This window comes from Yimella sp. RIT 621, assembly GCF_004146205.1.
GTDB lineage: Bacteria > Actinomycetota > Actinomycetes > Actinomycetales > Dermatophilaceae > Yimella > Yimella lutea.
This window is the reverse complement of the sequence record NZ_SEIP01000003.1, coordinates 168526-258393: the sequence shown is the minus strand read 5'-3', so window position 1 is coordinate 258393 and position 89868 is coordinate 168526. Positions and strand designations below refer to the sequence as shown.

Genomic DNA, 89868 nt, shown 5'->3' with positions numbered 1-89868 from the left:
AACGAGCCCTGCCGTCGCACGCACAAAGCGCGGCTACATGACGCTCCGCTCAACACGAGGACAGCATCGTGCGTCGGCGACAGCGGGAAAGTCGTTTGACGATCGACGTTACGGCTGTGAGTGTCAGCGGGTGCCTCCCCTTCGTCCTTGGCCCAAGACCATCAACGGTGTGTTGCTGCGCGATCCCCAAGACGCAGACATCGAGGTCATCGCGAGCTTCCGCAACCTGCCCGAAGTCAACCGGTGGATGATCGTCACCCACCAGACCCTTGACGAGCTACGCCGAAGCTGGCTCGCCGTTGCGTCCAGCCAGACGGACTTCTCCTGCGTCGCCGAGGTCGACGGTGAGCTTGCTGGGGTCGGATTCCTTGAGGTCGAGGACGGAGCGGGCCAGCCCGGCAAGCCTCGCGGGACCGACGCGTGCATCGGATACATCGTCCGTCCGGGGTACGAAGGTCGCGGTGTGGGATCAGCCGTTGCCCGCGGCCTGGTCGAGGCTGCGTTTGTGCACCTTGAACTGCGAAGAGTGACGGCCGGCTGCTTCGCGGACAACTTCGCTTCGGTACGCATCCTGGAGAAGACCGGTCTGCGGCGCGAGCAGCACGGGCGAGGGGACTCCTGGCACGCCGAACTGGGATGGGTCGACGGCTACACCTACGGCGCGCTCAGAGACGAGTGGCTCGCTGCGCGAGCCGGAAGCCTGGCAGCCGGCACCGAATCCTGAGGCAGCCTCCGTGGTTCGAGCGGGTGTGGCCTCGCGTCCGGTCGACGCTTGATCACGCGCTTCGGAATTTCGCTCGCCCGAACGGTGCAGAGCAGCGGCGTGGATCAAGTTCTGATCGAGCAGCGACAGGTCGGCAGCCGCTGCGAAACCGCTGATATGACCCCCAAGGCTGAACATCGCGATCGGTCACGCCGCCGGCGTCGTGGCTGGTCAGGGTGACGTCAACGTACCCGTACCGCGGGTCGAGGTCGGGAATGAGGTGGTGCGGCCGGCCACCGTGCCGACAGCGATGAGGCGGCAGCGCGGCGCAGTGCGGGGGTGTTCATGTGGGACCCCTTTCCGAGCGAGAGGGGTCGCTGTGTCGACGTCCGGTAAGGGGTGCCGGTTGGGCTAAGCCCACCAACCGCGGCCCATGCCGAACTCGCTGTACAGATCGTGCGGCAGGTCGGTGCGCGAGCCGAGGAAGGAACCCACGACGGCACTGCCCAGATCGTCGAGATCGGGGGTGACCACGCGGCCGTCGACCCGCTTGGCGAGTTCGCCGAGGAAGCGTCCGAGCGACGGCTCGTCGCCGAGTTGGAAGAAGGTGGTCTGCGCGCCCATCCGTCCGGCGGTCTCCAACTCGCGGACGGTGACCGCGAGCGTGAACGGGTGCGGCGGGTAGTCGAAGAAGGACTGTCCGTCGCGTTCGAGGTGCGCAGTCGGCTCGCCGTCGGTGACGATCAGCAGCACCGGCTGTGCGGACGGGTGCTTGCGGAAGAAGCGATTGGCCAGCAGCAGCCCGTGGTGCAGGTTCGTCCCCTTGTACTGCATGCCCGACAACGCGGTGAGTTCCTCGATGCCCATGACCTCGGCGTTCCGGCCGAAACCGATGAGCTGCAGGTGATCTCCGCGGAAGCGTGTCGAGATCAGCTGGTGCAGCGCGAGAGCAGTGCGCTTCATCGGCACCCATCGACCGGCGCGGATCATCGAGTACGAGGTGTCGACCAGCAGAGCCACCGCGGCCTGGGTGCGCGCCTCGGTCTCGACCACCTCGACATCGCCCATCTCGATCCGGACGCGTCCGTCCCGCCGACCGTCCGCAGCCTTGCGCTGGACGGCGTTGGTGATGGTGCGGGTGACGTCCCAGCTCTGGGTATCCCCGAACTCCCACTGCTTCGAGGCGCCGGTCAGTTCGCCCGCGGCACCCGATCGACGCATGTCCCGCGACCCGGAGCGACCGGACATCCGGTCGGCGACATCCCGCAGGAGCGTCTTGCCGAGCTGCCGCATCGCCTTGGGGGACAGGCGAAGTGCGCCATCCGACCCCTTGGCCAGGTATCCGGTGTCGCGCAGTTCGCGCTCGAGGTCGGCGAGCGTGCGTGCGTCGAGCGCCGCTTCCGGGCCGAGCAGCTTGGAGACGGCGTCCAGATCGATGTCGTCCATCCGGGCTCCCGGCCGGTCCTGGTCGAGTTGTTGGACGAGGTCGTCGAGTTGGGCGAGCTCCTGCAGCGCGCCGGTGCCGTCGCCCAGACCAAGTCCTTCCTCGCCGCCGAACTCCTCCGAGCCGCCCCAGTCCTCGCCCGGACGCAGTGACTGCAGCTGGGAGTCGAGCTGCGCGAGTTGCTCCATCAGCTCCGGTGATCCGAACGCCTGCCCGGCCAACTGCATGAGTTCCTCACGCTGCTCGGGGGTCATCGAATTCATCATTCGCTGCGCGGCCGCAGCGCGGGCTGCCATCGCGTCGAGGAGTTCGTCGAGATTCTGCGGGTTCTCGCGGAAGAACTCGCCGTGCTTGTCCATGAACTGCTCGAACGCCTCGTCCACGTCCTGCCCGGCTGCCTTCTTCGCCAGCAGCTCGTTCAGATCGCGCAGCATCTCGGTGACCGCGGCTCGATCCTCATCGGTCGCGGACTCCAAGGCCTGCTTCATACCCGCGAACCGCTGGTCGAGCAGTTCTCGACCCAGCAGGTCCTTGATCTGCTCATAGTGCTCGCGCGCGTCGGCCGACCGCCACGGGTAGTCGGCCAACTCGGTGACGGCCTGCGCGGGAGACGGCGGGAGGTTCTCGATCCGCATCTCGGCGAACCGGGCATCGTCGTCGAGGTCGCGAGCCAGCCGCTTTCGCTCCTCCAGCACCGCCTTGTCCAAAAGCTCCTTGACCTGCTTCAGTGTGCCGCCGAGGTTGCTGCGTGCCAGGATCTCCTCGCGTCGCTTGGACACCTGCTGCATCAACTGATCGAGCCCGCGCTGTTGCTCGCTGCCGCGTCGCAGGTACTCGCGCATCGCCTGCTCGGGGGAGTACCCGGCCATGACGTCCTCACCGATCGCGGCAAGTGCGTCGGCGAGGTCGACGGGAGGAGCCAGCGGATCGGGTCCGCCGGTGTACTTCCCGTAACGGGAGCGATGGGTCATTCGAATTCCGTTCAGCCGTAGATGGTTTCGCCGTCGCCCGACTGCTTGCCCACCTTGCGGATCAGGTACAGGCCTTCCAGTGCGAGCTCGATCGCGCAGGCACGTTCGCCGTCCGTCGTCGCACCGACCCGCTCGGCGATGTCGTCGTAGAGCGTCGATCCGGCGAGCGAGGGAAGTCCGTCGATGAAGTCCTTGGCCGTCACCCGCTCACCGGTCGTGACCATCGAGCCGTTCTCGAACGCGTCCACCAGTGGAGCCAGGTCGAGTCCCTTGAAGAGGTGACGCACGGTGTCGGCTGTCGAGGTACGCAGCAGGTGGTCGAGCACCGCGCGTTCGCGTCCCTCTTCGCCGACCTCGAACTCCACCTTTCCGCCGAGCACGTCGACCGCTGTCTCCAGATCGACCACGCGAGCCACGGCGTCGTCCTCGCCACGAATCACCTTGCGGTGCAGCGCAGCTGCCGCGATGGTCTCCGCCCCTGCGATCGAGAAGCGGGCCGAGACACCGGAGCGTTGGTCGACGGACGACGACTCACGCAGGGCACGGGTGAAGCGGGCCAGGATCTCGACGAGTGCGTCCGGCACGGTGGCGACCAGATCTGCCTCCTGCCGAATGACGGCCACCTCGTCGTCGAGCTCGACCGGGTAATGGGTGCGGATCTCCGCGCCGAAGCGGTCCTTGAGCGGAGTGATGATGCGTCCGCGGTTGGTGTAGTCCTCCGGGTTGGCGCTCGCGACGACCAGCACGTCCAGCGGCAGCCGCAGCAGGTAGCCACGGATCTGGATGTCTCGCTCCTCCATCACGTTGAGCATCGCGACCTGGATGCGCTCGGCGAGGTCGGGCAGTTCGTTGATCGCGACGATGCCGCGGTGCGAGCGGGGGATCAGGCCGAAGTGGATCGTCTCCGGGTCGCCTAGACTGCGCCCCTCGGCGACCTTCATCGGATCGACGTCACCGATCAGGTCGGCCACCGAGGTGTCGGGGGTTGCAAGCTTCTCCGAATACCGCTCGGCACGGTGCCGCCAGGTGATCGGCAGGTCGTCACGGAGTTCCTCGGCACGCTGCTTGGACGCGTGGGTGATCGGGTCGTACGGGTGCTCACCCAGTTCGGACCCCTCGATCACCGGCGTCCACTCATCCAGGAGCCCGGCGAGAGTACGCAGGATGCGGGTCTTGCCCTGGCCACGTTCGCCCAGCAGGACGACGTCATGGCCGGCGATCAGTGCCCGTTCCAACTGGGGGACGACGGTGTCGTCCAGGCCGTGCAGGCCCGGCCACGGGTTGCGTCCCTCGGCGAGGGCCGCGAGCAGATTGTCGCGGATCTCTTCGCGGATGTGCTTGTGCTGATGGCCGCTCGCGCGAAGTTCGCCGACGGTGCTGATGGTGGGTGCCTCGGTCACCCCCTCACGCTACGTCGTGGACCGGTTCGGTCGTGAGTGTCCGGACAATGGGCGAGACGTGACGGACGTTTTCATCCCTTGAGGTGGCAGGATCCAGACATTGCCCGGGTGGTTCTCAGAGAGCGGGACGCGATGGTGGATCTGACCCTCGACGACGAACAGCGCGGCTTCCAGCAGGTGGCCCGTGAGTTCCTCGCCAAGGAGGTCGTGCCCTACCGGCGTGACTGGGACCGTGCCGAGTCGATCGATCTCGCTCTGGTGCCCAAGCTCGCGGAAATCGGCTTCCTCGGGCTGACCGTCCCGCAGGAGTACGGCGGCATCGGCGGCGACTGGATCACCTACTGCCTGGGCATGGAGGAACTCGGTCGTGCTGACTCGTCCGTGCGTGGACTCGTGTCGGTGTCGATGGGATTGTGCGGCAAGCCGATTCTCGATTACGGCACCGAGGAGCAGAAGCAGCACTGGCTGCGCCGCATCGTCACCGGTGAATCGATCGGCTGCTTCGGACTGACCGAACCCGACAACGGGTCCGACCCCGGCTCGCTGAAGACGAAGGCGGTCAAGGACGGCGACGACTACCTGCTGCGCGGACAGAAGATCTTCATCACCAACGGCACCTGGGCGGACGTCTGCCTCGTGTTCGCGCGCACCAGCCCGGACGGGCCGAAGGGCATCAGTGCCTTCCTGGTGCCGACGAATTCGCCCGGATTCGAGCGCCGCGAGATCAAGGGCAAGCTCGGCCTGCGCGGTCAGGCGACCGCGGAGATCTTCCTGGACGAGGTGCGGGTGCCCTCCTCCGCCCGGCTGGGTGACGAGGGCAAGGGAATGTCGATCGCGATGTCGGCCCTGGACAAGGGTCGGGTCTCGGTCGCTGCCGGGTGTGTCGGAATCGCGGCCGGCTGCCTCGAGGAGGTCGTGAACTACACGACCGAGCGCAAGCAGTTCGGCAAGGTCATCGCCTCCTACCAACTGGTGCAGGAGATGATCGCCGACATCAGCGTCGACACCGATGCGGCCCGCCTGCTGACCTGGCGCGCGGCCCACCTGTTGGAGAAGGGCGAACCCTTCAAGGTGGAAGCCTCGAAGGCGAAGCTGTTCGCGTCCGAGACGGCCGTGAAGTCGGCCAATCTCGCCATCCAGGCGTTCGGCGGCTACGGCTACATCGACGAGTACCCCGTGCAGAAGTACCTGCGGGACGCCCGCGTGATGACGCTCTACGAAGGCACCTCCCAGATCCAGAAACTGCTCATCGGCCGCGCCGAGACCGGCATCAACGCGTTCACCAGCTGAAAGGTCCCACCCCCATGGCAACCCAGAGCCCGATGCAGTTGTTCGGCATCGACACGCTGATCGAATCCGACGACCGTGACATGTCCGCGGCCGTCCGCAAGCTGCTCGACGCCGAAGTTCGCCCGCACCTGCAGGACTGGTACGAAGCCGGCACCGTCCCGGTCAAGGAACTCGCGCCGAAGCTCGGGGAGATGGGGCTGCTCGGCATGCACCTGGAGGGGTACGGGTGTGCCGGAACGTCCGCGACCGCGTACGGCCTGGCCTGCGTCGAACTCGAAGCGGCCGACTCTGGTATTCGGTCGCTGGTGTCGGTGCAGGGCTCGCTCGCGATGTTCGCCATCTGGCGGTTCGGCAGCGAGGAGCAGAAGCAGGAGTGGCTGCCGCGCATGGCGGCCGGGGAGGCAATCGGTTGCTTCGGGTTGACCGAGCCCGACTTCGGTTCCAACCCCGCAGGCATGCGGACGCGGGCCCGTCGCGACGGTGACGACTGGGTGTTGAACGGCTCGAAGATGTGGATCACGAACGCACCGGTGGCCGATGTCGCCGTGGTCTGGGCGCAGACCGGGGAATCGAGCAAGGAGATCCGCGGCTTCGTGGTGCCCACGGACACGCCGGGATTCAGCGCTCCGGAGATCAAGAAGAAGCTGTCGCTGCGTGCATCGGTGACGGGTGAGATCGTGCTGGAGAACGTGCGTCTGCCCGACTCGGCGATGTTGCCCGAAGCAGCAGGTCTGTCCGGTCCGCTGTCGTGTCTGAACGAGGCTCGCTTCGGCATCGTGTTCGGCGCGGTCGGCGCCGCGCGTGACTGCATCGAAGCAGCGATCTCCTACGTCGGCGACCGCGAGATCTTCGACAAGCCGCTCGCCGGCTACCAGATCACCCAGACCAAGCTCGCCGACATGACGCTCGAATGGGGCAAGGCGATGCTGCTCGCGCTGCACCTCGGTTCGCTGAAGGACAACGGCGGTGTGCGCCCCGAGCAGATCAGCCTCGGCAAGCTCAACAACGTCCGGGAAGCCATTCAGATCGCTCGGGAGTGCCGAACCCTGTTGGGGGCCAACGGAATCACGCTCGAGTACCCGGTCCTGCGCCACGCCAACAACCTGGAATCGGTGCTCACCTACGAGGGCACCTCAGAGGTGCACCAGCTGATGATCGGTCAGGCGCTGACCGGCGTCGCGGCCTTCCGCTGAGACTCACGCGCTGCCTCGGGCGAAGCGCTCGGCCCAGTCGGCGAGGGTCTGACGGATCTGCGGGCTGGAATCCTCAACCCGGAACGGGACGCCGCTCATGTCCTGCAGCTCGAACGGGCCCCTCGGGTGGCCGAGCGCGGTACGGCAGGCGGCGTCGATGTCGGTGATCGACGCATAACCGCCCTCGAGCAGGAACACGGCCTCGTCCCGGATGGCGTTGAGGATGCGGTTGGCGATGAATCCGTTGATCTCCTTGTCCATCACGACGGCTTCTTTGCCCAAGCGCTTTGGTCGGCGCAGAGGGGACGGGTGGTGGCCCGGCGGTCACGCGATGCGTGGTCGATAGGCTGAAGGCTCCTGCCGGTCGCCTCTGGAGATGCCCTCGTTCATGGCTTCGTCGCACTTCGTCCTGACCCACGTCCCAGGCGGCTCCGCCCTCTCCGGCTTCCGGGCCCGAGCGCTGCTGACGCGCTTGCAGCAGGTGCAGCCGAATGTCACCGGGGTCGATGCCCGGTACGTGCACTGGGTCGCGAGCACCCGTGAACTCGACGACCTCACCCGCGACTCCCTCACCCGGATCCTCACCTACGGCGACGCCTACGAGGGCCCGACCGAGGGCACCCTGGTCGTGGTGACGCCGCGGCTCGGCACGATCTCGCCGTGGGCGTCCAAGGCGACCGACATCGTCCACAACTGCGGCATCGAAGTGCATCGTGTCGAGCGTGCGACGGAGTTCGTGCTCACCGGTGAGGTCGACGACTGGGACGCGGCCGCTGCCGTCCTGCACGACCGGATGACCGAGACGGCATTCGCCGATCACGACGCAGCGGCGCACCTGTTCGACGAGCGTGACCCCGAGCCGATGGAACGCATCGACGTTCTGGGTCGCGGGCGCGAGGCGATCGAGGAGGCCGATGCACGTTTCGGTCTCGCCCTCTCCGGCGACGAGATCGACTACCTGGTCGAGGCGTTCACCGGGCTCTCCCGCAACCCCAGCGATGTCGAACTCATGATGTTCGCACAGGCGAACTCCGAGCACTGCCGCCACAAGATCTTCAACGCCGATTTCGTGGTCGACGGCGAAGTACAGACCCAGTCGCTGTTCGGGATGATCCGGTACACCGAGGCCGTCGCGGGCGAGGGCACCGTCGTCGCGTACAAGGACAACGCCTCGGTCATGGCTGGTGGGCCGGTCACACGGTGGATGCCCGCCGAGCAGGCCGGACCGTCCCCCTACGGCGAGCACCCGGACGAGGTGCACGTACTGATGAAGGTCGAGACGCACAACCACCCGACCGCGATCAGCCCGTTCCCCGGTGCGGCCACCGGCGCGGGCGGCGAGATTCGCGACGAAGGCGCGACCGGCCGCGGCTCCGCACCCAAGGCCGGCCTCACCGGATTCATGGTCTCGAACCTGAATCTTCCTGGCACTCAGGAAAACTGGGAGGACGAGGATTACGGCGCACCCGAACACATCGCGTCCCCGCTCGACATCATGATCGAGGGGCCGATCGGCGCGGCGGCCTTCAACAACGAGTTCGGACGGCCGGGCCTCGGTGGTTTCTTCCGCGTCTACGAGCAGACCGTCGACGGGGTGCGCCGCGGCTATCACAAGCCGATCATGAGCGCGGGCGGCCTCGGGGCGATCAGCGCGAACCAGACCGAGAAGATCATCTTCCCCGCGGGAACGCTGCTCGTTCAGCTCGGTGGCCCCGGGATGCGGATCGGAATGGGCGGTGGCGCGGCATCGTCGATGGCTTCGGGCACCAACGCCGCCGAACTCGACTTCGACTCCGTGCAACGCGGCAACCCCGAGATCGAGCGGCGCGCGCAGGAGGTCATCAACCACTGCTGGGCGATGGGCGAGCAGAACCCGGTGCTCGCCATCCACGATGTGGGGGCCGGCGGACTGTCCAATGCCTTCCCCGAACTCGTCGACGGCGCGGCCCTCGGTGCCCGCTTCGATCTGTCGGCGGTGCCCCTGGAGGAGTCCGGGCTCGCGCCGAAGGAGATCTGGTGCAACGAGTCCCAGGAGCGCTATGTCATTGCGCTGCAGGCAGATTCGTTGGACCAGTTCGCTGCGCTCTGCGAACGCGAGCGCTGCCCTTTTGCCGTGGTCGGCGTGGCGAAGGACGATGCGCAACTGGTGCTCGCGGGCGAGAGCGACGACCACCCCATCGACATGCCGATGGAAGTGCTGCTCGGCAAACCGCCGAGGATGACCCGCGACGTCCGCCGAGTGGAGCGTTCGACGGCGCCGCTCGACGTGTCGAGCATCGACCTGCGCGAGTCGGCCTACGCGGTGCTTCGTCACCCGTCCGTCGCCTCGAAGCGTTTCCTCATCACGATCGGTGACCGCACTGTCGGCGGTCTGACTCACCGCGACCAGATGGTCGGTCCGTGGCAGGTGCCGGTGGCCGATGTCGCGGTCACGCTGTCCGATTTCGTCGGCCTCGCCGGACAGGCGATGAGCAGCGGCGAACGCTCGCCGTTGGCAGCGGTCGACGGTCCGGCGTCCGGCCGCATGGCCGTCGGTGAGGCGATCACCAACCTCGTCGCCGCTCCGATCACGCTGTCCGGCGTGAAGCTGTCGTGCAACTGGATGGCGGCCTGCGGCGAGGACGGCGAGGACGCGGCGCTGTTCGACACCGTCCACGCGGTCGCCATGGAACTGTGCCCCGCGCTCGGCGTTTCGGTGCCGGTGGGCAAGGACTCCCTGTCGATGCGCACCAAGTGGGACGACAAGCAGGTCACCTCGCCCGTGACGCTCGTCGTGTCGGCTTTCGCGTCCCTGTCCGACGTCACCGGCACGCTCACCCCGCAGCTGCGCGGCGGTGACACCACACTCCTGGCAGTCGACCTCGGTGCCGGCCGAAACCGGCTCGGCGGTTCGATACTGGCTCAGGTCAATGCTGAGTTCGGCGGGGAGGTGCCCGATCTCGACGACCCCGCGCGACTGGTCGCTCTCGTCGATGGCGTGAACGCGCTGCGCGCGAGCGGAATTGCGCTCAGCTACCACGACCGCTCAGACGGTGGGTTGTGGACGACTGCCACTGAGATGGCGTTCGCCGGCAACACCGGTGTCGACCTCGAGGTTGCGAGCATCCAGGCGTTGTTCACCGAGGAGCTCGGTGCGATCGTCGAGGTGCCCTCCGCGCAGGTCGACGAGGCGCTCGCTGCTCTCGCGGGGTGCGGCGAGGTCACAGTGATCGGAAAGCCGAACTCCGACAAGCGAATCCGGGTGAAGATCGCCGGTCGGTCCGCCGTCGACGAACCTCTGTCGGACCTCGCACAGGCGTGGGACGAGGTGTCGTGGCGTATTGCGTCGCTGCGTGACAACCCGGAGTGCGCCGACTCCGAACACTCGGCGGTCGGCACCGACGTCCCGGGTCTGGTCGTCGCCCCGAGTTTCGACCCGGCCGACGATGTCGCCGGGCCCTATCTCAACCTCGGTGTACGTCCCAAGGTCGCGATCCTGCGCGAGCAGGGAGTCAACAGCCATGTCGAGACCGCGTTCGCGTTCGACCGGGCCGGGTTCGAGGCGTACGACGTGCACATGACCGACCTGCAGGCCGGACGGTTCGACCTCGCGGACGCCGTCGGCCTGGTCGCCTGCGGCGGGTTCTCCTACGGAGACACCCTCGGCGCCGGTGAAGGTTGGGCGCGTTCGGTGTTGTTCAATCCGACTCTGACAGAGGCGTTCTCGACGTTCTTCCACCGCGAGGACACTTTCGGTCTCGGCATCTGCAACGGCTGTCAGATGTTCGCCGCGCTGGCCGACCTCATTCCGGGAGCGCAGGCGTGGCCGCGGTTCACCCGCAACAGGTCGGAGCAGTACGAGGCTCGCCTCTCACAGGTCGAGGTACTGGACTCGCCGTCCATCTTCTTCGCGGGGATGGCGGGTTCGCGGCTGCCGATCGCCGTGGCGCACGGGGAGGGTTTCGCGAACTTCGATCTGCGTGGTGACGAGAGTCGCGTGCACCGGGCTGCTCGATACGTTGACGGTAACGGACAACCGGCCAGCGCATATCCGTTGAACCCCAACGGTTCTCCGGACGGACTGACTGCGGTGACGACCCCGGACGGCCGGTTCACCGCGATGATGCCGCACCCCGAACGCGTGCAGCGCAACGTGCAGCTCAGCTGGACCGACGGCCCGATCGGACAGGCGAGCCCGTGGTTGCGGATGTTCCGTAATGCGCGGGTCTGGGTCGACTGAACGCCGCAGGTCAGAGGATCGCGACGAGCTCGGCGTCGGCAGCAGTGCGGACGGTGTCCAGCGCATCGGCGGCTGTGGGTGCCGACAGTGCCAGCGCAGCCAGGCGCCGACACTCCTCCAGAGAATGACGCGACAGCGCGAAGCGAACGATCGCGACCTTCGACGGCGCCATCGACAACGACCCGACACCCATGCCGGTCAGCACGAGCGCCATCAACGGGTCACCGCCGGATTCACCGCACACGCCGATGGGCTTTGCGAGCTCGGCGGCTCCGTCGCAGGCAGCCTTGATCACCGAGAGCACGGCCGGCTGCCACGGATCAAGCAGATCGGAGAGCGCACCCTCCATCCGGTCGGCCGCCATCGTGTACTGCGCCAGGTCGTTGGTGCCCAGGCTGCCGAAATCGACCGGACCGAGCACATGCCGAGCCGACAGGGCCGCTGCCGGCACCTCGATCATCACGCCCGACGTGGGCAGGCCCGCAGCCGCGACCTGCTCGGCGAACCACGACGCCTCATCGAGGGTGGCCACCATCGGGGCCATCACCCGAACGTCCGCGCCGGTAGCCGACGCCGCAGCACCGAGTGCCTCGAGCTGGGTCTGCAGCAGCTCCGGACGTGCTTGTGACAGGCGCAGGCCACGACGGCCGAGAGCAGGGTTCTCCTCATCGCCGAGGTCGGCGAAAGCGAGCGGCTTGTCGGCACCCGCGTCCAGCGTCCGGACTACGATCCGACGGTCGTGCCCGAAGGGTTCGAAGACCTTGGTGTAGATGTCGGTCTGCTCCTGCAGCATGGGCGCCTTCTTCGCCGACAGGAAGACGAACTCGGTGCGGAACAGACCCACCCCCTCGACGTCGGTGGCAGCCGCGGCGACGGCGTCGTCCACCCCGCCGATGTTTGCGAGCAGGGCGACCGCGTGACCGTCGGATGTGCGGCCGGCACCGGTCGAGGACGACAGTACATCGGCCCGCTTGGCGTCGCGATCGGCAAGAGCCGCAACGATTTCCGGTTCCGGGTCGGTGAGTACCTCGCCGGTGTCTCCGTCGATGGACAGCACAGTACCGATCTCGATGTCGAGCGCTCCGGCACAGTGAACGACGGCGGGGATGCCCATCTGAGCGGCGAGAATCGCGGTGTGGCTGTTGCGACCGCCCGCCTGGGTGACGATGCCGGCGACGAGCGCCTTGTCGAGCACGGCGGTGTCGGCCGGAGCCAGATCCAGGGCGACGACGATCGAGCGCTGGGCCAACGTCGGAACGCCCGGCGCCGGTAGGCCGAGCAGCACCGAGATGGCCCGGGCGCCGACGTCACGCAGATCGGTGACCCGCTCGGCGAAGTAATCGCCCAGCGCTTCGAACTGAAGGACGTACTCCTCGACTGCGAGGTGCACCGCGTTCGCCGGGCCGTTTCCGCCCGCGAGGTGCTTGCCGGCCGCCTTGTGCAGGCCCTTGTCGCGGGCGATGAGGGCGGTGGCGGACAGGATCTGCGCGGCCGTCTTCGGCGCCGCTGCGGCGCGGGCGTCCAACTCGGTCGCGACCGATTCGAAGGCGGCCTTGACCTCGAGCAGTGCCGAGTTGGCGTCACTCGGTGCCGGCTCATCGGCCGGTGCCTGCATCGGGGGAGCGACGAGGACCGCCGGGGCGTAGGCGGATCCGGGGCTGACGCCGATCCCTTGCAGAATCATGTTCTCCACCGCCGTCAACTCATTCCGCGTCGAGGTCGCGCGAGAGCAGGTCGACGAGCGAGTCGAGTGCCTCGTCGGCGCCGTCGCCTGCGGCGGTCAGCTCGACCTCTTCGCCGTGCCTGGCGCCGAGCGCCATCACCCCCAGGATGCTGGTCGCGTCGACCGGGTCCTCGCCCGGCTTGGCGATCTGGACGTCCAGTCCGGTCTCGGACGCCGCCTGGACGAACAGGGCCGCGGGGCGGGCGTGCAGGCCCACCTTCGAAGCGATGGTGACGGTGCGCTGTGCCATGAAACTGACTCCTTCGTCGGTTGGGTGTGTTGTGAGTCTGCCGCAGCGATCAGGCTGCGACGAGGGTGTTGGTGGACTTCTTGGCAGCGGCTTGCTTGAGCACGACCACGACCGTGGTCATCACCAGCACACCCGCCGCGAGAGCGACCAGGAAGAGGGCGAAGTTGCCGATCAGCGGGAGCACCCAGATGCCGCCGTGCGGGGCGCGCAATGTGGCGCCGAAGGCCATCGACAGGGCTCCGGTGACGCTTGACCCGGCGACCGACGCGACGATCACGCGCCACGGGTCGGCGGCCGCGAACGGGATGGCTCCCTCGGAGATGAACGAGGCGCCGAGCAGCCACGCGGCCTTGCCGTTCTCCCGCTCGGGCTCGGTGAACAGCTTGGGCCGGATGGTGGTGGCCAGTGCCAGACCGAGCGGCGCGACCATTCCGGCGGCCATGACCGCGGCCATGATCTTCAGTTGCGGGGCATCGGTTGCGGTGCCGGCTGCGGACAGCCCGGTGGTCGCGAAGGCGTACGCCACCTTGTTCACCGGGCCGCCGAGGTCGAAGCCCATCATCGCGCCGACGATCAAGCCGAGCAGGACCGCGCTGGTGCCCGACATGCTGTTCAGCCCCTCAGCCAACTGGTCGGACAGCCACTTGATCGGCCGGCCGAGCACGGTGATCAGCAACCCGACGGTGAGCAGGGTCGACAGCAGCGGGATCACCACGACGGGCATCACGCCACGGACGTTCTTGTGCACATTCCAACCGGAGATCCACTTGGCGATCAGGCCACCGAGCAGGCCGGTCGCGATGCCGCCGAGGAAGCCGGCCTGCATGGTGACCGCCACGGCGCCGCCGACGATGCCGGGCACCAGACCCGGACGGTCGGCGATCGCGTACGCGATGTAGCCGGACAGGATCGGGACGAGGAACCCGAACGCTGCTCGACCGATGAGGAAAAGCAGTGCAGCCCAGTGCATCCCGTCGAGCGGGTTGAACGAGTTCTGCAGGACGGTGATGGTCTTGGCATCGGCCGTCGGGTCGAGCGTGAAGTTCTTCGTGACGTCGATCGCGCCGGTCTCACCGCCGAAGATCTGGGCGAGCATGAAGCCGAGCGCGATGAGGATTCCGCCGGCCGCGACGAACGGGATCATGTACGACACACCGGTCATCAGCCACTTGCGCAGCCGCGTGCCGAGGCCCTCGCTCTCGGGCTCGTCGTCCATGACGGACGCCGGCGTCGCCTGGGCGCGCGAAGGATCCTTCCGCCACTCGTCCGCGAGCCGTCCGGCCTGCGCCAGCAGGGCAGGGGCGTCGCTGATCGCCTTCTTCACCCCGACATCGACCGTCGGCTTACCAGCGAAGCGCTGCTTGTCGCGCACCTCGACGTCGTGAGCGAAGATCACGGCGTCCGCCTCGACGATCTGGCGTGCGGTGAGCGGCGTCGATCCGGCGGATCCCTGTGTCTCCACGGTGATCGAGTGCCCCGCCTCGCGGGCCGCGTTCTCCAGTGCCTCGGCGGCCATGTAGGTGTGGGCGATGCCGGTCGGGCAGGAGGTCACCGCGACGAACCGCCGGGAGGTGGACGCATCCGCGGTCGGTGCGGTCGGCTCGACCTCGTCCGGGACCGATGCCCTGTCCGATGTCTTGTCCGATGTCTTGTCCGATGCCGGCGCAGCAGCGGTGGCGCCGGCGGCTGCCGTGGTGGTCGAAGCTGCAGCGGGCTTGGCGGGCGCATTGTCGAGCGAGACCCGGGAGTTCACGAGCTCGACGACCTCGGACTTCGTCCTCGCCGACTGCAACTGTGCGCGGAACTCCTTGTCCATCAACGCTTTCGCCAGCTTGGGCAGCATCTGCATGTGCGCCTCACCGCCCTCCTCGGGAGCGGCGATGAGGAAGATCGTGGTCGCCGGGCCGTCCTTGGCGCCCCAATCGATGCCTTCGACCGGGCGTCCGAAAACCAGCGATGGTTCGGTGATCGCCGCGCTACGGGCATGCGGGATACCGATGCCGCCGGGCAGGCCGGTTGCCATCTTCTCCTCGCGGGCACGCACGTCGGCGAGGAACGCATCGAGGTCGGTGCAGCGACCGGTCGCGACCAGCGTCTCGGCGAGAGTGCGCGTGGCCTCATGGCGGTCGTCGCCACCCAGGTCCAGGACGACCTGTTCGTCGGTGATCAGAGACACGACGTGTCCTTTCGTCGGTGCGTCAGGAGATGACGCGGTCGAGTTGCGGGGTGCGCGTGGAGTGCACCTCGATATCGGTGAGGTCTTCGAGGTGCGGTACCTGACTGCCGGGTAGTCCAACGGCGGCGGCGCCCCAGCGGACGCCCTCGCGAAGGGCGGCTTCAAGGTCGCCGCCCGCCACGGTCGAGTGCAGGAAGCCGGCGAGCAGGCAGTCGCCGGCGCCGACCGTCGACAACGGGTCGGCGATTTTCGCTCCGGCCCAGACCAGTTCGTCGGCGGTCACGGCAATCGCGCCGTCGGCGCCGAGGCTCACGACGACTGTCTCGACACCGTCCGCGACCAGTTCGCGTGCCGCGTCCACGACGTCACCGACGGTGCTGAGCGGGCGGCCGACGAGCTCGGCGAGCTCCTCATGGTTCGGCTTGATCAGGTGCGGTCGAGCCGCGACGGCCAACGGGAAGGGGGCTCCGGAGGTATCGATCGCGACCTTCACGCCGCGTCCGCTCATCCGACGGACCAGTTCGGCGTACAGCGTGGTCGGGACGCCCGGCGGTAGCGAGCCACAACCGACCACCCAGGACGCGGACACGCACGCCCGTGCGGTGGCGCCGAACAGGGCGCTGACCTCGGCGTCCGTCAGATGTGGACCCGCCTCGTTGAGCTTGGTCGTCGTGCCGTCCGGCTCGACCGCCGCGATGTTCATCCGGGCCGACCCGGCGATCTCCACGGCGAGATGAGGGACCCTCGCAGCGTCGAGCAGTTCGGTGAGCAGGTGACCCTCAGGGCCACCAGCAGGAAGGACCGCGAGCGTCGGTGTCTCGTTGGCGGCGAGGGCTCGGGAGACGTTGATTCCCTTGCCGCCCGGGTCGATTCGGCCGCAAGCGGCGCGCTGTACCTCGCCGAGGGCGATGTGCTCGAAGGACATCGTGCGGTCCACGCTGGGGTTCGGAGTGAGGGTGACGATCATGCACATGCCACCTTCGTTCCTGCATCGACCAACCCGTCGCGGTCGTCCGCAGCGAGCGCGGAGTCGGTGATGACGAGATCGACGGCGTCCAGCGGCGAGAAGCGGTGCAGGTGGTCGACACCCACCTTGCTGGAATCGGTCACGACGACGGTTTTGGTCGCGGCGCCGATCATCGCTGTTTTCACTGCGGCCTCGGCCTCGTCCGGGGTCGTCAGTCCGCGTCGGGTGCTGATGCCGTTGGTGCCGACGAAGGCGACATCGACGGTGAGGCCGCCCAACAGGTCCGACGCCCAGGAACCGACGGCTGCGCCGGTGACGCCGCGAACGCGTCCGCCCAGCAGCAGGAGGGTGAGGTTCGGGCGGTCGGTGAGCAATGCCGCGGCCTGTACCGAGTTGGTGACCACCGTGAGCGATATGTCGACCGGGAGCAGGCCGGCGATCGCGAGGGTGGTCGAACCGCTGTCGAGCAGGATCGTGCCGTCGGCAGGGATCTCATCCAACGCGCGGGCAGCGATCCGGGTCTTCTTTTTGGTCGAGCGGGTGGATCGGGCGGCCAGGGTCGGTTCGAGACGTTCGACCGGAATCGCTCCGCCATGAACTCGTCGCAGCGTGCCGCGGTCCTCCAGGACGCTCAGGTCGCGTCGCACCGTCTCGGTGGTGACCTCGAGAGCACCGGCCAGGTCGGCGACCGCGACCCGCCCGTTACGGCGGGCCTCGTCGACGATGCGCTGGTGGCGCTCGGCTGCGTACACGGCTGACTGACTCCTCGTGTGAGTTGGCCCACGTGGTCGTGGTCACGTCAGAAAACCACCTGAACGTGCAGAAGTCAACAGAAAACAACATTTGTTTATATTGGAACGTCGGGACGTGCCAACCGGCGGGCCGGGCTACGTACCGTGGGTCGAGCGAGCGCACACGAAACGGACCGATACCTGGAGGCGCACATGACCCGCATCGCGATCATCGGAGGGCACGGCAAGATCGCCCTGCTCGCAGCTCACAAGCTCGCCGCAGCCGGGCACGAGGTCAGCTCGATCATCCGCAATCCCGATCACGCCGCAGATGTCGCCGAGACCGGCGCCGCACCGGTCGTGGCTGATGTCGAGCAACTCGACACCGATGAACTCGCCGAACTGCTCACCGGGCACCAGGTGATCGTGTGGTCCGCAGGAGCCGGCGGTGGTCACCCCGAGCGCACCTATGCCGTCGACAGGGACGCGGCGATCCGATCGATGGACGCCTCCCGCCAGGCCGGCGTGCTGCGGTACGTGATGGTGTCCTACTTCGGTGCCGGTCCCGGTCACGGTGTGCCGGAAGACAATTCGTTCTTCGCGTACGCCGACGCCAAGGCCGCGGCCGATGAACACCTCAAGGCGTCCGAACTGCAGTGGACGATCCTCAAGCCGAGCACTCTCACTCTCGACCCGTCGTCCGGGACGCTCGACCCGGCGAACGACGGCAAGACGTCCACGTCACGTGAGTTGGTTGCCGATGTGATCACCGCCGTCGTCGAAGCCGACCCCGAAACGGTCGCGGGCCGCGAGATCGAATTCACCGACGGCGACGTTCCGATCGCCGACGCGCTGCATCGTTCGTGAACCCCCAGCGGTAATTCCGGGATCCGTCGCCGCCCCTTCACCAACTGCCGGTGCAGAAGGAGGAGCGTGGAGACATGGGTTTGGACGAAGGTGTCCTGGCAGTGGTGATCATCCTCATGGTGATCGGACTGCTTCCGATGGCGATGGCGTGGCTCGAACAGCGCTGGTTGCACGATGAGGAGAAGGTGGGCGAGACGGTTCTGTCGCCTCGGTAGCCCTGGCTGCCCGGGCGGCGACGACGGTCTGCGACGATCGCCGGTATGAGCGTCCCGAACACCCCGGTCTGGACGATTCCCGGTGGCAAGGTCTCGGGTCGCGGCACCCCGAAGGTGTGGCAGGCGACCGGCCTTCCCTACGCGTCCGCTTCCCGGTGGGGTCTGCCCGTTCCCGTGCCGTTCTCCGGTCGGGATTTCGATGCACGTGAGCCGTCCCCGGTCTGTCCGCAGGTGTCGTTCCCGCTCATCGACGAAGTGCTGGACGATCTGGAGGGTCGACCGCGAACGGACGAGAACTGCCTCAACCTCTCGGTGACCGTCCCGGCCGGCACGAGCTCGGATGCCGCGCTGCCGGTGCTGGTGTGGATCCACGGCGGCTCCTATGTGACCGGTGGCGGCGACCTGCCCATCTACGACCCGACCGCCCTGGTCGTCGAGCAGCGGCTGATCGTGGTCAGCATCAACTATCGGCTCGGACTCTTCGGCTACCTGCGGCACGGCGACGCACCGGGCAATCTCGGTCTGCTCGATCAGCGCGCCGCCCTTCGCTGGGTGCACGAGAACATCGCGGTCTTCGGCGGGGACCCGCAGCACGTCACCGTTTTCGGGGAGTCCGCCGGTGGCGACTCGGTCGCCCACCTGATGATCGCCGAGGGCACCCGGGGCCTTTTCCGTAGGGCGATCGTGATGAGCGCCCCGCTCGGTCTGATGAGCAGACGGGACCGGATGTACGTCGCGATGGCTCGCCAGGTGCAGGACCTGGCGCCGGACGCGTCCGTCGACGAGGTCCTGGCTGCCACCGACCGCCTGCAACGGATGTCCCTGCGTTACGGCCTGCGGGCCGGGATGCCGTTCGGCCCGCAGTACGGCATCGACCCGTTGCCGAAGGAACGGGATCTGGACGATGCCTGGCGATCAGCGGGATCGATCGATCTGCTGATCGGACACACCGATCGGGAAGCGGCGTTGTTCGTCCCGCCCCGGCTCGGACGCCTGCCGTTGCGGCCCGCGGTACGCGAGCAACTCGTCCGGCGGCTCACCAGCCGCATCTACGGCGCTCCGGCTCGCCGGTTCGCCCAGCGTCATTCGGCGGCCGGCGGCCACACAGGGCGGTACGTCCTGCGCTCGAAACCGGCCAACGGCCCGCTCGCCGGTGCGCACACCACGGATCTCCCGCTCGTCTTCCCCGGGCCGGCGTGGGATTCCATCGTTCGTGCGTCGGGCCCGGCGTGGCATGCAACCTTCGATGAAGGACGTGCGATGCGCACTGTGCTCGCCGAATTCGCGAGGCGCGGCACGCTCGACGAACGTGCACATGCACCCGTGTTCGTGCACGCACTGCGATCCTGACCCGAGCCGAAGGGGCTGCCGACAACAATGGGCGCCATGATGATCGCCCGCTCGCTCGCGTTGTTCCTGGCTGCCGCAGTCTGCGAGATCGGCGGCGCGTGGCTCGTCTGGCAGGGCGTCCGGGAGCACAAGGGTTGGCTCTGGATCGGAGCCGGCGTGATCGCATTAGGCCTCTACGGGTTCGTCGCGACCTTGCAGCAGGACGCGAACTTCGGGCGGATCCTGGCGGCGTACGGCGGAGTTTTCGTCGCAGGTTCGTTGGTCTGGGGCATGGTGATGGACGGCTACCGTCCCGATCGCTACGACGTAGTCGGGGCGCTCTGCTGCCTGGTGGGTGTCGCGATCATCATGTACTCACCCCGCGCCATTTGACCGTTCCGAACCAACCTGCGGCTCGGCGTGAAAACGGATTCATTCCTGCAAGTAGCCCAGGCGGACCATGAGGACATGACTGTCGGGAGTGGTCTCGTAGTCGTTGACCTCGCCTTCCGGGCGTCCGACCCGCTGCCCGCCGACCATCACGATCCGGTCGGGGGCAGGCGTACCCGCGATGCACGCGCACTGTGGTCGACATGCCCGACCTCCGTGGGCGGATGGAGGCGGCCGCCGGACGGCGGTCGTCACGTCTTGACTGTCGCGCGTTCGCACGCCGAGCGCGAGAGGTGGGTGTCAGTCCGTAGTCGCTGCGAGTGGGAGGATCGAGCGCTTCGTCGTCCGTACCCCGGAGGTTGCCCTGTCCCGCGTCCGCGGCTTGTTCGCCGACACCCGTCCGCTGCGCGTCCCGGCTTACCGACGGCTGTGGTGGACCAACATCATCACGCTCATCGGCGCGCAACTGACTGTGGTCGCGGTGCCCGCGCAGATCTACAAGATCACCGGCAGCTCGGCCTATGTCGGTCTCACCGGGCTGTTCGGCCTCGTCCCGCTGATCGTCTTCGGTCTGTACGGCGGCGCCCTCGCCGATGCCATGGACCGGCGCAAACTGCTGACCATCACCACGATCGGCCTCATCGCGACCAGCGCGCTGTTCTTCGTGCAAGCCGCAGCACAGCTCGACCATGTCTGGTTGTTGCTGGTGCTGTTCGCCGTCCAACAGGCGTTCTTCGCGGTGAACCAGCCGACGCGCTCGGCGATCTACCCGCGACTGGTGCCGTTGGAACAGCTGCCCGCCGCGAACTCGCTCAACATGACGGTCATGCAGTTCGGTGCCATCGCCGGGCCGATGGTCGGCGGTCTGCTCATCCCGGTGCTCGGCTACTCCTGGCTCTACGCGGCCGACACCATCACCTTGTTCGCGACGCTGTGGGCCGTGGTCGGCCTGCCTGCCATGCCTGTGATCGGCCAGGCGAGCAAGGCCGGTTTCCGTTCTGTCATCGAAGGATTCGCCTACCTGCGCGCGCACACGGTGTTGCTCATGTCGTTCGTCGTCGACATCATCGCCATGGTCTTCGGCATGCCCCGGGCGCTGTTCCCACAGATCGCGCACCTCGACTTCGGTGGCCCGGACGGTGGCGGGTTCGCCTTCGCGTTGCTGTTCGCCGCGATCCCGGCCGGTGCCGTCATCGGCGGGGTGCTGTCGGGCTGGGTGTCGCGCGTCGAGCGCCAAGGGCTGGCTGTGGTCGTGGCGATCGTCGTATGGGGCGTCGCCATCACGGTGTTCGGCCTCGCGGTGGCCTTCGGCAGGGGAGCAGCCGGTCTACCGCTGGCGATCGCCGTCGGTGCCTTGATGGTGGCCGGCGCTGCCGACATGGCCTCCGCCGCATTCCGCACCACGATGCTGCAGGAGGCAGCCACCGATGATGTCCGTGGCCGCCTCCAAGGTGTGTTCACCGTCGTCGTCGCCGGTGGTCCCCGCTTGGCCGACGTCGCGCACGGTGCTGCCGCCGTCGGGCTGGGAACGGCGTGGACCGCCGCAGGCGGCGGTCTGCTGACCGTCGTCCTCGTGATGGCGGTGTCGCTGGCCGCGCCGGTGTTCGTGCGCTACCGGGTGGCACGTTGACCACCGGCACACCGCCGGGTCCGCGTCCTGACCCGCGCCCCGATCCTCAGGCCCAGGTGACCTTGCCTTCGCCGACCTTCTTCTGGGCTTCGGTGGTCTGGGTCAGACCCGGAATGCGCTTGCCCTTCTCCGGGGAGGCGAGGATCGCCCAGTTGGTGCCCCCGACGTACGACACCGGCTTGCCCTTGGCCCAGCGCACCTTGATCTCCGCCAGGGCCGGCCCGATCTGCCCGGCCTTCTCCGTTCGCATGACGGTGTACTCGATGTCGCCCGCGGTGCAGTCGTACCCGGTCTTGACGCCCTTCGCCAGCAGCCAGCTGCTCTTCGGCGGCACCGCGCGCTCGCGTGCACAACCCAGCTTCGTCGCGAACGCTTCGATGGCGGCGTCGTCGAGCAGCGCGCCATCGGTGGACGTCGGTGAACTGGTCTCACTCACCGTTGGGCTCGAAGTTTCCGAACTGGTCGGGCTCGAGGTCTCGGGGCCGGAGGTGTCAGTGCTCGACTCAGTGCTCGACTCAGTGCTCGACTCGGAACTGCTCGTCGGCTCCGCTGTACCGGTGGTCGTCGCCCCGGAATTCGTGGCGCTGCTGACCGTCACACCGGAGTCCGAACCGCAGCCCGCCAGCAGTGTCGTGGCAGCAACCGCGCTGAGAAGGGCGTAACCAGGCTTCATGGGGTCCCCCGGGGGTCCGGACCGGAATGTCGAGCGCTGACAGCGTACGTCGTCCCGGTCGTGCATTGTTGCTGGTGCGCCGGTCCGCGATCGCGAACCGCGAAGTGGACGGCGCCGCGGCAGGTCTGGTTCCACCTCGAAGGCCGACAGCAAACCGACCAGAAAACTTTTGTCGGGTCGGGAATGATGGACGCGCCCAGGAGGTTGAGTCCATCAGACGCAAGTTTCCAGGGTCTCGACTTGACAATGTTTCGACACCCGGAGTTGAGTCGCCTGTAGTCCTGAACCCCACAACAAGGAGAACATCACCATGGCTCGTGCGGTAGGTATTGACCTCGGCACCACCAACTCGGCCGTTGCCGTCCTTGAGGGCAACGATCCGGAAATCATCGCGAACGCTGAGGGCGGCCGCACCACGCCGTCCGTCGTGGCTTTCGCCAAGAACGGCGACGTCCTCGTCGGCGAGATCGCCAAGCGACAGGCGGTCACCAACGTCGACCGCACCATCCGTTCGGTCAAGCGCCACATGGGCACCGACTGGACCACCGACGAGATCGACGGCAAGAAGTACACGCCGCAGGAGATCTCCGCGCGCATTCTGATGAAGCTCAAGCGGGACGCCGAGTCCTACCTCGGCGAGAAGGTCACTGACGCGGTCATCACCGTCCCGGCGTACTTCGACGACGCCGAGCGTCAGGCCACCAAGGAGGCCGGCGAGATCGCAGGCCTCAACGTCCTGCGCATCGTCAACGAGCCCACCGCGGCCGCACTGGCATACGGCCTGGACAAGGGCAAGGAGGACGAGCTCATCCTGGTCTTCGACCTGGGTGGCGGCACCTTCGACGTCTCGCTGCTCGAGGTCGGCAAGGACCCCGAGGACGGCTTCAGCACCATCCAGGTGCGCGCCACCAGCGGTGACAACAAGCTCGGTGGTGACGACTGGGACCAGCGCATCGTCGAGCACCTGCTCACCACGGTGAAGAACCAGACCGGTGTCGACCTGTCCAAGGACAAGATCGCCATGCAGCGTCTTCGCGACGCCGCCGAGCAGGCCAAGAAGGAACTGTCGTCGTCGACGTCCACCAACCTGTCGCTGCAGTACCTGAGCATGGGTGAAAACGGTCCGATCCACCTGGACGAGACCATCACCCGCGCGCAGTTCGAGCAGATGACCAAGGACCTCCTGGAGCGCACCAAGACCCCGTTCCAGAACGTCATCAAGGACGCCGGCATCTCGGTCGGCGACATCGACCACGTAGTGCTCGTGGGTGGTTCCACCCGCATGCCCGCAGTCGCCGAGGTCGTCAAGGAACTCACCGGCAAGGAGCCCAACAAGGGCGTCAACCCGGACGAGGTCGTCGCCGTCGGTGCTGCCCTGCAGGCCGGTGTGCTGAAGGGTGAGCGCAAGGACGTGCTGCTCATCGACGTCACCCCGCTGAGCCTGGGTATCGAGACCAAGGGTGGTCTGTTCACCAAGCTCATCGAGCGCAACTCCGCGATCCCGACCAAGCGCACCGAGGTGTTCTCGACGGCCGAGGACAACCAGCCGTCCGTCGATATCCAGGTGTTCCAGGGTGAGCGCGAAGTGGCCAAGATGAACAAGCCGCTCGGCAACTTCGAACTCTCCGGCATCGCACCCGCCCCGCGTGGTGTGCCGCAGATCGAGGTCACCTTCGACATCGACGCCAACGGCATCGTGCACGTGTCCGCCAAGGACCGCGGCACGGGCAAGGAAGCCTCGATCCAGATCACCGGTGGATCCGCCCTCCCCAAGGAGGACATCGACCGCATGATCAAGGACGCCGAGGAGCACGCCGCCGAGGACGCCAAGCGGCGCGAGGCCACCGAGGCGCGCAACACCGCCGAGCAGCTCGTGTACTCGACGGAGAAGTTCCTCGCCGACAACGGTGACAAGATCCTGGCCGATACCAAGACCGAGGTCGAGACCGCGACCAACGACCTGAAGGACGCGCTCAAGGACGAGAACACCTCCCCGGAGGACATCGCGGCCAAGAGCAAGACCCTCTCGGACGTCTCGCAGAAGATGGGCGCGGCGATGTACGCGTCCGAGAGCGCCGAAGGTGCGCCCTCGGGTGACGCCTCCACCGCAGGTGCCGCGGACGACTCCGCCCAGACCGCCGGTGACGACGACGTCGTCGACGCCGAGGTCGTGGACGACGACGAGTCGGACAAGAAGTGACCGACGATCAGGTGGGCTCCTCGCAGGAGGAGCCCACCGGGCCGGTCGTCCGGGACAAGCGCCGTATCGACCCCGAGACGGGCGAGCTGCGCGGCGCACACCCCGCAGACCATGAGAAGGAGGACGCCGTGAGCGACGACAACAGCGCTGACAAGAGTGCCGAGAAGGGCTCCGAGAAGGGTTCGGGCAACGACGAGTTCGACCGGATCGTCGAGGCGGAAGGCGGCGACAGCGCGTTCGGTGGGGCGGTCGGCGACGACCTGCCCAATACCGAAGCGATCAACGACGACCCGCAGCAGACAACCGGTTCGAGCGCCGGTCCGAGCGACGACGTCCACCCGGACGCCGCGCTCGCCGCCGAGCGGTTGGCAGACCTGCAGCGACTGCAGGCCGAGTACGTCAACTACAAACGGCGCGTCGACCGCGACCGCGAGATGGCGCACAGCGCCACCCTCGCCGGATTCGTGGAGTCGCTGTTGCCGGTGTTGGACGAGATCCACTACGCGCGCCAGCACGGCGACCTCGAGGAGGGTTCGCCGTTCGCCAAGATCGCCGCCAAGCTCGATGCGATCCTGGGTCGCTACGGCCTGGCCAGCTTCGGTGAGGTGGGCGACGCGTTCGACCCGATGCACCACGAGGCCCTGATGCACATCGAGGCCGAGGTGCCCGAGGGCAGCGAAGGCACCACCGTCGTTCAGGTGATGCAGCCCGGTTACAAGGTGGGCGAGCGTGTCGTGCGCCCGGCCCGCGTGGCGGTCGCAGACCCTCAGTGATGCAGTTCCCCGTCGTGGGCCACGCGGACGGGAAACAGATCGGAACCGTGGCCCACGACGAAGGACCAAGGAGAAAGCATGGCGAGCCAGGACTGGCTGGAGAAGGACTTTTACAAGATCCTCGGGGTGCCCCAGGACGCGTCCGAGGCCGACATCAAGAAGGCCTACCGCAAATTGGCCCGGCAGTACCACCCGGACAAGAACCCGGGCGACACGGTCGCCGAGCAGAAGTTCAAGGACGTCGGGGAGGCCAACTCCGTCCTCGGCGACAAGGACAAGCGCGCCGAGTACGACCAGTTGCGCGCGATGGTCGGCGGGGGAGCTCGCTTCACCGCAGGCGGTGGAGGGGGTGGCGCCGGAGCAGCCGGCTTTGAGGACCTCTTCGGTTCGATGTTCGGTGGCGGCGGTGCCGGTCCGGCCGGCGGCTTCTCCACCGGTGGCGGACAGACCTTCAACCTGGACGACATCCTCGGCCAGTTCGGTGGTGGCGCAGGGGGATTCGGCGGCAACGGCGGATTCAGCCAAGCGCCCCCGAAGGGCCGCGACGTCCGTGCTCAGACCACCTTGTCGTTTCGTTCCGCGGCTGAGGGCGAGACCGTCTCGCTGCAGTCGGCCGACGGTTCGACGATCAAGACCCGTATCCCCGCGGGCGTGAAGGACGGACAGACGATCCGGCTGCGGGGCAAGGGGCAGCCCGGCCCCGGCGGTGCCGGCGACCTGCTGCTGGAAGTGCACGTGCAGCCGCACCCGGTGTTCGGCCGGGACGGCAACGACATCACCGTCGACCTGCCGGTCACCTTCGCCGAGGCGACCTTGGGCGCCACGGTCGCGGTGCCGACCCTCGACGGTTCGACCGTCAAGGTCAAGATCGCTCCCGGAACGCAGTCCGGTCAGGTGCTGCGGATCAAGGGCCGAGGCATCCAGGCCAAGTCCGGCGCGGGCAACCTGCTCGCGAAGGTGCACGTGGTGGTGTCGACCGATCTGTCGGACGACGACAAGAAGACGCTCGCCGAGATCGCCGACAAACGGGGCGGTGACCCGCGCGCCGACCTGATGGCGAAGGCGCGTCAGTGATGAACCGCTCGCCCATACCCGACATGGGCGCCCCGGTGTATGTGATCTCGGTGGCGGCCGAGCTGGCCGGAATGCACGCTCAAACGTTGCGTCAGTACGACCGGCTCGGCATCGTCACCCCGTCGCGCACCCGGGGTGGCGGACGCCGTTACAGCGCCCGCGACATCGAGATGTTGCGGGAGGTGCAGCGCCTGTCCCAGGAGGAAGGCGTCAGCCTGGCCGGCATCGCCCGGATCATGGAGCTCGAGGCACAGGTCGACACCCTCCGCGCCAGGGTCCACGAACTTCAGGATCAGCTCCAATACGCTTCGGCGGCAAGAGTTTTCGCCGCTGCGCCGGGCGGTCAGATCGTCGCACTGCGGCCGGGCGAACGTGCCCGTCGCCGGGCCCCGGGCACGTCCTTGGTGGTTTGGCGCCCCAGCGCTGATCTACACCCGTAATCAAGGAAACCGGTCGCAATTGCGACCGGTTTCCTTGTCGTCAGCGGGGCAGGTTGCGCAGGTTGGACCGCGCCATCGACACCGCTTCTCCCGCGCCGCCGTTGAACACGATCTTGCTCATCGCCGTGGCGAATCCGAAGATCTGCGTGCCGGTCACCTTGGGCGGGATCGACAACGCGTTCGGGTCGGTCACGACGTCCACCAGTGCCGGCCCGTCGTGCGCCAGCGCTTCCCGGTACGCCTTCTCCAAGTGCTTCGGGTCCTCCACGCGAATCGACTTCCAGCCCATGGCTGCTGCGATCGCGGCGTAGTTGACCTCGGGCACGTCGACGCCGAAGTCGGGCAACTTGTCGACCAGCATCTCCAGCTTCACCATGCCCAGGGTCGAGTTGTTGAACACCACGACATTGATCGGCAGGTCGTAGGCCGCCGCGGTGAGCATCTCGCCCAGCAGCATGCCGAGGCCACCGTCACCTGACATCGAGATCACCTGCCGGTCGCGCTGGGCGAACTGTGCGCCGATGGCCTGCGGCAGCGCGTTCGCCATCGATCCGTGCAGAAACGAGCCGATGAGGCGGCGCGAGCCGAGCGGGTTGATGTACCGAGCGCTCCACACGTTGCACATGCCGGTGTCGGCGGTGAACACCGCGTTGTCCGCCGCGACCTGGTCCAGGACGGACGCCGCGTACTCGGGGTGGATCGGCTTCTTCTTCTCCACCTTGCGCGTGTAGGCGCCTACTGCTTTGTCCATGAGCCCGTCGTGACGCTTGAGGGTCTTCTCCAGGAACTTGCGGCTCTTCTTACGCTGCACCAACGGGATCAGCGCGCGCAGGGTCGTACCCACGTCACCGTGCACCGGAATGTCCACGGAGGTGCGTCGGCCGATCACGGCGGCATCGCGGTCGACCTGGGCCGTGGTGACGTCGGGTAGGAACTGGTCGTAAGGGAAGTCGGTGCCGAGCATGATCAGCAGGTCGGCGTCCTCCATCCCGGCCGCCGCAGCGCCGTAACCGAGCAAGCCGGTCATGCCCACGTCGTACGGGTTGTCGTACTGGATGAGCTCCTTGCCACGCAGTGAGTGCCCGACGGGTGCACCGATGAGGTCGGCGAGCTCGACGACGGCGTCGTGTTCGCCGGCGATGCCATGCCCGACGAAGAGAGCGACCTTGTCGGAGGCGTTGATGGCGTCGGCGAGCCGTTGCATGACCGCCGCCGGGGGAGTGAGGACTCCGCGCTCGACCGGAACATAGCGGGGCGCTTCTGCCGTCGCTTCCTCGTCGGCGACATCGCCGGGCAAGGTGATGACCGCGACGCCCGGCTCGGCCACCGCGTGCCTGATCGCGGACGCCACCACGCGGGGGGCCTGGGTCGGGGTGGAGATGAGCTCGGAGTAGACCGAGCACTCGTTGAAGATGCGGTCGGGGTGCGTCTCCTGAAAGTACCCCTGGCCGATCTGGGAGCTCGGGATGTGGCTCGCGATCGCGATCACCGGCGCGCCCGAACGATTCGCGTCGTACAGGCCGTTGATCAGGTGCAGGTTGCCCGGACCGCACGAGCCGGCGCACGCGACGAGTTCACCGGTGACCTGGGCATCGGCGCCGGCTGCGAACGCAGCGGCTTCCTCGTGGCGCACGTGGACCCAGTCGATCCCACCTTTCGCCGAGCCGCCGGTACGGCGCACGGCGTCGACCACCGGGTTGAGACTGTCGCCGACGATGCCGTAGATGCGGCGGACGCCGGCGTCCTGAAGTTGAGCGACGAGCTGATCAGCAACGGTTGTCATGCGTCCAGTCAACGCTGATCCGGCGGGGTTGTGCAGCTTGCGGCCTGTTCGGTGTGCCACGTCGGCGCACTCGGCTTACAGCTCATCGAATCGCGTCGGCCAGTGACTCGGAGATGGAGTCGGCGATGAGATCGATGTCCGACTCGGACGCCACGAGCGGGGGAGCGATACGCACGGTCGAGCCGTGGGTGTCCTTGACCAGGACACCGCGGTGCATCAGCGCGACACTCAGGTCGCGTCCGCTCATCACGTTCGGGTCGAGGTCGAGGCCGGCCCACAGTCCACGGCTGCGGACGGTGACCACCGCGTCCCCGAGGCCGTTGAGACGTTCGGTGAGGCGTGCACCCAATCGGCTTGCGGCGTCCTGGAATTCGCCGGTGCCGAGCATCGCGACGACCTCGCGTCCTACCGCCGCCGCCAACGGATTGCCGCCGAACGTCGAACCGTGGCTGCCCGGAGTGATGACGTCGAGCACGTCGTGGTTCGCGGCAATCGCAGAGACCGGCAGGATGCCGCCGCCGAGCGCCTTGCCGAGCACGACGATGTCGGGCACGACGTTCTCGTGTTCGACGGCCAGCGTGCGACCGGTCCGTGCCAGACCCGACTGGATCTCGTCGGCGATGAACAGCATGCTGTGCTGCGTGCAGAGTTCACGCACCCGGCCGAGGAAGCCGGCCTGCGGGATCACGACGCCACCCTCGCCCTGGATCGGCTCGATGAGCACGGCGATCGTCTCGTCGTTGATCGCGGCTTCGAGCGCCTCGGCGTCGCCGTAGGGAACAACCACGAATCCCGGTGTGAACGGCCCGAATCCGGCGCGCGCCTCCTCGTCCGTCGAGAACGAGACGATCGTGGTGGTGCGGCCGTGGAAGTTGCCTTCCATGACGATGATCTGCCCGCGTTCGGCCGGGATGCCCTTCACCTCGTGGCCCCAACGTCGTGCCACCTTCAGGGCCGTCTCGACGGCCTCGGCGCCGGTGTTCATCGGCAGGATGACCTCCTTGCCGACGAGGTCACCGAGTTCGGCGGCGAACTCTCCGAGCTGGTCGTTGTAGAACGCGCGGCTGGTCAGGGTCAGCTTGCGCAGCTGGGTCTCGGCGGCGGCGATCAGCTGCGGGTGGCCGTGGCCGAAGTTGAGCGCGGAGTAGCCGGCGAGGCAGTCGAGGTACCGGTTGCCGTCGACGTCGGTCACCCAGGCGCCCTCACCGTGGGCGAGGACGACGGGCAGCGGGTGGTAATTGTGCGCGGCGCGCGACTCGGTGAGGTCGACGTGGTGCTGCGTGCTGGAAGCGGTGGATGCGCTCATGTGGTGACTCCTTCTTCGACAGTATTCACGGTAGGTGCTTCCTGGCGTCCGTGGCTCTTGGCGTACCAACAGGCCACGATTGCGCCGGCGACGGCGGCCATCGCAAGCACTGCCCAGGCCAGGCCGGCGTGGAACTGCCAGAGCGCGAGCGCACCGAGCTTGCTGCCCGCGAGCACACCACGAGGGTTCCGCGACGTTGCCGCGGAACCCTCGTAGAACGTTGTGCCCGAGAGGAACTCAGACCAGTTCGGACAGGCGCTGCAGGCTGTGCTCCAGCTTGTCCTTCTCGACCAGCGGGAAACTGATCTTCTTCAGCAAGTCCTTGTCGGTGACCTTGCTCCAGTCGTAGGTGAGCGTCACCTCGGTCTCGTGCTGGCCCTTCGGCTCCAGTTCCCAGACCCACTCCCAGCCCTTGGGCTCGGTGCCGGCGGGGGCGGTCTGCCATGCCACGAGGCGGTCGTGGGCATAGCCGGTGACGTGGTTGTCGGTCTTGTACTCACCGCCCATGTGATCGCCTTCCATGTTCATGGTGAACACCTGGCCGTTGGCGGTGATCCGGTCGCCCTGGTCCTCGCTGCGCACGAAGCCGGAGCCGTCGAACTCGGGGTGGCGCTTGGGGTTGCTGATGATGTCGAAGATGGCGTCGGCCGGAGCCTCGATGGTTCGGCTGACGACGATCTTGTTCTGTTCTGCCTTGTGGTTGCTCATGTCTCCACTCTGCCTTCCGGACGGCCGTCGTACGGCTGTCCGGCTCGATCGATCAGGCCGTGGCGCCGACGTGCTCGTGCACCCAGACGGCGTCGCCCGCGCGGGAGCGCGCCAGCCGCTTCATGCCGTCGGACGGGTGGACGAGCTCGGGCCACTTCGGGGTGAGCGAATCTCCCTCCCTGACGCCGCTGAGTCGTCGGCGCAACAGCGGCAACACCTCGTGGCGCACCCACGCGCTCTCGGTACGCACCGCCTGTCGCCACGGCCGCGGCTCCCATGGACCCAGTTGCGGCAACTTCAACGTGTGCGGGACGCCGAGTGTCTTGAGCACCTCGGCGGCGAGCACCTTGTGTCCGGCGCCCGACATGTGGATGCGGTCGGGTGCCCACATGCGCCGATCGCGGAACTCCGAGAGGCGGGTGTGGTCGACCAGGATGGCGTTGTACGACACGGAAAGATCGCGAACCACATTGTTGTAGAAGGAGATCCGGCGGCGGAAGGGTTCGAGTACGCGGCTGCTGGTGGTGTCGAACGTGGTGAACAGCACAACGTCGGGGACGGCGTGTGTCAGTTCGCGTAACGCTGCTTCGTAGCGTTCCATCACCGAGTTCATGTCGACCCGGATCGACAGAATGTCGTTGCCACCGGCGTAGAAGGAGGCGACCGTGGGTTCGAGCGCGATGGCGTCCTGCAACTGCTCCTGCACGATCTCGTCGAGCAGTTTGCTGCGGATCGCCAGGTTCGCGTACTTCCACCGGTCGTCGGCCCGTCCCAGTTGCCGGGCCATGCGGTCGGCCCATCCTCGAACCCCGTTGGGATACAACAGGTTCGGATCGCCCACACCTTCGGTGAAGGAGTCCCCGATCGCCACGAAACGTCCAGTCATCGAGGGGCACGGTAAGTGGTTCGGGCGACGGGTCCGCGACGAGCGAGTGACCTGCGAGCGAACATTCGTGCGTGCGGTGCGCCCTTTTGTTCGGCGAGGATCGCGGTGGCAGGGTGGGCGCGTGACCGAGTACCTGCTGGTGTTCCCCGAACGCGACGACGCCGACGAAGTGGCCGAAGAGCTGCGCGACGAAGAATTCGACGAGGTTCGCGTCGTCCGTGAGGCGCTGGCCGGAGAGGACGATTCGGAGGACCACGACTGGGCGGTCTACGTCCGGGTCGACACCATCGACGACCCGACCTCGGCCGTCGCCAACGCGCTGGTCGCCCGGTTCGAGGAGATGACCGCAGACCGCGACGGTTGGCTCGACGACGACGTGACCGGCAAGGGCTGGACTCAGGACCGCTGACCGGACGAGGTGATCCGGGCCGCCACGGAGCGGGCACTCGCCGTCGCCTCGGGATCGAAGCACCACGCAACACCGGTGTCGTCCAACAGGTTCGGTTCCGGACCGTCCTGCAGCCACAGCGCCGAACGCAGTATCTCCTCCATCGCGCTGCCTTTCGTCGGTGGCTCGGCCGCGGCATCGAACTGGGTCAGCACGACGAACTGGACGTCGAGCGCGAAACCCCACGGCAGACACTCGGCGATGCGCCGTTGGATCTGCTCGTCGTACCCGTGCGGCCAGTGCGCCAGCACCACCAGGTGACGGGCGTCGTCCCGGACGTCATCCAGCGCGTCGGGGATCCGGGACTCGACGGCCATCCGTGCCAGATCGACGCGGTGCGCGAGTTGATCGACGAACGAAACCAACTCGGCGGGCGAGCGATGGCGAGTGACGTCGTCGGTGATGCCCGGACCGAACTGTCCGAGTGACGACGACAGCGATCCGTCGAGGTCGACCAGCTGGACGTCGAACCCGCCGGGCGGGGTGAGTGCCATCATCCGGGCGATGAGTCCGTGCACCCACGCGGCTCCTACCGGTGGGCGGTTCGGATCGTCCGACCACATCAGTGCACGTGCGGCCCAGGTGTGCGGCATCGGCAGGTTGAGCGAGGGTCCTTGAGGTGGGTACAGCGAGCCGAGGCGGATGACGGACGCTGTGTGATCGTTGCGGTCGATCGCGCGGTTCGTGGGCGAGTGCGTCCCTGCGGCCAGCGTCTCCCAGTCCAGGGAATCCAGACGCGCGAGGGGGAGGGGCATCGCGAACTCCTCGGCGACGAGTTCGCTATGCAGAGCCTCGGCCTCCTGTGCGTACCGTTCCTCGGCACGGGACACGAGTTCGGCACACTCCTGCTCGACGGACGCCGGCACCCCGGCTGTACCGACTGCACCGCGTGCGTTCTCCTGCGCGGCGAGCATCTTGTCGGCGGCGTAGGCGAGTGCGGTCTGATGTGCGCGCCGGGCCTGACTGATGTCGTGGCGCAGGCTCCGGATCGCTCGCAACGCCCCGGCCACCGTGTCGTCGTCCGGTCCGGCGAACACCTGAGTGGGGTTGCCGTGGGCCGGGGGTTGAGTTGACGTCGGTAGAGGAATCGCAGGTGGTGTAACCGGCGGCGCTGCTGCTTCGATCGGGGCATCAGGTGTCTCGACGTCGATCCCGTGTGCTTGGAGTGCGGCGGGCAGTCCGTCGCGCCAGCCCTGCCCGACGGCGCGCACCTTCCACGCATCGTTGCGGCGATAAACCTCGAGCCCGATCAGGCAGCGTTCGCCGTCCAATCGAGTTGGTTCGTAACGTACTTCGCTCGATTCTCCGTGGGCCGAGACCTGGACGACACCGTCGGCGAGCGGCGGCTGGTCGTCGTCGACACTCACCAGCAGCCGGACCACCTGGATCTCAGCAGACAGGTGAGCGGTCTCGATGTGGACGGTCTGCGCGTCTTGCGCATCGGCCGTCCACTTCACACCGGTCGTGTGCGGTGCGTTGTAGAACACGAAGTCCTGCTCGTCCCGCACCTTCGCATCACTACCGAGCAGCAACGCCGACAGGTCGGCCCGCCCGTGTAGCCGGACGGTCACCCGCGTTTCGGGCCACGGGTGGTTCTGTCCGCTGACGAGTTCGGTCACGGCGTTCTCACTGGGCGAAGAGGCTCATCATCGGGAAGACCTCCTGCGGCACTCGTGCCTGTACTGCCTCGCCGATCGCCTGCATCCGCCAGCCCGAGCCAGTGCGGCGTAGTGCGGCCATCACCATGCCGGTGGTGGCATCGCCGCCGGACAGTTGGTATCGCACCAATTCGCCGCCGCGGCCCGCCTCGTCGATGAGCCGGCAGAAGGCGTTCTGCACCATCTGGAACGTATGCCCCTCGTAGGAACTCACGACGAGGATGACGCTGGTGACGTGCACCGGGATGCGGTTCAGATCGACCATGATCACCTCGTCGTCGCCGTCCCCGGCACCCGTCCGGTTGTCTCCGGTGTGACGCACGGATCCGTCGGCTGACGACAGCCGGTTGTAGAAGACGAGGTCGACGATGTCGTTGCCCGCCACCAGGATTGCGGAAGCGTCGAGGTCGACTTCGGCGGTGCGTCGCGACAGTATTCCGCCTCGCTGGACGGGGTCCCAGCCCAGGCCCATGCGGACCAGGCTGAGGTTGCTTCCGTCGTCCTTGCGCAGGTTGACCGATTGGCCTTTGCTCAGGTTCACCGGACGGCCACGGGTCAGGCGGGAACCGTCGTCCCCGGCGGGTGCTGCCGGTGCTTGGGCGTAGGGGTCGTCGCCGCCCTGACTCGTCGGCGGGGCGGCCGGTGCCGGCGCGGGGGATGGCGCAGCCATGGCGTCGGACGTGTACGGGTCCGGACGGCGGGGTGCTGGAGCCGGCGGCTGGGTCGAAACCGGTTGCGAGGCGGGGGTGTTCGCCGCAGGTACCGGAGCCGCTGTGGCAGGTTCGTCGGCGACGTCGGCGCCGTGGTCTCGCAGCAGGTCGGCCAGTCCACCGCCGTAACCCTGCCCGACCGAGCGCAGCTTCCACTCGCCATTGCGCCGGTAGAACTCGACGGCGATGAGGATCGACTCGCTGCTCAGCCCGGACAGTTCGGCTTGAGCGAGCGGTGCGCCGTCGGCGCTGGTCACCACAGCCACCGGCGCGGAAACCAGCGAGCCGAAGGTGCGGCCGGCCTCGTCCAGCGAGGTCACCACACGCACCTTCTCGATCTCGGGCGGCAGTTCGCCCAGACGCACCTGGAGCTGCCAGGGCTGTCCACCGCTCGGCGGGATGCAACGGACGCCGGGACCCTCGGGCTGGTTGTAGAACACGATGTCCTGATCACCACGCACCCTGCCGTCGCTGGTCAGCAGCAGCGCGGACAGGTCTGCTGCGGCGCCGACCTGCACCGTCACGGCGACCTGGCTGGCGGACAGTGGCGCATTCTGGCCCTTGGCCAACTGCACAGCGGACATCGAGTGCCTCCTTTGGATCGAATCGCGCGGGGTGACAGCTTCTCCCGCCCTGCTGCCGACGTTCAGTCTACGGACTCGGTTGCATCCCGCGTCGCGGTTCGGACAGCGCAGCGAACGGTCGGGTCACGTCATGTCCACTCGACGCCGGTGGGCTGAGGGAGCATCAGGCGCGGTGCACCCGTGCTGCAGTTCGGGAACGGCAAGTCTCAAGCCGGGGCCTCGTGACGGGAGCGACGCGCATGTTCGAAGTTGAGCGGAATAGGCTCAATTTCGGCGGCGTTGACATAGGCAGCCGACGTTGTCCGTCACCGCTCGACTAGCGTGGGGCGAGCCAGCGTCACCTCGTAAACGTATGTCCGAACCGAAGGAGTCCCGAGAGTGGATCTTCAGCTGACCACGAAGGCGCAGGAAGCGCTGTCCATGGCCACCCGATCGGCGATCACCGCCGGCAACCCCCAGATCGAGCCGGCCCACCTGCTCGCCGCACTGGCCGCACAGACCGACACCACCACCGGGCCGCTGCTCGAGGCGGTCGGAACGAGCGCGGCCGCCGTTCGTGGCGTCGCCGACCAGGCGCTGCGGTCGTTGCCGGCCGCCAGCGGGTCGAGCGTGGGTCAGCCGTCGATGTCGCGCGCGCTGGTGGGCGTGCTCGAACAGGCCCGCCAGGCGATGACCTCGATGGGCGACTCGTTCGTCTCCACCGACCACCTGCTGCTCGCGCTCGCGCGCACCAACCAGTTCAGCCTCGACGCCGAGGCGATCGCCGAGGCGATCCCGAAGACCCGCGGCGGCGCCAAGGTCACCTCGGCCGAACCCGAGGGGCAGTTCGACGCGCTGGAGAAGTACGGCACCGACCTCACCGCGGTCGCCCGTGAGGGCAAGCTCGACCCGGTGATCGGCCGCGACGCCGAGATCCGCCGGGTCATCCAGGTGCTTTCGCGGCGCACCAAGAACAACCCCGTGCTCATCGGTGAGCCTGGCGTCGGCAAGACCGCGGTCGTCGAGGGTCTCGCCCAGCGCATCGTCGCCGGCGACGTGCCCGAATCGTTGCGCGACAAGCGTCTGATCAGCCTCGACCTCGGCGCGATGGTCGCCGGCGCGAAGTTCCGCGGCGAGTTCGAGGAGCGGCTGAAGGCGGTGCTGGAAGAGATCAAGAACTCCAGCGGCCAGGTCGTCACCTTCATCGACGAACTGCACACCGTCGTCGGCGCCGGAGCCTCCGGCGACAGCGCGATGGACGCCGGCAACATGCTGAAGCCGATGCTCGCCCGCGGCGAACTGCGGCTGGTCGGCGCGACGACCCTCGACGAATACCGCGAGCACATCGAGAAGGACCCGGCTCTGGAGCGCCGCTTCCAGCAGGTGTTCGTCGGTGAGCCGAGTGTCGAGGACACCATCGCGATCCTGCGTGGCCTGAAGGAGCGGTACGAGGCCCACCACAAGGTGGCGATCGCCGACTCCGCGCTGGTGGCCGCCGCCTCGCTGTCCGACCGCTACATCACCAGCCGGCAACTGCCCGACAAGGCGATCGACCTCGTCGACGAGGCCGCATCGCGGCTGCGGATGGAGATCGACTCCAGCCCGGTCGAGATCGACGAGCTGCGCCGTCAGGTCGACCGCCTGAAGATGGAGCAGTTCCACCTGGAGAACGAGACCGACGACGCCTCCAAGGACCGGCTCGCCAAGTTGCTGGCCGATCTCGCCGACAAGCAGGAGCAACTCGCCGCCCTCAACGCACGCTGGGAGGCCGAGAAGAAGTCGCTGAACCAGGTCGGTGAACTCAAGGCCCAGATCGACGAACTGCGCACTCAGGCAGACCGATTGGAGCGCGAGGGCGACCTCGGTGGTGCCTCGAAGATCCGCTTCGGTGACCTGCCCGCGCTGGAGCAACAGATGGCCGACGCGCAGGCCGCAGAGGCGACGTCCTCGCGCGCCGGTGGCGAGGCCCTGATGGTCAAGGACGAGGTGGGCGCCGACGACATCGCCGACGTCATCAGCTCCTGGACCGGCATCCCCGCCGGGCGACTGCTCGAGGGCGAGACCGAGAAGTTGCTGCGGATGGAGGACTTCCTCGGCAAGCGGCTGATCGGCCAGCAGGCCGCCGTACGGGCGGTGTCCGACGCCGTCCGGCGCTCGCGGGCCGGCATCGCCGACCCCAACCGTCCGACCGGGTCGTTCCTGTTCCTCGGCCCGACCGGCGTGGGCAAGACCGAGCTGGCGAAGGCGTTGGCCGACTTCCTGTTCGACGACGAGCGCGCGATGGTGCGCATCGACATGTCCGAATACTCCGAGCGCCACTCGGTGGCGCGGCTCATCGGTGCCCCTCCGGGCTACGTCGGTTACGAGGAGGGCGGTCAACTGACCGAGGCGGTGCGCCGCCGGCCCTACAGCGTGGTGCTGCTGGACGAGGTGGAGAAGGCCCACCCGGAGACCTTCGACATCCTGCTGCAGGTGCTCGACGACGGACGCCTGACCGACGGTCAGGGCCGCACGATCGACTTCCGCAACGTGATCCTCGTGCTCACCAGCAACCTCGGGTCGCAGTTCCTCATCGACCCGGCGTTGTCGCCGGAGCAGAAGCGCGAGTCTGTGATGACCGCGGTGCGTTCGTCGTTCAAGCCGGAGTTCCTCAACCGTCTCGACGAAACGGTGATCTTCGAACCGCTGTCGAAGGACGAACTCGCCGAGATCGTCAACCTGCAGGTCGCTTCCTTCGGGGAGCGTCTGAAGGACCGCCGCATCACGCTCGAGGTCACCGAGACGGCCCGCCAGTGGTTGGCCGACGAGGGCTACGACCCGGCCTACGGTGCCCGTCCGCTGCGCCGTCTGGTGCAGAAGGAGATCGGCGACCGTCTGGCGAAGGCACTGCTGTCCGGCGAGGTGCGCGATGGTGACACGGTCACCGTCGACAAGGACGCAGACAAGCCGGAGCTCACGCTCAGCTGAGGACGGGAAACGCCCCGGGATCCGAAAGGACCTCGGGGCGTTTCTCGCTGTGCACAGAACGGGCCGCAGCCGTCAGCCGAGGTACTGCTCGATCGCGCCGACGACGACCTCGGGTTCTTCCAACGGCACCACGTGCCCGCGGTCGTCCAGGACCTTGAGCTGCGCGTGTGGCATCTCCTCGTGGATACGACGAGCCAACACCTTCGGCGTCAGCTTGTCGCGTCCGCCGACGATCACCGTCGTCGGCGTGTGTTCCAGCCTGGCCAGCGCAGCCACCTCGTCGTGCTTCATCAAGGCGCCGTAGAACGCTCCGTAGGTGATCAGGCTGACCCCGCCGGTGAGCTCCGTGGTGAGCGCGACATCCTCGTCGCGGGCATCGGCACCGAACAGGTACTCGCGCTGTCGCTTGTCCCGGATCAGCCGTCCCGGCCGTCCGCGGAACGGCAGCCTCGACAAGGCTCGCATGATCTTCTGCTCGCCGGGCAGGCCGGTGCCGCGCAGCCCGCCGGCTGCCGTGGAACAGAACACGACGCCGCGGACGCGGTCGATCTCCTCGGGTGTCGCGGTGCCGGAGTAGGCCATGACGGTCATGCCGCCCATCGAGTGGCCGGCGAGGACCAGCGGCGATGCGTCGGGCACCAAGGCTGCGATCACCTCGCGCAGGTCCTGCCCCAGACGGCCGACCGATTCACCGGACGAGCGGTGCCGGCCGCCGGCGAGAGTGGACTCGCCGTGTCCGCGTTGATCCCACAACACGACGCGCACGCCGTCGCCGAGGGCGTCGACCACCCGGTGCCAGGAGCGGTGGGTGAGCGTCCAGCCATGGGCGAGGACGACGGTCGGTGCGTCGGGTGCAGTTGCCGCGGAAGGGCGGCGGACGTACGCCGCGAGCAGGGCTCCGTCCGAGGCGAGGACGGTGTGGCGGTCGAGGGAGGTCATGCCCACCAGCCAACACGAATACGGGGAATCGCCCGGCTGCGGCACGCACCCCGCGTCGTTCGTGTCGGAACGAACAGCGGCCGGCTCCCGTCGCTGTTGAAGGGCCGCTCGGTTCAAACGGACCCGTTCATCCGAAGTTCTCGAACACAGGGGAGACGATCATGACCAACCACGACAATCGGCCACACAGCGAGCAGAAGCGTGCCCGCCCCAGCCGGCGGACTCTGTTGGCCGGTGCAGGAGCCACCGCGGTTGCCGCAGTCACCGGCGTTGCCGCCGCGTCCTCGGCCAGCGCGGACGGATTCCACTACCCGAAGGTGCGTCCTGGGCTGGTGCACTACGACGACGTGCTGCTGCTCAAGAGCTGGTTGCAGGCCAATAAGTACAAGCCGACCACCGGCAGCAGGTTCAAGGTCGCGTACTACGACCCGCAGACGCAGCAACTTGTCAAGCACTTCCAGGCGCGGTGCCGACTGAAGACCGACATGATCGTCGGACCCAAGACCTGGTGCGCGTTGATTGCCCGAACCGCGGGCCGGCAGAAGCTGCGCCGGGGGATGAGCACGAACGACGTCCAGCTCCTGCAACTGGCGCTCAATGCCCGCTTCGACTCCGGTCTGAAGGCCGACGTGAAGTTCGGGGCGGCCACCGAACGTGAGGTGCGGCGCTATCAACGGATGGTCGGCCTGAAGGTCGACGGCGTCGTCGGTACGCGCACCTGGGAACGCCTCGCCGACGGACGCTGACTCATCGAACACCGTCGTGTCCGACGCGCGGTCGGCTGCGGGAACTTCCGGGGTTACCCGCGCGTCGGACAAGTCGGCCCGGACGGGCATCTCGATGGATAGGTTGGTTCCCATGCGCGTACGCACTTCGAAGTCCTCCGCACTCAGTACGGCCGGCGCCGTTGTTCTGGCGGCGTCCTTGCTCGTGACCGGGTGCAGCAGCACCAAGGACAAGAAGGAGGGGCCCACCGGCTCGTCCGGCAAGGAACTGACCGCCACCGACCGACTCACCGAGGCGAAGAAGGTGCTCGACGGCACCCCCGGGTACCACTTCAAGCTGCAGGGCACGGACGTGCCGAAGGACAGCAGCGGGGTGCTCTCCGGCGAGGGTGACGTCATCGCCAAGCCCGCCTTCAAGGGCACCCTCAACGTGCAGGCCGGGTCGCTCGCCGCGTCGGTGCCGGTGACCTCGGTCGACGGCAAGACGTGGGCGAAGATGCCGTTCTCCGCCAAGACCACCACGATCAACCCCAACACCTACGGTGCTCCCGACCCGAACGTGCTGTTCAGCAAGGACAAGGGTGTCTCGACGCTCCTGCCACAGACCAAGGGCGCCAAGCTCGGCGGCAAACTGCGCGACGGCAAGGACATCGTCCAGGAAATCACCGGCTCGCTGCCGGGCAGCGCGATCAAGGCGGTGCTCTACATGGGCGACGGCACCGGCACGTTCTCGGTGAAGTACGGACTCACCGATGACAATCAGGTGCGCTCGGCGCAGGTGATCGGACCCTTCTTCAAGGGCAGCGACAAGACACGCTACGACCTGACCTTCACCAACTACGGGCAGACGGTTGACATCACAGCGCCCTAAGGCGCTGCTGGCCACGGCGTCCGTCGCCGTCGCCCTCGCCGCCGCCGACACCTACGTCGTCGTCCTCGCCCTGCCCGACATGATGCAGGGCGTCGGGCTGGGCATCGACGCACTTCAGAAGGCAACCCCGATCATCAGCGGGTTCCTGCTCGGATACATCGCGGTGTTGCCCCTGATCGGACGCTTGGCCGATCTCGTCGATCGCCAGCGGATCCTGATGTGGTGCCTCGCGTTGTTCACCATCGGCTCGGCAATCACCGCGGTCGCGGTCGATCTGACGGTACTGGTGGCCGGACGCGTCCTTCAGGGCATCGGCGGCGGGGGCCTGGTGCCCGCGACGCTCGCGATCGTCGCTTCGCTCTGGCCCGTCGGCCAACGGGGGACGGCGTTCGGTGTGGTCGGCGCCGTGCAGGAGGTCGGCAGTGTGCTCGGCCCGTTGTTCGGCGCCTTGATCCTGCACCTGTGGGACTGGCGAGCGATCTTCTGGGTCAACGGAATCGGCGGCATCGTGCTGGCGATCCTCATCCGCCTCACCGGTGGCCGCAGTTCGCGCAGCGAGCTCGCCTCGACGACCATTCCGCGGTGGTGGCACGCCCTCACGGCCGTCGCCGCACTGGCCTGCGTGGCGCTGCTCGGTCTCGCGCTCGTCGCACCCGAATCATTGACCACCTCGATCGAGTACGGCGACCCGTTCGTGCCCTACGAAGGACACGACGCACGGTTGATGACACCGGTCGGGCTCTGGGGTCTGGGCGCGCTGTCCGCGCTGTTGGTGCTGTCGGCGCGGTACTGGTGGCCGATCCTGCGCCGTGCCGACCTGTTCGGGGCGTTGCTCATCGCGACCGTGCTGGGCTGCCTGGTGCTCACGTTCTCCTCCGCCAACCCCGAGACCGAGGTCGTCGGACCGATGGGTCTGTGGTTGTTGCCACTCGGCCTCGTCGCGATGGCGGTCTACCTGTGGTGGCACCGGCGGGCGAAGGAACCACTCATCGCCCGTGGCGCTGTGGTCGGACGCGTCCTGCCGGCCCTCGCGGTCTCCCTCCTGGTGGGCACCGCGATCGTCGCGATCGTCGTCGACGTGCCGATCCTGGCCCGGCTCACGGTGACCGATGACCAGACCGAGGCCGCAGTGATCCTCGTCCGGTTCCTGATCGCGGTACCCGTCGGTGCGCTCGTGGGCGGTTGGTTGCTGCGCAAGGTCGGCCCGGGCATCGTCTCCGCCGTGGGTCTGGCGCTTGCCGCGGTCGGGCTGTTCGCGATGTCACGGTGGAGCGGAAATGTCCTCGACACCGCTCAGGCGACCGTGGTGCTGATCGCCGTCGGGCTCGGCGTCGGCCTCGCGATCGCCCCGGTCAACGACGCGGCGCTCGCCGACGCGCGCGAGTCCGACCACGGCGTGACCTCGGCGCTGATCGTCGTCTCGCGGATGGTCGGCATGGTCGTGGGACTCGCGTTGCTGACCGCCATCGGGCTGCACCAGTACTACCAGGAGATCTCGGCGATCTCGGCGCCGACTGAGGCCGACTACCGCGCGGCCGGGGTGCGACAGGTCAACACCGTCTTCCTCGGGGCGGCGATCGCTGCCACTGTGGCGGCGCTGCTGTCATGGTTCCTCGGTCGAAAGCCGTTGCAACGCATCGACGGTGAGCGGGCAACCACCGCGCTCTGATCGCTGCGCTCAGCGGCTGGTGAACTCGTAGTCGACCCATTCGGGGTTGCGGACCCGACGCTCGAATTCAGCGACCGTACCCGGCCAGAGGGTGCGGTTGCGGCCGCCCTTGTCGAGGTACCAGCTGCTGCATCCGCCCCGCTGCCACACGGTGTCGGCGCTGCGCTCATCGATCTGCGCCATGTGAGCCGGCACGACCTCCGGACGCACGCTCACCAGCTTCGCACCGCGGCGGTCACGCTCGGCGAGCAACTTCACGACCAGTTCGACCTGGGCCTCCATCATCAGCAGCACCGAGGTGTGGCCGAGTTCCGCGTTCGGCCCGAGCAGCATGAACATGTTCGGGAAGTCGGGCACGGTCACGCCGTAGTAACTGTCGATGCCCTCCTCCCAGCGCTGGGTCAGCGAGGCGTGCTTCGCGCCGAAGACATTGACCGACTTCCAGGCGGCGCTCGGATCGAACCCGGTCGCCAACACCAGCAGGTCGAGCGGGTGCTCGACACCGTCGGCGGTCACCAGACCGTTCGGTCCCGCATCGATGATCGGCTCGGTCGCCAGCTTCACGTTGCGGCGTGAGAGTGCCGTCAAGTAGTTGTCCGACAATGGAATTCGCTTGCAACCCAGCGTGTAGGCAGGCGTCAACTGCGCGCGCAGCTCTTCGTCGTCGACGGACGATCGCAGATGGTGCATGGCGCGCAGGCGCACCGCCTTCATCAGCGCGGGCTGCTTGACGAACCCCAGCGCGCGAGTCTCGTTGGCGGCCCTGATCTTGGCTCGTCGCGCCTTCATCAGCGCCGGACGGCGCTCGTACCGCTCCGAGGTCGCTTCGGAGATCTCGTGGTCGTTCTTGGGCATCACCCAGGTCGGTGTGCGCTGGAAGACGGTGAGCGCCGCGGCGTCCGCGGCCAGTTCCGGAATCACCTGGACGGCGCTCGCGCCGGTGCCGATGACGCCGACCCGCTTGCCGGTGGCGGTGGTGCCGGGCACCCAGGTGGCGGTGTGCATCAGTTCGCCCTGGAACGCGTCGAGGCCGGGGATGGCGGGGGCGGTCGGCACGTGCAACGAGCCGACGGCGAGCACCAGGTCGCGGCAGGTGACGGTCTCCAGTCCTCCGTCGGGTGTGGAGTAGGCGACCTCCCAGCGCGAGGTCTGCTCCTCGAACCACGCCTGCTGCACGGCCGCGCCGAACTGCACATGCCGGCGGACGTCGTACTGCTCGACGACGTACAGCAGGTAGTCCTGGATCTCGTCGCCCGGCGCGTAGGCGCGCGACCAGTCCGGGTTGAGTTCGAAGGAGTAGGAGTACAGGTGGCTCTCGACGTCGCAGGCCACGCCCGGGTAGCGGTTGTCGCGCCAGGTGCCACCGATCTCGTCGGCCTTCTCCAGCACCAGCACGTCGCGTCCGGCGGCCTTCGCCGCGATCGTCATCGCGATACCGGAGAACCCTGCCCCGATCACGACCATGTCGTGCTGGACGGCGGGCTGCAGGTCGGGCTGAATGGTCATGCCGAGCCGATTCCCCAGACCACTATGAGCACGATGTAGCCGACGATCAACAGCGTGCCGAGCCCGCCGATCACGATGCCGGCGATCGCCATCCCCTTGGATCCGCTGTCGTTCTGACGCTTGGCCTCCGGCAGCGCCATGAAGCCCAGGATTAGACCGATGGGGAAGCCGAACCCGCACAGACAGCCGGCCAGCGACGTGACCAGCGCCGCGATCGCCATGCCGTTGGTCTGCGGTTGCTGGGGAAACCCGCCCGGAGGCGCGTAGCCGTATTGGTTGTCGTACTGACTGCCGTACTGATTGGCGTACTGATTGCCGTAGGGACTCGGGTACTGCGGTGCGCCGTACTGCGCAGGCTGCCCGTACTGCTGGGGTGCGCCGTAGGGGTTCTGCGGTGACTGATCGTTCACGGACGGGTCGTAGCCGTTGCCGCCGTAGGGGTTGTACTGCTCGTTCCCGGCGCCGTACGACGGCCGGCTGTAACCCTGGGCATGACCCTGCCCGTAACTCTGCCCGTAACTCCGATCAGGCGGGGGCGAGCCGTAGGGCACTTCGCGCGTACCGGATGAGTCGTCGATCGGTTGCGTATGCGGCTTGTTCAGCGCACTCGGGTCGAGTCGCGGGGTCGCCCGGGTCGGCTCCTCGGAGTACGGGTGCTCGGGGTCGTAATTGCTCATGCTCTGCTTTCCCGGTGTTGAACGGCCGGGACGACCCTAACCGCCGCGGCTTCAGTCGAGCGTGACCACCACGGGCGCGTGGTCGGATGCGCCCTTGCCCTTGCGCTCCTCGCGATCGATCATCGCGTCGGTGACCCGGGAGGCGAGGGCAGGGGACGCCAGCGCGAAGTCGATGCGCATGCCCTGCTTTTTCGGGAAACGCAACTGCGTGTAGTCCCAGTAGGTGTAAACGCCCGGGCCGGGGGTGAAGGGTCGGACGACGTCGCTGAAGCCGGCGTCGACGATGGCCTGGAAGGCCGCACGTTCGGGTGCGGTGACATGCGTCCTGCCCTCGAAGAAGGCGACATCCCAGACGTCGTCATCGGTCGGCGCGATGTTCCAGTCGCCGGCGAGCAGGATCTGTGCGTCCGCGTCGTCGGCCAGCCAGCCCGTGGCGTCGTCGCGCAGCCGGGACAGCCAGTCGAGCTTGTAGCGGTAGTGCGGGTGGTCGATCTCGCGTCCGTTGGGGATGTACAGCGACCACACCCGGACGCCACCGCAGGTCGCGCCGATCGCGCGGGCTTCGGGTGCGATGGGTTCGCCGAAGCCGGGCATGCTCGGGAAGCCGACCGCGACGTCCTCGATGCCGACGCGCGAGATGATCGCGACGCCGTTCCACTGGTTGAGGCCGTGATGCGCGAGCTCGTAACCCTTGGCTGCGAGGTCGAGCATCGGGAACTGGTCGTCACGGCACTTGGTCTCCTGCAGCAGCAACACGTCGAGGTCGTGCCGTTCGAGCACGCCCATCACGCGGTCGATTCGGGAGCGGACGGAGTTGACGTTCCAGGTCGCAATACGCACGGCCCGAGCCTAATCGCCGCCACCGACGGCCCGGGTCGGGCCGGTTGATGGGTGGGTTCATGGGTGGCGCGACCTAGGATCGGCGCCATGCCTACCGCACTCGTCACCGGCGCCAGCGCCGGCATCGGCAAGACCTTCGCCCACCAGCTCGCCGCGCGCGGCCACGACCTCGTCGTCGTCGCCCGTGACAAGAGCCGGATGGAGGCGCTGCGCACCGAGCTCGAGGCGCAGCACGGCATTCGGGTCGAGGTGCTGCCCGCAGACCTCGCCGACCGCACTCAACTCGGCACCGTCGCCGACCGGCTCAGCGACCGTGAGCGTCCGGTCGACCTGCTGGTCAACAACGCCGGGTTCGGCCTGCGCAAGTCGTTCATCCGCAACACGGTCGAGGAAGAGGAGCAGATGCTCGACGTGCTGGTGCGCGCCGTGCTCGTGCTCTCGCACGCCGCCGCCCTGGCGATGAAGGAGCGCGGGGCCGGCAACATCGTCAACGTCTCCTCGGTGGCCGGCTTCATGTCGTCGGGCACCTACTCGGCGGCCAAGTCGTGGGTCACGGTCTTCTCCGAGTCGCTCGCCGTCGAACTCGCCGACACCGGCGTGAAGGTCACTGCGCTCGCACCCGGCTTCACCCGCACCGAGTTCCACGACCGCGCCGGCATCAAGGCCCGCCAGGCCGCCCCCGACTTCATGTGGCTCGACGCCGACAAGCTGGTCTCCGATGGCCTGGCCGACGTCGACAGGGGCAAGATCCTCAGCATTCCGGGCGTTCAGTACAAGATCGCCGCCGGACTCCTGCGCGTCGTGCCCCGCTCGATCGTGCGCAAACCGAAGCTGGTGCGCCGTCACCGTCCGAACAAGGACTGAGCGCTCCCGCTCTAGGCTGTGAGCCGTGACTGACGCCGCTGCCGACAACTTCGCCACCACCTCCAACACCCCGGTCGACCTCGCCGCCGACCGCGCCCGCCTGCTCGAGCTCATCAAGGAGCAGGCCGTCGTGCACGGTCGGGTGACGCTCTCCTCCGGCAAGGAGGCCGACTACTACGTCGACCTGCGCCGCATCTCGCTGTCGGGCGAGGCCGCCCCGTTGGTCGGACGTGTGATGCGCGAGTTGACCAAGCAACTCGACTTCGACGCCGTCGGCGGACTCACCCTCGGCGCCGACCCGGTGGCCACCTCGATGCTGCACGCCGCCGCGGCCGCCGGCGACCGGCTCGACGCGTTCGTGGTGCGCAAGCAGGGCAAGGCCCACGGGTTGCAGCAGCGCATCGAAGGACCGTCGATCAAGGGCCGCCGGGTGCTCGTGGTCGAGGACACCACCACCACCGGCGCGTCGCCGACCGACGCGGTGCAGGCCGCCCGCGACGAGGGCGCGGAGGTCGTCGCCGTGGCCACCATCGTCGATCGCGCCACCGGTGCGCAGCAGGTCATCGAGGACGGTCTGGGCGTGCCCTACCTGTCCGCGTTCAGCCTGCAAGACGTCGGACTGGCCTGACCGGCGCCGCACCTCGCGGTCGACCCACGTGACGTGGGTCACTCCACGCCTCCTTCGGGGGTGGATCTGCGCAGGTCAGGACGCTTCACCACGCGTGGCCGCGGCGGTGAGGTCGGTGTGACCTGCGTGTTACGCAAGCAGTCGGCCGACGAAACACGGCGTCCATAGCGTTCCTCGCACTCGCTCACCGTCCGGGTGGGCACCTGCGTGCGAGGCGTTCATGGTCACCACAACCACCGAGCCGACCGATCTGGCGCTCGCCCCTCCCGTCGACACCGTCGACACCGCCGACGGGCTCGCCCGTCGGCCGGGACGTTGGCTCGACGGCTGGGACCCCGAAGACCCCGCCCAGTGGGTGGCGCACGGCCGCTCGATTGCACGGCGCAACCTCGGGTTGTCGGTGCTGGCGGAGTTTCTCGGGTTCGGGGTGTTCGCGCTCTGGGGCATCGTCGTGCCGCAACTGGCGGCCTTCGGCTACGTCGGCACGAACGCGTTGACCGACAGCCAGCAGTTCTGGCTGCTGTCGATGCCGGTGCTCGTCGGATCGGCACTGCGCATCCCTTACAGTTTCGCGGTGCCGCGGTTCGGCGGCCGCAACTGGACGATCATGTCGGCGCTGCTGCTGCTCGCGCCCACCCTCGGGCTGGTGGTCGCGCTGGAGAATCTGGCGCCCTTCCCCGTGCTGCTGCTCGTCGCTGCACTGGCCGGGTTCGGCGGCGGCAACTTCGCCTCGTCGATGACCAACATCTCCTTCTTCTTCCCGGCCGCCCGCAAGGGAGCAGCGTTGGGGCTCAACGCGGCCGGCGGCAATCTCGGCACGGCGGCGGTGCAGTTCGTCGTGCCCTTCGTGGTGGTCTGGGGAGCCGCGACGGCGACTGCCCCAAACCTCCCAGCGGCCGGTTGGATCTTCGTGCCGGCCGCGCTGTTGGCGGCATTGCTCGCCTGGCGCTTCATGGACAACCTGACGATGGCGGCGAACGACGGGCGCTCGATGCGACGGGCCACCCGGCTGCCGCACACCTGGCTGCTGTCGCTGCTCTACATCGGCACCTTCGGTTCGTTCATCGGGTTCGCAGGAGTCTTCCCGAAACTGCTGCACGACGCGTTTCCGACCGAAGGTCTCAAGCTCGCCTTCCTCGGCGCCCTCGTGGGTTCGTTGAGCCGTCCGCTGGGCGGTATCGCCGCCGACCGGGTCGGCGGCTGGGTGGTCACCGTGGTCTCCTTCCTGGCGATGGCGGTCGGCGCCGGCGGTGCGGTGATCGCGTTGCGCACCAACGACTTCGGGCTCTTCATGGTCAGCTTCTGCTGGCTGTTCGTGTTCACCGGCGTGGGCAACGGATCGATCTACCGGATGATCCCCGCCGTCTTCGACGTGACGGCCACCGACCGCTCGCCGGCCGGTCGGGCCACGGCGGTGCGGACGGCGGGCGGCGCGATCGGGATCGTCGGCGCGATCGGTGCCTTCGGCGGGTTTCTGGTGCCGCAGGGCTTCGCGCTCTCCAAGTCGCACACCATCGACGCCGCCCACCCGGCCGGCACGATCGTGCCCGCGCTGCTGGTGATCCTCGGGGTCTACCTGCTGATGGCGGCGATCACTTGGGCGGCGTACGGCCGCAAGGGTTCTGCCCTCGGCAGCCACCGGATCTGAGGCGTGGCGATGACGCTCACCGACCTCGACTCGCCGCAGCGGCGGACGAGCACGACGGGCACGACCGGCACTGATATCGGCACTGATACGCACTGCCCCTACTGCGCGCTGCAGTGCGCGATGCGGCTCGAACCGGCTGACGACGGCACGCTCGCGGTGCAGCCCCGTGACTTCCCGACCAACCAGGGCGGTCTGTGCCAGAAGGGTTGGACCGCAGCCGAACTGCTGGCGGTGCGCGACCGGATCACGACGCCGATGGTGCGGGACGCGGGCGGTGAACTACGCGCGGCGACCTGGCAGGAGGCGTACGAACGGATCGTCACCGCCGTCCGTGCGGCGCAACGGGCCGACGGCCCCGACGCGGTCGCGGTCTTCGGCGGCGGTGGCCTGACCAACGAAAAGGCTTACAGCCTGGGCAAGTTCGCGCGGGTCGCCCTCGGCACCGCCCTCATCGACTACAACGGCCGGTTCTGCATGTCGTCGGCCGCCGCGGCGGGCAACCGGGCGTTCGGGCTCGACCGCGGTCTGCCCTTCCCGCTCGCCGACCTCGGCGGCGCCGACGCGGTGCTGCTGGTCGGCAGCAACCCGGCCGAGACGATGCCGCCGATGACCCGGCACCTGGCCGGCGCCCGGCAGCGCGGCGGTCTGATTGTCATCGATCCGCGGCACAGTGCGACGGCGGCGCTCACCGACGACGGGGCCGGCCTGCATCTGCGGCCGCTGCCCGGCACCGACGTGGTGCTGCTGCTCGGCCTGCTGCACGCGGTGATCGCGGCGAGCGGCACCGACGACGACTACCTCGCGGCCCGCGTGGAGGGTTGGGGCGCGGTGGCAGCCGCGGCTACGTGCTGGTGGCCCGAGCTCACCCAGCAGGCGACCGGTGTGCCCGCCGATCAGATCCGGCGGGCCGCCGAACTGCTCCTGGCCGCCGCACCCCATCGCGGGGGAGCGGGGGCCTACGTCATCACCGGACGCGGCGCCGAACAGCACGCGCACGGCACCGACACCGTCACCGCAGCGATCAACCTGGCGCTCGCGCTCGGGCTGCCCGGTCGCGTCGGCAGCGGCTACGGCTGCCTCACCGGTCAGGGCAACGGACAGGGCGGACGCGAACACGGCCAGAAGTGCGACCAACTGCCCGGTTACCGCAGCATCACCGACGCGCAGGCACGGGCGCATGTGGCAAAGGTGTGGGGTGTCGATCCCGACGCCATCCCCGGGCCGGGCCGCCCCGCGGTCGAACTGCTCGACTCGCTCGGTCGTCCCGGCGGCCCACGGGTGCTCTTCGTGCACGGCGCCAACCCCGCCGTCTCGGCACCCGACGCAGGCACCGTCCGCGAACGGCTCGCCAGTCTCGACCTGCTCGTCGTCGCCGACTTCGTGCCCTCGGCGACGGCCCGGCTCGCCGACGTCGTGCTGCCCGTGCCGCAGTGGGCCGAGGAGGACGGCACGATGACCTCCCTCGAAGGACGCATCCTGCAACGGGCCCGAGCAACAGACCCGCCCGACGGGGTGCGCGACGAACTCGTCATCTGGGCGCAACTCGCCGAACGTCTCGGTGCACCAGTGCAATTCGCGACCGACCCGATCGAGGTGTTCGCCGAGCTCGGGCGGGCCAGCGCCGGCGGCCGCGCCGACTACGCCGGAGCCGATCACGAGCGAGTGGCCCGCGAACCGGTGTACTGGCCGTGCCCCGACCGCGAACACAGCGGCACCCCACGGATGTTCCTCGACCGGTTTGCGACGCCGTCGGGTCGGGCGCTGGCGGTCGTGCCGTCGGTCGTCGGGGTCGACGACGATCTGCGCGAGGGCGCGCGCACCTACCTGCTCACCGGACGCGTGCTGCGCCAGTACCAGTCGGGCGCCCAGACCGCCCGCGTCGCGGCCCTCGGTCGGCCGGGCGAGCACCGGTTCGCCGAGGTGCACCCGCTCACCGCCCACCGCATCGGCGTCGAGGACGGCACACCCGTGCGCATCACCTCGGCGCGTGGCTCGTTCGTCGCTCCGACGCGGGTGACCACCGCGGTGCGGCCCGACTGTGTGTTCGTGCCGTTCCACGGCGACGGCGACAACCAGTTCTGCAACGACCTCACCAACCCGGCCACCGATCCGGTGAGCGGGATGCCGGAGTTCAAGGTGTGCGCGGTCGACGTGTCGCCTGCTGAGCACGGAGCAGGGACATGAGCGGCGACATGAGCGGCGACTCCAATGCACACCGCGTCGTCGTGGCCGGCCACGGCATGGTCGCGGCCCGCTTCGTCGAGGAACTGCAGACACTCGCCGCTCCGGGCGCCGTCGCGGTGACCGTGCTCGGGGCCGAACCGCACCTGCCCTACAACCGGCTCCTGCTCTCGGAGGTGATCGCCGGTCGGGCGAACATCAACGCGCTCACCCTGCCGGCCGCGTCCGAGCCGGTCGTCGTGCGCACCGACACCACGGTCGTCTCGATCGACCGCGCCGCGAAGGCGGTGACGGACGCCGACGGCGTGGTTCACGACTACGACACCCTGGTCTTGGCCACCGGCGCCGAACCACGGGTTCCGTTGCCCACCGACGATCTTCGCGGTGTGCGCACGCTGCGCACCATCGACGACTGCCGCGACCTGGCGGCGGCGGCGCGCCCCGGCCGCCGGATCACCGTGCTCGGCGGTGGGCTGCTCGGCATCGAACTCGCCTGCGGCCTCGCCCATCGCGGCGCCGAAGTGACGGTGGTGCACCGGACGCCGGCCCTGATGGATCGCCAGTTGGACGCCGCTGCGGCACAGGTGCTCGCCGACTCGCTGCGCGCCCAGGGCATCGGGGTGCTGCTCGATGTCGAGGTGGTCGACGTGATCGGCCACGACGGCGCGGTCTGCGGGCTGCGCACCGCCGACGGCGCCGAGCTGCCGAGCGACCTCGTCGTGGCCAGTGCGGGAGTTGTTCCGCGCACCGAACTCGCCTGTGCGGCAGGGCTTCCGGTCGAGCACGGCATCGTCGTCGGTGTCGACCTGCGTAGCCCCGAAGACCCGGCCGTCGCCGCCATCGGCGACTGCGCCCAGGAGGAGGGCCGCTGGACCGGGATGTTGGCGCCCGGCTGGGAGCAGGCTCGACGCCTCGCCCACGACCTCGTCGGCCGGCCGGTTCGTGCCTCCGGGTCTGCCGATGCCGTCGTCACCCTCAAGGCGCGCGGACTCTCGGTGGTCACCATGGGCGCCGCCGGTGGTGCCGGTGGTGCCGGACGCACGGTGACCCTCAGCGACCCGGGCGCCGGTCGGCACGTGAGTGTCGAGGTCGCGGCTGACCGGGTCGTCGCCGCGACCTGCATCGGCGCGCCCGACCTTGCGGCCGACCTCACCGCGGCGTTCGAGCGGCGCACACCCACGCCGAAGGACCCCACCCATCTGCTCTTCGCCGAGCTGCCGACCGGCACGGGCGCGGGCCAGGGTGCGGACCGCACCAACCTCGCGACCATGCCCGGCAACGCCACCGTCTGCCGGTGCAACGGCGTGACGAAGCGGGAGATCGTCGGCGCGCACGCAGCGGGTGACCGCGACGTCGAGGCGGTCGCCGCACGCACCCGGGCCACCACCGGATGCGGCGGATGCGCCTCGGCGGTGGAGGGGCTGCTCGCGTGGATGGAGGAGGTCGACCCGCCGTCCGACACCCGTCCGGCGAACGCGACGCCGTTGTCCACCCCGGCCGCGGCAGACGCGCACGCGACCCTCGGCGCTCACCCGTCGCCGGGCTCACCGTGAGCACGAATTTGCCTGCCCGAAACATTTTCGGACCTCGTGCCGAAACACGACGCACCTACTTTCGAACCATCCCGATGACCCCCGACGAAGCCAGGAGCCTGCGATGAGCCCGACCGACCCGAATCAGCGACACGTCGTCGTGGTGGGCGCCGGCATGGTCGCGCACCGCTTCGTCGAAGCCCTCCGAGCCCGGGACAACGCCGACAGCTACCGGGTGACGGTGCTGGCCGAGGAGCCGCGTCCGCCCTACGACCGCGTGGCGTTGACCTCCTACTTCACCGGCCGCGACCCCGACGACCTCGCGCTCGGGCAGGACCAGTTGTGGCGCGACCCGCTGGTGCGCCTGCGCAAGGGCGTCCGCGCGCTGCGGGTCGACCGGCTGGCCCGCGTGGTCGAATTGTCGACCGGGCAGTTGCTCAGCTACGACCACCTGGTGTTGGCCACCGGGTCGTACGCGGCGGTGCCGCCGGTGGCCGGCAAAGACCTGCGCGGATGTTTCGTCTACCGCACGATCGACGACGTCGCCGACCTGCGGTCGTTCGTCGAGAAGCTGCGGGCCGACCATCCGGGCCGGCCGGTGCGCGGAGCCGTCGTCGGCGGTGGCCTGCTCGGGCTCGAGGCGGCCGGCGCGTTGCAGGCGCTCGGCGCCGAGGCCACCGTGGTCGAGTTCGCGCCCCGGCTGATGCCGTTGCAGGTCGACGAAGGCGGCGGAGCGCAACTGCGCCGGCTCATCGAGGCGTTGGGGGTCACCGTCCGCACCGACACGGCCACCGCCAAGATCACCGACAAACGCACCGGACGGGTGCGGGCGATGACCTTCGCCGACGGCGACTCGATCGACGTCGAGGTGGTCATCTTCGCCACCGGCGTGCGACCGCGCGACGAACTCGCCCGCGACGCCGGTCTGACGATCGGCGAGCGGGGCGGAGTGGTCGTCGACTCCGGCTGTCGCACCGACGACGAACTGGTCAGCGCGATCGGTGAAGTGGCCTGCATCGACGCGCGGGTGTGGGGGCTCGTCGCGCCGGGCTACGCCATGGCGGAGGTGGTCGTCGACCGGCTGCTCGACGGTGAGGCGACCTTCCCGGGTGCCGACTCCTCGACCAAGCTGAAGTTGCTCGGCGTCGACGTCGCCTCGTTCGGTGACGCCTTCGCCACCACGTCTGGTTGTCTCGAGGTGGCCTACGCCGACGCGGTCAACGGCGTCTACAAGAAGCTCGTCGTCAGCGACGACGCCCGCACCCTGCTGGGTGGCATCCTCGTCGGCGACGCCAGCGCCTATGCTTCGCTGCGCCCGATGCTCGGTCAGGAACTCGCCTGTGACCCAGCCGCTTTGGTGGCACCCGAAGGCGGCGAAGCGGCGCAGCTGGAGCTGCCCGACGAAGCCACCGTCTGCTCGTGCAACAACGTCAGCGCCGGGCAGGTGCGCCGGGCCGTCGACCAGGAAGGGTGCTGCAGCCTCGCGGACGTGAAGGGCTGCACGAAGGCCGGCACGAGCTGTGGCTCCTGCCTGCCGCTGGTCAAGAAGATCACCGAGGTGCAGCTCGCCGCGGCCGGCGTCGAGGTCACCAAGGCGCTGTGCGAACACTTCTCGATGAGCCGGGCGGAGCTGTTCGGCGCCGTGCAGGTCACCGGCCTCACCACCTTCAGCGCGATCGTAGAACGGCACGGCACCGGTCACGGCTGCGATGTCTGCAAGCCGACGGTCGCCTCGATCCTCGCCAGCCTGGGCAACGGGCACATCCTCGACGGCGAGCAGGGCGGCCTGCAGGACACCAACGACCACATGCTCGCCAACCTGCAGAAGGACGGCACCTACTCGGTGGTGCCGCGCATTCCCGGCGGCGAGATCACCCCGCAGGGCCTCATCGCGATCGGCCAGGTGGCCGCCGACTTCGACCTCTACACCAAGATCACCGGCGGCCAACGCATCGATCTGTTCGGTGCCCGGGTCGACCAGTTGCCGGTGATCTGGAAGCGGCTCGTCGACGCCGGCTTCGAGTCGGGCCACGCCTACGGCAAGTCGCTGCGCACGGTGAAGTCGTGCGTCGGACGCACCTGGTGCCGCTACGGCGTGCAGGACTCCGTGGGCATGGCGATCGCCCTCGAACTGCGCTACCGCGGATTGCGATCGCCGCACAAGCTCAAGGTCGGGGTGTCGGGTTGCGCGCGTGAGTGCGCCGAGGCCCGTGGCAAGGACGTCGGAGTCATCGCCACCGAGAAGGGATGGAATCTCTACGTCGGAGGCAACGGCGGATTCACCCCGCGCCACGCACAGTTGCTCGCCGAAGACCTCGACGATGCCGGCCTCGTGCAGGCGATCGACCGCTTCTTCATGTACTACATCCGCACCGCCGACCGGCTGCAACGCACGGCCGCCTGGCTGGAGGAGATCGACGGCGGGCTCGACCACGTGCGCGACGTGATCCTGCACGACAGCCTCGGCGTGGCCGCCGACCTCGACGCGGCGATGGCAAAGCACGTCGACTCCTACTCCGACGAGTGGCGCGACGTGCTCGACGACCCGGCCAAGCTCGCCCGGTTCGCGTCGTTCGTCAACGACGACACCCCCGACGACGACCTGCACTACGTGGTCGAGCGCGGCCAACGGCGTCCGGCCACCTCAGCCGAGCGCAGCGACCCGCAGATCGAGGTCGTCGATGCGGCGCGCCGTCCGGTGTTCCTGTCCGGTCCGACCCTGGAGATTCGCCGATGACCGATGAGATGACCGACGCGGTCACAGACGCGATGGCCGACCCGATCACAGACCCGGCGACTGCTCCCATCCACTGGACGCCGGTGGCCGACCTGGTCGCCATCCCGTTGGAACGCGCGGTGCCGGTGCGCGTGGGCGCCGCTCAGGTGGCGGTGGTGCGGCTCATCGACGGCTCGATCCACGCCGTCGGCAACCGGGACCCGTTCAGCGGGGCGCAGGTGATGGCCCGCGGCATCGTGGGATCGATCTGCGTCGGAGGCACGATTCACCGTACGCTTGTTTCTCCTATGTATAAGCAGACGTTCTACTTGGCGACCGGTCGGTGCACGACCGACGATCAGGTCTGCCTGGGCACCTGGAGCACCCGGGTGGTCGACGACCGGCTCGAGGTCGGCGAGTGCGTCGTCCCGCCGACAACGACGGATGTGTTGAGCGCATGACCCCGTTGCACGCGATGGATCTCGCCGGTAAGCCGGTGCTCGTCGTCGGGGGCGGCCCGATCTCGGCCGCTCGGGTGGCGGCGCTGCTCGCGACCGGCGCGACCGTGCGCGTGCACGCACCTACCCTGTGCGAAGACCTGCGCGATCTCTACGCGTCGGACGCGTTCGCCTGGAACACCGCCGCGGTGACCGCCGCTGATCTTGCCGACGTGTGGCTGGTCTCGGCCGACGAACAAGACCCCGCCGAGACCGAGCGGCTGCGTGCCCTTGCCACCGCGGCGAAGGCGTGGTTCGAGGGCGGCGACGCGCGCACCTACGACGCCGCGACGATCGACGACGCGGTCATCGAGGCCAACGTGACGCTGCGCGAACTCCGTCCCGAATCCTCGACCGGCAAGGTCGTGCTGGTGGGTGGCGGCCCGGGCGCCGACGACCTCATCACCGTGCGCGGACGCCGCGAACTGGCCCGCGCCGATGTGGTCGTCACCGACCGCCTCGCCCCCGTCGGGCTGCTGCGCAGCCTGGGCTCGACCGCCGAGATCGTCGACGTCGGCAAGACCCCCTACCGCCACCCCGTGCCGCAGCACGAGATCAACCAGATCCTCATCGACCGCGCCCGCCGCGGGCGGTACGTCGTGCGGCTCAAGGGCGGCGACCCGTTCGTTCTCGGACGCGGCGGCGAGGAATGGATCGCCTGCCGCGAGGCCGACGTCGAGGTCGAGGTCGTGCCCGGCGTGAGTTCGGCCTTCGCCGCGCCGCTGGCCGGACTGGTGCCGGTGACCCACCGCGGGGTGGCCGCCGGCGTGCTGATGATCTCGGGTCACGACGAGGTGTCGCCGGACATGCTCGTGCAGTGGCCGCACACGATCGTCGTGCTCATGGGCATGGGGCGGTTGCCCGAACTCGCCGCGTCGCTGGTGAGCGCCGGCAAAGACCCCGCGACCCCGGTGGCGGTGGTGCACAAGGCATACAGCCCGCAGCAGCGCAGCGTGCGCGGCACCCTCGCCACGATCACCGAGCAGGTGCTGACGCAGCAGATCGGCAATCCCGCGGTGATCGTCATCGGCGACGTCGTCGGCCAACTCGCCGATCCCACCGATCTCACCGACCCCGACGGTGCTGACCCAGGCAACCCGCACGCCGTGAACGGATCTTCGTGAACCCGGTGGGCGACCAACTGGTCGGTGCCCGGGTGTTGCTCACCGGGCAGCGCCGCAGCGCCGAGCTCGCCGCAGCCCTCGAGCGGCGCGGTGCGCAGATCGCGTACGCCCCCACCCTGTCGGTGGTGCCTCACGTCGACGATGCCGAACTCCTGCGCGCGACAAAGGAGTTGATCGCCGAACCGCCGCAGATCGTGGTTGGCACGACCGGTGTCGGCTTCACCGGATGGATCGAGGCCGCCGACGCCGCGGGCCTCGCCGACGAACTTCTCGCCATGCTGCGCGACACCCGCATCATCGCCCGCGGCCCGAAGACCAGCGGCGCGCTGCGCGCCGCCGGACTCGAACCCGACTGGGTGGCTGAATCGGAGACCAACGCCGAGGTGCGCGACTTCCTGCTGTCCGAATCGATCGCCGACCTGCGGGTCGCGGTGCAACACCACGGCGCCGGCTCCGACGGTCTCGACGAGGCGTTCACCGACGCGGGCGCCACGGTGCAACCGCTCGTGGTCTACCGCTGGGGGCCGGCTGCCGACCCCCGAGCCGTCGCGGACGGCGTCCGCCGCGTGGTCGACCGGGAGTACGACTCGGTGGTCTTCACCTCCGCACCCGGAGCACAGGCCTTCCTCGACAGCGCCCGCGGCCTGGGTCTGGAGCGGGAGTGTGTGGCGGCGATGGCCGTCGACGGCGGCGTCGTCGCCGCGGCCGTCGGCCCGGTCACCGCGGCCCCGTTGCGGGTGGTCGGGATCGATCCGATGGTGCCCGACCGTTTCCGGCTCGGCGCGCTGGTGCGGTCGTTGGTGGCGCACCTGCCGGTGCACGCGACACAGGCGGTCACCCCGGCGGGCACCCTGCGGGTCTGGCGTTCGGAGGCGGTGCTCGACGGCCGGCGGCTCAGCCTGTCACCGGCCGGCCTGGCGGTGCTGCACCGCCTCGCGGCCGCCGACGGTGCGGTGGTGACCCGCGAGCAGATCCTCGCGGTGCTGCCCGGCACCGCCGTCGACCCGCACGTCGCCGAGGTCGCCGTCGCCCGACTGCGCGACGCGCTGCCCGACCGTGATCTGGTCACCACCGTCGTCAAGCGGGGTTACCGCCTGGCGGTGGCCGACCGATGACGCGTGCGCTCGTCGTCTGCGCCCACGGCACCAACAACCCGCAGGGGCAGGCTGTCGTGCGCTCGATCGTCGCGCAGGTCGCGCGCCGTCGCCCCGACCTCACCGTGCGCGAGGCGTACGTCGACGTGCAGCAACCGGAGTTGCCGCAGGTCGTGAACGACCTTGCGGCGCAGCACGATTCGGTGGTGGTCGTGCCGCTGCTGCTGTCGTCGGGCTTCCACACCGAGGTTGACGTGGCGCAGGCCGTGGCGGCCCACCCGCACGCCCACGCCGCGCCCGCGCTCGGTCCGCACGCGTTGCTGGCGCAGGTGCTCGTCGACCGGCTCGTCGACGCCGGCGCGACGCTGAACGCCCCGGTGGTGCTCGCCGTCGCCGGATCGAGCCGCGCCGCCGGCGCGACGGACGCCGAACGGATGCGTGACCTGCTCGCCGAACGCTGGGCCGGGACGGTCGCGCTGGGCTATCTGGCCGCCCGGCAGCCTTCGGTGGACGACGCCGTCCGGGTGGTTGCCGCAGAGCACGGCGGCGACCCGGGCGCGGTGGTCGTCGCGAGTTACCTCATGGGGTCCGGCTTCTTCCACGACCGGCTCACCGGCCTCGGGGCACGGGTGTCGGCGCCGCTGGGCGACGACCCGCGGCTCGCCGAGTTGGTGCTGCGGCGGTTCGAGGGTGTGGACAGCTGATCCGGGAGCCGACCAGCACGTAGGCTGAGCGGCAATGCAACCGAAGGAGACTTGCTGATGACGTGGGTTCTGCTCGCCATCGTCCTGATCATCGTCCTGCTCGTGGTGTGGGGCATCTCGTCCTACAACGGCCTGGTGAAGAAGCGTAACCAGGTGCAGGAGGCCTGGCACCAGATCGACGTCGAACTCAAGCGACGTCACGACCTCATCCCAAACCTCATCGAGACCGTGAAGGGATACGCCCAGCACGAACGCGCAACGCTCGACGAAGTGCTGCGCGCCCGCTCGGCCGCGATCAGCGGCGGCGACACACCGGCAACCGCTGCGCAGAACGAGGGCCAGTTGACCCAGGCGCTCGGACGCCTCATGGCGGTCGCCGAGGCCTACCCGGATCTGAAGTCGAACTCCAACTTCCTCGGACTGCAGAACGAACTGTCGTCCACCGAGGACCGCATCGCCTCGGGTCGCCGCTACTACAACGCGATCGTCCGCGAACTCAACACCGCGATCGAGTCGATCCCGACCAAATTCCTCGCGGGTCCGGCCGGTGTCGCGCGGGCCGAGTACTTCGAAGCCGAAGGCAACGAGCGCGCCGTCCCGAACGTGAACTTCGGCACCGGTCCCGGCGGCACCGCAGGTGGTTTCGGCGGGTACAACATGCCCGACCCAGGTGACCCGGTCGAGCCGCACTCAACGCAGTACCCGCAGATCGAGCAGCAGGGTACGATGCCGAACCCCCTTCCGGGACAGCAGTATCCGCATCAGCAGTCGCAGCCGCAGGGTTACCCGCAGCAGGGTGGCCAGCAGCCGCAGGGCTACCCGGGCCAGGGCAACTGACCGCCTCGTAACAGTCGGAGCAGGACGAAAGGTCCGGGCACCCCCGCGGTGCCCGGACCTTTCGCGAAGCAGTACGTCAGGCGCGCACCAGACGCAGGTATGGGTTTCGCGAGGTCCACCAAGAGAGCATCAACTTCGCAGGTCAGTGCGCTTTGCCGACTACTGTGATGACGTGAGTACGGCGACGCTGCAACGCGATTCATCGGGTCTGCTGCCGTTGTGGCGCGCCGCCCAGGTGTTCCGTCTCGCCTCGCTGATCTATGCCGGTGCGGTGCAGTGGACCGTGGTCGAGCATTACGTCCGACCCTTGCTGAGTTGGGCCGTCTTCGCCCTGATGTTGGTCTGGTCAGGCATCGCGGCGATGCTGCTCGCGTTCGGGTACCGCCGCCGCCGGCAGGTCGTCGCAGCCGAGGTCGTGGTGACGCTGTTGCTCATGGCGAGCACCTTGATGGTGGGCGGTAAGAACAACTACTTCGATCGCCACCAGACGGTGCCCACGACCTTCTGGGCCGCGAATGCGGTTGTGTCCGTTGCGATCCTGCTTGGTCCGTGGTGGGGACTGGCGTGCGCCGGTCTCGTCGGGCTGTCGGCGCTCGCGATCTGCAACCAACTCGACAACATCGGTTTCGACGCGACGCTACCGATTCTGCTGACCGTCGGCCTTGCGGTCGGGATGGGAGCCCAGATCGTCCGGCGTGCCCGCGAGCAGATAGACCGGGCGATCCGGCTCGAGGCGGCCGCATCGGAGCGCGAACGACTGGCCCGGGAGGTGCACGACTCGACCCTCCAGGTGCTCGCGCTCGTGCGTCGCAGGGGCGCGGAAATCGGTGGTCCGACAGCCGAACTCGCCCGACTGGCCGCGGAGCAGGAGGACGCGTTACGCAAACTGCTGTCTCGTCAGGCCGGCGTCAAGGCGCCGGTGCCGGTCGAGCGTGACCTGCGATCACGCCTTGAGGAAGTACTGCCGACGCAGGTTTCCCTCGCCGCGCCCGGGCAACCGATCGTGCTGCCCGAGCAGATGACCGACGAGATCGTGGCCGTCGTGTGTGCCGCGATCGACAACACCGCCAAGCATGCCGGCGCCGACGCGAGGTCGTACGTCCTGCTCGAGGACGACGGCGAGGAGATCGTGGTGACGGTGCGGGACGACGGTGCGGGCTTCGACCCGTCCCGGCTCGCCGAGGCAGCGGCCGAGGGCAGGATGGGTGTGAGCAAGTCGATCAGGGGTCGCGTCACCGACCTCGGCGGCACGGTCGACCTGTTCACCGCGCCCGGTGAGGGCACCGAGTGGGAAGTACACATTCCGTCGACGGGAGCCGAGCAGCGATGACGACGATCATGGTGGTCGACGACCACCCGATGTGGCGCGACGGTGTCGGTCGTGACCTCACCGAGCACGGATTCGAGGTGGTCGCAACCGCGGATTCTGTTGCGGCAGCGGCGAATCGAGCAGCTGCGACCAAGCCTGACGTCGTCCTGATGGATATGCACCTTCCGGACGGAAACGGCGCACAGGCGACGGTCGCCGTGCTGGAACACTCACCGTCGACCCGGATTCTCGTGCTGTCCGCGTCCTCCGAGCGCGAGGACGTGCTGGAAGCGGTCAAGGCCGGTGCCAGCGGATACCTGGTGAAGTCGGCGAGCCAAGCTGAACTCGTGGAGGCCGTCACCGCAACTGCCGAGGGACAAGCGATCTTCACGCCCGGCCTGGCCGGTCTGGTGCTGGGGGAGTACCGCCGGATGGCGACCGTCCCGACGGGCGAGGGACCGGACCTGCCCAAGCTCACCGACCGCGAGACCGAGGTACTCCGGTTTGTCGCAAAAGGCCTGAGCGCCAAGCAGATCGGCACCCGCCTCGGCGTCTCGCACCGCACCGTCGAGAACCACGTCCAGTCGTCCTTGCGCAAACTCCAGCTGAGCAACCGCGTCGAGTTGGCGAGGTACGCCATGGAGCACGGCCTCGACTGAGACCCGGCTCCGGTGTGGACGCCGTCGCCTGCACGCGTAGGTAGGGGAACGTTCAGGAAGTACCTATGTCGGTTGAGTAGTGCTACTCATGTCCGTTCGGCCGCGCCGAGCCAGGGTTGAAGGCATGAACACGACACCGAACACTCAGCCCGGCCCGCAGGGTCAGCACCAGTACCCGAACGGCGCTCACTACAACACCGGATCCGGTCCGCAGCCGGCCTATCAATACCCGCCGCTGCGACCACAGGTCCGCCGACCTTGGTGGGAGCGCGACGGTGTCATCGGCAAGATCTTCGCCGGCGCAGGGGTCTTCGTGACCCTCATCGGCGTCGTCATGCTGCTGGTCATCGCTGCCCGAGCAGGACTGCTGCGCCCCGAGATTCGCGTGACCGGCGGCGCACTGCTGTCCGGTCTGCTGCTCGCAGGATCGATTCGCCTGGAGTCGCGCCTCGGTGGACGCATCGGTGCCATCGCACTGGCCGCGACCGGTACCGCCGGCCTCTTCCTGTGCGTGGTCGCGACGACCAACTTCTACGAATGGATCCCCGGAGCCGCCGGACTCGTGATCGCCGCGGCGATCGCGGCCGGCACGGTGGCGATCGCGATGCGCTGGAACTCTCAGGCTCTTGCGGTGATGATGACCGCCGGAGTCGGCGTGCTCGTGCCGGTGCTGACCGAAGGTCTCACCGTCCCGCTGATCGCCTTCCTCGTGCTGTTGCAGGCGGCCGGCTGCGTCCCCGAGTTCTCCAAGGACTGGCCGGCCATCGCAGCCGCCCGCACCCTGCCGGTGGCGCTCGCGGCGACGGTCGCCGCAGAACTGGAGCCGTACCGGGCCAGCACGCACATCGCGGCCTACCTCGTGGCCACGATCGCTCTCGCCTCGGCACTGATGGCGAGCCGTCGCAGGAACGAATGGATCACTGCCTGCGTGTACGCCGTCGCGAGTGTGCCGATGATCGTCGCCGTCACTTCGCTGACCGGTCCGGTCGCCGCGATCGCCGGCGCGGCGATCGCCGTGATGACCCTCGGCGCGGTGATCGCGGCCCGACCGGTGGGTACCGGTACCTCTGCAGCCGCGGCTCTCGTGGTCGGTGCTGCACTGCTGGCGTCCGCGGTGACCGTCACCCGCGGTCCGTGGTTGTCGGTGATCCTGCTCGGTATCGGTGTCGTCCTGGCAGCGTCCACCTACCAGGTGAAGAACCACTACGCCGCGGCGCTGTCGATCGTCTTCACCGCGGCCGGGTACCTCGCCGTCGCTGTCACGGGAGTCGGGACCTCGGTCGAGGACGAACCCGGCGTCGCGTTCACCTCGGGTCTGTTGATGACGATCTCCGCTCTGCTGATCGCGCTGGTCGGTGTGCGCCGCTACGGTGCGGACAAGGAAGGTGCCATCGCGCTCGGCACGATCGCTCTGCTGGCGAGCACCGGTCTGGTGCACCGCGGACTGTTCGCCCTCGTGCTCGGCGACGGCGGCCGCCCGGTTGCGCAGTTCGCGATCACGGTGACCTGGATGCTGATCGCTTCGGCGCTGCTGTGGCTGAGCCTACGCGTGGAGGGCAGCGCGACCGCGACCGTTTCGATGGGGCTGAGCGTCAGTGTCCTGGCGCTGGGCAAGCTGTTCCTGCACGATTTGTCCAGTCTGGACGGCATCGTCCGCGCCGGTGCCTTCATCGTCGTCGGTCTCACGCTCCTGGCGGCAGGCGCCGGGTACGCTCAGGCGTTCGCCAAGCGGGCCGCCGCACGTCGGGTGGAGGTGGAGCAGAGCGCCCCTCAACAGCCGCGCCCGATGGTGACCTGGTGAGCGGCATCGCAGACAGCGAGGCGCCCGGACCGAAGCGGTCCGGGCGCCTCGGCGCGTTCGCCGATCAGTTCTTGTGATCGCCGGTGACGATGTCGCGGGCCGCGTCCGTGGTCTCGTCGATGATCGCCTCGGCCTGGCGGCGGTGGCGGATGTACTCGACGATCATCGGCAGCACCGAGAACGCCACGATGATCAGGATGGCGGTCTCTAGGTTGTCGCGCACGAACGCCACGTTGCCCAGCAGCGCGCCGGCTCCGACGATCAGCCCGACCCACAGGACGGCGCCGACACCCGACCAGGTGAAGAACCGACGGCGGTCCATCTTGGAGACGCCGGCAACGACGGTGATGAACGTGCGCACGATCGGCACGAAGCGTCCGATGACCAGGGCCTTGTTGCCGTGCTTGTCGAAGAACGCGTTGGTCTGGTCGAAGTACTTGCGTTTGATGATGCGCCCGTCCCGCTCGTACAGCGGTTCACCTAGTTTGCGTCCGATCTCGTAGCCGACGACGTTGCCGGCGAACGCTGCGATCATCAGCGCTGGGATCGACAGGTACAGCGGGATGCCGATGCCCTGGGAGCTGACCGAGAACATGCCGACCGCGAACAGCAGCGAGTCGCCGGGCAGGATCGGGAAGAACAGGCCGCACTCGATGAAGACGATCGCGAGCGAGATCCAGAAGAACGCCCCGCCGTACTGCTCGAGGAGCCACGCAGGGTCCATCCAGCTCGGGCCGAGAGCGACAGGAGCGAAAGTATGCATCACGGGACACCAGCGTACGGGGACGGATGATCGTTCCCTGAATGTCGCCCGCGAGCCGCCGTAATCGGCGGTGTCGCCGCCACTGAACGGGTGACCAATCTGTGGAATCGCTCGAATTCGGGCGGCGCCGCCCACGTACGCTTCGGCCATGGTGCGTTCTTCCTCCGCCGGCCTGTTCGCCCGGCGCATCGGTGTGGTGTCCACGGTCGTCCTGCTCGCTGCGTGCGGTGCGCCGAAGTCGGATTCGTCGAGCTCGACCAGTTCGTCGGCGGCCGGTTCGGGTACGTCGGCTGCGGCGTCCTGCGACAAGGCGTCGCTGAAGACGAAGACCGCGGGCAAGTTGACGATCGGCACCGACAACCCGGCCTACGAGCCGTGGTTCTCCGACAACGCCCCGAGCAACGGCAAGGGGTACGAGTCGGCCGTCGCCTACGCGATCGCCCAGGAACTCGGTTACACCAAGGCCGAGGTGGTCTGGGCGAAGGTGCCGTTCAACAACGTGATCACCCCCGGCCCGAAGGCGTTCGACCTCGACCTCAACCAGGTCTCGATCAGCGAGGACCGCCGCAAGGCCGTCGACTTCTCCAGCGGTTACTACGACGTCACCCAGGTCGTCATCACCTACAAGGGCAGCCCGATCGACGGCAAGACGACGGTCGCCGACCTGAAGAACGCCAAGCTCGGTGTGCAGGTGGGCACCACCTCGTACACCGCGCTGAAGGACCAGATCAAGCCGAGCAAGGACCCCTCGGTCTTCGACACCAACGACCTCGCCGTCCAGGCGCTCAAGAGCCACCAGGTCGACGGCATCGTCGTCGACCTGCCGACCGCGTTCTACATGACCGCGGCGCAGATGGACGACAAGGGCGCGATCGTCGGGCAGCTGCAGGCCGCCGACAAGCCCGAGCAGTTCGGTGCGGTGCTGCCGAAGGGTTCTGCCCTCACTGAGTGCGTCACCAAGGCGGTCGACGCGCTGCGGTCGAAGGGCACCCTGACCCAGCTCGCCGACGAGTGGCTGTCCAAGCAGGGCGCGCCGAAGCTGTCGTGACCCGCCGCGTCCGCCCAGCAGTCGTCGTCGGGAGCCGGCGATGACCGCTGACCCGAACGAAGCAACGACCAAGGACGACTGGACCCCGTCGGCCGTCGAGCGGGAACGGGCCGCCTACCGGGCGAGCCGGCAACGGCGATCCGCGCTCATCGCGACATTGAGCACGATCGTGGTGCTCGGTGTCGCCGGCACGTTGCTGGTCACCAGCCCGGGCTGGTCCGCCGTGCACGAAACCTTCTTCAACTGGGAGAAGGCGAAGGAGTCGTTCCCCGATGTGCTGCGCGGGCTCTGGCTGAACATCAGGGTGATGCTCATCTGCGGCGTCGTCATCCTCGCGTGCTCGATGCTGCTTGCGGTGATGCGCACGCTGCGCGGCCCGGTGTTCTTCCCGTTCCGGATGTTCGCGGTGGTCTACACCGACCTGTTCCGCGGTCTGCCGTTGCTGCTGTTGCTGCTGCTGCTGGGGTTCGGCATGCCGGCGCTGGGTCTGCAGGGGCTGCCCGACACCAGCATCTTCTGGGGTGGCGTCGCGCTGGTGCTGTCCTATTCGGCGTACGTCGGGGAGGTGCTGCGCGCCGGCATCGAATCGGTGCACCCGTCGCAGCGTGCTGCTGCCCGGTCGCTCGGGCTCGGCTACGGCCAGACGTTGCGGTTCGTGGTGATGCCGCAGGCGGTGCGTCGGGTCATCCCGGCCCTGATGAACGACCTCGTGTCGCTGCAGAAGGACTCCGGTCTCATCGCGGTGCTCGGTGTGGTCGACGCGATCAAAGCGGCCCAGATCTCCACCGCCACCGACTTCAACTTCACGCCGTACGTCGTCGCCGGTTTCCTGTTCGTCTGCCTCACGGTGCCGATGGCACGGTTCACCGACTGGTACGCGCGCAAGCAGGGCTTCCAGGGTGCGGGAGGGATGCTGTGAGCCTGCTCGAACTCGACGGTGTGCGGAAGACCTTCGGCGCGCACACCGTGCTGCGGCTGGTCGACCTCGCCGTCGACGAAGGCGAGTGCGTCGTGCTCATCGGGGCCTCCGGCTCGGGCAAGTCGACGATTCTGCGCTGCATCAACCTGCTGGAGGAGGTCGACGACGGTGTCGTCACCTTCGCCGGACGCGACATCACCGACCCGCGGGTCGATGTCGACAAGGTGCGTGCCCAGATGGGTGTCGTCTTCCAGGCGTACAACCTGTTCCCGCACATGAGTGTGCTCGACAACGTGACGCTCGCGCCGGTACGTGTGCACAAGCGCGACCGAGCCGAGGCCCGCGATGCGGCGATGGGCATGCTCAAGCGGGTCGGCCTGGCGCACAAGGCGAAAGCCCGCCCCGACGACCTCTCAGGTGGTCAGCAGCAGCGCGTCGCGATCGCTCGCGCGCTGGTGAACTCCCCGCGGCTGATGCTGCTCGACGAGGTCACCTCCGCGCTCGACCCCGAACTCGTCGGGGAGGTGCTCGATCTGCTTGGCGAACTCAAGCAGGAGGGCGTCACGATGATCCTCAACACCCACGAGATGGGGTTCGCCCGCTCGGTGGCCGACCAGGTGTGCTTCCTCGACGGCGGACAGATCGTCGAACGCGGCGCCCCCGAGCAGGTGCTGGAGCATTCGGAGAACCCCCGTCTGCAGCAGTTCCTGTCGCGTCTGCTGCACTGAGCCGCGTGTCTCAGCAGAACTCGGGCGACAGCCAGGTCGAGGACGAGATCGGTGTCGGGCCCTGGCCCGGCGACTGGCCGGTCGACGATTCCGGTGCCGTGCAGGCGCCCTACGACGAGCAGTTGTTACGTGACGGCGACCGGCGCAACGTCGAGGACCGCTACCGCTACTGGACCCTCGAGGCGATCGTCGCCGACCTCGACACCTCCCGGCACGACTTCCATGTCGCGGTCGAGAACTGGGAGCACGACTTCAACATCGGTTCGGTGATCCGCACCGCGAACGCGTTCAACGCCAAGGCTTTCCACATCGTCGGCAAGCGGCGGTGGAATCGGCGCGGCGCGATGGTCACCGACCGTTACCAGCACGAGTTCCACCACCCGACGGCCCAGGACCTCGCTGACTGGGCGGCCGCCGAGGGTCTGACGCTGGTGGGTATCGACAACGTGCCGGGCTCGGTGCCGATCGAGCCCTACGACCTGCCGTGCGGGTGCGTGCTGGTCTTCGGGCAGGAGGGGCCTGGGTTGTCGGCGCCGATGCGCGAGGTGTGCGAGGTGATCCTGCACATCGAGCAGTACGGCTCCACCCGTTCGATCAACGCCGGTGCGGCGGCGGCGGTGGCGATGCACGCGTGGATCCGTCGACACGTCTGGGGTCAGCGGCCGAGCCTGCCGATCGCCCGCCCAGACTCGCGTCGTACCGTGCAGCCATGAGCGCACGAAACGGAATGAGCCTGTTGCCCGCGACCGAGGTCCACACCGCGCCGGTCGTGGCGCTGGGACTGGTCGGCGGATTCCTGGTCGCCCGCGAGAGCGGCATCCGCCCGCTGGGTGGCGTGCTGTTGGCCGGCTGCGGCGCACTGGCCGGACGCACCTGGCTGGCCAAGGGTGGCCCGGTCACCGCCGGCGCGCTGAGCGCTCTGTACCTAGGCGGCTTCGGCGGTTCGCACCCGCTGGCCAAGAAGATCGGCGCGTGGCCCTCGGTTGCTGCCGTCACAGCGCTCGCCGCGGGCGCGGCGTACGTCGCCTCCGACCGCCGCTGAGCCCCCTGCCGCTGACCCCCACTGCCGCTGGGCTGAGGAGCGCGAGGGACGAGCGCGTTTCGGAACCAAGGGGAATTGTTATGCGACTGCGGTCTCGGTGTGGGCGTAGTGCCAGGTGACGCCGGTGTCGGTGACGGTGGCGGTGAGGTGGTCGCGGTGGACGATGCGGTGGTGGGTGCTGCACAGGAGGGCACTGTTCGCCAACGAGGTGTTGCCGCCGGCCCACCAGGATTCGACGTGGTGGACGTCGCACATGACCGGTGGACGGTCGCAGCCGGCGTAGGTGCAGTGTTTGTCGCGGTGGATCACGGCTCTTCGGAGTTCGTCTTCCACCAAGCGTTTCTTGCGGCCGATGTTGAGGGGTTGGTTCTTCGATCCGAGGACCATCGGCAGGATCTTCGCGTCGCAGGCGAGTTGTCGGACGGTGTCGGGGGTGATGCCGGTGCCGGTGTCGCTGATCCCGAGGCCGGCGAGGATCCCGGCGAGGACGAGGAAGTCGATCGTGACGACCAACGTGGCGGATCCGCGGTGTTTGATCTCCCCGTCTGCGTCGACGGCCTCGGTGCCGAGACCCAGCAGCAACACCAAGGCGTCGGCGCGACGCTTCCCGGCGCTCCTGGGGTCGGGCTCACCCGTCTTCTGTGACGTGCCCTCGGGGCCCGGGGTGTGCCGGTGGTGCGGATCATCGCAACACGCTGATTTCGGTGATGGTCCGGCGAGCGAGTCGACGGCCTGCTTCAACTGTTCGGCATGATCGGGCGACAGGTCGGCGGTGAACCTCACCATCCCGTTCGGTTCGTCCGACCAGGACAGTGATTCGACGCGTTGGTGCTCGTCCTCAGCCTGGTCGAGGACCTCGGCGCCGTACTGGGCGAGGATGCGCTTGGTGAGTTCCCGGACGGTTTTCGCGCCGGCTCCGACGTCGAGGGTGAGCAACCAGCCGTAGATCTCCTCGCGGCTCGCGGTCGGGATGACTGCCCGGATTTTGTCGATGTTGTCGAGGCAGGTTTTCGCGATGGTGGTGTTGGTCCGACCCGACTGCAATGCATCTGCCAATGGTTTGTTGAGCGGGGAGCGGACGGCGTCGGCGATCTTCGCGATCCGGGAGGCGTGGGAGGGTTCGAGACCGCACTGCCACGGCTCGTCCACATCATCGGCGGAGGCGGAGTCAGGTTCGTCGACCGGCACGAGCGGCCCTGCAGCAGAGACGGTGTCGGCACTCAGGAGCGCAGTTGCGGACTCACCGGTCGACAGCCGCCGCACCCACTGCGTCGCATCAGCCGCTGTCGACCGGTACACCGCACCACGCTCGATCGCGTCGGACGCGATGCTCACCATGGCTGCTTCAGTCTGTTGGTGCACCAGCGCGAGTGATCTCATCGCCGCAGTGAGTTCGGCATCAGTGAGGTTGCCGGTCAACTGCGCCAGCCGGGTCACCGCGGCCAACGCGTCCGACACCACTGCGGCGCAGGAGGCAGCTTCACCCGAATACGAGTCGTGCATGCCTTCGGACAACGCCTCGAACGATTCGTCGGTGGTCATGCCGGTGCCTCCTCCCAAGGTGCTTTCGGACTACCTTCATCGTACGCTTGTTCGAGCCCGAAGGGAGGACTTGCACAGCGAATTCTCTTGAAAGACAGAAGAATTCGATACCCGTCGGTATCCACAGCCCTAACCGGAAGGCTGGTTTGTCCACAGGTAAACCAGGGCCGGCTGGGTGGGCAGTGGACAGGCAGTGACACCACTCGCAAACGCTGCACGTCGGCACATGGTCGATCGTCGGTGGCGCGCACGGCGCCACGGGCGTTTGCGGCAGCGAGATCCGCCCGACGGGAAACTGAACGAGTTTTCTTCGCGCGGCTGTCGATGTTCGTCGAGCCCGTTCGTCATGGTGATGTCAGAACACATCGAAACAAGGAGCGAACATGGCCAGGTATCTGATTCTGCTGCCGGCACCCGAGGAGTTTGCGCACGAGCCCGAGGATCTCGTATTCCCGCACCCTGACGTCGAGGAGCACTGAGATGACCGAGTACATGGTGCTGATCGTCGGCGACGCCGACCGCTGGTGGACGACGATGACGGCTGAGGAGCGCAAACACGGCTACGAGCAGTACAGCCTGTTCAGCAAGTCGCTGGTCGAGCGCGGCCACAAGATCACCGGCGGCGCTGAACTGCACGCCTCCACCGAGGCGAAGCATCTGCCGCCGGGCACGACGACCGAGACGATCGGCGGCTACTACCTGGTGGAGGCGACCGATCTCGACCAAGCGGTGGCGTGGTGCGAACTGCTGCCGGACTGCTACAGCCTGGAGGTCAGGCCGGTCGTCGACATCGACGTCTCGGCGTAGATGTCGCTCGAACAGATCCACCGCGACGAGTGGGGCCGACTGCTGGCCCTGCTCGTCGCGCACTCGCGCCGCCTCGACCTCGCCGAGGACGCGCTGGCCGAGGCGTTCGAACAGGCGGCGCGCGTCTGGCCGGGAGACGGCACTCCGACCAACCCGGCCGGCTGGCTGATGACGACCGCGAAGCGCCGGATCGCCGACCGGGTCAGGGCCGAGGCGATAGCCGCCCGCAAGCAGCCGTTGCTGGCGATCGACGAACGGAATCGCATGCAGGACAACGACCGTGGTGACGAGCTGCTGCGGCTGGTGCTGCTCGCGGCGCATCCGGCGCTCGCGCCCGAGGCAGGCGCCGCACTGACCCTCCGGCTCGTGCTCGGCGTGCCGACCGGCGACATCGCCAAACTCTTCCTGGTGAGTGAGCCGACGATGGCGGCGCGGCTGACTCGCGCGCGCAAGAAGGTCATCGCTGCGGGCATCCCGCTCGCCCTGCCTGACGCCCGGGTGCTGCCCGGACGTCTCGACACCGTGGCCCAAGTCGCCTATCTGGCGTTCACCGCCGGCTACGCACCCGGCAGCGGCCCCGACCTCGTGCGGGTCGAACTGGCCGGTGAGGCAATCCGATTGGTGCGGTTGATGCGTTCGAGCAGCCCGGTTGCCCGGGCGAGCCAGTCGCTCACCGCCCTGCTCGGACTCATGCTGCTGCAGCACTCCCGGCGCGACGCACGCGTGGGCGATGCCGGTGAGTTGGTGCGTCTGCCCGACCAGCAGCGTTCGACCTGGCACCAGCACGAGATCGCCGAGGGGCTCGACCTGCTCGGCGCGCTCACCGGACGGGAGACGTCACCCGCGATCGAGATCGACGGCCCGGTCGCGGCGTCCTACCTGCTGCAGGCGCTGATCGCCGCTGAGCATGCCCGGGTCGCCCGTGCACAAGACACCGACTGGGTGACGATCGCCGACCTCTACCGGCAACTCGAAGAGCTCACCGGGTCGCCGGTCGTGCGACTCAACCGGGCCGTCGCCGTGGCCGAAGCGGGCGACCTCGACGCCGCGATGGCGTTGGCCGACGGTCTGCTGACCGAACTGCCGACCAACCACCGATTGCACGCGGTGCGGGCGGAGTTCCTCACCCGGGCAGGGCGAACGACGCAGGCCGGGGATGCCTATCGCGAAGCGATCTCCTTGTGTGCCAACGATGTCGAGCGGTCAGACCTTGAGCAGCGACTCGCGTTCGTTGCTGACCCAGAAGGTCAGTAGAGCGGCCGGACGTCGGTGCACGCGACATCCCGGGCGGGCAAGGCCTTCGTCAACAGGTAGTTCGTGCGGATCCGGGTGGCGCATGCGCTGTCGTTGAGCAACAGATGGCCGACCTTGTTGCCGGTGACCAGCCGCGAACCGGGCGACATCGCGTGGGCCGAGCGGGCGCCGACGATCGAGGTCGCCGGGTCGTAAAGCGCGTTCATGAACAGGATCGGCGTGGCCGGACGCCGGTCGAACGGTCCGCGATAGGCGCCCTTGCCCGCACCGGGCCAGCTGGTGCACAGCGAGCTGCTCCAGGCGCCGGCGGCGTCGAAGCCACGGGTGCGATCGCGCGTCGCCGCGGCCGCGCGCCAGGTGGCCCACCGGTCGTACGGGTCGAGCGAGTCGGAGCACATCACCGCCTGCCGAGTGACTTCGAGCACCTCGCCGGGCAGCCCGAAGCCCTGCCGCGCCGGCGACGCCTGGCGGTCGACCGTGGCCGTTGCCGCAGCGGGAGAGACCTGCTTGCCGGTGAGGGCGAGGTAGAGGTTGTGCACGTCGTCGAGTGCGCCGGGCACGGTGCCGGGGTCGTACAGCGAGTAGAGCGTGTTGGTCACCAGATCCGCCCAGGTGAACCGGCTGCCCCACACGGTGCGCGGCGACTTCACCAGCAGGCTCCACACCGTGTTCCACTCCGCGATGCCCCGGGCCGCACTGGCGCACTTCGCTTTTCCGGCCCGCTGGCACTGTGCGTACGCCTGTCGCACAGCAGCCCAAGCGCCGTCGCCGGTGTGCAGCCGGGCACCGATCGGCACGTACCGCGAGCGCGATCCCGCCGTCCACTGCACGGGGTCGAGCACGCCGTCGAGCACCATCGCCCGCACCTGCGACGGGTACATCGCCGCGTACGTCTGCCCGAGCACGGTGCCGTAGGAGAACCCGACGAAGGTCAGTTGCCGGTCGCCCAGGAGGGCCCGAACCTGATCCATGTCACGGGCGTCGTCGGCGGTGGTCATGTGGTGCAGCAGCGGGCCGCCGGTGCGCCGGCAGGCAGCCCGTACGGCGTCGTCGTGGCTGATCTGCGCGCGAGCCTCCGCGACCGTGACCGGAAAACCGGGTTCGAGACTCGGCGGTGTCGAGGTGCCCGGACGGGTCGTGCACGAGACCTGGGTCGACCGGCCGACTCCGCGCGGGTCGACCGCGACGATGTCGAACCTGTCGGTGACCTTCCGGCCAAGCATGCGGGCGAAATCGTCGACCTTCGCGGTGGCCGCCTCGCCGGGGCCGCCGGGGTTGACGAAGATCGCCCCGACCCGGGCCGATGGCACCGAGGCGCGCCGACGCTCCACCGCGATCGTGGTCGATCCTGCCGCCGGGTTGTTGCGGTCGAGCGGCACCGAAAACCGCACGCACTGGTGGGTGCGCACGTCGGCACACTTCGCCCAGCGCAGACCGGGTGTGGTTGCGGCGTCGGCCGATCGAGGCAGTGCGTTCGGCACGAGGGCGAGCAGGGCGGCAGCGAGCGAACTCGCAACCAGGCGGCGGGACATCGGGCTCCGTTCGGGAGTCGTCGGTGAGGGGGTGTGGCCGCCGGGTCTCTTCGGACCGCTCGGCACGGCTGCGCACCAGCGTGCCAGACTCGTGGCAGCAGGGCGAGGAGGCCACGCTCGCCCACGAACACGAGGGAGAGACCCCATGCCCATCGCAACACCCGAGGTGTACGCCGACATGCTCGACCGCGCCAAGCGGGAGGGTTTCGCGTACCCGGCGATCAACGTCAGCAGCAGCCAGACACTGAACGCGGCACTGCGCGGATTCGCCGACGCCGGTAGCGACGGCATCATCCAGGTCTCCACCGGTGGCGCCGAGTACCTGTCCGGCCCGACGGTCAAGGACATGGTCGCCGGTTCGCTCGCGTTCGCGACCTTCGCGCAGGAAGTCGCGAAGAACTACGACGTCAACATCGCGCTGCACACCGACCACTGCCCGAAGGACAAGCTGGACGGCTTCGTCCGCCCGCTGATCGCGGCGTCCACGGAGCGGGTCAAGAACGGCGGTCTGCCCTACTTCCAGTCACACATGTGGGACGGCTCGGCCGTGCCGCTGGACGAGAACCTCTCGATCGCGCGAGAACTGCTCGACCTGTGCGAGGCCGCGAACATCGTCCTGGAGATCGAGGTCGGTGTCGTCGGCGGCGAGGAGGACGGCGTGGCCCACGAGATCAACGACAAGCTGTACTCCACGCCCGAGGACGCCATCGCCACTGCGAAGGCGCTCGGCGTCGGCGAGAACGGTTACTACATGACCGCGCTCACCTTCGGCAACGTCCACGGCGTCTACAAGCCGGGCAACGTGAAACTGCGCCCCGAGGTGCTGAAGAAGGCCCAGGACGCGGTCAAGGCCGAGTTCAACACCTCGACGGACAAGCCGTTCCACCTGGTCTTCCACGGGGGCTCGGGCTCGACCGCCGAAGAGATCAAGGAAGCGGTCTCTTACGGGGTCGTGAAGATGAATGTCGACACCGACACCCAGTACGCGTTCACCCGTCCGGTGGCCGGTTGGATGCTCGGCAACTACGAGGGCGTGCTGAAGATCGACGGCGAGGTCGGCAACAAGAAGCAGTACGACCCGCGTGCCTGGGGCAAGGCGGCCGAGGCCGGCATGGCCGAGCGCATCGTCGAAGCCTGCGAGAACCTCGGCTCGGCCGGAACCCACAAGTGAGCGGCGAGAACCTGCTCGGGATCCCCGAGACCAAGCTCCCTGTCGACCCGGCCGCCCAGAAGCTCGACGACGGCGTCGACGTGCGCGATGTCGCACGCGGTTACCCGGCCTCGTCGCTGGTCTGGGCGACATTGGCCGAGGACGCATTGGACGACGGCGAGGTGATCGAGGCATACGCCTACGCGCGCACCGGCTACCACCGGGGCTTGGACTCGCTGCGCAAGTCCGGCTGGCGCGGGCAGGGTCCGGTGCCGTGGGAGCACGAGCCGAACCGTGGTTTCCTGCGGGCGCTCGCCGTACTCGCGAAGGCGGCCGGCGAGATCGGCGAGGAGGAGGAACACCGTCGGTGCGCCGACTTCCTGCGCGACTCGTCCGCCACCGGAGCCCGCGAACTCGGTCTTTGAAGAAACCCCTGACGAACCTGTCTCACGAGGGCTGACGCCGCGTGAGACAGGTTCGACCTTTCTCGTCCGGACGTGTGCTCGTCTCGTAGCGTGAGGAGCGGCCTTTCCGATGACGGAAGGCGGAAGACGAGGAGACCACGGTGCCTGAGACAGACCCGATGACCGAACCCGCCGGACGGCGCTCGGTGCCAAGGGAACTGGACTACCCCGAACTCACGATCCCGCAGATGTTCGAGGACTCCGCGCAACGTCGCGGCAGCGCCGTCTGCACCGACTTCCTCGGTCGCACCCGCACGTATGAGCAGATCGCGGACGAGGTGCGTCGCGTCGCGATGGGCCTGGTCACCCTCGGTGTGGAGCACGGTTCGCGCGTCGCGGTGTTGTTGCCGACCTGCCCGGAGAACCTGGTCGTGACGCTCGCGGCGCTCCGTCTGGGCGCCCATGTCGTGCAACACAACCCGCTGTACTCCGCCGGTGAATTGGAGCCGATGTTCCTCGACCACGGCGCGAAGGTGGTCGTGGCCTGGGACAACGTCGTCCCCGCGGTGTTGTCGCTGCGTGAACGCACCCCGGTGGAGCACGTGATCGGGGTCGACCTCACCAAGTCGTTGCCGGCGAAGCTGCGGCTGGCATTGCGTCTGCCGATCGCGAAGGCCAAGGAGTCGCGCAAGAAGCTGACCGCGGGGTCGTTGCCGGACGGCGCGCGACCGTTCGCGAGCCTGGGCGAACACGGTCCGCTGCCGCTCGGGCAGCCCGGTCCGCGCCCGGACGACATCGCGGTGATCATGTACACCTCGGGCACGACGGGTCGCCCGAAGGGTGTGCCGCTCACGCACGCGAACCTGCTGGCCAACTGCCACCAGGGTGTCGCCTGGACCGGACTGCGGTTCGGCGAAGAGCGGTTCCTTGCGGTGCTGCCGATGTTCCACGCGTTCGGGCTGACGGTCGGTGTCCTGTTGGCGCTCGTCCTCGGTGCGCAGATCAGCATGGTGCCATCGCCCGAGCCGAAGTTGATGCTGGACGCGATCAAGCGCAGTGACACCAACTTCTTCGTCGGGGTGCCGCCGCTGTTGGAGGCGATCCTGGACGAAGCCGAGAAGAAGGACGTCTCGCTGCGCGGTCTGGAGTGGGTGTTGTCGGGTGCGATGTCGATGCCCGCCGAGTTCGTCCAGCGATGGGAATCGGCCACCGGCGGACGGCTCATCGAGGGTTACGGGCTGACCGAGACCTCGCCCGTCGTCGTCGGCAACCCGTTCGACTCGACCCGCCGGGCGGGCACGATCGGCCTGCCGTTCCCCGACACCGACACCCGCATCGTCGACCCCGACGAGCCGTCCCGCGACGTGCCGGAGGGTGAGGAGGGCGAACTTCTGGTGCGCGGCCCGCAGGTCTTCGATGGCTACCTCGACCAGCCGGAAGAGACTGAGAAAGCATTCGTCGACGGTTGGTTCCGCACCGGTGACCTTGCCCGTCACGACGGCGAGTACCTCGTGATCTCAGGCCGGTTGAAGGAACTCATCGTCACCGGCGGGTTCAACGTGTCGCCGATCGAGGTCGAGGCGGTCCTGTGCAAGCATGAGTCGATCCGCGACGTGGCCGTGGTCGGCATGCCCTCCTCGCGCAGCGGGGAACAGGTCGTTGCGGCCGTTGTGGCCGACGGAGAACTCCCGTCGAACGAGGAGTTGCGCGCATGGGCCAAGCAGCACCTCACCGCGTACAAAGTGCCGCGTCGCTTCGTCGAGGTGGAGGAATTGCCCACCAACCTTCTCGGCAAGGTCGTGCGACGCGAGGTCGTCGACCTCATCCCGGACGAGTGAGGACTACCGGAAGTTGATCGAATTCCCGTGCGGATGAACGGTTCCCAGTAGTTCGGGTGCGATCTCAGCGTCGTCGCGCCAACGCCGCAGGCCGACGTGGGTTCCCGTCAGACGGTCGGCGTCCGCGTGGTCGTCGCGGACGTCGGGCAGGCCTGGGACGCAACCCGGCGGCTCGGCGGTGACCCAGCTGACCGGGCGAGCGGATGCCACATCATCAAGGGTTCGCGCGATCAGCGGACGTCGTTCGCGCGGCAGGTAGGTGACGGCCCAGGAGGAGAAGACCACCAGGTGGTCGTCCCCGCGCTCGATGACGCCGGGGAGCGCGTCGACCATGTCACCGCGAACGAGCGTCGGTGGATGGTCGCGCAGTCCCTCGACCGCCGCGTCGAAGCGTTCCACCCGACCAGGCATCTCCGGCCAGATACAGGCACGCAACCAGCGCAGGTCGTCGATGTCGTCGGGGCCGATCGGATCGGCGTCCAGACCGATCCGCCGTGCGATCGGTGGGATACGGAGTTCGACGGCGGATCCCAGGTTTTCGGCCTCACAACGGACTCGGGCATGTAGCGGGCCGAACGCCACGTCCCCGACTGCCACTCGATAGTGCTCGATGTTCAGCAGGAAGCCGGCGCTGGCACCCAGCTCCAGCAACGTGATCGGGGTGTCGGGCAGGTCGGCACATGCACGGGCCACCATCGCTCGCACGTAAGTCGAGCGGTTGACCTCGTTCGTCTGCGTCGTCCGGGTCGCGACCACCTGAGACAACTCGTCGTGGAACTCGGTGATCGCTCGTCGGACATCCGGCCACGGGTCCTGAGCCGGGCGTGCCCTGGGGGAGAACCAGTGTGCCGCAGGTGAATCCGGACGGCGCATCGCCAAGTCATGCAGCGCAGCAAGCAGGAGCACGGGACGGGCCTGTCCCGGAGCAGCCCGGCACAGAAGGTCGATCGCGTCCGGGTCGTCCGCCATGCCCGCGACGATCGCTGCGTACACCGGTACCTCGGAGTGCATCGAGGCGAAGTCGAGGCAGCGCTGCCTGGCGACCTCGGGGGAGTCGGCCGTGTCTCGAACGTCAGGCATGTCGCTCCTACCGGTAGCTGATGAGGTCGCGGTCGTGCTCGAAGTGGCTGTGGTCGTTGTAGCTGAGCAGGGTCGGCGTCGGACGGCGCCCGCGCAGGAACTTGCTGACCGCGCCGTTGACGGCCACTTCGTTCAGTCGCCCCCAGGCCTTCGCCACCTCGGGGCCGGCATCATGCGCACCAAGAGTCGACAGTGCGGCAAGCACGGCGATGGGTCCACCGGAACTCGACACGACCGCCGTGCCCGGTCGCTCGGCCAGTTCGGTGGCCGCCTCACGGACCCGCCGAACGAACGTGGGGAAGGACTCGCGATAGTCGCCGTCGTGTTCACCCCCGGTCCAGCGGTCGACCGACGCGAGGAAGAGGTCCTGGAACGCCCGCGCCGGATTCTCTTGCGCAGCAAGGGCTTCCAACAGCGCGGGCCGGGTCGCGTACTCCGGGTGGGCAGCGGCCAGCAGGCCGTCGTGATCGAACTCGTCCCATCGGTCATCGGTCTCGACCGGGCAGGACCAACCACTTGCGGCGGTGATGCCTGAGGCCGTCTGGCCGTGGCGACGCAGTGACCCACGCACGATGACCGCGGGCTGCGCCATGCGCTCGCCCAGGGCACGCCCGGTGACCCCCGCCTGATGTTCGCCGAGCGGCGACAACAGGTCGTAGTCGTCGCCGGTGATGGATGCCTGTCCGTGGCGGACGAGGATCAGCAGACTCATTCGGCACCTCTCGTGAGCGGGGGCTGCGCCATTGTCCAACACCGGCGCGGCGTCGTTAGATTGGCGTCCGTGGACGGACGACTCGCGGTTCTGGGTGTGGACGCGATCGGTGAGGCCCTCTACCGGCAGGTGCTGCGCACACCGGGCCGGGCCTTGTCGGCCCACGTGCGTGAACTCGGTTGCTCCGATCACGACGGCGAACGCGAGGTGCAGCAGTTGCGCGTCCACCGCCTCGTCCGGATCTCCCAGGACGGGACGCTCAGCGCGGATCACCCCAGGGCGGCGCTCGAACGGGTCGTTTCGGTCGAGGAGGCGAAGCTGGCCACCCGTCGGCAGCAACTCGCTCGCCTGCGCGACTCGATCGATCAGTTCGCGACCGATTACCGCGTGGGACAGGAACGTTCGTCATCCACCCCGCCCACCCGAGAGCGGGTCGACGGGGCCCTGCTCACCTCCATGCACGAGCAACTCGCCGCGTCGAGTGTCGGGCCGATCCGGCGGACCCGTGCTCACCCGCCCGACCGGGACCCGACCGAATACCCGACCACGGTCGGCCAGGTCGAAGCGGGCCGTGAAGTGCGAACCCTCTACGTCGCTTCGGCCGTCGACGGCAGTGCCGGGTGGATGCAGCGTTGGGCCGACGTGGGTGAAGTGCAGCGGGTCGCGCCGTCAGTGCCCTCGGAGTTCGTGTGTTTCGGCACCGACGCCGCGCTGGCGACGACGCAGTGGGGCAGGTCGGACGGTGACTGGGTCATTCTGCGCGACCCGATGGTCGTGGCCGCGTTCGTCGAACTGTTCGACCGGCTCTGGGCGGGCGCCGCGCCGGCGCCCGATGACGTCGACGGCGACGGACTGCTCGACCTGATGCGTCAGGGTCTGAAGGACGAGGCCATCGCGCGCGTTCTGGGCGTCTCGCTGCGCACGGTGCGTCGTCGGATCGCCGCCTTGATGGACGCGCACGGGGTCGAGACGCGGTTCCAGCTCGCACTCGAGGTCGCCGAGCGCGCCGACCGCAACCGCTGAACACGACGGCAGCGAGACGCCCCGGCCGCGGGGAAGAGCCGGGACGCCTCGCTCGATGCGTCGGTGACGATGTCAGTGACGCATCCGTACACCGGTCAGTACTGCACCGGTGCGGTCACCGAGATGTGCAGGTGGTCGTAGTGACCGAGGGTGACCTGCCCGGCGTGGCGGTGCTCGCGCCAGCCCTTCTCGTTCAGACCCGGCTTCTTGTTCCAGATCTTGTTCTGCCAGATGACGTACTGGACATCGAGCTTGCCTGCGTACTTGCGCAGCCACGCGGCGGCCTGGTCACCTTCCTTCTTGGTCGCGCCCTTGGGGAAAACCCCGAACCTGCCCGGGAAGCAGTCGATCGCATTGCCGGAGTTGTGGTCCGACTTCTGGCCTGGACGGTAGGCACTCACGTCGCACTGGATGCCCGGGAACGCCTTGGCCATCTCCTTGCGGACGTGCGCGGCCCGCTCGGTGAGGTTCGGTGCCTGCGACATCGCGCTCCGGTGCGGGTTGTTACGCGGCGCCTTCGGCAAGGAGCCGTTGGTGCTGCCGGACCCCTTGCAGACCGGGATCCACAGGTTGGTCTTGATGTACGCGTGCGACACGTACTTACCGGGGCCGATCTTGTCCCACCAGTTCGTGGTCGACCGGGTGCCCTTGACCCACTGGCCCTTCGTCCGGCAGGTGATCTTGACCTTCGCTCCCTTTTTGAGCGAGCCGACGCGTGCCTCGTCGGTGGACGGTCCGGACCGCACCGACAGCGGATCGGACTTCGTCATCACGGTGCCGGTACGGATCTTGGACCCCTCGGCATGACTGACGGCTGCGTGTCCACCGACTGCGGTGCCCGCCATGAGCGACGTGCCGACAACGGCGTAGACGATCTTCTTGCGCTTGGATACCTGCATGGGTGTTTCCTCCCTGTGCGGTCGGGGCTGAACCGTGCCCCGGCGTCCGGCCGGGCTGTTCCCGAGCTGCGGACATGGAGTCGATGCAGCCGGGTGTCAGGAGGTGCCGTGTCAGGGGGAGCGGTGAACAGTCGATGGACGTCAGACGCCGTGTCAAACACCTGCCTGACAGTGCCGATGACCGTAAGAAAGGCCTGAAACGATGCCGATTTCACCCTCTCCGCGCCGTGACGTGATCGAGGCGTTCGCGAAGCAACTCCTGGATGTACGTCAGAGCGCCGGACAACCGTCCTACCGGGAGATGGCGAGCCGGTCGGGCTGTATCTCACACACGACATTGCACGAAGCCGCAGCAGGACGCCGGCTGCCGACCTGGGAGACCGCCGAACAGTTTCTGCTCACCTGCGGGGCTGATCCGACCGCTTGGCGGCATGAATGGCAGCGGGCACAGCGGTTGCAGTGGATCGGAGCAGGCCGCGAACCGGATGAACCGGTTCGGGACATCGGCAGCCCGCCGGTCAGCCCGGACGGTCATGCGCCGGATGCTCGGCGATACCTCTTGGCAGGCGCGATCGGAGCGGCAGCCGTCCTCGCGGCAGAGGTGGCCCTGAAGATCGGCATGCGGGCCTGAACCTTCGCTGAACGCAACTCGCCCCGGGAGCCGATGGCTTCCGGGGCGAGTCGCGGTTCACACAGGGATTCGTTCTTCGTGTCGATCACTGTCCTTTTCTCTGGTCGAACACCGACACCCCTAAGACCGGCCGACCCCGGCGTCAGGCACCACATCGCGGGGAGCCATTGACACGGAGCTGACGTCTTACACCCGTTGACACGCAGTCGGACACACGAAGGAACAGGAAGATGACGAACGCGTCGCCGCAGCCGGGCACGAACGGTGCAGGGAACAACGGCACCGATCGTCGTCAGGTGATCCTCGGTTTCGCCCAGGCCCTGTCGGACGTCCGGCAGGCAGCCGGACAGCCTTCCTTCCGACAGATGGCCCAGACCTCCGGGTGCATCTCGCACGCCACGTTGCACGAGGCGACCCGTGGCAAGCGACTGCCCACCTGGGAAGCGACCGAACAGTTCCTCATCGCGTGTGGGGTCGATCCGCACCCGTGGCGCGAGCAGTGGCGTCGCGCGAACCGATTGGTCACTCGCCCGTCCACCGGGCAACCAGCTCAGCCGACATCCCGACCGGCCGTGACCGGCACTGCGACCGGCACCGCCTCACCGACCCGTGAACCGGACCGTTCGCAGCTTGCCGGCCCGTCGTGGAGTCCTCCCGGAGAGGAAGGCGATGAACGAGTGAAGCAGCTGCGGACCGAAGTCCCGACCACGGGACCGACCAGGACGATGCCGGTATCGGTCCGTACGCGACACGTCGCACGCCGCTGGGAGAAGCTCGGCACTCTGCTCGCTGCCATCGTCCTCATCGTCGGGGGTTACGCGGCTGCGTCCTGGACCCAGCAGTCCTCGTCCAACACCGCGAACGCGACATCGCCCACCGTGAGCAGGCCCTCTTCGACATCTTCGCCGTCGTCCGTCGGTTCGGTGCCCTGCCCGCGCCCCAACGAATCCAGCGTCCGCTCCTGGAAGTCCTCCCGCATCGACGGTGCGGCGATGGAGTACCGGTCCGGACGTCTCTCGCTGTGCGGGAAGGTTGCCGCCGGCGAGACGACGAAGCAGGGATTCACGCTGAAGAACACCGGCACGACGAAGATCTCGGGATGGACGGTGCACATGGTGAAGTCGACCGGCACATGTCTCACCGACGCCGACCGCACCGGACGCATCGCGGACCTCGACCCGGGCGAGACGTTCTCCGCGAGCATCGCTTTCCAGGCGCCCGATCGCGCCGGTGGGTGCAGCGCGGAGTTCGAGATCCGGGACGCGTCCGGCAAGCCCGTCTTCGACGAGGGCTTCACCGTCCCGTTCGCGGTCGTCGTCGCCTGAGCACAGCAGATCGGTGGCCGGTATCGTTGGCCTTTACGAGCCGGCCGACTGGCCGGCCTCGTTCCGTGACGGAGGGGTCTGAGCAGTCATGCCAGCGATCGTGCTCGTCGGTGCCCAGTGGGGCGACGAAGGCAAGGGCAAAGCCACCGACCTGTTGGGCAGCCGCATCGACTACGTGGTGAAGTTCAACGGCGGTAACAACGCCGGTCACACCGTGGTGATCGAGCAGCCGGACGGCAGCCGCGAAAAGTACGCGCTGCACCTGCTGCCCAGCGGCATCCTCACCGAGGGGGTCACCCCGGTCATCGCCAACGGCGTCGTCATCGACCTGGGTGTCCTGTTCGAGGAGATCGACGGCCTCAACGCGCGCGGCATCGACACCAGCCGCTTGCAGATCAGCGGCAACGCGCACGTCATCCCGAGTTACAACAGGGTGCTCGACAAGGTGACCGAGCGCTTCCTGGGCTCGCGCAAGATCGGCACCACGGGTCGCGGCATCGGTCCGACCTACGCCGACAAGATGAACCGCATCGGCATCCGCGTCCAGGACCTCTTCGATCCCTCGATCCTGCGCCAGAAGGTCGGTGCCGCGCTCGATGTGAAGAACGAGTTGCTGGTGAAGATGTACAACCGCCGCGCCGTCGAGGTCGACGAAGTGGTGGAGGATCTCCTGCAGTACGTCGAGCGGCTGCGTCCGATGGTCGTCGACTCCTCCCTCGAACTGTCCAAGGCGCTCGACCGCGGCGACACGGTGCTGTGCGAAGCGGGTCAGGCGACCCTGCTGGACGTCGACCACGGCACTTACCCGTACGTCACCTCGTCCAACGCGATCTCGGCCGGCGCCTGCACCGGCGCGGGCATCCCGCCGACCCGCATCGACCGCGTCATCGCGATCATCAAGGCCTACACGACCCGCGTCGGCGAGGGTCCTTTCCCGACCGAGTTGCTGGACGACAAGGGCGAGTTCCTGCGCAAGCAGGGCGCCGAGTTCGGCACCACCACCGGACGTCCGCGTCGGTGCGGTTGGGTCGACACGGTGATCGGACGCTACGCGAATCGCGTCAACGGCGTGACCGACTTCGTCCTGACCAAGCTTGACGTGCTGACGGGTCTGGAGACGGTGCCGGTGTGCGTCGCGTACGAGGTCGACGGTGAGCGCTTCGACGAGATGCCGATGAGCCAGTCCGACTTCCACCACGCGACGCCGGTGTACGAAGAGCTCCCAGGTTGGTTCGAGGACATCTCGCACTGCCGCACGTGGGAGGAACTTCCTGAGAACTGCCGCGCGTACGTGGAGTTCGTCGAGCAGCAGATCGGCGCTCGCATCTCCGTGATCGGCGTCGGACCGGGCCGTGACGAGGTCATCGTCCGGCACGACCTGCTCCACGACTGACGTGCCCTCGAGCGTGCTCGTGGCCGCCGAGGCGGTCCGCGACACCCCGTCCTGGTTCGTGGCGACCATGTGGACGATCAGCCTGGTGATGATCGGGTCGGCGGCGTGGGCCTTGCTCGCCGCCTGGCTACGCCGCGGTGACGGACCGACCGAGGGGCGCCGCGCTCAGTCGAGCTGTCTGGCGGTCTTCGCGGTCCCCACCCTTCTGCTGGGGCTGTTCTTCCTGAGTTGGGCGATCGGGATCAGCTGAGTCCGACTGCGTCCGCCGCGGTTGTCGACCCGACGGGGGTACCACCGCCGCTGGATCCGGGACGTGGGTCGGCTGGTTTCGGTCGGTCGGGACGGCCGTTCGATCGCCCGTAGAATGGTCGACCGTGACTGACGTGCAGCTTGACGACTGGGTTTCCCGACTGGCCGACGAAGTGATCGCCGACGCGGACAAGCGCGGCATCAAGGTCGTGTGCGCGTCCGGCATCTCACCGTCCGGCCCGATCCACCTCGGCAACCTGCGCGAGGTGATGACCCCGCACCTGGTGGCCGACGAGATTCGCCGACGCGGCATCGAGTGCGAACACATCATCAGCTGGGACGACTACGACCGGTTCCGCAAGGTGCCCAAGGGCATTGCGGGAGTGGATGATTCGTGGGCCGAACACATCGGCAAGGCGATCACGTCAGTGCCGGCGCCGCCCGGATCGAGAGCCGACTCCTGGGCCGCTCACTTCCGAGAGCAGTGTGAGCGCTCCCTGGCCGAACTCGGTATCACCTACCGGTCGATCAGCCAGACCGAGCAGTACACCTCCGGTGCGTACACCGATCAGATCCTGTTCGCGATGAGTCAGCGCAGCGAGATCGACAAGGTGCTCGACCAGTACCGCACGCTTGCTGCCAACTCCACCGCACAGGTCGACAAGAAGTTGGACGCCGAGCAGGCCGCTGCGGCGGCCGAAGCCGCAGAGGGTTCAGGGGCAGCGTCCGAGGACGATGGCGGTTCGGGATCCGAGTACTACCCGTACAAGCCGTACTGCACCGTGTGCGACAAGGACTTCACCAGGGTCAGCGGATACGACCAGACCACAGCGGAACTGCGCTACGAGTGCGAGGCATGTGGCCACACCGAAACGGTTGACCTGCACACCTTCCACCGCGGCAAGCTGGTCTGGAAGGTCGACTGGCCGATGCGGTGGGCCTACGAGAAGGTTGTGTTCGAGCCCTCCGGTGTCGACCACCAGTCGCCCGGTTCGTCGTACGCGGTCGGACTCGAGCTTGCGCCGATCTTCGGTTGGCAGCGTCCGATTGGGCCGATGTATGCGTTCGTGGGCATCAAGGGCATGGCGAAGATGAGTTCCTCGAAGGGTGGCGTGCCCGTCGCCGAGGACGCGCTGCAGATCATGGAGCCGGCTCTGCTGCGCTGGCTCTACGCGCGCCGCAAGCCGAACCAGGCGTTCGACGTCGCTTTCGACGCCGAGATCCAGCGCATGTATGACGAGTGGGATGCGTTGCAGCGCAAGGTTTCCGAGGGCAAGGGCCAGGCCGGCGACGTCGCGTCGTACACCCGCGCTTCCAGCACTGCCGCCGGTGAACTGCCCTCGACGCCGTACCCGGTTGCGTACCGCACGCTCGCGTCCATCGTCGACATCACCACGGGTGATGAAGCACAAACGCTGCGGATCGTCGGTCAACTCGACCCCGAGAATCCGCCTTCTTCCCTCGAGTCACTGCGCCCGAGGTTGACCTGCGTGCAGACCTGGGTCGCCACACGCATGGCGGACGAGGACAAGACTGTCGTCCGGGCGGAGCCCGACGCCGCAGCGATGGCCGCGCTCAGCGACGACCAGCGTGAATCTCTGCGAATCCTGCTGGACGGCAATGGAACCGAGCTCGGCGCCATCGAGGACGACTGGTCGCTCGACGGTCTGACCCATCAGGTCTACGGCGTGCCCAAGGTGATGCAGGGCGAGAGCCCCGACTTTCGACCCGACCGCAAGAAGGAGCCTGAACTCGCGGCCGCCCTCGGCGCCGCCCAGCGGGAGTTCTTCAAGTTGCTGTACAACCTGCTCATCGGCAAGGACACCGGCCCGCGGCTGCCGACGCTGCTGCTCGCGATCGGTCCGGAGAAGCTGCGCGCATTGCTGGGTTGAGCGCGCTCATGCCGTCGGGTCCTCGCGTATCCGCTCGTGGTGGTGGATCACCTCGTCGATCACGAACCGCAGGAACTTCTCCCCGAACTCCGGGTCGAGTTGCGACTGCGCCGCGAGCGTGCGCAACCGTGCGACCTGACGTTCCTCACGGGACGGGTCGGCCGGCGGCAGGTCGTGCTCGGCCTTGTACTGGCCGACCGCCTGGGTGATCTTGAACCGCTCGGCGAGCAGGTGGATCAGCGCAGCGTCGATGTTGTCGATCGACTGCCGGTAGGAGCGCAGTCGCTGGTCTTCGGGGCCGTTCAAGTCATCCACCCCTCGATTCTCGGACACCGCTTAACCGGCGGGCCGACCGCGTCCGTGGAGTGGGCAACGGATGTCCTTGGGAATCAGGCCGGGTGGACGACCGTCATCCGGTGCGCTGCACGGGTGAGTGCAACGTAAAGCACGCGGACACCGCCGGGAGACTCTCGCGTTATCTCGTCAGGATCGACGATGACCGTGGCGTCGTACTCCAGTCCCTTGGTCGACATCGGGTCGATCAGGATGATCCGCTCGTCTGAATCGTTGAGCGAAGCGCCTAGTGCTGCAGCCCATTTCGCGGGTGTCACCACTGCGACGAGTCCCTCGACCTCGCCCAGCAGATCCTGAGCAGCGGTCACGGACGATTCGACGACATCAGGTGCTTCGAGGTCCTGCGGGCACACACCTGTCTCGCGCACGGCGTCCGGAATGTCCGCGTCAGGCACGTGCCGACGGACGACCTGCGCCGCGTACTCGAAGATCTCGCGGGCGTTGCGGTAGTTGGTGGTCATGTGGAAATGACGGCGTTCCTTCTTGCCGAAGGCTTCCTCGCGGGCCCCGAGCGCCTCGGCCTCGTCCGGCCAGGACGACTGCGCGGCATCACCGACGACCGTCCAGGACGCGTACCGACCACGACGGCCGACCATTCGCCACTGCATGGGGGAGAGGTCCTGTGCCTCGTCGACGAGCACGTGGGCGTACTCGCCCCAGCGACCGATCTTGCCCTGCAGCAGCCGTTCGCGGGCGTCGGTGGGGCGCCGCTCGAACTGCACTTCCTGCACAGACGCGGCCTGTCCGGCGGTGCGAACCTCCTGCACGTCGTAGGCCGACGGGTCGTCGAGCAACTCGATCTCGTAGAACCCGCGCTCCTCGGCCTGGCGTTCGACGACGAGCCCGAGCCGGGCCGAGACGTCGTCGACCAGGGCGGCGTCGGCGACGCTCCACGCGCCGGTCGCGAGAGCGGCGTCCAGCGAATCGCCGAGCGCGTCCCGCTCCTGTGTGGACAGCAGACCGTCGCAATACCGTTGCAAGCGTCCACGATCGGTCATCCAGAGCAGCACCTCGCGGGGGTCGACCTGGGGCCACCACTGGTTCATGAACGACTCGACTTCGAGGTGGTCGCCGAACCGGTCGAGGAACTCCGATTTCTCCAGCGCGCCCACGTGTGGCCGCACCTGGGTCCACGCTGCCTCGCCGAGTGCGTCCTGCGCGGCAGCGGTCGCGGCGTTGTGCTGGTGATGACGCAACACCCGGCGACGGATGTCGAGCAGTCGATCCCCTTCGATGCGCACCGGGTGACCGGAGATCATCGCCCGGAAACGTGTGGGTGCTCCCGGCGGCAGGTCGCGGGCGGCGCGGCCGAGCACCGGGCGGATTCGGAGGGAGCCCTTCACAGCTGCCGCGGCCGGCTCGTCGAGGCGGGTGGCGGTGATCCCCTCGATCACGTCGCCGAGCGAGCGCAGGGTGACGGTGTCCTCGCCGAGGGAGGGAAGAACACGCTCGATGTAGGCGGTGTACGCCGAAGAAGGACCGATGACCAGGATGCCGCCGTTCTCGTACTTGCGGCGCTCGGAGTAGAGCAGGTAGGCGGCGCGGTGCAGTGCGACGACCGTCTTGCCGGTGCCCGGGCCACCGCTGATCTCGGTGACGCCGCGGGCGGCAGCGCGGATCGCCTCGTCCTGGTGCTGCTGGATGGTGGCGACGATGTCGCGCATCTGTCCACCGCGGGTGCGGGTGAGCGCCGCGATCAGCGCGCCGTCGCCGACGACCACCATGTCCTCAGGCGCCTCGGGCACCATCAGGTCGTCCTCGATGCCGATCACCTTCACGCCGCGGCTACGCAGCACGCGGCGTCGGATCACGCCCTTGGGATCGACCGGGGTCGCCTGGTAGAAAGCGGCTGCTGCGGGTGCGCGCCAGTCGATGACGAGCGGTTCGTACTCGTCGTCGCGGACGCCGAGGCGACCGACGTACCGCACCTCGCGCGTGTCGCCGAGGTGGTCGGGTTTGTCGTGCTCGATGTCGAGGCGTCCGAAGACCAAGCCCTCGTGCTGGGTCTCGAAACTACGGCGACGGTTGCTCGCCTGGAACACCATCACGTCGCGTTCGAACAGGCCCGTGATCTCCTCCTCGCGTACTTCGCCGGTGCGTGAGGAACGGCCACGGGTGTGGCCCTCGGCCTCGACGAGGGCAGCCCGGTCGGCCGCCTTCTTCAGCTCGGCGTACACGCGGTCGACGTGTGCCTGTTCGCGAGACAGTTCACTCTCGATGGCGGGCGACACCGCATTCGTCGAGGACGTCGTCATTGCTTCCCCCAGCTTCGGTCGGGGACCGTACGCGTGAGCGCAGATCTCAACAGGCCGCGGCGGTTCTCGCGTGAGTTGCGTGGACCGCGCAAGTGCAAGAGTTTACGCAGGGTGCCGACCGTTCTCAGATCAGACCGTCCTTGGCGGCGAGTACGCCGGCCTGGAAACGTGTGGTCGCGCCGAGACGATCCATCAATTCGCGCACCCGGCGCTCGACGGTTCTCTGGGAGACCTTGAGTCGTTTGGCGATCACGGAGTCGGTGGTGCCGGACGAGAGCAGTTCCAGGATCCGCTTGTCACGGGCATCGAGTTCGCCCGAAGTCTCCTGGGCCAGGCGCCACTCGCGACCCAGTCGCCAGGCCCATTCGGCCACGTTGCTGACGGCGGCCGCGGCGCCCGGAGTGCTGATCATCAGACCCAACGCCTCACCATCCGGACCGTGCGCGTCGATGACCGCCAGACCTCGATCATTGACGATCGCGGAGAAGGGCAGGCCCGAGTGAAAGCGGTACAACTCGCCGGTGCTTCGCCGGGCGGTGACGACCTCGTTGAAGCGGGGGTGCGGGATCATCGACGTGTCCATCGTGACGCGAGCCGCGAGCTTGACGCCTTGTGCATTGCGGACGGGGGTCACGTGAAAGTCGGTCGGCAGGTCCAGCAGGTAGCGGGTGTACGGCGAGTCGTTGCGCAGCCCGACCACCTGTGTGCCGGACCTGGCCAGCAGTTGTTGGGTGGCCAGCGCAATCTCCTCGACACTGTTCAAGCGGTCGTAACCGCTCGGGTCGGGTGCATCGGCCGAACGATTGGCGTAGCTGCGGGAGAGGGCAGAGGTGGACGCACGGATCGTCGTCGCGTACTCCTCCAGTCGGGCGGCGAAGGCGGGCAGTGCAATGTCCGGCGGGATCGCCTCCCACACGTCGTACCCGAGAGGACGAGCCAGGCCGCGACGTTCGAAGGCACGCATGCTCTTGTCGACGTACTCGGGCTCGAAGCCGCGACGGACGAACTCGTTGCGAGTGGCCGAAGGTGCTTCGAGCAGCGCCAGGTAGATCTCGGTGTGGTCGTCGGTCAGATCGAAATCGCCCACGACGGGAGGCGGCAGATCACTGCTGTCCTCGCGTCGTTTCTGCCTCGCGTCGTCCATGCTCGTCCCCTCCTACCCGGCCCGTGCCCGACTCAACTCTTCGCCAGCGTACTGTCGGTTCACCGCCAGCGTCACAAGGCCGTCACGGTTTTTCTGGACATGGGCCGCGTCCGTGCGTAATAGTTGAGCCAACAACATTCCGGTTGTGCGAGCCCTTGAGTGCGTCGCCGAGTCCCCCTCCGGCCGACCCCAAGGCTCGCGGCGGGGCTCCTCCCGAGAGACCTCCCCCCTGACTTTCGGGAGGGCCCTGCCGTCCTTCTTTCTCGTTCCCGGCTCGGATCCTCGATGGCTCCGGGCCCTTTCCGTGGTCTGGGTAGGGTCGGTCCCGTGAGAATTCTGGTGATCGGATCCGGTGCCCGCGAACACGCGATCGTGCGAAGCCTCGCCGCAGATCCCGATGTAGAGGCGGTCGTCGCGGCACCGGGCAACCCGGGCATGGCCGAGCTGGCGGAATGTCGACCTGTGGTGGCGACGGACCCGGCAGATGTACTTCGGCTCGCGCAGGCCGAGTCCGCCGATCTCGTTGTCATCGGCGCGGAGGCCCCGCTGGTCGCCGGCGTGACAGATGTGTTGCGGGACAACGGCTTTGATGTCTTCGGTCCATCCGGTGAAGCTGCTCGTCTTGAAGGCAGCAAGGCGTTCGCGAAGGAGGTCATGGCGGCCGCCGAGGTGCCGACGGCGATGAGCCGGGTGTGCTCCACCGAGACCGAAGCCCGGGACGCACTGGACGCGAGCGGCGCTCCGTACGTCGTCAAGGACGACGGGCTCGCCGCAGGCAAGGGCGTCGTCGTCACCGACGATCTCGAGGAAGCCGTCGCGCACGCGATGGCGTGTTTCGCCGGTGGTGCGCAGGTGGTCATCGAGGAGTTCCTGGACGGTCCTGAGGTGTCCCTGTTCTGCATCACTGATGGCGAGACGGTCATCCCGCTGGAGCCGGCGCAGGACTTCAAACGCATCGGCGACGGCGACGAAGGACCCAATACCGGTGGAATGGGAGCGTATTCGCCGCTCGACTGGGCGCCCGGCGACCTCGTCGATCACGTCGTCCGCACCATCGCGCAACCCACGGTCGAGGAGATGAGGCGGCGAGGAACGCCGTTCTCCGGAGTTCTGTACGTCGGTCTGGCACTCACCTCACGCGGGCCGCGGGTCATCGAGTTCAATGCACGCTTCGGCGATCCGGAGACGCAGGTCGTTCTTGCCCGGTTGCGCACGCCACTGGCGTCCTTGCTCAGCGCAGCAGCTCGCGGCCGACTCGACCAACTGGAGTCGTTGCGCTGGCATACGCAGCACGCGGTGACGGTCGTGCTGGCGTCCGAGGGCTACCCGGCTGCGCCGGTGACTGGGGACGTGATCGAAGGGCTTCCTGTCGAAGG

At 68.0% G+C, this 89868-nt stretch carries 80 protein-coding genes (1 of these 80 only partly in view); 50 read left to right on the top strand and 30 right to left on the bottom strand.

Annotated elements, in window-relative coordinates:
• Positions 1–130: 130 nt before the first annotated feature.
• Positions 131–724: a GNAT family N-acetyltransferase gene (locus EU513_RS04700; RefSeq protein ID WP_240795919.1), complete on the top strand. Its 594-nt coding sequence runs from the start codon at positions 131–133 to the stop codon at positions 722–724.
• A gap of 52 nt (positions 725–776) precedes the next feature.
• Here EU513_RS04700 and EU513_RS04695 read toward each other — a convergent pair whose 3' ends face one another.
• From EU513_RS04695 to EU513_RS04685, 3 genes are all read right to left on the bottom strand, one after another.
• Positions 777–980: a 4a-hydroxytetrahydrobiopterin dehydratase gene (locus EU513_RS04695; protein ID WP_240795923.1), complete on the bottom strand. Its 204-nt coding sequence runs from the start codon at positions 978–980 to the stop codon at positions 777–779.
• Between the two features lie 134 nt (positions 981–1114).
• Positions 1115–3118 (bottom strand): VWA domain-containing protein, encoded by a 2004-nt coding sequence (locus tag EU513_RS04690; protein ID WP_129624711.1) that lies wholly within the window; start codon positions 3116–3118, stop codon positions 1115–1117.
• Between the two features lie 11 nt (positions 3119–3129).
• Positions 3130–4518 (bottom strand): ATP-binding protein, encoded by a 1389-nt coding sequence (locus tag EU513_RS04685; RefSeq protein WP_129624710.1) that lies wholly within the window; start codon positions 4516–4518, stop codon positions 3130–3132.
• A 108-nt stretch (positions 4519–4626) separates the two neighbouring features.
• On the opposite strand from EU513_RS04685, the gene EU513_RS04680 reads away from it, so the two are divergent.
• Positions 4627–5808, top strand: coding sequence for an acyl-CoA dehydrogenase family protein (locus EU513_RS04680; RefSeq protein WP_239700904.1), 1182 nt, complete (start codon positions 4627–4629; stop codon positions 5806–5808).
• Between the two features lie 14 nt (positions 5809–5822).
• Entirely contained in the window at positions 5823–7001 is a 1179-nt protein-coding gene (locus tag EU513_RS04675; RefSeq protein WP_129624709.1) for an acyl-CoA dehydrogenase family protein, read from the top strand.
• 3 nt (positions 7002–7004) lie between these two features.
• Here the strand turns inward: EU513_RS04675 and EU513_RS04670 are convergent, their stop codons facing one another.
• Positions 7005–7262, bottom strand: a complete 258-nt coding sequence (locus EU513_RS04670) for a 3-hydroxyacyl-CoA dehydrogenase family protein (protein WP_129624746.1) — start codon at positions 7260–7262, stop codon at positions 7005–7007.
• A gap of 127 nt (positions 7263–7389) precedes the next feature.
• On the opposite strand from EU513_RS04670, the gene purL reads away from it, so the two are divergent.
• Complete coding sequence (gene purL, locus EU513_RS04665; protein ID WP_129624708.1) at positions 7390–11220, top strand: phosphoribosylformylglycinamidine synthase; 3831 nt, start codon at positions 7390–7392, stop codon at positions 11218–11220.
• Positions 11221–11230: 10 nt separating this feature from the next.
• Here purL and ptsP read toward each other — a convergent pair whose 3' ends face one another.
• From ptsP to EU513_RS04640, 5 genes are read right to left on the bottom strand one after another with little or no spacing between them, the layout of a single operon-like run.
• Positions 11231–12904, bottom strand: a complete 1674-nt coding sequence (gene ptsP, locus EU513_RS04660) for a phosphoenolpyruvate--protein phosphotransferase (protein ID WP_129624745.1) — start codon at positions 12902–12904, stop codon at positions 11231–11233.
• A gap of 19 nt (positions 12905–12923) precedes the next feature.
• Positions 12924–13193 carry an HPr family phosphocarrier protein gene (locus EU513_RS04655; protein WP_129624707.1) on the bottom strand — a complete coding sequence of 90 codons (270 nt, stop codon included), beginning with the start codon at positions 13191–13193 and terminating at the stop codon, positions 12924–12926.
• Positions 13194–13242: 49 nt separating this feature from the next.
• Positions 13243–15369, bottom strand: a complete 2127-nt coding sequence (locus EU513_RS04650; protein WP_129624706.1) for a fructose-specific PTS transporter subunit EIIC — start codon at positions 15367–15369, stop codon at positions 13243–13245.
• Positions 15370–15391: 22 nt separating this feature from the next.
• Positions 15392–16336 carry a 1-phosphofructokinase gene (gene pfkB, locus EU513_RS04645; protein ID WP_129624705.1) on the bottom strand — a complete coding sequence of 315 codons (945 nt, stop codon included), beginning with the start codon at positions 16334–16336 and terminating at the stop codon, positions 15392–15394.
• Positions 16333–17088 carry a DeoR/GlpR family DNA-binding transcription regulator gene (locus EU513_RS04640; protein WP_129624704.1) on the bottom strand — a complete coding sequence of 252 codons (756 nt, stop codon included), beginning with the start codon at positions 17086–17088 and terminating at the stop codon, positions 16333–16335. The genes pfkB and EU513_RS04640 overlap by 4 nt, the downstream gene beginning before the upstream one ends.
• Positions 17089–17280: 192 nt before the next feature.
• Here EU513_RS04640 and EU513_RS04635 point away from each other — a divergent pair, with 192 nt between their 5' ends.
• The 5 genes from EU513_RS04635 to EU513_RS04620 all read left to right on the top strand — a co-directional run bounded on the left by EU513_RS04635 (position 17281) and on the right by EU513_RS04620 (position 21498).
• Positions 17281–17934, top strand: coding sequence for an NAD(P)H-binding protein (locus tag EU513_RS04635; protein ID WP_129624703.1), 654 nt, complete (start codon positions 17281–17283; stop codon positions 17932–17934).
• 74 nt (positions 17935–18008) lie between these two features.
• Complete coding sequence (locus EU513_RS15740) at positions 18009–18149, top strand: hypothetical protein (protein WP_168990145.1); 141 nt, start codon at positions 18009–18011, stop codon at positions 18147–18149.
• A 45-nt stretch (positions 18150–18194) separates the two neighbouring features.
• Positions 18195–19499, top strand: a complete 1305-nt coding sequence (locus EU513_RS04630) for a carboxylesterase family protein (RefSeq protein ID WP_129624702.1) — start codon at positions 18195–18197, stop codon at positions 19497–19499.
• A 36-nt stretch (positions 19500–19535) separates the two neighbouring features.
• The gene (locus EU513_RS04625) at positions 19536–19871 is read left to right on the top strand and encodes a YnfA family protein (RefSeq protein ID WP_129624701.1); all 336 of its coding nucleotides are present in this window, start codon (positions 19536–19538) and stop codon (positions 19869–19871) included.
• 379 nt (positions 19872–20250) lie between these two features.
• A complete protein-coding gene (locus EU513_RS04620; protein WP_240795918.1) occupies positions 20251–21498 on the top strand; it encodes an MFS transporter in 1248 nt (415 codons plus the stop codon).
• A 46-nt stretch (positions 21499–21544) separates the two neighbouring features.
• Here EU513_RS04620 and EU513_RS04615 read toward each other — a convergent pair whose 3' ends face one another.
• Positions 21545–21934 (bottom strand): hypothetical protein, encoded by a 390-nt coding sequence (locus tag EU513_RS04615; protein ID WP_129624699.1) that lies wholly within the window; start codon positions 21932–21934, stop codon positions 21545–21547.
• Between the two features lie 58 nt (positions 21935–21992).
• Between EU513_RS04615 and EU513_RS15735 the strand changes: the two genes are divergently transcribed.
• The 5 genes from EU513_RS15735 (at position 21993) to EU513_RS04595 (ending at position 26658) form a co-directional block, all read left to right on the top strand.
• Positions 21993–22160, top strand: a complete 168-nt coding sequence (locus EU513_RS15735) for a hypothetical protein (protein ID WP_168990144.1) — start codon at positions 21993–21995, stop codon at positions 22158–22160.
• 321 nt (positions 22161–22481) lie between these two features.
• Entirely contained in the window at positions 22482–24371 is a 1890-nt protein-coding gene (dnaK, locus tag EU513_RS04610) for a molecular chaperone DnaK (protein ID WP_129624698.1), read from the top strand.
• Positions 24368–25144 (top strand): nucleotide exchange factor GrpE, encoded by a 777-nt coding sequence (gene grpE / locus EU513_RS04605; protein WP_239700921.1) that lies wholly within the window; start codon positions 24368–24370, stop codon positions 25142–25144. Before dnaK ends, grpE begins: the two co-directional genes overlap by 4 nt.
• A 78-nt stretch (positions 25145–25222) precedes the next feature.
• A complete protein-coding gene (locus EU513_RS04600) occupies positions 25223–26218 on the top strand; it encodes a DnaJ C-terminal domain-containing protein (protein ID WP_129624697.1) in 996 nt (331 codons plus the stop codon).
• Positions 26218–26658, top strand: coding sequence for a heat shock protein transcriptional repressor HspR (locus EU513_RS04595; RefSeq protein WP_129624696.1), 441 nt, complete (start codon positions 26218–26220; stop codon positions 26656–26658). Before EU513_RS04600 ends, EU513_RS04595 begins: the two co-directional genes overlap by 1 nt.
• Positions 26659–26698: 40 nt before the next feature.
• Here the strand turns inward: EU513_RS04595 and EU513_RS04590 are convergent, their stop codons facing one another.
• The 5 genes from EU513_RS04590 to EU513_RS04570 all read right to left on the bottom strand — a co-directional run bounded on the left by EU513_RS04590 (position 26699) and on the right by EU513_RS04570 (position 31341).
• Entirely contained in the window at positions 26699–28441 is a 1743-nt protein-coding gene (locus EU513_RS04590; RefSeq protein ID WP_129624695.1) for a pyruvate dehydrogenase, read from the bottom strand.
• 82 nt (positions 28442–28523) lie between these two features.
• Positions 28524–29747, bottom strand: coding sequence for an ornithine--oxo-acid transaminase (rocD, locus tag EU513_RS04585; protein ID WP_129624694.1), 1224 nt, complete (start codon positions 29745–29747; stop codon positions 28524–28526).
• A complete protein-coding gene (locus EU513_RS04580; RefSeq protein WP_129624693.1) occupies positions 29744–29923 on the bottom strand; it encodes a hypothetical protein in 180 nt (59 codons plus the stop codon). Before EU513_RS04580 ends, rocD begins: the two co-directional genes overlap by 4 nt.
• Before the next feature lie 61 nt (positions 29924–29984).
• The gene (locus tag EU513_RS04575; protein ID WP_129624692.1) at positions 29985–30455 is read right to left on the bottom strand and encodes an SRPBCC family protein; all 471 of its coding nucleotides are present in this window, start codon (positions 30453–30455) and stop codon (positions 29985–29987) included.
• 52 nt (positions 30456–30507) lie between these two features.
• On the bottom strand, positions 30508–31341 hold the full coding sequence (locus EU513_RS04570) for an SGNH/GDSL hydrolase family protein (RefSeq protein WP_129624691.1): 834 nt from the start codon (positions 31339–31341) through the stop codon (positions 30508–30510).
• Between the two features lie 121 nt (positions 31342–31462).
• On the opposite strand from EU513_RS04570, the gene EU513_RS04565 reads away from it, so the two are divergent.
• Positions 31463–31750 (top strand): hypothetical protein, encoded by a 288-nt coding sequence (locus EU513_RS04565; RefSeq protein ID WP_129624690.1) that lies wholly within the window; start codon positions 31463–31465, stop codon positions 31748–31750.
• Here the strand turns inward: EU513_RS04565 and EU513_RS04560 are convergent.
• Positions 31738–33408 (bottom strand): TerD family protein, encoded by a 1671-nt coding sequence (locus EU513_RS04560; RefSeq protein ID WP_129624689.1) that lies wholly within the window; start codon positions 33406–33408, stop codon positions 31738–31740. The genes EU513_RS04565 and EU513_RS04560 overlap by 13 nt on opposite strands.
• A gap of 7 nt (positions 33409–33415) precedes the next feature.
• Positions 33416–34741, bottom strand: a complete 1326-nt coding sequence (locus EU513_RS04555) for a TerD family protein (RefSeq protein ID WP_129624688.1) — start codon at positions 34739–34741, stop codon at positions 33416–33418.
• Between the two features lie 378 nt (positions 34742–35119).
• On the opposite strand from EU513_RS04555, the gene clpB reads away from it, so the two are divergent.
• Complete coding sequence (gene clpB / locus EU513_RS04550) at positions 35120–37687, top strand: ATP-dependent chaperone ClpB (protein WP_129624687.1); 2568 nt, start codon at positions 35120–35122, stop codon at positions 37685–37687.
• Positions 37688–37759: 72 nt separating this feature from the next.
• Here clpB and EU513_RS04545 read toward each other — a convergent pair whose 3' ends face one another.
• Entirely contained in the window at positions 37760–38626 is an 867-nt protein-coding gene (locus EU513_RS04545; RefSeq protein ID WP_129624686.1) for an alpha/beta fold hydrolase, read from the bottom strand.
• A 161-nt stretch (positions 38627–38787) separates the two neighbouring features.
• On the opposite strand from EU513_RS04545, the gene EU513_RS04540 reads away from it, so the two are divergent.
• The 3 genes from EU513_RS04540 to EU513_RS04530 all read left to right on the top strand — a co-directional run bounded on the left by EU513_RS04540 (position 38788) and on the right by EU513_RS04530 (position 41891).
• Positions 38788–39372: a peptidoglycan-binding protein gene (locus EU513_RS04540; RefSeq protein WP_129624685.1), complete on the top strand. Its 585-nt coding sequence runs from the start codon at positions 38788–38790 to the stop codon at positions 39370–39372.
• 112 nt (positions 39373–39484) lie between these two features.
• Positions 39485–40222, top strand: coding sequence for an LppX_LprAFG lipoprotein (locus EU513_RS04535; RefSeq protein WP_168990143.1), 738 nt, complete (start codon positions 39485–39487; stop codon positions 40220–40222).
• Positions 40203–41891, top strand: a complete 1689-nt coding sequence (locus EU513_RS04530; protein ID WP_129624683.1) for an MFS transporter — start codon at positions 40203–40205, stop codon at positions 41889–41891. The genes EU513_RS04535 and EU513_RS04530 overlap by 20 nt, the downstream gene beginning before the upstream one ends.
• 9 nt (positions 41892–41900) lie before the next feature.
• Here the strand turns inward: EU513_RS04530 and EU513_RS04525 are convergent, their stop codons facing one another.
• From EU513_RS04525 to EU513_RS04515, 3 genes are read right to left on the bottom strand one after another with little or no spacing between them, the layout of a single operon-like run.
• Positions 41901–43397 carry an NAD(P)/FAD-dependent oxidoreductase gene (locus tag EU513_RS04525; protein WP_205744672.1) on the bottom strand — a complete coding sequence of 499 codons (1497 nt, stop codon included), beginning with the start codon at positions 43395–43397 and terminating at the stop codon, positions 41901–41903.
• Entirely contained in the window at positions 43394–44074 is a 681-nt protein-coding gene (locus EU513_RS04520) for a DUF4190 domain-containing protein (protein ID WP_205744671.1), read from the bottom strand. Before EU513_RS04520 ends, EU513_RS04525 begins: the two co-directional genes overlap by 4 nt.
• 51 nt (positions 44075–44125) lie before the next feature.
• A complete protein-coding gene (locus EU513_RS04515; RefSeq protein WP_129624682.1) occupies positions 44126–44914 on the bottom strand; it encodes an exodeoxyribonuclease III in 789 nt (262 codons plus the stop codon).
• A gap of 87 nt (positions 44915–45001) precedes the next feature.
• Between EU513_RS04515 and EU513_RS04510 the strand changes: the two genes are divergently transcribed.
• The 14 genes from EU513_RS04510 (at position 45002) to EU513_RS04445 (ending at position 62508) form a co-directional block, all read left to right on the top strand.
• Complete coding sequence (locus EU513_RS04510; protein ID WP_129624681.1) at positions 45002–45778, top strand: SDR family oxidoreductase; 777 nt, start codon at positions 45002–45004, stop codon at positions 45776–45778.
• Positions 45779–45803: 25 nt separating this feature from the next.
• The gene (gene pyrE, locus EU513_RS04505) at positions 45804–46406 is read left to right on the top strand and encodes an orotate phosphoribosyltransferase (RefSeq protein WP_129624680.1); all 603 of its coding nucleotides are present in this window, start codon (positions 45804–45806) and stop codon (positions 46404–46406) included.
• Between the two features lie 220 nt (positions 46407–46626).
• A complete protein-coding gene (locus EU513_RS04500; protein ID WP_129624679.1) occupies positions 46627–48054 on the top strand; it encodes an MFS transporter in 1428 nt (475 codons plus the stop codon).
• 9 nt (positions 48055–48063) lie between these two features.
• Complete coding sequence (locus EU513_RS04495; RefSeq protein ID WP_129624678.1) at positions 48064–50238, top strand: molybdopterin oxidoreductase family protein; 2175 nt, start codon at positions 48064–48066, stop codon at positions 50236–50238.
• Positions 50235–51788 (top strand): FAD-dependent oxidoreductase, encoded by a 1554-nt coding sequence (locus tag EU513_RS04490; RefSeq protein ID WP_168990142.1) that lies wholly within the window; start codon positions 50235–50237, stop codon positions 51786–51788. Before EU513_RS04495 ends, EU513_RS04490 begins: the two co-directional genes overlap by 4 nt.
• 103 nt (positions 51789–51891) lie before the next feature.
• Positions 51892–54504, top strand: coding sequence for a nitrite reductase large subunit NirB (gene nirB, locus EU513_RS04485; RefSeq protein ID WP_129624677.1), 2613 nt, complete (start codon positions 51892–51894; stop codon positions 54502–54504).
• Positions 54501–54944 carry a nitrite reductase (NAD(P)H) small subunit gene (locus EU513_RS04480; protein WP_240795917.1) on the top strand — a complete coding sequence of 148 codons (444 nt, stop codon included), beginning with the start codon at positions 54501–54503 and terminating at the stop codon, positions 54942–54944. Before nirB ends, EU513_RS04480 begins: the two co-directional genes overlap by 4 nt.
• Positions 54941–56104 carry a uroporphyrinogen-III C-methyltransferase gene (gene cobA / locus EU513_RS04475; RefSeq protein ID WP_129624676.1) on the top strand — a complete coding sequence of 388 codons (1164 nt, stop codon included), beginning with the start codon at positions 54941–54943 and terminating at the stop codon, positions 56102–56104. Before EU513_RS04480 ends, cobA begins: the two co-directional genes overlap by 4 nt.
• Positions 56101–57219 (top strand): uroporphyrinogen-III synthase, encoded by a 1119-nt coding sequence (locus EU513_RS04470; RefSeq protein ID WP_370447339.1) that lies wholly within the window; start codon positions 56101–56103, stop codon positions 57217–57219. Before cobA ends, EU513_RS04470 begins: the two co-directional genes overlap by 4 nt.
• Positions 57216–57902, top strand: a complete 687-nt coding sequence (locus EU513_RS04465; protein ID WP_129624675.1) for a sirohydrochlorin chelatase — start codon at positions 57216–57218, stop codon at positions 57900–57902. Before EU513_RS04470 ends, EU513_RS04465 begins: the two co-directional genes overlap by 4 nt.
• Before the next feature lie 57 nt (positions 57903–57959).
• Positions 57960–58739 (top strand): LemA family protein, encoded by a 780-nt coding sequence (locus tag EU513_RS04460; protein WP_205744670.1) that lies wholly within the window; start codon positions 57960–57962, stop codon positions 58737–58739.
• Between the two features lie 172 nt (positions 58740–58911).
• Complete coding sequence (gene macS, locus EU513_RS04455) at positions 58912–60069, top strand: MacS family sensor histidine kinase (RefSeq protein ID WP_205744669.1); 1158 nt, start codon at positions 58912–58914, stop codon at positions 60067–60069.
• A complete protein-coding gene (locus tag EU513_RS04450; RefSeq protein ID WP_129624674.1) occupies positions 60066–60707 on the top strand; it encodes a response regulator transcription factor in 642 nt (213 codons plus the stop codon). Before macS ends, EU513_RS04450 begins: the two co-directional genes overlap by 4 nt.
• 124 nt (positions 60708–60831) lie before the next feature.
• Positions 60832–62508 carry a DUF2339 domain-containing protein gene (locus EU513_RS04445; RefSeq protein WP_168990141.1) on the top strand — a complete coding sequence of 559 codons (1677 nt, stop codon included), beginning with the start codon at positions 60832–60834 and terminating at the stop codon, positions 62506–62508.
• 64 nt (positions 62509–62572) lie between these two features.
• On the opposite strand, the gene EU513_RS04440 is transcribed toward EU513_RS04445, so the two are convergent.
• The gene (locus EU513_RS04440; RefSeq protein WP_129624737.1) at positions 62573–63271 is read right to left on the bottom strand and encodes a DedA family protein; all 699 of its coding nucleotides are present in this window, start codon (positions 63269–63271) and stop codon (positions 62573–62575) included.
• 148 nt (positions 63272–63419) lie between these two features.
• Here EU513_RS04440 and EU513_RS04435 point away from each other — a divergent pair, with 148 nt between their 5' ends.
• The 5 genes from EU513_RS04435 to EU513_RS04415 are packed head-to-tail and all read left to right on the top strand — an operon-like array spanning position 63420 to position 67008.
• Positions 63420–64319: an ABC transporter substrate-binding protein gene (locus EU513_RS04435; protein WP_129624672.1), complete on the top strand. Its 900-nt coding sequence runs from the start codon at positions 63420–63422 to the stop codon at positions 64317–64319.
• A gap of 40 nt (positions 64320–64359) precedes the next feature.
• Positions 64360–65238 carry an amino acid ABC transporter permease gene (locus EU513_RS04430; RefSeq protein ID WP_129624671.1) on the top strand — a complete coding sequence of 293 codons (879 nt, stop codon included), beginning with the start codon at positions 64360–64362 and terminating at the stop codon, positions 65236–65238.
• Positions 65235–65966, top strand: a complete 732-nt coding sequence (locus EU513_RS04425; RefSeq protein ID WP_129624670.1) for an amino acid ABC transporter ATP-binding protein — start codon at positions 65235–65237, stop codon at positions 65964–65966. The genes EU513_RS04430 and EU513_RS04425 overlap by 4 nt, the downstream gene beginning before the upstream one ends.
• A 5-nt stretch (positions 65967–65971) precedes the next feature.
• Complete coding sequence (locus EU513_RS04420) at positions 65972–66679, top strand: TrmH family RNA methyltransferase (protein WP_240795916.1); 708 nt, start codon at positions 65972–65974, stop codon at positions 66677–66679.
• Positions 66676–67008, top strand: a complete 333-nt coding sequence (locus EU513_RS04415) for a hypothetical protein (RefSeq protein WP_168990140.1) — start codon at positions 66676–66678, stop codon at positions 67006–67008. The genes EU513_RS04420 and EU513_RS04415 overlap by 4 nt, the downstream gene beginning before the upstream one ends.
• Positions 67009–67086: 78 nt before the next feature.
• Here EU513_RS04415 and EU513_RS04410 read toward each other — a convergent pair whose 3' ends face one another.
• Positions 67087–68550, bottom strand: a complete 1464-nt coding sequence (locus EU513_RS04410; protein ID WP_240795915.1) for an HNH endonuclease signature motif containing protein — start codon at positions 68548–68550, stop codon at positions 67087–67089.
• Positions 68551–69030: 480 nt separating this feature from the next.
• Here EU513_RS04410 and EU513_RS04405 point away from each other — a divergent pair, with 480 nt between their 5' ends.
• Together EU513_RS04405 and EU513_RS04400 are read left to right on the top strand one after the other, a co-directional pair.
• Positions 69031–69357, top strand: a complete 327-nt coding sequence (locus tag EU513_RS04405; RefSeq protein ID WP_129624669.1) for a YciI family protein — start codon at positions 69031–69033, stop codon at positions 69355–69357.
• Entirely contained in the window at positions 69358–70611 is a 1254-nt protein-coding gene (locus EU513_RS04400; protein WP_129624668.1) for an RNA polymerase sigma factor, read from the top strand.
• Here EU513_RS04400 and EU513_RS04395 read toward each other — a convergent pair.
• Positions 70605–72143, bottom strand: a complete 1539-nt coding sequence (locus EU513_RS04395; protein WP_168990139.1) for an alpha/beta fold hydrolase — start codon at positions 72141–72143, stop codon at positions 70605–70607. The two genes, EU513_RS04400 and EU513_RS04395, sit on opposite strands and share 7 nt — an antisense overlap.
• Positions 72144–72288: 145 nt before the next feature.
• Between EU513_RS04395 and fbaA the strand changes: the two genes are divergently transcribed.
• The 3 genes from fbaA (at position 72289) to EU513_RS04380 (ending at position 75535) form a co-directional block, all read left to right on the top strand.
• Positions 72289–73314 carry a class II fructose-bisphosphate aldolase gene (fbaA, locus tag EU513_RS04390; RefSeq protein ID WP_129624666.1) on the top strand — a complete coding sequence of 342 codons (1026 nt, stop codon included), beginning with the start codon at positions 72289–72291 and terminating at the stop codon, positions 73312–73314.
• The gene (locus tag EU513_RS04385) at positions 73311–73718 is read left to right on the top strand and encodes a DUF3151 domain-containing protein (RefSeq protein WP_129624665.1); all 408 of its coding nucleotides are present in this window, start codon (positions 73311–73313) and stop codon (positions 73716–73718) included. The genes fbaA and EU513_RS04385 overlap by 4 nt, the downstream gene beginning before the upstream one ends.
• 140 nt (positions 73719–73858) lie before the next feature.
• The gene (locus EU513_RS04380; protein ID WP_205744668.1) at positions 73859–75535 is read left to right on the top strand and encodes an AMP-binding protein; all 1677 of its coding nucleotides are present in this window, start codon (positions 73859–73861) and stop codon (positions 75533–75535) included.
• Positions 75536–75538: 3 nt separating this feature from the next.
• Here the strand turns inward: EU513_RS04380 and EU513_RS04375 are convergent, their stop codons facing one another.
• Both EU513_RS04375 and EU513_RS04370 read right to left on the bottom strand, forming a co-directional pair.
• On the bottom strand, positions 75539–76615 hold the full coding sequence (locus EU513_RS04375; RefSeq protein WP_129624664.1) for a DUF2332 domain-containing protein: 1077 nt from the start codon (positions 76613–76615) through the stop codon (positions 75539–75541).
• A gap of 7 nt (positions 76616–76622) precedes the next feature.
• Positions 76623–77327 carry a histidine phosphatase family protein gene (locus EU513_RS04370; RefSeq protein WP_129624663.1) on the bottom strand — a complete coding sequence of 235 codons (705 nt, stop codon included), beginning with the start codon at positions 77325–77327 and terminating at the stop codon, positions 76623–76625.
• 69 nt (positions 77328–77396) lie between these two features.
• Here EU513_RS04370 and EU513_RS04365 point away from each other — a divergent pair, with 69 nt between their 5' ends.
• On the top strand, positions 77397–78350 hold the full coding sequence (locus tag EU513_RS04365) for a helix-turn-helix domain-containing protein (RefSeq protein WP_129624662.1): 954 nt from the start codon (positions 77397–77399) through the stop codon (positions 78348–78350).
• Between the two features lie 95 nt (positions 78351–78445).
• Here the strand turns inward: EU513_RS04365 and EU513_RS04360 are convergent, their stop codons facing one another.
• On the bottom strand, positions 78446–79249 hold the full coding sequence (locus EU513_RS04360) for an SH3 domain-containing protein (RefSeq protein WP_129624661.1): 804 nt from the start codon (positions 79247–79249) through the stop codon (positions 78446–78448).
• 202 nt (positions 79250–79451) lie between these two features.
• Here EU513_RS04360 and EU513_RS04355 point away from each other — a divergent pair, with 202 nt between their 5' ends.
• The 5 genes from EU513_RS04355 to lysS all read left to right on the top strand — a co-directional run bounded on the left by EU513_RS04355 (position 79452) and on the right by lysS (position 84739).
• On the top strand, positions 79452–79880 hold the full coding sequence (locus tag EU513_RS04355) for a helix-turn-helix domain-containing protein (RefSeq protein ID WP_129624660.1): 429 nt from the start codon (positions 79452–79454) through the stop codon (positions 79878–79880).
• A 230-nt stretch (positions 79881–80110) separates the two neighbouring features.
• A complete protein-coding gene (locus EU513_RS04350) occupies positions 80111–81205 on the top strand; it encodes an NBR1-Ig-like domain-containing protein (RefSeq protein WP_129624659.1) in 1095 nt (364 codons plus the stop codon).
• An 88-nt stretch (positions 81206–81293) separates the two neighbouring features.
• Positions 81294–82598: an adenylosuccinate synthase gene (locus tag EU513_RS04345; RefSeq protein ID WP_129624658.1), complete on the top strand. Its 1305-nt coding sequence runs from the start codon at positions 81294–81296 to the stop codon at positions 82596–82598.
• 1 nt (position 82599) lies between these two features.
• Entirely contained in the window at positions 82600–82848 is a 249-nt protein-coding gene (locus EU513_RS04340) for a hypothetical protein (RefSeq protein WP_129624657.1), read from the top strand.
• Positions 82849–82972: 124 nt separating this feature from the next.
• On the top strand, positions 82973–84739 hold the full coding sequence (gene lysS / locus EU513_RS04335; protein WP_129624656.1) for a lysine--tRNA ligase: 1767 nt from the start codon (positions 82973–82975) through the stop codon (positions 84737–84739).
• A 6-nt stretch (positions 84740–84745) separates the two neighbouring features.
• Here lysS and EU513_RS04330 read toward each other — a convergent pair whose 3' ends face one another.
• The 3 genes from EU513_RS04330 to EU513_RS04320 form a co-directional block, all read right to left on the bottom strand.
• Complete coding sequence (locus tag EU513_RS04330; protein WP_205744667.1) at positions 84746–85054, bottom strand: chorismate mutase; 309 nt, start codon at positions 85052–85054, stop codon at positions 84746–84748.
• A gap of 74 nt (positions 85055–85128) precedes the next feature.
• Positions 85129–87348 carry an AAA family ATPase gene (locus EU513_RS04325; protein ID WP_129624655.1) on the bottom strand — a complete coding sequence of 740 codons (2220 nt, stop codon included), beginning with the start codon at positions 87346–87348 and terminating at the stop codon, positions 85129–85131.
• A 124-nt stretch (positions 87349–87472) separates the two neighbouring features.
• A complete protein-coding gene (locus EU513_RS04320; protein ID WP_129624654.1) occupies positions 87473–88492 on the bottom strand; it encodes a helix-turn-helix transcriptional regulator in 1020 nt (339 codons plus the stop codon).
• Between the two features lie 327 nt (positions 88493–88819).
• Here EU513_RS04320 and purD point away from each other — a divergent pair, with 327 nt between their 5' ends.
• A protein-coding gene (gene purD, locus EU513_RS04315) for a phosphoribosylamine--glycine ligase (protein ID WP_129624653.1) crosses the window boundary here: on the top strand, positions 88820–89868 show its 5' portion. It continues 211 nt past the right edge of the window; only the first 1049 of its 1260 coding nucleotides appear in the window; it begins with the start codon at positions 88820–88822; the stop codon falls past the right edge of the window.

Bases quoted from the DNA above. Each gene is read 5' to 3' on its own strand.
- EU513_RS04690 (WP_129624711.1), bottom strand. From the start codon at position 3,118: ATGACCCATCGCTCCCGTTACGGGAAGTACACCGGCGGACCCGATCCG.
- EU513_RS04675 (WP_129624709.1), top strand. From the start codon at position 5,823: ATGGCAACCCAGAGCCCGATGCAGTTGTTCGGCATCGACACGCTGATC.
- EU513_RS04670 (WP_129624746.1), bottom strand. From the start codon at position 7,262: ATGGACAAGGAGATCAACGGATTCATCGCCAACCGCATCCTCAACGCC.
- purL (WP_129624708.1), top strand. From the start codon at position 7,390: ATGGCTTCGTCGCACTTCGTCCTGACCCACGTCCCAGGCGGCTCCGCC.
- ptsP (WP_129624745.1), bottom strand. From the start codon at position 12,904: ATGATTCTGCAAGGGATCGGCGTCAGCCCCGGATCCGCCTACGCCCCG.
- EU513_RS04655 (WP_129624707.1), bottom strand. From the start codon at position 13,193: ATGGCACAGCGCACCGTCACCATCGCTTCGAAGGTGGGCCTGCACGCC.
- pfkB (WP_129624705.1), bottom strand. From the start codon at position 16,336: ATGATCGTCACCCTCACTCCGAACCCCAGCGTGGACCGCACGATGTCC.
- EU513_RS04635 (WP_129624703.1), top strand. From the start codon at position 17,281: ATGACCCGCATCGCGATCATCGGAGGGCACGGCAAGATCGCCCTGCTC.
- EU513_RS15740 (WP_168990145.1), top strand. From the start codon at position 18,009: ATGGGTTTGGACGAAGGTGTCCTGGCAGTGGTGATCATCCTCATGGTG.
- EU513_RS04630 (WP_129624702.1), top strand. From the start codon at position 18,195: ATGAGCGTCCCGAACACCCCGGTCTGGACGATTCCCGGTGGCAAGGTC.
- EU513_RS04625 (WP_129624701.1), top strand. From the start codon at position 19,536: ATGATGATCGCCCGCTCGCTCGCGTTGTTCCTGGCTGCCGCAGTCTGC.
- dnaK (WP_129624698.1), top strand. From the start codon at position 22,482: ATGGCTCGTGCGGTAGGTATTGACCTCGGCACCACCAACTCGGCCGTT.
- EU513_RS04600 (WP_129624697.1), top strand. From the start codon at position 25,223: ATGGCGAGCCAGGACTGGCTGGAGAAGGACTTTTACAAGATCCTCGGG.
- EU513_RS04595 (WP_129624696.1), top strand. From the start codon at position 26,218: ATGAACCGCTCGCCCATACCCGACATGGGCGCCCCGGTGTATGTGATC.
- EU513_RS04590 (WP_129624695.1), bottom strand. From the start codon at position 28,441: ATGACAACCGTTGCTGATCAGCTCGTCGCTCAACTTCAGGACGCCGGC.
- rocD (WP_129624694.1), bottom strand. From the start codon at position 29,747: ATGAGCGCATCCACCGCTTCCAGCACGCAGCACCACGTCGACCTCACC.
- EU513_RS04575 (WP_129624692.1), bottom strand. From the start codon at position 30,455: ATGAGCAACCACAAGGCAGAACAGAACAAGATCGTCGTCAGCCGAACC.
- EU513_RS04570 (WP_129624691.1), bottom strand. From the start codon at position 31,341: ATGACTGGACGTTTCGTGGCGATCGGGGACTCCTTCACCGAAGGTGTG.
- EU513_RS04555 (WP_129624688.1), bottom strand. From the start codon at position 34,741: ATGTCCGCTGTGCAGTTGGCCAAGGGCCAGAATGCGCCACTGTCCGCC.
- EU513_RS04545 (WP_129624686.1), bottom strand. From the start codon at position 38,626: ATGACCTCCCTCGACCGCCACACCGTCCTCGCCTCGGACGGAGCCCTG.
- EU513_RS04540 (WP_129624685.1), top strand. From the start codon at position 38,788: ATGACCAACCACGACAATCGGCCACACAGCGAGCAGAAGCGTGCCCGC.
- EU513_RS04535 (WP_168990143.1), top strand. From the start codon at position 39,485: ATGCGCGTACGCACTTCGAAGTCCTCCGCACTCAGTACGGCCGGCGCC.
- EU513_RS04525 (WP_205744672.1), bottom strand. From the start codon at position 43,397: ATGACCATTCAGCCCGACCTGCAGCCCGCCGTCCAGCACGACATGGTC.
- EU513_RS04520 (WP_205744671.1), bottom strand. From the start codon at position 44,074: ATGAGCAATTACGACCCCGAGCACCCGTACTCCGAGGAGCCGACCCGG.
- EU513_RS04510 (WP_129624681.1), top strand. From the start codon at position 45,002: ATGCCTACCGCACTCGTCACCGGCGCCAGCGCCGGCATCGGCAAGACC.
- EU513_RS04500 (WP_129624679.1), top strand. From the start codon at position 46,627: ATGGTCACCACAACCACCGAGCCGACCGATCTGGCGCTCGCCCCTCCC.
- EU513_RS04495 (WP_129624678.1), top strand. From the start codon at position 48,064: ATGACGCTCACCGACCTCGACTCGCCGCAGCGGCGGACGAGCACGACG.
- EU513_RS04490 (WP_168990142.1), top strand. From the start codon at position 50,235: ATGAGCGGCGACATGAGCGGCGACTCCAATGCACACCGCGTCGTCGTG.
- nirB (WP_129624677.1), top strand. From the start codon at position 51,892: ATGAGCCCGACCGACCCGAATCAGCGACACGTCGTCGTGGTGGGCGCC.
- EU513_RS04480 (WP_240795917.1), top strand. From the start codon at position 54,501: ATGACCGATGAGATGACCGACGCGGTCACAGACGCGATGGCCGACCCG.
- cobA (WP_129624676.1), top strand. From the start codon at position 54,941: ATGACCCCGTTGCACGCGATGGATCTCGCCGGTAAGCCGGTGCTCGTC.
- EU513_RS04465 (WP_129624675.1), top strand. From the start codon at position 57,216: ATGACGCGTGCGCTCGTCGTCTGCGCCCACGGCACCAACAACCCGCAG.
- EU513_RS04460 (WP_205744670.1), top strand. From the start codon at position 57,960: ATGACGTGGGTTCTGCTCGCCATCGTCCTGATCATCGTCCTGCTCGTG.
- EU513_RS04450 (WP_129624674.1), top strand. From the start codon at position 60,066: ATGACGACGATCATGGTGGTCGACGACCACCCGATGTGGCGCGACGGT.
- EU513_RS04445 (WP_168990141.1), top strand. From the start codon at position 60,832: ATGAACACGACACCGAACACTCAGCCCGGCCCGCAGGGTCAGCACCAG.
- EU513_RS04440 (WP_129624737.1), bottom strand. From the start codon at position 63,271: ATGCATACTTTCGCTCCTGTCGCTCTCGGCCCGAGCTGGATGGACCCT.
- EU513_RS04435 (WP_129624672.1), top strand. From the start codon at position 63,420: ATGGTGCGTTCTTCCTCCGCCGGCCTGTTCGCCCGGCGCATCGGTGTG.
- EU513_RS04430 (WP_129624671.1), top strand. From the start codon at position 64,360: ATGACCGCTGACCCGAACGAAGCAACGACCAAGGACGACTGGACCCCG.
- EU513_RS04415 (WP_168990140.1), top strand. From the start codon at position 66,676: ATGAGCGCACGAAACGGAATGAGCCTGTTGCCCGCGACCGAGGTCCAC.
- EU513_RS04410 (WP_240795915.1), bottom strand. From the start codon at position 68,550: ATGACCACCGACGAATCGTTCGAGGCGTTGTCCGAAGGCATGCACGAC.
- EU513_RS04405 (WP_129624669.1), top strand. From the start codon at position 69,031: ATGACCGAGTACATGGTGCTGATCGTCGGCGACGCCGACCGCTGGTGG.
- EU513_RS04400 (WP_129624668.1), top strand. From the start codon at position 69,358: ATGTCGCTCGAACAGATCCACCGCGACGAGTGGGGCCGACTGCTGGCC.
- EU513_RS04395 (WP_168990139.1), bottom strand. From the start codon at position 72,143: ATGTCCCGCCGCCTGGTTGCGAGTTCGCTCGCTGCCGCCCTGCTCGCC.
- fbaA (WP_129624666.1), top strand. From the start codon at position 72,289: ATGCCCATCGCAACACCCGAGGTGTACGCCGACATGCTCGACCGCGCC.
- EU513_RS04375 (WP_129624664.1), bottom strand. From the start codon at position 76,615: ATGCCTGACGTTCGAGACACGGCCGACTCCCCCGAGGTCGCCAGGCAG.
- EU513_RS04370 (WP_129624663.1), bottom strand. From the start codon at position 77,327: ATGAGTCTGCTGATCCTCGTCCGCCACGGACAGGCATCCATCACCGGC.
- EU513_RS04360 (WP_129624661.1), bottom strand. From the start codon at position 79,249: ATGCAGGTATCCAAGCGCAAGAAGATCGTCTACGCCGTTGTCGGCACG.
- EU513_RS04355 (WP_129624660.1), top strand. From the start codon at position 79,452: ATGCCGATTTCACCCTCTCCGCGCCGTGACGTGATCGAGGCGTTCGCG.
- EU513_RS04350 (WP_129624659.1), top strand. From the start codon at position 80,111: ATGACGAACGCGTCGCCGCAGCCGGGCACGAACGGTGCAGGGAACAAC.
- EU513_RS04345 (WP_129624658.1), top strand. From the start codon at position 81,294: ATGCCAGCGATCGTGCTCGTCGGTGCCCAGTGGGGCGACGAAGGCAAG.
- EU513_RS04325 (WP_129624655.1), bottom strand. From the start codon at position 87,348: ATGACGACGTCCTCGACGAATGCGGTGTCGCCCGCCATCGAGAGTGAA.
- EU513_RS04320 (WP_129624654.1), bottom strand. From the start codon at position 88,492: ATGGACGACGCGAGGCAGAAACGACGCGAGGACAGCAGTGATCTGCCG.